At 56.2% G+C, this 84849-nt stretch carries 81 protein-coding genes, 2 pseudogenes and 1 riboswitch; of the genes and pseudogenes, 46 read left to right on the top strand and 37 right to left on the bottom strand.

Going from position 1 to position 84849, the window contains the following annotated elements; translation table 11 throughout:
- Together IM267_RS17510 and IM267_RS17505 are read left to right on the top strand one after the other, a co-directional pair.
- On the top strand, positions 1–645 hold a 645-nt coding region (locus tag IM267_RS17510; protein ID WP_193033916.1), incomplete at its 5' end, for an RHS repeat-associated core domain-containing protein.
- A 21-nt stretch (positions 646–666) separates the two neighbouring features.
- A complete protein-coding gene (locus tag IM267_RS17505; RefSeq protein ID WP_193033915.1) occupies positions 667–1128 on the top strand; it encodes a hypothetical protein in 462 nt (153 codons plus the stop codon).
- A gap of 130 nt (positions 1129–1258) precedes the next feature.
- On the opposite strand, the gene IM267_RS17500 is transcribed toward IM267_RS17505, so the two are convergent.
- Complete coding sequence (locus tag IM267_RS17500; protein WP_193033914.1) at positions 1259–1489, bottom strand: hypothetical protein; 231 nt, start codon at positions 1487–1489, stop codon at positions 1259–1261.
- Positions 1490–1530: 41 nt separating this feature from the next.
- Between IM267_RS17500 and IM267_RS17495 the strand changes: the two genes are divergently transcribed.
- The 5 genes and pseudogenes from IM267_RS17495 to IM267_RS17475 all read left to right on the top strand — a co-directional run bounded on the left by IM267_RS17495 (position 1531) and on the right by IM267_RS17475 (position 5886).
- Positions 1531–1872 carry a hypothetical protein gene (locus tag IM267_RS17495; RefSeq protein WP_193033913.1) on the top strand — a complete coding sequence of 114 codons (342 nt, stop codon included), beginning with the start codon at positions 1531–1533 and terminating at the stop codon, positions 1870–1872.
- Between the two features lie 237 nt (positions 1873–2109).
- Positions 2110–2895, top strand: a pseudogene (locus tag IM267_RS17490) (RHS repeat-associated core domain-containing protein); the annotation flags it as partial.
- A complete protein-coding gene (locus tag IM267_RS17485) occupies positions 2895–3584 on the top strand; it encodes an ankyrin repeat domain-containing protein (protein WP_193033911.1) in 690 nt (229 codons plus the stop codon). The pseudogene IM267_RS17490 and the gene IM267_RS17485, both read left to right, overlap by 1 nt.
- Before the next feature lie 133 nt (positions 3585–3717).
- Positions 3718–4208 (top strand): annotated as a pseudogene (locus IM267_RS21575) (RHS repeat-associated core domain-containing protein); the annotation flags it as partial.
- Positions 4209–5418: 1210 nt separating this feature from the next.
- Entirely contained in the window at positions 5419–5886 is a 468-nt protein-coding gene (locus IM267_RS17475; protein ID WP_193033910.1) for a hypothetical protein, read from the top strand.
- A 563-nt stretch (positions 5887–6449) separates the two neighbouring features.
- Here the strand turns inward: IM267_RS17475 and IM267_RS17470 are convergent.
- The 6 genes from IM267_RS17470 to mntR form a co-directional block, all read right to left on the bottom strand.
- Entirely contained in the window at positions 6450–7496 is a 1047-nt protein-coding gene (locus IM267_RS17470; RefSeq protein WP_193033909.1) for an aldo/keto reductase, read from the bottom strand.
- Between the two features lie 102 nt (positions 7497–7598).
- Positions 7599–9122: an efflux transporter outer membrane subunit gene (locus IM267_RS17465; RefSeq protein WP_112792560.1), complete on the bottom strand. Its 1524-nt coding sequence runs from the start codon at positions 9120–9122 to the stop codon at positions 7599–7601.
- Positions 9122–10693 carry a DHA2 family efflux MFS transporter permease subunit gene (locus IM267_RS17460; RefSeq protein WP_193033908.1) on the bottom strand — a complete coding sequence of 524 codons (1572 nt, stop codon included), beginning with the start codon at positions 10691–10693 and terminating at the stop codon, positions 9122–9124. Before IM267_RS17460 ends, IM267_RS17465 begins: the two co-directional genes overlap by 1 nt.
- On the bottom strand, positions 10690–11784 hold the full coding sequence (locus IM267_RS17455; protein ID WP_063866179.1) for an HlyD family secretion protein: 1095 nt from the start codon (positions 11782–11784) through the stop codon (positions 10690–10692). Before IM267_RS17455 ends, IM267_RS17460 begins: the two co-directional genes overlap by 4 nt.
- Before the next feature lie 101 nt (positions 11785–11885).
- A complete protein-coding gene (locus IM267_RS17450) occupies positions 11886–12995 on the bottom strand; it encodes an anion transporter (protein ID WP_193033907.1) in 1110 nt (369 codons plus the stop codon).
- The gene (gene mntR, locus IM267_RS17445; RefSeq protein ID WP_063449275.1) at positions 12992–13465 is read right to left on the bottom strand and encodes a manganese-binding transcriptional regulator MntR; all 474 of its coding nucleotides are present in this window, start codon (positions 13463–13465) and stop codon (positions 12992–12994) included. Before mntR ends, IM267_RS17450 begins: the two co-directional genes overlap by 4 nt.
- A 183-nt stretch (positions 13466–13648) precedes the next feature.
- On the opposite strand from mntR, the gene mntS reads away from it, so the two are divergent.
- Positions 13649–13777: a manganase accumulation protein MntS gene (gene mntS, locus IM267_RS17440; RefSeq protein ID WP_063449276.1), complete on the top strand. Its 129-nt coding sequence runs from the start codon at positions 13649–13651 to the stop codon at positions 13775–13777.
- Positions 13778–14046: 269 nt separating this feature from the next.
- The gene (locus tag IM267_RS17435) at positions 14047–15630 is read left to right on the top strand and encodes a phosphoethanolamine transferase (protein WP_193033906.1); all 1584 of its coding nucleotides are present in this window, start codon (positions 14047–14049) and stop codon (positions 15628–15630) included.
- A 158-nt stretch (positions 15631–15788) separates the two neighbouring features.
- Here IM267_RS17435 and ompX read toward each other — a convergent pair whose 3' ends face one another.
- Positions 15789–16307 (bottom strand): outer membrane protein OmpX, encoded by a 519-nt coding sequence (gene ompX, locus IM267_RS17430; RefSeq protein ID WP_003858450.1) that lies wholly within the window; start codon positions 16305–16307, stop codon positions 15789–15791.
- Positions 16308–16661: 354 nt separating this feature from the next.
- On the opposite strand from ompX, the gene rhtA reads away from it, so the two are divergent.
- The 6 genes from rhtA (at position 16662) to ybiO (ending at position 23259) form a co-directional block, all read left to right on the top strand.
- Positions 16662–17549, top strand: a complete 888-nt coding sequence (gene rhtA, locus IM267_RS17425) for a threonine/homoserine exporter RhtA (protein WP_193033905.1) — start codon at positions 16662–16664, stop codon at positions 17547–17549.
- 298 nt (positions 17550–17847) lie between these two features.
- Positions 17848–18351, top strand: coding sequence for a DNA starvation/stationary phase protection protein Dps (gene dps, locus IM267_RS17420; RefSeq protein ID WP_000100801.1), 504 nt, complete (start codon positions 17848–17850; stop codon positions 18349–18351).
- A gap of 361 nt (positions 18352–18712) precedes the next feature.
- Positions 18713–19456 (top strand): glutamine ABC transporter substrate-binding protein GlnH, encoded by a 744-nt coding sequence (gene glnH / locus IM267_RS17415; RefSeq protein ID WP_003858455.1) that lies wholly within the window; start codon positions 18713–18715, stop codon positions 19454–19456.
- A gap of 93 nt (positions 19457–19549) precedes the next feature.
- Positions 19550–20209 (top strand): glutamine ABC transporter permease GlnP, encoded by a 660-nt coding sequence (gene glnP / locus IM267_RS17410; protein ID WP_003858462.1) that lies wholly within the window; start codon positions 19550–19552, stop codon positions 20207–20209.
- Positions 20206–20928, top strand: coding sequence for a glutamine ABC transporter ATP-binding protein GlnQ (gene glnQ / locus IM267_RS17405; protein ID WP_022647522.1), 723 nt, complete (start codon positions 20206–20208; stop codon positions 20926–20928). The genes glnP and glnQ overlap by 4 nt, the downstream gene beginning before the upstream one ends.
- 120 nt (positions 20929–21048) lie before the next feature.
- A complete protein-coding gene (gene ybiO, locus IM267_RS17400) occupies positions 21049–23259 on the top strand; it encodes a mechanosensitive channel protein (RefSeq protein WP_193033917.1) in 2211 nt (736 codons plus the stop codon).
- 45 nt (positions 23260–23304) lie between these two features.
- Here the strand turns inward: ybiO and rlmF are convergent, their stop codons facing one another.
- Positions 23305–24216, bottom strand: a complete 912-nt coding sequence (gene rlmF, locus IM267_RS17395; protein ID WP_063866173.1) for a 23S rRNA (adenine(1618)-N(6))-methyltransferase RlmF — start codon at positions 24214–24216, stop codon at positions 23305–23307.
- Between the two features lie 241 nt (positions 24217–24457).
- On the opposite strand from rlmF, the gene mcbA reads away from it, so the two are divergent.
- From mcbA to ybiJ, 3 genes are all read left to right on the top strand, one after another.
- Positions 24458–24721, top strand: coding sequence for a DUF1471 family periplasmic protein McbA (gene mcbA / locus IM267_RS17390; protein WP_193033904.1), 264 nt, complete (start codon positions 24458–24460; stop codon positions 24719–24721).
- A 116-nt stretch (positions 24722–24837) separates the two neighbouring features.
- A complete protein-coding gene (locus tag IM267_RS17385) occupies positions 24838–25104 on the top strand; it encodes a DksA/TraR family C4-type zinc finger protein (protein ID WP_063449282.1) in 267 nt (88 codons plus the stop codon).
- A 285-nt stretch (positions 25105–25389) separates the two neighbouring features.
- Positions 25390–25650, top strand: coding sequence for a DUF1471 family protein YbiJ (ybiJ, locus tag IM267_RS17380; RefSeq protein ID WP_063866171.1), 261 nt, complete (start codon positions 25390–25392; stop codon positions 25648–25650).
- Positions 25651–25766: 116 nt separating this feature from the next.
- Here the strand turns inward: ybiJ and ybiB are convergent, their stop codons facing one another.
- Entirely contained in the window at positions 25767–26729 is a 963-nt protein-coding gene (ybiB, locus tag IM267_RS17375) for a DNA-binding protein YbiB (RefSeq protein WP_107534975.1), read from the bottom strand.
- 255 nt (positions 26730–26984) lie between these two features.
- Here ybiB and IM267_RS17370 point away from each other — a divergent pair, with 255 nt between their 5' ends.
- The 5 genes from IM267_RS17370 to IM267_RS17350 all read left to right on the top strand — a co-directional run bounded on the left by IM267_RS17370 (position 26985) and on the right by IM267_RS17350 (position 32354).
- Positions 26985–27521 carry a fimbrial protein gene (locus IM267_RS17370; RefSeq protein WP_063449285.1) on the top strand — a complete coding sequence of 179 codons (537 nt, stop codon included), beginning with the start codon at positions 26985–26987 and terminating at the stop codon, positions 27519–27521.
- 69 nt (positions 27522–27590) lie between these two features.
- Complete coding sequence (locus IM267_RS17365) at positions 27591–28265, top strand: molecular chaperone (RefSeq protein ID WP_193033903.1); 675 nt, start codon at positions 27591–27593, stop codon at positions 28263–28265.
- A gap of 24 nt (positions 28266–28289) precedes the next feature.
- Positions 28290–30833: a fimbria/pilus outer membrane usher protein gene (locus IM267_RS17360; protein ID WP_193033902.1), complete on the top strand. Its 2544-nt coding sequence runs from the start codon at positions 28290–28292 to the stop codon at positions 30831–30833.
- Positions 30834–30855: 22 nt separating this feature from the next.
- Positions 30856–31845: a fimbrial protein gene (locus IM267_RS17355; protein WP_193033901.1), complete on the top strand. Its 990-nt coding sequence runs from the start codon at positions 30856–30858 to the stop codon at positions 31843–31845.
- A 5-nt stretch (positions 31846–31850) separates the two neighbouring features.
- Positions 31851–32354: a fimbrial protein gene (locus IM267_RS17350; protein ID WP_112792568.1), complete on the top strand. Its 504-nt coding sequence runs from the start codon at positions 31851–31853 to the stop codon at positions 32352–32354.
- Here IM267_RS17350 and dinG read toward each other — a convergent pair.
- Complete coding sequence (dinG, locus tag IM267_RS17345) at positions 32341–34518, bottom strand: ATP-dependent DNA helicase DinG (protein ID WP_193033900.1); 2178 nt, start codon at positions 34516–34518, stop codon at positions 32341–32343. The genes IM267_RS17350 and dinG overlap by 14 nt on opposite strands.
- Before the next feature lie 97 nt (positions 34519–34615).
- Positions 34616–35998 (bottom strand): ATP-dependent RNA helicase RhlE, encoded by a 1383-nt coding sequence (gene rhlE, locus IM267_RS17340; protein WP_193033899.1) that lies wholly within the window; start codon positions 35996–35998, stop codon positions 34616–34618.
- Between the two features lie 204 nt (positions 35999–36202).
- Between rhlE and cecR the strand changes: the two genes are divergently transcribed.
- From cecR to IM267_RS17315, 5 genes are read left to right on the top strand one after another with little or no spacing between them, the layout of a single operon-like run.
- Positions 36203–36880: a transcriptional regulator CecR gene (gene cecR, locus IM267_RS17335; RefSeq protein ID WP_193033898.1), complete on the top strand. Its 678-nt coding sequence runs from the start codon at positions 36203–36205 to the stop codon at positions 36878–36880.
- The gene (gene hlyD / locus IM267_RS17330; RefSeq protein WP_102750342.1) at positions 36877–37872 is read left to right on the top strand and encodes a secretion protein HlyD; all 996 of its coding nucleotides are present in this window, start codon (positions 36877–36879) and stop codon (positions 37870–37872) included. Before cecR ends, hlyD begins: the two co-directional genes overlap by 4 nt.
- Positions 37865–39604, top strand: coding sequence for an ATP-binding cassette domain-containing protein (locus IM267_RS17325; RefSeq protein WP_063866160.1), 1740 nt, complete (start codon positions 37865–37867; stop codon positions 39602–39604). Before hlyD ends, IM267_RS17325 begins: the two co-directional genes overlap by 8 nt.
- Positions 39594–40727 (top strand): ABC transporter permease, encoded by a 1134-nt coding sequence (locus IM267_RS17320; protein WP_193033897.1) that lies wholly within the window; start codon positions 39594–39596, stop codon positions 40725–40727. The genes IM267_RS17325 and IM267_RS17320 overlap by 11 nt, the downstream gene beginning before the upstream one ends.
- Before the next feature lie 57 nt (positions 40728–40784).
- The gene (locus tag IM267_RS17315) at positions 40785–41891 is read left to right on the top strand and encodes an ABC transporter permease (protein ID WP_063866159.1); all 1107 of its coding nucleotides are present in this window, start codon (positions 40785–40787) and stop codon (positions 41889–41891) included.
- Here IM267_RS17315 and IM267_RS17310 read toward each other — a convergent pair.
- On the bottom strand, positions 41853–42263 hold the full coding sequence (locus tag IM267_RS17310; RefSeq protein WP_006809522.1) for a YbhQ family protein: 411 nt from the start codon (positions 42261–42263) through the stop codon (positions 41853–41855). The genes IM267_RS17315 and IM267_RS17310 overlap by 39 nt on opposite strands.
- A 133-nt stretch (positions 42264–42396) precedes the next feature.
- Here IM267_RS17310 and IM267_RS17305 point away from each other — a divergent pair, with 133 nt between their 5' ends.
- The 3 genes from IM267_RS17305 to IM267_RS17295 are packed head-to-tail and all read left to right on the top strand — an operon-like array spanning position 42397 to position 45355.
- On the top strand, positions 42397–43158 hold the full coding sequence (locus IM267_RS17305) for an endonuclease/exonuclease/phosphatase family protein (protein WP_063866157.1): 762 nt from the start codon (positions 42397–42399) through the stop codon (positions 43156–43158).
- Positions 43155–44393 carry a cardiolipin synthase ClsB gene (gene clsB, locus IM267_RS17300; protein WP_063449296.1) on the top strand — a complete coding sequence of 413 codons (1239 nt, stop codon included), beginning with the start codon at positions 43155–43157 and terminating at the stop codon, positions 44391–44393. The genes IM267_RS17305 and clsB overlap by 4 nt, the downstream gene beginning before the upstream one ends.
- Entirely contained in the window at positions 44393–45355 is a 963-nt protein-coding gene (locus tag IM267_RS17295) for a YbhN family protein (RefSeq protein ID WP_193033896.1), read from the top strand. Before clsB ends, IM267_RS17295 begins: the two co-directional genes overlap by 1 nt.
- Positions 45356–45444: 89 nt before the next feature.
- Here IM267_RS17295 and IM267_RS17290 read toward each other — a convergent pair whose 3' ends face one another.
- The 6 genes from IM267_RS17290 to moaA all read right to left on the bottom strand — a co-directional run bounded on the left by IM267_RS17290 (position 45445) and on the right by moaA (position 48918).
- On the bottom strand, positions 45445–46152 hold the full coding sequence (locus tag IM267_RS17290; RefSeq protein WP_063866155.1) for a Bax inhibitor-1/YccA family protein: 708 nt from the start codon (positions 46150–46152) through the stop codon (positions 45445–45447).
- Positions 46153–46210: 58 nt separating this feature from the next.
- Positions 46211–46663, bottom strand: coding sequence for a molybdopterin synthase catalytic subunit MoaE (gene moaE, locus IM267_RS17285; RefSeq protein ID WP_107534963.1), 453 nt, complete (start codon positions 46661–46663; stop codon positions 46211–46213).
- A gap of 1 nt (position 46664) precedes the next feature.
- Positions 46665–46910, bottom strand: coding sequence for a molybdopterin synthase sulfur carrier subunit (moaD, locus tag IM267_RS17280; RefSeq protein WP_193033895.1), 246 nt, complete (start codon positions 46908–46910; stop codon positions 46665–46667).
- Entirely contained in the window at positions 46903–47388 is a 486-nt protein-coding gene (gene moaC, locus IM267_RS17275; RefSeq protein WP_063449301.1) for a cyclic pyranopterin monophosphate synthase MoaC, read from the bottom strand. Before moaC ends, moaD begins: the two co-directional genes overlap by 8 nt.
- A 3-nt stretch (positions 47389–47391) precedes the next feature.
- Positions 47392–47904: a molybdenum cofactor biosynthesis protein B gene (gene moaB / locus IM267_RS17270; protein WP_063449302.1), complete on the bottom strand. Its 513-nt coding sequence runs from the start codon at positions 47902–47904 to the stop codon at positions 47392–47394.
- A gap of 24 nt (positions 47905–47928) precedes the next feature.
- On the bottom strand, positions 47929–48918 hold the full coding sequence (gene moaA / locus IM267_RS17265) for a GTP 3',8-cyclase MoaA (protein WP_193033894.1): 990 nt from the start codon (positions 48916–48918) through the stop codon (positions 47929–47931).
- A riboswitch (molybdenum cofactor riboswitch) is annotated at positions 48906–49039 on the bottom strand. (Overlaps the previous gene by 13 nt.)
- Before the next feature lie 226 nt (positions 49040–49265).
- Here moaA and yvcK point away from each other — a divergent pair.
- Positions 49266–50174 carry a uridine diphosphate-N-acetylglucosamine-binding protein YvcK gene (gene yvcK, locus IM267_RS17260; RefSeq protein WP_063866505.1) on the top strand — a complete coding sequence of 303 codons (909 nt, stop codon included), beginning with the start codon at positions 49266–49268 and terminating at the stop codon, positions 50172–50174.
- Positions 50175–50263: 89 nt separating this feature from the next.
- Here the strand turns inward: yvcK and uvrB are convergent, their stop codons facing one another.
- Positions 50264–52279 carry an excinuclease ABC subunit UvrB gene (gene uvrB / locus IM267_RS17255; protein WP_063449304.1) on the bottom strand — a complete coding sequence of 672 codons (2016 nt, stop codon included), beginning with the start codon at positions 52277–52279 and terminating at the stop codon, positions 50264–50266.
- Between the two features lie 748 nt (positions 52280–53027).
- Between uvrB and IM267_RS17250 the strand changes: the two genes are divergently transcribed.
- On the top strand, positions 53028–53750 hold the full coding sequence (locus IM267_RS17250) for an ABC transporter ATP-binding protein (protein WP_193033893.1): 723 nt from the start codon (positions 53028–53030) through the stop codon (positions 53748–53750).
- Here the strand turns inward: IM267_RS17250 and bioD are convergent.
- The 4 genes from bioD to bioB are packed head-to-tail and all read right to left on the bottom strand — an operon-like array spanning position 53713 to position 57340.
- Positions 53713–54414, bottom strand: coding sequence for a dethiobiotin synthase (gene bioD, locus IM267_RS17245; protein ID WP_193033892.1), 702 nt, complete (start codon positions 54412–54414; stop codon positions 53713–53715). The genes IM267_RS17250 and bioD overlap by 38 nt on opposite strands.
- Positions 54407–55162: a malonyl-ACP O-methyltransferase BioC gene (bioC, locus tag IM267_RS17240; protein ID WP_193033891.1), complete on the bottom strand. Its 756-nt coding sequence runs from the start codon at positions 55160–55162 to the stop codon at positions 54407–54409. The genes bioD and bioC overlap by 8 nt, the downstream gene beginning before the upstream one ends.
- Entirely contained in the window at positions 55146–56303 is a 1158-nt protein-coding gene (bioF, locus tag IM267_RS17235; protein ID WP_193033890.1) for an 8-amino-7-oxononanoate synthase, read from the bottom strand. Before bioF ends, bioC begins: the two co-directional genes overlap by 17 nt.
- Entirely contained in the window at positions 56300–57340 is a 1041-nt protein-coding gene (gene bioB, locus IM267_RS17230) for a biotin synthase BioB (RefSeq protein ID WP_063866146.1), read from the bottom strand. The genes bioF and bioB overlap by 4 nt, the downstream gene beginning before the upstream one ends.
- A gap of 68 nt (positions 57341–57408) precedes the next feature.
- Between bioB and bioA the strand changes: the two genes are divergently transcribed.
- Together bioA and IM267_RS17220 are read left to right on the top strand one after the other, a co-directional pair.
- Positions 57409–58716, top strand: a complete 1308-nt coding sequence (gene bioA / locus IM267_RS17225) for an adenosylmethionine--8-amino-7-oxononanoate transaminase (RefSeq protein WP_193033889.1) — start codon at positions 57409–57411, stop codon at positions 58714–58716.
- Between the two features lie 47 nt (positions 58717–58763).
- Positions 58764–59240, top strand: a complete 477-nt coding sequence (locus tag IM267_RS17220; RefSeq protein ID WP_063449311.1) for a kinase inhibitor — start codon at positions 58764–58766, stop codon at positions 59238–59240.
- Positions 59241–59326: 86 nt separating this feature from the next.
- On the opposite strand, the gene hutH is transcribed toward IM267_RS17220, so the two are convergent.
- The 5 genes from hutH to hutI form a co-directional block, all read right to left on the bottom strand.
- Positions 59327–60847, bottom strand: a complete 1521-nt coding sequence (gene hutH, locus IM267_RS17215) for a histidine ammonia-lyase (RefSeq protein ID WP_063866144.1) — start codon at positions 60845–60847, stop codon at positions 59327–59329.
- Entirely contained in the window at positions 60844–62532 is a 1689-nt protein-coding gene (hutU, locus tag IM267_RS17210) for a urocanate hydratase (RefSeq protein WP_193033888.1), read from the bottom strand. Before hutU ends, hutH begins: the two co-directional genes overlap by 4 nt.
- Before the next feature lie 127 nt (positions 62533–62659).
- Positions 62660–63394, bottom strand: coding sequence for a histidine utilization repressor (locus IM267_RS17205; RefSeq protein ID WP_193033887.1), 735 nt, complete (start codon positions 63392–63394; stop codon positions 62660–62662).
- A gap of 18 nt (positions 63395–63412) precedes the next feature.
- Entirely contained in the window at positions 63413–64351 is a 939-nt protein-coding gene (gene hutG, locus IM267_RS17200) for a formimidoylglutamase (RefSeq protein WP_193033886.1), read from the bottom strand.
- Positions 64348–65571 (bottom strand): imidazolonepropionase, encoded by a 1224-nt coding sequence (gene hutI, locus IM267_RS17195; RefSeq protein ID WP_193033885.1) that lies wholly within the window; start codon positions 65569–65571, stop codon positions 64348–64350. The genes hutG and hutI overlap by 4 nt, the downstream gene beginning before the upstream one ends.
- A gap of 223 nt (positions 65572–65794) precedes the next feature.
- Here hutI and IM267_RS17190 point away from each other — a divergent pair, with 223 nt between their 5' ends.
- Positions 65795–67078 carry a putative acyl-CoA thioester hydrolase gene (locus IM267_RS17190; protein WP_063449317.1) on the top strand — a complete coding sequence of 428 codons (1284 nt, stop codon included), beginning with the start codon at positions 65795–65797 and terminating at the stop codon, positions 67076–67078.
- A 90-nt stretch (positions 67079–67168) separates the two neighbouring features.
- Here the strand turns inward: IM267_RS17190 and pgl are convergent, their stop codons facing one another.
- The gene (gene pgl / locus IM267_RS17185; RefSeq protein WP_063449318.1) at positions 67169–68164 is read right to left on the bottom strand and encodes a 6-phosphogluconolactonase; all 996 of its coding nucleotides are present in this window, start codon (positions 68162–68164) and stop codon (positions 67169–67171) included.
- Positions 68165–68284: 120 nt separating this feature from the next.
- On the opposite strand from pgl, the gene IM267_RS17180 reads away from it, so the two are divergent.
- Positions 68285–69103: a pyridoxal phosphatase gene (locus tag IM267_RS17180; RefSeq protein ID WP_063449319.1), complete on the top strand. Its 819-nt coding sequence runs from the start codon at positions 68285–68287 to the stop codon at positions 69101–69103.
- Here IM267_RS17180 and modC read toward each other — a convergent pair whose 3' ends face one another.
- From modC to IM267_RS17160, 4 genes are all read right to left on the bottom strand, one after another.
- Positions 69104–70162 carry a molybdenum ABC transporter ATP-binding protein ModC gene (gene modC, locus IM267_RS17175; protein ID WP_193033884.1) on the bottom strand — a complete coding sequence of 353 codons (1059 nt, stop codon included), beginning with the start codon at positions 70160–70162 and terminating at the stop codon, positions 69104–69106. It abuts the gene before it with no gap.
- Positions 70162–70854, bottom strand: coding sequence for a molybdate ABC transporter permease subunit (gene modB / locus IM267_RS17170; protein WP_063866136.1), 693 nt, complete (start codon positions 70852–70854; stop codon positions 70162–70164). The genes modC and modB overlap by 1 nt, the downstream gene beginning before the upstream one ends.
- The gene (modA, locus tag IM267_RS17165; protein WP_063449322.1) at positions 70851–71627 is read right to left on the bottom strand and encodes a molybdate ABC transporter substrate-binding protein; all 777 of its coding nucleotides are present in this window, start codon (positions 71625–71627) and stop codon (positions 70851–70853) included. The genes modB and modA overlap by 4 nt, the downstream gene beginning before the upstream one ends.
- A 178-nt stretch (positions 71628–71805) precedes the next feature.
- On the bottom strand, positions 71806–71958 hold the full coding sequence (locus IM267_RS17160; protein ID WP_003858549.1) for an AcrZ family multidrug efflux pump-associated protein: 153 nt from the start codon (positions 71956–71958) through the stop codon (positions 71806–71808).
- 127 nt (positions 71959–72085) lie between these two features.
- Between IM267_RS17160 and modE the strand changes: the two genes are divergently transcribed.
- From modE to gpmA, 7 genes are all read left to right on the top strand, one after another.
- Positions 72086–72874, top strand: a complete 789-nt coding sequence (gene modE, locus IM267_RS17155; RefSeq protein WP_063866133.1) for a molybdenum-dependent transcriptional regulator — start codon at positions 72086–72088, stop codon at positions 72872–72874.
- Positions 72875–72941: 67 nt separating this feature from the next.
- Complete coding sequence (modF, locus tag IM267_RS17150; RefSeq protein ID WP_193033883.1) at positions 72942–74414, top strand: molybdate ABC transporter ATP-binding protein ModF; 1473 nt, start codon at positions 72942–72944, stop codon at positions 74412–74414.
- A gap of 201 nt (positions 74415–74615) precedes the next feature.
- Complete coding sequence (gene galE / locus IM267_RS17145) at positions 74616–75632, top strand: UDP-glucose 4-epimerase GalE (RefSeq protein WP_063449325.1); 1017 nt, start codon at positions 74616–74618, stop codon at positions 75630–75632.
- Positions 75633–75641: 9 nt separating this feature from the next.
- Positions 75642–76688, top strand: a complete 1047-nt coding sequence (galT, locus tag IM267_RS17140; RefSeq protein ID WP_193033882.1) for a galactose-1-phosphate uridylyltransferase — start codon at positions 75642–75644, stop codon at positions 76686–76688.
- A 2-nt stretch (positions 76689–76690) separates the two neighbouring features.
- Positions 76691–77839, top strand: a complete 1149-nt coding sequence (galK, locus tag IM267_RS17135; RefSeq protein WP_063449327.1) for a galactokinase — start codon at positions 76691–76693, stop codon at positions 77837–77839.
- Complete coding sequence (gene galM / locus IM267_RS17130; RefSeq protein WP_063866128.1) at positions 77833–78876, top strand: galactose-1-epimerase; 1044 nt, start codon at positions 77833–77835, stop codon at positions 78874–78876. The genes galK and galM overlap by 7 nt, the downstream gene beginning before the upstream one ends.
- Before the next feature lie 273 nt (positions 78877–79149).
- Positions 79150–79902: a 2,3-diphosphoglycerate-dependent phosphoglycerate mutase gene (gpmA, locus tag IM267_RS17125; RefSeq protein ID WP_006809557.1), complete on the top strand. Its 753-nt coding sequence runs from the start codon at positions 79150–79152 to the stop codon at positions 79900–79902.
- A gap of 61 nt (positions 79903–79963) precedes the next feature.
- Here gpmA and aroG read toward each other — a convergent pair whose 3' ends face one another.
- Positions 79964–81016 carry a 3-deoxy-7-phosphoheptulonate synthase AroG gene (aroG, locus tag IM267_RS17120; RefSeq protein ID WP_107534944.1) on the bottom strand — a complete coding sequence of 351 codons (1053 nt, stop codon included), beginning with the start codon at positions 81014–81016 and terminating at the stop codon, positions 79964–79966.
- Positions 81017–81320: 304 nt separating this feature from the next.
- Here aroG and IM267_RS17115 point away from each other — a divergent pair, with 304 nt between their 5' ends.
- Together IM267_RS17115 and zitB are read left to right on the top strand one after the other, a co-directional pair.
- Positions 81321–81680, top strand: a complete 360-nt coding sequence (locus IM267_RS17115; RefSeq protein ID WP_063449330.1) for a protein YbgS — start codon at positions 81321–81323, stop codon at positions 81678–81680.
- A gap of 99 nt (positions 81681–81779) precedes the next feature.
- Positions 81780–82718: a CDF family zinc transporter ZitB gene (gene zitB, locus IM267_RS17110; protein ID WP_102751474.1), complete on the top strand. Its 939-nt coding sequence runs from the start codon at positions 81780–81782 to the stop codon at positions 82716–82718.
- On the opposite strand, the gene pnuC is transcribed toward zitB, so the two are convergent.
- Both pnuC and nadA read right to left on the bottom strand, forming a co-directional pair.
- Positions 82715–83434, bottom strand: coding sequence for a nicotinamide riboside transporter PnuC (pnuC, locus tag IM267_RS17105; protein ID WP_102751473.1), 720 nt, complete (start codon positions 83432–83434; stop codon positions 82715–82717). The genes zitB and pnuC overlap by 4 nt on opposite strands.
- 22 nt (positions 83435–83456) lie before the next feature.
- Entirely contained in the window at positions 83457–84500 is a 1044-nt protein-coding gene (nadA, locus tag IM267_RS17100) for a quinolinate synthase NadA (RefSeq protein WP_193033881.1), read from the bottom strand.
- Positions 84501–84849 lie beyond the last annotated feature (349 nt).

The following is an 84849-nucleotide window of genomic DNA, read 5'->3' as shown; positions in this document are numbered from 1 at the left end:
GACCACCGGGGGCTGCCGCTGGCGCTTGTGAACAGTGACGGAAAAACAGACTGGTCGGCAGAATACGATGCGTGGGGGAATGTGCTGCGCGAGCAGAACCCGCACAATCTGGCACAGCTCATCCGCCTGCCGGGGCAGCAGTATGATGCAGAGACGGGGCTGTACTATAACCGGCACCGGTATTACGACCCGCAGCAGGGGCGGTATATCACGCAGGACCCGATAGGATTGATGGGCGGGTGGAATTTTTATCAGTATCCGTTAGATCCGATAACTGATATTGACCCACTGGGGTTATTTGTGCCCTTGGTTATTGGTGGTTACTATTTAAGTGCTCAAGCTGTTGCCTGGATATCAACGGGGGTATTTGCAGCAGCGGCACTGTCTACACCAGCTGGTAAGCAAGTATTGACAAATGTCACCTCGACAAGCTTGACTAAGTGTGAAGAAAAAACTTGTCCTCCATGCAATCCTCCTGCGGGTACAAAATTTAATAAAACGACACACTTTGATCATGATCATGGCAACTGCAAAGGTAAAACAGGATCACAAACGCATTGGCATTACCAGGTTTATCACCAGGACTCCTCATGTAACTGCCATCTCCAAAAGCACGCTTTTGGCGGATGCGGTGTAGCCCCCTAACCTTAAATAGAGATGAATTTCATGAAAAGTTTAGAGTTAACTGAAGATTATATTACATTAATTAATGATAGTAAAATATGGGGCATGAATTTCAATTTTGATGGTAGCCAAACATCAGTTACTCCCTCCTTAGTAATCGATATCGATTATGTAACGGGAAGTGATTCCTCGCTGGATAATGGTGATATAACTTTTCATGTTTGCCCGGCGAAATTGAATTTTAATGGTGTAAGTAGTTTTAACATAAAATTATCTTCTGATATGGAGGAGGAAAAACATTATAAAGCTGATTGTTTGTACATTTACAGAATAGAAAAATTATTAACAAAAAACAACAGGTTTTATTTTAAGATAATTTTTAGTGATAAAGTAGGTTATATAGAACTTTATTCTGACAATGCATCCTTGCTTATTGATAAAAATAAAATATATAAAATTAAAGGAAGTGATTCAATACCTATCTTACTAAGAAGTTCAATATAATGTGAAATCTTTTTACTCTTAAAGCGAACCAATCATAATGTGCTGTGAAAGTGCAGGCATAGAGGAGAACTGGGGCAGCGTTACTTTGTGGTACGTTCACTAATGCTCCCCCATCATCTGGTGCATTATATTACACAGGAGCAACTACTGTTGTAGGATTGATGGCTAATAGCGCAGTAAAGGTTTTGTTTGAAATAAATAAAAAGGAAGATCCTACACATATATCTGCAACGCTCAGTGGTGGTGTTGGTGGTGGTGGATTTACTGGCATAGTTACTTGCCAACAATATACAAAATGCATAGTAAATTGATATGAAATTTTATATTTTTCTGATTTCTTTAGTTTTTTTGATTTTTTCACTAAGTGCGTGTAAAAATGATGATGTCCAAAAGGCGATCTTGGTGGTTGAGTCTTTTCATAATAAATTCAACGCAAAGGATTTTAATGGGATTTATACCGACGTGGTTTCTAAAGAATTTAAAAAATCAATGACCAGAGCAGATTATTTTACCCTTATGAATAAAAACTTCTCAGTACTTGGAAAGTATCGCTTTGGCCGATTAGTGAAAAGCGATCAAGTTGAGGCATTAATTGGAGAGGATAAAATAAAAATATCTTATCATTCTACATACACTAATTATGAATTAAACGAATCATTTGTGATAAAAAAGGAAGGCGGCAAAAGCAAAATAGCTCAAATAGTATATGATGACATTCATGCAATAAAACTCAAAGACCAATAGACTGAGTTTTAGTTGAGTCATCAGCAATGCCGCTATACTTGAACAACTTATTTTGACTGAAATTTTTTCTTTCATAGCGGTACAGTTTACAGATGGTCATGATAGAGACTACCGCCTACGATATTTTCGTGACGCTGTATACCTTGTGCGAAAAAGCTGCCGTGAGCGCAGGAGCCTTAGCAGATAGGGGGGTATTCTCCGAAACTGGTGGCATTGATGGATAACCTGGAAGCGGACTACGCGCCGCAGAGAAAAATTCACCTGTACCACTGCGACCACCGGGGGCTGCCGCTGGCGCTTGTGAACAGTGACGGAAAAACAGACTGGTCGGCAGAATACGATGCGTGGGGGAATGTGCTGCGCGAGCAGAACCCGCACAATCTGGCACAGCTCATCCGCCTGCCGGGGCAGCAGTATGATGCAGAGACGGGGCTGTACTATAACCGGCACCGGTATTACGACCCGCAGCAGGGGCGGTATATCACGCAGGACCCGATAGGGCTGCGGGGCGGGTGGAATTTTTATATATATACGTCCAATCCAATAACAGAAATTGACCCTCTTGGATTAGCGGGGTGGAATTCATTAGGTTCCTATATTAACCAACCAGGGTATAAATCAAAAATTACAAATGTAGCCCAAGAAGGGGTCGATACTACAAATCCAGTTTCATTAAGGCCTGATGGTTACCCTTGGGGATATGGTTGCGGAGATGAAAGTACAGATAAATTTGTTCCAGATGGTCTGTATGGTGTTAGTTTTATGCAAGCTTGTAGAAATCATGATATCTGCTATGGAACATCAGGAAGCAGTAAGCAATCATGTGATACTCATTTTGGGAACGATATAGTGTTGGCATGTGACAGAATCTGGAAGGATACACTGAGCTCAGATGATATGCTTTATAAATGCTATACTGCTGCGGGTATTTATCAGTTAGCAGTGGAAAAAAAAGGTGGCCCCGCTTTCGAAGCGGCTCAACGAGAGGCGGCAAATAAAACATCAGGGAACGGTACAAACTAATGCACATAAAAAAAATACCGTTTACCCCCCTAAAAATAGCGACCCTAACCCTTACATTATTCATTGTTTCCTGCGATGCCTATGAGGCTGAAAAAAATCTATCACTGACATCTATGGCAAGTTCACCTATTGCTATTGGTGGGTTAAAAGAGATATGGTTTTTTTGTGAAAAATGTTTGAAACAAAATATGTGCAAACAAAATGAGTTCAACCAATGTTCATTAGTGACAACCCAAGAAAAGAATGAAGCGCTAAACTTAGCTGTAGGAAGCGCAAATATTGAAGCAGTACATTTTTTAGTTGAAGTAGCTCAAGCAGATGTAAATTCTGTTACTGGCAGGTATAATGAGACACCTTTAATAATTGCTGCATATTATGGAACGGAGAAACATAGAGATATAGCTAATTATTTACTATCTCATGGCGCTGACATTGATGCAATAGCAAAATCACCAATAGATACTGCATTAATTACCGCCATTTGGAAAAACAATATTAACTTTGCAAAGTTATTGCTTGAAAAGGGAGCTAATCCTTCGCTTTCGGATGTTGGGCTAAAGCAAGATTATGCGTGTAAATATGCCATTCAAAAAAAGCAGGCAGAAATCTTGCCATATATACCAAATTGTTGTTCTTTGATCGAGCAGAATTCACATTGGGTTACGGATATAGGTTATTTTTGTCCTTAGATAGGCATACTGAGCAGCCAGCGGTGCGGCTTGATGCCGATAGCTGAACCTATACAACTTGCAGGACGGTATAGAATGTTTTTTTACAAATTACATCACATGGAATCGTACCGGAGGATCGAATCCGGAATTCAGCGTGACCTTTCCGCCGGAACTAAGGCTATGGTAGATAATCTGGAAGCGGAGCTACAGCGCGGGGAACTCAGTGAAGCAAACCAGCGGTGACTGGCGCAGGGCGGGGTGACACCGGAGCACCAGATAAAGGCGGAGTACGCGCCGGAAAGAAATATCCACCAGTACCACTGCGGCCACCGGCCCTGGTCAGCCATTCCGGGAAAAAACACTGGTCGGCAGAATACGATGCGTGGGGGAATGTGCTGCGCGAGCAGAATCCGCACTATCTGGCACAGCTCATCCGCCTACCGGGGCAGCAGTATGATGCAGAGACGGGGCTGTACTATAACCGGCACCGGTATTACGACCCGCAGCAGGGACGGTATATCACGCAGGATCCGATAGGACTGCGGGGGGGGGTGGAATTTTTATCAGTATGCGTTGAATCCAATTCGATTTATAGATCCACTAGGTTTGGCACAAATTTGTACAAGACCGCTTAAAGGTTCGAGAGGTTTTAGGACAAATGGCAAGACAGGTTTCGATCTTGGCATTTTCCATGCACACATATTCTTTGATGATGGTACTAATATCGGCTATGGTGGTGATAGTGGATTATTCAGTGAACCTAGAACCAATGATTATACCTGTAATAAAGAAAAATATAGCGATGAAATAATGAAAAAAAGAGTGGAAATAGTCAAACATGAACCTGATAACTTATTACTTCCGAAAGGAAGCAAACAATATGGAAGTGATAACTATGGTTTTATAGTAAATAACTGCCAAGACTTTGTAAGTGATGTTCTGGATGAGTACAAAAAAAATAGAAGGCGCGAAACAATGAACGGTTTTCTGATAAGAGTGCTTATTGCTGATATATCTATATTGTCAATTCAGGCCGCATTGCTACTTTACCATCCATTTCGCTCGCAGAAAAATGATGTAATATCTGATTTTATTATTCGTTTAACGTTTACTATAAAAAATGATATTATTCTTTTTCTAAACCCTCCTTTGTTGGTTTTTATATATTACGCTATATTTTTTTTAACAAATAAAACTGATGGATTGATACTGAGATTATCTCTGTTAGGGATTTTAAATTTTATTACTCTGTATTTCTTTTCTTGGGTTGAAATGCTTCTGTTAATAGCCAATGACGTTAGGGTATAGAAGCACGAATACGATTACCTCTGTGAGGGTGATTTTAGTTAAATGAACATGCCCCTTATTAGCACTTGGCGGAACAACTGGATAAGGAGTACCTACAGGAGATGAAAGTTCATCTGCATAACTGCAACCACCGGGGCCTGATGCTGAAACACAGCGACGGCAGAATCGGATGGCGCGCGGAATATAACGAATGGAGCAATGTGCTGCGGGAGGATAACCCGGAGAATCTCCGGCTATCGGGGCGAAAGCACGATAAAGAGACGAGGCTGTGTATAACCGGTACCGGTATTACGACCCGCAGCAGGGGCAATATAAAACTCAGTACCCGATAGTATTGATGTGTGGGTGGAATATATATGATTAAGGAAATATGAGCGTGATCCTGACCCACTTAAGGGAGGCCATGGTTGTATGGCAAAAACTGGCAGTTCTATTCATTGGCATTATGATGTAAATAATCAAAACCCCAAAACATGTGAGTGCAACCATGCTAAACATGAATTTGGTGGGTGCGGTGTTGCACCATGATACAAGGACAATGATTATGACACACGATTTTGAAAATATCTCATTCCATGACAATGCGATACATGGAATATTTTTGCCGGAAAATATTGATGGTGGAATATCTCCTTTACGTTTTGATATAGATCATATAATAGAATGGAGTGAGGATACTTTTAGTGGAAAGCCATTATTTTCAGTTTGCCAGGCTGTTGTTTCTTTTTCTAATGTTACAGATCTCAAAGTTAATATTGAATGGGCTGAAAGCAAGTACACCGCCTCAGAAACTGGTTTATACATTATTGATATAAAAAAAACAAACGTAAAAACAACGCTTCGACTTCCACAGTATTATAAATGGGAGATAATAACAAACAATAAAAATTGTTATTTTTCTTTTGGTGCATCAACATTATCAATGAGTCTTTTAGGTAATACAAGATTGATTGGCAGACAATATCTATTGGGAGAAGAGAGGGCATCAATCTTACAACTTACTGACAAATAATCTTCACAAAAAGGTGGTTGTAAAATGGATGACAATAATTTTATTATACAGTAGCATGATTGAGGAGATAAGTAGTGGTATATACACAAAAGCGATAAATCTATATCTACCACTGCATCCGCCGATTCTTAGTAGGGTGACGAATAATTCGGTGGCGCTGATGTAGTCCTTGCAGGTCAACGTTCAGAAATCTCTGCTGGTTGGCAAAGGGGATGACGTCATCGTCACTGTGGGGAAAACGCGGACAGAAAGCTCCGGAAAGATGGCAGTCTACAGCGCCGGGGAGTATCACTTTCTGGCACGGTCATAAATGCTTCACTGTCGTCTGATTCAACTTATTCTAAGGAATAACTACTGATGTAGGATTTGTGGCTAATGGCTCAGTATCGGTTCTTTCTCAATTAAATAAAAAAGGAAAAATCTACACATATATCAGCAATTCTCGGTGATGGTTAAGTATTGGAAATACCGCCAGAAATATGTCATATAAAAAACATCTAAGCTATGCTAATTAAGAAAAATTGATAACCGGAACGATAAATAGTTCCGGTTATCAACGAGAATCAAATACTCTGCTGCGTTAGTTGACCCTGACGATACTCCCCCTGCCGCTCCAGCATCCAGCCCGGATATTCACGCGGCAGCGCGCTGACGGCATCCAGCTGCTTAAGCTCGTCTTCGCTTAAGCGGATCCCGGTGGCGGCAATGTTATCGTCAAGCTGATCGACGCGTTTCGCACCAATAATGACGCTGGTCACCGCTTTCTGGTGCAGCAGCCACGCCAGGGCGATTTGTGCGACAGAGACGCCCTTGCTCCCGGCAATCTTGCGCATAACGTCCACGCAGTCGAAGGCGCGGTCTTTATTTACCGGCGGAAAGTCGAACGCCAGGCGACGACCACCGGTCGCGCTCTGCCCGTCCCGATCGTATTTTCCGCTCAGCAGGCCGCCAGCCAGAGGGCTCCAGACCATCAGTCCGACGCCTTCGCTCTGCATCATTGGCACCAGCTCGCGCTCAAGGTCGCGTCCGGCGATGGTGTAGTACGCCTGCAACGACGCAAAACGCGCCAGCCCCAGACGCTCGGAAATGCCCAGCGCTTTGGCAATCTGCCATGCCGCCCAGTTCGAGACGCCAATGTAGCGCACGTGACCATGCTGCACCAGGTTATCCAGTGCGTAGAGCGTCTCTTCAACAGGCGTTGCCGGGTCAAAGCCGTGAAGCTGATAGAGATCGATATGATCCAGCTGCAAGCGGCGCAGGCTCTCCTTCACGCTGCTGATGATGTGATACCGCGAGCTACCGCGCGAGTTCACCCCCGCGGTGCCGGTTTCACCAAACACCTTGGTGGCAACCACCACGTTTTCGCGCGGAATTTTCAGATTCTTCAGCGCCTGCCCGGTAATCTCCTCCGAACGCCCTTCCGAGTAAACGTCGGCGGTGTCGATGAAGTTAATCCCGGCATCCAGCGCGCCGCCCACCAGCTGCTCGGCCTCACTCTGCTGTAGCTGACCAATCTTGCCCCACATGCCGCCTTCACCCCCGAAGGTCATGGTGCCGAGGCACAGTTCAGAAACAAACAGCCCGGTATTGCCCAGTTTTTGATAACGCATAAGTCATTCCTCGCATGTCGTTTGGGTGTCTGTCAGTTATACCCGCCCCTCTGCCCTCGCGAATGTGGCGTTCCTGTCCGTTTCTTGCCCATTTCTCTGAATTTATCCGCGCGGAGCGTCGCCAAAGACAGCATAATCCGGCAGTCGAACCTGCTGATACGGCTCCCAACCGCCGCCGAGGGCTTTATAAAGCGCTACCAGGTCAAGCGCGCTTTGCACCTGCGCCTGCGCGCGCTGCTGTTCGGCCTGGGCCAACTGACGCTGGGCGTCCAGCACGTCGATAAAGCTGGCGATCCCCTGCCGGTAGCTGTCGCTGGCGAGATCAAAGGCGTTTTGCAGTGCGTCGATGGTTTTCGCGAGACCCGCCTCACGCTGCTGATCGGTGCGATAGCTCACCAGCGCGTTTTCGACATCGCCGAGCGCCGTCAGCACCGTCTGGCGATAGTCCAGCACCGCCGCGCCCTGCTGTGCGCGCGCCACCTTGACGCTGGAGACCAGCCGACCGCCCTGGAAAATCGGAATGGAAACCTGCGGGCCGAAGCTGTAGAAGTGGCTGCTCCAGTCGGTCAGCCAGCCGGATTCGCTGTTGCGCAGGCCAAACTGTCCGGAGAGGGTGAAGCTCGGGAACAGTTCAGCCACCGAGACGCCAATCTGCGCCGTGGCGGCGTGGAGGTTCGCCTCTGCTTCACGCACGTCGGGACGGCGGCGGGCCAGCGTCGACGGAATGCCGGTCTGTACGATATCCGGCAGCGCGGGCATCGGCTGCGCTGATTGCAGCTCGGCGTCCAGCGCTCCCGGCGGTTTACCGAGCAGGATCGCCAGCCCGTTCATCGCCTGGCGTTCCTGGGCCTGATACTGCGGCAGCTGGGCTTCAAGATTACCCAGCTGCGCCCGGGCGTTTTCCACGTCCATCTGCGGCGACAGCCCGCCGCGCTGGCGGCTTTCGGTCAGATCCAGCGTCTGCTGCGCGCTCTCAATTTGCGTATTGAGCGTGGCGATGATGCTCTGCGCCCCGCGCAGCTGTAGCCACGCCCGCGCCACTTCGGCCTCCAGCGACACCAGCGCATCGTTACGCTGTTCGATGGCGGCCTTCTGCTGCGCTTCGGCGGCTTCCACCTGACGGCGAACCTTGCCCCAGAGGTCGATTTCCCACTGGGCGTCAAAGCTGCCCTGGTAAAGATTGATCGGCTGCGTCAGCGGGCCTAGCGCGCTTCGCAGTTGCGGATCGACATTATCCAGCTGGTCGTACACGCCGTGGGATTTTAGCTCTCCTTCCAGCCCAAGCTGCTGGCGCGTTGCCTGCACATTGCCATTCACCGACGGGAAAAACGCCCCGCCCGCCTGGTTAATCTGTTCGCGCGCACCGGCAATGCGCAATACCGTTTGCTGTAACGTCAGATTCCCGGCGATGGCGCGCTCAACCAGGCTGTCGAGCTGTGGCGAGCCGAAGGTTTTCCACCAGCGCGGGTTAGTGGCGGCGGAAGACGTTTGCGATTTCACCGCGCTGTCGCCCTTATCGTTCCAGTGTGTGGCGGCGGGCGGCGCGGGCGGCTGGTAGTCCGGCCCGACGGCGCAGCCCACCAGCAGCATCATTATCATCAGGGGGTGTAAACGTCTGTGTATCATCAGTGTGCTCCTGCACTCCCCTCGCTCTTAACCGGCGAGAGCAACAAACAAAACGGAATCAGTAAGAAGGCCACCGCGCTCAGAATGGTGAAGACGTCGATGTAGGCCAGGAAGCGCGACTGCTCGATCATCGTCTGGTACATCCGCCCGGTGGCAATCCCGGTCGGGTCACCCACCTGAGTGGTGAAGTTCTGGATCGCCTGCGCGCTTTCGCGTATTGCCAGCTGGAACTGCTCGTTAAACGGCGAAGCGTGGTAGGCCAGGTGCGCGCTGTGCGCCTGCGAGCGCTCGGTGATTGCCGCCGTCGACAGCGAAATGCCAATCGAGCCGGCCACGTTGCGGAACATGGTAAACAGCGCCGCCGCGTCGGCGTTGAGCCGCCTTGGGATCGAAATAAAGGCGATGGTGGTGAGCGGCACAAACAGGAACCCCAGCCCAATCGACTGGGCGCTGCGGAACAGAACCAGCGTCTCGAAATCGATATCCGGGGTCAGAGTGCGGGACCAGAAGAACGACACCGCCAGGCAGCTAAAGCCAAAGGCGATGATCCAGCGCGTCTGCACCACCGGCATCAGCTTCAGCACCAGCGGAATAGTCAGCACAATCAGCACCGCCCCGGGCGACAGCACCAGACCGGACCAGGTGGCGGTATAACCCAAATCCTGCTGCGCCAGCTGCGGGATCACCACCGAGCTGCCGTACAGGATCATCGCCATTCCCGCCATCAGCAGGCTGGAGATCGCAAAGTTGCGATCCTTCATGCAGTGCAGATCCACCACCGGCTTTTTGGCATACATCAGCCAGTAGATCGCGCCAATAATGCCGATCAGGGTCAGTACCGCGAAGGTGCGGATAAAGTTCGAATAGAACCAGTCATCGTCTTCGCCCCGGTCGAGCATCACCTGCAAACAGCCAAGGCCGAGGGCGATCAGGCCGATCCCCGTCCAGTCGACGGTGAGCTTCTCTTCCGACTTTTTCTCCCACGGCGGATCTTCCAGCAGCTGGTAGATGGCCAGCACCGTCACGATCCCAACCGGAATATTGATGAAGAACACCCAGCGCCAGGAGTAGTTATCGGTGATCCAGCCCCCCAGCGTCGGGCCGAGCACCGGCGCGACGATAATCGCAATGGAGGAGAGGCCAAAGGCTTTGCCCCTGTCCTCCGGCTTGAAATAGTCGAGCAGCACCGACTGCTGCGTGGGCTGCAACCCGCCGCCAAAGAAGCCCTGCATCACGCGGAACAGGATGATTTGCCAAAGCTCGGTGGCGATGCCGCACAGGAACGAGCAGATGGTGAACATCACAATGCAGATCAGGAAGAACTGCTTGCGGCCAAACAGCCGGCTCAGGAAAGCCGAGATCGGCAGCACGATGCCGTTCGCCACCAGGTAGCTGGTCAGCACCCAGGTGGATTCGTCGTAGCTTGCCGAGAGCGACCCCGCCACGTGCGGCAGCGCCACGTTGACGATGGTGGTGTCCAGAATCTCCATAAACACCGCCAGGGTGACCACAATCGCCACCGCCCACGGGTTACTGGCGGGCTTCCAGTTTTCGTGGCTGCTGTCCGTCATTCCACGGTGACCTTCGGTTCAACCGACAGCCCAAGCGGCAGCGGCTTGTTCGGATCCAGCCCTTTATCAATGACGATTTTCACCGGCACGCGCTGCACGATCTTCACAAAGTTACCGGTGGCGTTTTCCGACGGGAAGGCGGAGAAGCGCGAGCCACTGCCCTGCTGGATGCTGTCAATATGGCCTTCCAGCGCCATATCCGGCCAGGCATCGACGGATACCGTCACTTTATCGCCCGGCTTCATGCGCTCAAGCTGCGACTCCTTGAAGTTCGCCACCACCCACACGTTCGGGGAGACCAGCGAGAACAGCGCCGTGCCCGCCTGCACCAGCGTACCGGGCTGGACGTTGCGCTTAGTGACAAAACCGTCGAACGGGGCGCGGACTTCGGTATAGGAGAGGTTCAGGTTGGCGGTTTCCAGCTGCGCCCTGGCCTGATCGACCTGCCGTTCGCGGGCTTCAACATTCGTTTCCTGCTGGCGGATTTGCAGCTGAACCTGCTCCGCCACTTCCAGCTGCGCCTGCGCGCTGGCCAGACCCGCCTGTGCGCTGCGCAACTGAGCGTTGGCGGAATCGATACTTTGTTGCGTCGTCGCGCGCGGGTCAACGCCGCGCTGACGGCGGTACTCCGCCTGCGCGTTGGCCATATCCGCCTGCGCTTTCAGTACCTGGGCTTTGGCTTCATCGCGCTGGGCGGGGTATTGCACTTTTGAGAGCGCCAGCTGCGCCTGGGCCTGATGCAGCTGCGCCAGCGCCAGCCCAAGCTGGGCCTGAGCCTGATCGCGCTGGGCGGTGGTATCGCGAGGATCGATCACCACCAGCACGTCCCCTTTCTTCACGCGCTGGTTATCCCGCACGCGAAGTTCAGTTACGTAGCCCGCCGTTTTGGGGGCAATGGTCACCACGTCGCCGTCGGTGAAGGCGTCGTCGGTGGTCTCTTCGTTGCGGGTTAAAAACCACCAGACCAGCGCCACAATCACCATCACGATGACCACAATGCCGAGGATAATTAACGGTTTTTTGCCCGGACGCTTGCGCTCGTTATTGTTTTTATCCTGCTCGTCAGCAGGTGGATTTTGTTCTTCTGCCATAGTTCAGCAACGGTCCTGTCAGTGAGCGGCATCACACTATGCCGTTCACTAAAGCTAGGACGTTGCTATACATTTGCCAGGAAAAACTGACAAATTGCGCACTATATGAGAAGGAATAGTCCGAAACCAATCGCCGCTGACCAGAGCAGCATCGGGATTGACCATAGATGGAAGCGCCACCAGATGCGGCGATCGTTGGCCATGCGCAGGGCGATAAGGTTTGCCAGCGAGCCGGGCAGCAGCCCAAAGCCACCGACGTTGACCGCCCACGCCAGCAACACCGTAGGGGGAACATAGTTAAGCAGTAAAATGGTGGACGGTACGTTACTGATTACCTGCGAAAGACCAATCGCCGTCAGCCATAATCCCGGCTGCGACAGACCGCTGACGCTCTGGAGAACGTTCTGCAATGCCGGGAGCTGGATCAGCAGGTGCACGTCAATAAACATCGCCATAAACACCAGCAGCAGCGTCCAGTCGACGCTCACCAGCACCCGCCGGGCGAGGAACAGGAAACCGCACGCCACCAGCAGCGCGCCCGCCAGCGCCTGGTTTAGCTCCAGCGCGGTGAGGAAAACGATATACAGCCCCAGGCAGCTCCAGACGAGACGCGGCTGCCACTGGGGGCCGGCTGTACCGCTGTGGTACTGCAACGTTTTATTCGGGAAGGCAAACCAGCAGACCACCAGCAGCGTCGCCACGATCGCCAGCGCCAGCGGCGCCATCTGCCCGGTAAACGCGGTAAACGACAGGCCCGAGCGTCCCCACAGCAGAATGTTCTGCGGGTTACCGATCGGCGTAAGCAGCGAACCCGCATTGACGGCCAGCGCTTCAAAAATAATCAGGCGGGTAACCGGTATTTCGCACAGCTTACGCAGCGTAAGCGTCAGCGGCACCACAATGAACAGCGCCACGTCGTTAGTGAGAAACGTCGACAGCAGCGCCGCCGAAAAGACCATGAACAGGGCCAGCTTGCGCTCGGTGGCAAAGCGGCGCACCATTTTGCGCCCCAGCACGTCAAAATAGCCGCTCAGCTCAACGCCTTTGGTGAGCATCATCAAACCGCTCAGGGTAATAATGGTGCGCCAGTCTATTGCCGCGGGCCAGGCCTGCGGCCTGAAGGGCACAAAGACGCTGAGCCCAACGCCAATGATGAGTAAAAGATGGAAAAAGCGATCGCGTTTCAGGGCCTGCAAACCGGGAATGTTCATTCAGCGGAGGGACCGTATTTGAGCGTAAATTCGCGGAACTTCACCAGCGTCTCTTCGCTGACGTGGTGCTCCATCCCTTCGGCATCCCGACGGGCAATGTCCGGGCTGACGCCCAGCACCAGTAAAAAGTTCTCGACGATCTGATGGCGCTCGCGGCTCTCCTGCGCCAGCTTTTCGCCTTCAGCGGTAAGAAACACCCCGCGCCAGGGGATCATTTCGATCAGCCCTACCGACGCCAGACGTTTTAACATTTTGGCCACCGTTGGCTGAGACACCCCCAGCCGGGCGGCCATATCGACCTGGCGCGCTTCGCCCACCTCACGGATCAGGTCGGAGATCAGCTCTACATAATCATCAATCAGTTCCCGGCGGTGCGCCTCACGCACCTGACGGAAGCCTTCCACATGCTCTTCAACGTTCACCAGTTGCGTCGTTTTTTTTGTTGTTGGCTTACCTGCGCGACGGTTCATTGTGCTTCCTCAATGGGGTTGACGCTTCCAGCGCCCTGTAACGGAGCGCACATTGTAAACCATAGCTCTACAAGCACAAAAAATTAACGAATTAGCCATAGCTATACAATATAGCCTGTGCTATATCTGTATGTAATGCAGTCACCCTTCACGGATCGAAGGGATCATGAATCAGGAGGTCTTATGAATGAATTCAAGAGGTGTATGAACGTGTTTACCCACTCTCCTTTTAAAGTGCGCCTGATGCTGGTGAACATGCTGTGCGATATGTTTACCACCAAACCGCAGCAGGACGACAAATCTTCCCACTAAGCGGCGTCGCGGTACGCCGCTTCATTTTCCCGTCATTTTTCCCCGGCACACTGTCCTTTTCCCGATTATTTTTGCGGATTTGCAGCCCCCTTCGCAAAACATCTGTTTAGCAACTGTTGACCTTACTTCACGCTCGCACTATCTTCTTGCAGCCCTGCATCCTTTGCGGCTCGCTGAAGCGGACCCCTCATTCCCTTTTCACGCACAGTCAGGCAGGCTTTGACCCTTGGCGCCAGGGTGAGCACATGGCGTTTTCGTGATAGCGATCTATGAACGTAACCCTGATTGATACACTTGTTACCCGCAGCCGGGCCTTAAGCCCGTGGACGGGATTCTATTTTTTGCAATCGCTGCTGATTAACTTTGCCCTTGGCTACCCCTTCAGCCTGCTTTATGCCGTCGGATTCACCTGCATCCTTCACCTGCTGTGGCAAAGCGCACCGCGCGTGCAAAAAGTGCTCATCGGGATCTGTTCTCTGGTTGCTGCCGCCTATTTCCCGTTTGGCCAGGCCTATGGCGCGCCGAACTTTAATACCCTGCTGGCGCTACACTCCACCAATATGGAAGAGTCCACGGAGATCCTGACGATCTTCCCGTGGTACAACTACGTGGTTGGCCTTTTCATCTTTGCCCTGGGCGTGATGGCGGTTCGTCGTAAGCCCGTCGAGAAAAAGCGGTGGGGTAAAATTGAAAGCCTGTGCCTGGCCTTTAGCGTGGTGACGTTTTTTGTCGCGCCGGTACAAAACCTGGCCTGGGGCGGCGTGTTTAAGCTGAAAGATACCGGTTATCCGGTGTTTCGCTTCGTTAAAGACGTGGTGGTGAATAACGAGGAAGTGCTTGACGAGCAGGCGCGTATGGCCGAGCTTTCCACAATGAAAGACACCTGGAACGTGCTGGCGGTAAAACCGAAGTATCACACCTACGTGGTGGTGATCGGTGAAAGCGCGCGTCGCGATGCGCTCGGCGCGTTTGGCGGTCACTGGGATAACACGCCGTTTGCGAGCGCCGTCAACGGTACGCTGTTTACCGACTACGTGGCGGCCAGCGGCTCAACGCAAAAATCTCTCGGTCTGACGCTCAACCGCGTCGTGGATGGAAAACCGCAGTTTCAGGATAATTTTGTCACCCTGGCCAACCGGGCCGGTTTTCAGACGTGGTGGTTCTCCAACCAGGGGCAGATTGGCGAATATGATACCGCCATTGCCAGCATCGCGAAGCGTGCCGACGAGGTACAGTTCCTGAAAAGCGGTGACTTTGAAGCGGACAAAAATACGCAAGATGAAGCGCTGTTGAAAATGACCGCGCAGGTTTTTGCCACCCAGCGCACCCAGCCGCAGCTGATTGTTCTGCACCTGATGGGTTCCCATCCGCAGGCCTGCGACCGCACGAAGGGAAAATACGCTGATTTCGTGCAGTCGAAAGAGACCTCCTGCTACCTCTACACCATGACGCAAACCGACGATCTGCTCAGCAAGCTGTACGCACAGCTGCGCAACAGCGGCGACAGCTTCTCAATGGTCTATTTCTCTGACCACGGTCTGGCGTTTAAGGAGCGCGGAAAAGAGGTGCAGTATCTGGCCCACGATGACAAATTCCAGCAGAACTTCCAGGTACCGTTTATGGTGCTGTCGAGTGATGACAAAACGCATCGCATCATCAAAGCGCGTCGTTCCGCGAACGATTTCCTGAAATTCTTCTCCCAGTGGACGGGGATTAAGGCGAAAGAGATAAAAAATGATTACCCGTTTATCTCCGGGAAGAAGGGCCCGCCAGTGTACATTACCAACTTTAAGTTACAGAAAGTCGACTATAACCATCTGGGAACGGATATTTTCGATATTAAGAGTAAGTGATCTCTGCCTCTCGTGCGGACTGATGCCTTCACACTGGCCTCTCCCATCGGGAGAGGCACAAACACTAAAAACGGCAACCTCTGGTTGCCGTTTTGCTTTATCTTCCATAAAAAAAATCCGCCTCAAAGGGCGGATTTTTTACTGGCTCACCGAAGTGATTAGAAGCGGTAACCTACGCCCGCAATCCAGGTGCCAACGTCAACGTTGCGGATACGGCTCTGCTCATAGGAGAAGTCCAGAGCAACGTTTTCGATTGGGTTGAACTGCATACCTGCGCCATAGGAGAAACCGTAGTCGCTGTTGCTAGCAGTACGGTTCAGACCCTGGTTTTCGGTCTGCTGGAATTTACCGTAGCCAACACCTACAACACCGTAGATGCTTGCCCAGTCATTCAGGCGGTAAGCAGGACCCGCAGTGATGCCGTAGTACTGACCTTTATTGTAAGAGCCATTTTCAGTACGATCTTTCTCGGTGTAAGTGAAAGAACCGATCACACCCAGCGGGTTGTTGTCTTGCTCGTAACGGTACTTCAGGTTGAAACCGTTGGTTTTGTTCATCACGCCCTGCATATCGCTCTGAGCGTAACCACCAGTTACAGTAGAAGTTGCCGCTACAGCGGTACCTGCGGAAACAGCCAGAACAGCTGCCAGTGCTGAAAGACATGCAATTTTTTTCATAACCACCTCAAATGTGCTTCAAGTAAGTCCGTAAGTTTTAAATATATCAAAAAAATCTGTGAAACTCTTTGTCATTCACGATGTCTAATGCGACCTTTCCTGTAACAGAACATTTCCAGCACCAGCTATCTTGTTCAAATAACTCCAGATTTTCACCTTCAAACGCTAATAGTGCGCGTCATCGCCAGAAAGTTCATCCAGATTATTCCTAATCTTTCAGGCGATAAAAGCATCAACCTTTCCTCATTTTACGGATTTTCCCTAGATTTTTTTCAACAGTAGCTCAACCGTCGCAGCTTATTTCCATTACACTGCGACTTTTACCTCTTTTGACAAAAATTGACAGGAGAAAGGATGCCTGGTTTACCCCGTAAATCGTCGGTCTGGATGCCGGTGGTAGTCATACTTATCGCGATGATGTCCATTCAAAGCGGCGCGTCGCTGGCAAAATCGCTCTTTCCGCTGGTTGGTGCGCCGGGCGTTACGGCGCTGCGTATCGCGTTAGGCACCCTGATCCTCGTGGTTATCTTTAAGCCCTGGCGGCTACGTTTTAAAAAGGAGCAGCGCCTTCCCCTGCTCTTCTATGGGCTGGCGCTGGGAGGGATGAATTACATGTTCTACCTCTCTATTCAGACTATCCCGCTGGGGATCGCGGTTGCGCTTGAATTTACAGGCCCGCTGGCGGTTGCCCTCTTCTCTTCTCGTCGTCCGGTGGACTTTATCTGGGTCATACTGGCCGTGCTGGGGCTCTGGTTCCTGCTGCCGCTCGGTCAAAGCGTTTCACAGATCGATCTGACGGGGGCTGCTCTGGCGCTGGGCGCGGGGGCTTGCTGGGCGGTGTATATTCTCACTGGCCAGCGTGCGGGGGAAGAGCACGGCCCTGCGACGGTCGCCCTGGGCTCGCTGATTGCCGCCATCATCTTTGTCCCGATCGGCATGGCGCAGGCCACGGATTCGATCTGGCAATGGTCCATCCTGCCGGTTGGGCTGGCGGTCGCCATTCTTTCCACTGCGCTTCCCTACTCTCTGGAGATGATCGCTTTGACGCGGCTGCCTACGCGTATTTTTGGCACGCTCATGAGCATGGAGCCCGCGCTGGCCGCAATCTCCGGCATGATTTTCCTCGGCGAAACCCTGACGCTGGTGCAGACGCTGGCGCTCTGTTCTATTATCGCGGCGTCAATGGGCTCCACCCTGACCATGCGCCCGGAACCAAAAGTTGAAAAAGTTGACCTCAACTAGCCCTTAAATTCTGCATGGCTTACCGGCCATGCAGAATAGAGGTCTCGTCGACGCTTCAAATAATTTCTTACAAACTCTTCTATATTGCCAAAATATTTCAGCTGCCCGCCTTGTCCGGGAAGGAATTAAGATTGATCTGCATCAATTTATATAAAATATATAAAAGTCAGTAACTTAAAACTTCAACCCACCTTTCGCTATTAAACCAATAGGCAGAGCCAAACCGCAGGGAAAAAATCCGGTGCTATACTTAATCCCGTAATTACCTGGGACACAAACATCAAGAGGATATGAGATTATGAGTACCGCTAAACTGGTGAAAACGAAAGCGTCTAATCTGCTTTATACCCGTAACGATGTATCGGATAGCGATAAAAAAGCGACCATTGAGTTGCTGAATCGCCAGGTGGTCCAGTTCATCGATCTTTCGCTGATCACCAAGCAGGCCCACTGGAATATGCGCGGTGCAAACTTTATTGCCGTTCATGAAATGCTGGATGGCTTCCGCACAGCACTGGTGACTCACCTGGACACCATGGCCGAACGCGCCGTACAGCTGGGCGGTGTGGCGCTGGGTACCACGCAGGTGATCAACAGCAAAACGCCACTGAAAAGCTATCCGCTGGATATCCATACCGTTCAGGATCACCTGAAAGAGCTGGCGGACCGTTACGCGATCGTCGCGAACGACGTGCGTAAAGCGATTGGCGAAGCGAAAGATGAAGACACTGCGGATATCTTTACCGCTGCCTCCCGCGACCTGGATCAGTTCCTGTGGTTTATCGAGTCCAACATCGAATAATCCCTGCGGATTGTCTGAATAACCCTCGCCCCCGGCGGGGGTTTTGCACATTTATGGTGCGCACTTTTGCCCGCAATGGTCGCAAAAGTGAATGAAATGTAATAATCACCTCACACAACCGTTAACGGAAGATTGTTTTTTCGTCAGATTTTGCGCTAAATATCCCCCTGTCAGAAGACCTTAACGAAGCGCACCAAAACGGTGCTCCATTCTGGTGCAACATGACAGGATTGCCACGCTTTTTGTGCAATGCGTGACATCATCCCCTTTGCAAAACAACAACTTGTAAAACTGGCATGATTTTTTCATTGTGCCAGAGGTTCTCGCAGGGGATCGCCCCGTGGATATAAAAGGAAATGCTATGAAGTCTGTATTAAAAGTTTCACTGGCTGCACTTACCCTGGCGTTTGCGGTGTCCTCGCAGGCCGCCGACAAACTTGTTGTGGCGACTGACACGGCGTTCGTACCGTTTGAATTCAAACAGGGTGACAAATACGTGGGTTTTGACGTCGATCTGTGGGCCGCTGTCGCAAAAGAACTCAAGCTGGATTACACCCTGAAGCCAATGGACTTCAGCGGTATCATCCCGGCGCTGCAAACCAAAAACGTTGACCTGGCGCTGGCGGGCATCACCATCACCGAAGAACGTAAAAAAGCGATCGACTTCTCTGACGGCTACTACAAAAGCGGCCTGCTGGTGATGGTAAAAGCGGATAACAACGACGTCAAAAGCGTGAAAGATCTCGACGGTAAAGTGGTCGCCGTGAAGAGCGGCACCGGTTCCGTGGATTACGCGAAAGCCAACATCAAAACCAAAGACCTGCGTCAGTTCCCGAACATCGACAACGCGTATATGGAACTGGGCACCAACCGCGCTGACGCGGTGCTGCACGACACGCCTAACATCCTGTATTTCATCAAAACCGCAGGGAACGGCAAGTTCAAAGCGGTAGGCGATTCTCTGGAAGCACAGCAGTACGGTATTGCGTTCCCGAAAGGCAGCGACGACCTGCGTAATAAAGTGAACGGCGCGCTGAAAACCCTGAAAGAGAACGGCACCTATAACGAAATCTACAAAAAATGGTTCGGTACCGAGCCTAAATAACTTCACCTGAACTCAGGTTTGTAACGCCCGGTGGCGCTCACGCGCGCCGGGCCTACGTTTTTCGTTTTTCACCACGGTATACAGGAATACATCATGCAGTTTGACTGGAGCGCCATCTGGCCTGCCATTCCTCTCTTGCTTGAAGGCGCTAAAATGACCCTGTGGATTTCGGTCCTCGGTCTGGTTGGCGGGTTGATTATCGGTCTGGTGGCCGGTTTCGCTCGTACCTACGGCGGCTGGATTGCAAACCACATCGCACTGGTTTTCATCGAAGTGATCCGCGGCACCCCCATTGTGGTGCAGGTCATGTTTATCTACTTCGCCCTGCCGATGGCCTTCACCGACCTGCGCATTGACCCGTTCAGCGCAGCCGTTGTCACCATCATGATCAACTCCGGCGCCTACATTGCGGAAATCACCCGCGGCGCGGTGCTGTCGATTCATAAAGGCTTCAGCGAAGCCGGTCTGGCGTTAGGCCTTTCCCGTCGCGAAACCATCCGTCACGTGATACTGCCGCTGGCGCTGCGCCGCATGCTGCCGCCGCTGGGTAACCAGTGGATCATCAGCATTAAAGACACCTCGCTGTTTATTGTCATCGGCGTGGCCGAGCTGACCCGTCAGGGCCAGGAGATCATCGCGGGTAACTTCCGCGCCCTGGAAATCTGGAGTGCGGTCGCCGTTGTCTACCTGATTATCACGCTTGTCCTGAGCTTTGTTCTGCGTCGTCTTGAAAGAAGGATGAAAATCCTGTGATTGAATTTAAAAACGTTTCCAAGCACTTCGGCCCAACCCAGGTGCTGCACAATATCGATTTAAACATCAGGCAGGGCGAAGTGGTGGTGATCATTGGGCCGTCCGGTTCCGGTAAATCCACCCTGCTGCGCTGCATTAACAAGCTCGAGGAAATCACCAGCGGCGATCTGATCGTCGATGGCCTGAAGGTTAACGATCCGAAAGTGGACGAGCGCCTGATCCGCCAGGAAGCGGGCATGGTGTTCCAGCAGTTTTACCTGTTCCCGCACCTGACGGCGCTGGAAAACGTCATGTTTGGCCCCCTGCGCGTGCGCGGGGCCAGCAAAGCGGCGGCGGAAACGCTGGCCAAAGATCTGCTGGCGAAAGTGGGTCTGGCAGAGCGTGCCCACCACTACCCGTCAGAGCTGTCCGGCGGCCAGCAGCAGCGCGTGGCCATTGCCCGTGCGCTGGCGGTGAAGCCAAAGATGATGCTGTTTGATGAGCCCACGTCCGCGCTCGACCCGGAGTTGCGTCACGAGGTGCTGAAAGTGATGCAGGATCTGGCGGAAGAAGGCATGACGATGGTGATCGTGACCCATGAAATCGGCTTTGCCGAAAAAGTGGCGTCTCGTCTGATCTTCATTGATAAGGGCCGTATCGCGGAGGACGGCAATCCGCAGGCGCTGATTGCGAACCCACCGAGCCAGCGTCTCCAGGAATTCCTGCAACACGTCTCCTGATAGCCACACACTGAGCCGGGCATGCCCGGCTTTTTTACGCCGGATTGTTCCCAAAAACTCCCCTCCGCGTCTCGCCCTCTATACTTATCATTTTGCACGATATTTTTGTCGGAGGACGCCGTGCCGTGGATCCTGTTACTCCTGTTTAGCCTGTTTAGCGCGCCATCGCTCGCTGTAACCATTCCCGGCGTCACCACCGGAGCCACCGCCACCCAGCAAAATGCGGCCCCAGAACCGGACGCTGAAAAGAAAAAAGCCGCCTACAGCGCGCTTGCCGACGTGCTTGAGAACGACACGTCCCGGCAGGAGCTGATCGATCAGCTGAGGAAGGTGGCCGCCACGCCGCCTCAGGATCCGGTTCCGACCATAGCGCCGCCGGAAGCCGAAGAAGAAAAGACGGTGCTGGAAAACGTCACCGACATCAGCCGCCGCTACGGGGAAGCCCTGTCGTCGCGTTTTGCCCAGCTCTATCGCAACCTGATTGGCACCTCGCATAAGCCTTTTAACCCCCACACCTTCTCCGCAGCCGCCACGCAGTTTTCTATTCTGGCGGGTGCGGTATTTATCTTTTACTGGCTGCTGCGCCTGTGCGTCTGGCCGCTCTACCGGAAGATGGGCCAGTGGGGGCGTAAAAAGAATCAGCATAAAAGCAGCTGGCTGCACCTCCCGGCCATGATTACCGGGGCCTTTATCATCGATTTGCTGCTGCTGGCGCTGACGCTTTTTGTCGGTCAGCTGCTGGCCGACCGTCTTAATACCGGGAATAAAACCATCGCCTTCCAGCAGGGGCTGTTCCTGAACGCCTTTGCCCTGATCGAGTTCTTTAAGGCGCTGCTGCGGCTAATATTCTGCCCGAACGTGCCGGATCTTCGCCCCTTCGCCATTCAGGATCGGAGCGCCAAATACTGGGCGGTGCGGCTGAGCGTGCTGAGCGGGTTGATCGGCTACGGCCTGCTGGTCGCCGTGCCGATTATCTCCAACCAGGTTAACGTGCAGTTCGGGGCGCTGGCGAACGTGCTGATCATGCTTTGCATAACCATCTGGGCGCTGTACCTCATCTTCCACAATAAAAAGGCCATCACCGACAGCCTGCTGAACCTGGCCGATCGCTCCCTCTCCTTTTTCAGCCTGTTTATTCGGGCCTTTGCGCTGGTGTGGCACTGGCTGGCCAGCGCCTATTTTATCGTGCTGTGCTTCTTCTCCCTGTTCGATCCGGGCAACAGCCTGAAATTTATGATGGGGGCGACGTTCAAAAGCCTGGCGATTATCGGCATAGCGGCGTTTGTTTCTGGCCTGCTTTCCCGCTGGCTGTCGAAAACCATCACCCTGTCGCCGCAGGTTCAGCGGAATTACCCGGAGCTGCAAAAACGGGTTAATGGCTGGACGTCGGTGTCGCTGAAGGTGGCGCGCATTCTGACCGTCTGCGTGGCCATCATGCTGCTGCTGAACGCGTGGGGCCTGTTTGACTTCTGGAACTGGCTGCATAACGGCGCGGGGGAAAAAACCGTCGATATTCTTATTCGTATCGCGCTGATCCTGTTCTTCTCCGCCGTCGGCTGGACGCTGCTGGCAAGCCTTATTGAGAACCGGCTGGTGTCGGATGTTCACGGCAGGCCGCTGCCGAGCGCCCGCGCCCGCACGCTGCTGACCCTGTGCCGCAACGCGCTGGCGGTGATCATCAGTACCATTACCATCATGATTGTGTTGTCGGAAATCGGGGTCAATATCGCCCCGCTGCTGGCTGGTGCCGGTGCGCTGGGGCTGGCGATCTCCTTCGGCTCACAGACGCTGGTTAAAGATATTATCACCGGCGTTTTCATCCAGTTTGAGAACGGGATGAACACCGGTGATCTGGTGACCATCGGACCGCTCACCGGCACGGTGGAGCGGATGTCTATTCGTTCGGTAGGCGTGCGTCAGGATACCGGGGCGTACCACATTATTCCGTGGTCATCGATCACCACTTTTGCCAACTTTGTGCGCGGCATTGGTTCGGTGGTGGCGAATTACGACGTCGATCGTCACGAGGATGCCGATAAGGCGAAGCAGGCGCTGCGCGATGCGGTGAGCGAGCTGATGGAGATGGAGGATATTCGCGGACTGGTGATTGGCGAGCCGTCGTTCGCGGGCATCGTCGGGCTGACGAACACCGCCTTTACCCTGCGCGTGTCGTTTACCACCCAGCCGCTAAAACAGTGGACAGTGCGCTTTGCCCTCGACAGCATGGTGAAAAAACACTTCGATCTGGCGAACGTGAGAGCGCCGGTGCAGACGTATCAGGTATTGTCGCCGCCCGCTTCGCCGCTCCCTCCGCAGGAGCCGACGCTGTAACCGAGCCGGGTGGCGGCTTCTCCTTACCCGGCCTACGATGGGGTGCTATTTGCGGCGTTTGTTATCGTCCATAAAGGTCCAGGCGATAAAGCGGCTCTGCTTCTGGCCCTGCGCCATCTCTTTTTTGACGACCTTCACCGCACCGACGTCGGTGAGCGCACGGTACAGCGGCGGCAGGTTATCGCCACGGGAGACCAGCGTGGTAAACCATTTCACCTGGCGACCGAAGCCTTTACTCTCGGCAATCATGCGCAGAATGAATGCCACTTCCCCGCCCTCGCACCACAGCTCCTGCTGCTGGCCGCCAAAGTTCAGCGCGCCATCTTCAGCCTGACCCAGGTTACGCCGCTTGCGTTCGCTCCCCGCCCGTGCAGAGGCGGCGGAGTCGTGGAACGGCGGGTTGCACAGGGTGGCATCATAATTTTCGTTCTTGTGAATAATGCCGTTGAAAATAGCGGCCGCATCCTTCTGACGACGCAGGCGAACGGCTCGGCTTAACCCCGGGTTAGCGTTAATAATGGCCTGCGCGCTGGCGAACGCTTCGTTACCGATCTCGCTGCCGGTAAATCGCCACTGGTACTCATGCGCGCCTATCAGGGGATAAATCAGGTTCGCGCCGGTACCGATATCAAGAACGGTAGCCTGTTTCGGCACTACGCCATCGTGGTCTTCCGCCAGCAGATCGGCAAGGTGGTGGACGTAATCCGCACGCCCCGGCACTGGCGGGCAGAGAAAGCCTTCAGGGATGTCCCAGTGTGTAACGCCATAAAAATGGGCCAGCAGCGCTTTGTTCAGCGTTTTAACCGCCAGCGGATCGGCGAAGTTGACCGACGGTTCACCGGCTGGGGTCTGAACGATAAAATCCTGCAACTCAGGGCAGCTCTGGCACAGGGCTTTCATGTCGTAGCGGCTACGGTGGCGGTTACGCGGGTGCAATCCCGGCTTTTGGGAAGTCATGGCATTCTCCTTTAAACAGCCGCGTAAGATACCCTGTGACGGCGCGGGGGTAAATATTTCTCTGAGTCGCACAAAAAAACGACAAAATTCAGCCACCTGTATGTCTATGATCTGTCAGCAAATTGTCAGTATTTATCGTTCAAAAAACACGCAGATCATCATCAAATTTTTGCGTTAAATCACACTCGTCAGGCTTCTAAACTAAAAAGGAATCACCTGTTGTTTCCCTGAGGATGTGAAGATGAAAACGTATCTGACCTTTATTATTGCGAGTGCGCTGGCAGGCGCATCGTTCTCTGCCTGGTCCGTTCAGCCTCTGACCGACAGCACCGACACCGGCCAGCTACGCGCTGCCGGGACTGTCTCCGTCAGCCGGGCCAGCAACCTTGATGACCTTCAGGACAAGCTGGCCGAAAAAGCCCGTCAGGAAGGGGCTAAAGGCTTCGTGGTAAATGCCGCCGGTGGCGATAACCATATGTACGGCACCGCGACTATCTATAAATAACCCACCTTCTTCGGACTGTATCCGCCCTGCGGATGCAGTTCTCTTTCTCTGCGCCTTGACTGTGCGTTTTTTAACCCCATATTGATAATATGGCTTTAACCACTCAGGGGAACAGTATGGCTTCCGGTTGGGCGAATGACGACGCCGTTAACGAACAGATCAACAGTACCATTGAAGATGCGGTCGCGCGTGCTCGTGGCGAAATTCCGCGCGGCGAAAGTTTGACGGAATGCGAAGAGTGCGGGGAACCCATTCCCGAGGCACGGCGTAAAGCCATTCCCGGTGTACGGCTTTGCATCGCCTGCCAGCAGGAGAAAGATTCAAAAAACGCTTCACATTCAGGATATAATCGCAGAGGATCGAAAGACAGCCAGTTACGTTGACTTTCCTTTACCGAAGCTAACCCCACTTGCCGCTTCCTTTACGCTCACGACTTTTAGCGAAGCGCGTAGCAAAACGTGCCCTTGTCATCCGTTCTGTAAAGCGCTTCAGCAAGAAGTGTAAATCGTGCCTCTGAATTTATTAATAATCAATAAGTTATTTGTCATTCAAATTTTTTGAGCAACCACGTCAATTCTCTTCGATTTTATCTCTCGCAAAAAAGCGTGATACTTATCACATCGACGGAACATCGTCCCCTTAACAGAATAACCTGCGAGAATTTAGCCATGAAAACGATCAAATATGCTGTTGCTGCTGTTGCCCTGTCCGCCCTCTCTTTCGGCGCTTTCGCTGTAGAGCCTGTCTCTGCTACTCAGGCACAGAATCTGAATAAAATCGGTGTGGTGAGTGCAGAAGGCGCAACCACGCTGGACGGTCTGGAAGCAAAACTGGCTGAGAAAGCAGCGGCTGCCGGCGCAAGTGGATACACCATTACCTCCGCTAACGGTAATAACAAACTGAGCGGTACTGCGGTTATCTACAAATAATCGAACGAATTTTGCTCCACCCTCACCCTCCCTCTGGTGAGATGCTCCAACCCTCATTGACCCTGTTGTTGTTACCCTTTGTTTGCCCGTCCGCCACTGGACGGGCTTTTTTTTATTTAAAAGGACTGCGCCACGCGCTGCATTCCGGCTTCTACCGTCTCCACTTCTCCCGTAGCCAGCAGGCAGCAGGCCATTTGCAGCCGGATCGACTGCGGAACCGGCACCTTTCCGGCCAGACACTGCACGATCCAGTGCGCGGTAACCTGCGGATCTTTCGATTCAGGCAGAATGACATCGCTGCTTTCTTCCCCACGTTCAAGCACAACGCGGGTCCCGGCAGGCTCAATGAGCATCATCTGCGGACAACGCTGGGGATTGGCGTAAACCTCCCCTTCGGTTCCATGCATCAGCAGCGCCCGCCCACCGATTTCGGCAAAGAATTGCCCGACGCGCGTCACGTACTCCGGATGGGAGACGCTGGAAAGACGAAGCGCGGCGTCTTCGGCAAACGGCGTCACCAGCTTTGCCAGCGTGTGAGCGCTGTTACGTACGCCCATGCGCCAGCGCATGTCCAGCTGCTTTTCCAGCGGCGGGCAGAGCGCACTCACGGGGATATAGACCGGCTGGTTCCCTTCCAGCTTTGCCTGCGCCTGACCTGCATGGAGGGTCGGTTCGATGCCTAACAGCTCAAGAATGGTTTCTGTCAGCACGCGCGTCGGATCTTCGCTCACGCCATGGACCACCACCGGGAAACCGAGCTTCTGCAACAGAATAGCCAGCAGCGGCGTGAGGTTTGCCTGTTTACGCGCACCGTTATAGGTCGGGATCACAATCGGCATCGGCTTCGTGACGGGCGGGGTTAAGCGCATTGTCTGCGACTGCATGGCCTCATAAAAGCCGCGCATCTCCGCCTCACCTTCCCCTTTAATACGCAGCGCAATCAGTATGCCGCCCATTTCCAGTTCCGGCACATCGCCATTCAGCATGTGCGTGTACAACGCACGGGCTGTTTCCTGGTCCAGATCGCGAGCGTGGTTTTTTCCACGCCCTACCTCTTTGATAATTTTGCGGTAATCCACGACATTTCTCCTGACTGCATCATCTTGTTAACAATATAGCCCTGATGACTGGCTGGCCGTTAGTTTTTTATCAGGCAAGGCAACCTTCTGTTTTGATGATAAAAAATAAACACAACCTTTTTTTCAATTATTTGTGATTTCTATGGCTAATTCATAACCATACATTTTTTGATTAAATGACCCACGGAAAGTTATTAAGGGTCAACGGTGAAACGTCCAGGCAACGTTCTCGCCAGAAACATATCAGGATTTGCTATGAACAAGGTTGCTTTAGGTTTAATCATCGCCGCAGCGGTGGGATGTTCTGCATCCACGTTTGCGGCAACAAACGGTGAAGGGCAAATAAACTTCACCGGTGAAATTATCGATTCGGCTTGTCAGGTCGTGAATGGATTAAGTAATCCATTAAATGTGCAGTTGGGTAAAGTGTCTAAAACGGTATTTACCGGTGCAGGCTCTACCAGCACCTTAACGCGGTTTGATATTAAGTTAACGAATTGCCCTGACACGGTCACCTCCGCTGCGATTAATTTCGGCGGTAAGCCGGATGCGAATAACAATTCAACGCTTGCCTTAACGCCAGATACCGATGCGGCGACGGGCGTGGCGATTCAGCTGGTGGATGCGTCAGAGCAGCCGGTCAGCCTGTATACGCCGTCGCAGCAGTATCAATTAACCTCCGGTACGGCTGTTAACGATCTGGAATTCGGCGCGCGTTATATTCAAACCGGCGCGGCCATTACCGCAGGCCCCGCTAACTCTGTATCGACCTTCACCGTTATTTATAACTGATCTTATCAATCCGGAGAGAGTAATGCTTTTGCGAGCATTACTCTCTCCTCTATTAATTGAGAAATCTTTATGCGCCACGGTTATTTACTGAGCACGCTTTTACTGGTAGCCGCCACTGCACATGCAGGCGTCATTATTAATGGCACCCGGCTGGTCTATCAGGGAGATAAGAAGGAATCTTCTCTTGGTCTTTCAAATCCAGATGCGACGGATTATCTGGTGCAGTCCTGGGTCGATTCCGGCGGTAAAAACCAGGCCAAAGCCCCGTTCCTGATCACCCCGCCGCTTTTCCGTCTGGATGCGCAGGAAGATAACGTTCTGCGCGTGGTGCGTACGGGCGGAAATTTACCGGAAGACAGGGAATCCCTGTACTGGTTGAACATTAAAGCGATCCCTTCCTCAAAGCACGTTGAGGGCGTGAATACGCTGCAAATTGCAATCAACACCCGCATTAAACTGCTGTATCGCCCGTCTGCGGTAAAAGGCCGACCGGAAGATGTGGCCGATAAACTTGAATGGCATCGCGAAGGCAACGACCTGGTGGTGAATAACCCTACGCCCTTCTATATGAATTTCCAGACCGTCACGCTGAATGGTCAGAAAGTCACGAAAGCGACCTGGGCCGTTCCGAAAACGGAAACGCATTTTGCCTTACCAGGTAATGTCGGGGGCTCGAACGTGACGTATTCCATTATTACTGATTACGGCAGCATCAGCCATACGTTCTCGAAATCCGTTCATTAACACTTTCCCGGTAATAAAATAATCATGTACAGCGATAAAAAGCCGTTCACCTGCCGAATTTCATCATTGCTGGTCATTCTTTGTGGCCTGGCAATGGCGATCTTTGCCCAGCAGGTAATGGCTGATGATTATTTTAACCCGGCCCTGCTGGATATTGATAATCCCCAGCAGGGAAAAACCGATCTGTCCGTTTATGAAAAAGGGCCCGGCCAGGCGCCGGGAAAATATGAGGTCGCGGTGTTTATCAATAATAATAAAATTGATACCCGCAACGTGACCTTTACGCTTGAGAAAGATCCGCAGGGCAACGGCACGCTGCAACCTTGTTTTAGCCTGGACGATTTAAAAAGCCTCGGTATCAAGACCAAAAAATTTCCGCAGCTGATGGCCAAAGGCCAGTGCGCCAATTTACGCGTCATCCCTGCGGCATCCGCAACCTTTCGCGTTCGCAACCAGCAGCTGCTGCTGAGCATCCCTCAAACGGCGCTGGGCCAGGTGCCTCGCGGTTACATTGACCCAAAAGAATTTGACGAAGGCATCACTGCGGGCCTGCTTAACTACAGCGCAAATGCCAGCCACAGCCGTGCGCGCCAGCGCGGCGAGCAGGATAACAGCAGCCAGTACGTTAACCTGCGTCCGGGTTTGAACGTTGGCGCATGGCGCGTTCGCAACTATTCCACCTGGAATCGCAGCACTACGGGCAATGTGGAGGAACAGAAATTCACCTCCGTTTATACCTACGCGCAGCGCGATATTGTGGCGATGAAAAGCGACGTCACCGTCGGCCAGAGCTCATCGCCTGCCGATGTTTTTGACAGCGTGCCCTACACCGGCGTGGAGCTGAAATCCGACAACGACATGCTGCCGGACAGCGAGAAAGGCTATGCGCCCATTATTCGCGGCACCGCCCACAGCAACGCGCTGGTGGTGGTTCGCCAGAATGGCTACGTCATTTATCAAAACACGGTCGCGCCGGGCGCGTTCGAAATTAACGATCTTTACCCCACCGGAAGCAGCGGCGACCTCCAGGTGACCGTGAAAGAGACCGACGGCAGCGAAAGCCATTTCGTGGTGCCGTTTGCCTCCGTGCCGGTATTGCAACGTGAGAAAAACCTGCGCTACAGCGTGACCGCCGGGCGCTATCGTTCTTATGACAAAGACGTGGAAAAGACCCCGTTTGCTCAGGGCAGCGCCATCTACGGTTTACCCTACGGTGTTACCGCCTACGGTGGCGTGCAGCAGAGCAGCCATTATCAGTCTCAGGCGGTCGGCGTCGGGAAAAACATGGGCGATTTAGGCGCCTTCTCCATTGACGTCACCCGCGCCAAAGCCCTGCTGAAAAAACAGCAGGCCAGCAAAGGCCAGTCGTGGCGCGTGCGCTACAGCAAAGATATCGTCCGCTCGGGCACTAACTTCTCGCTGGCCGGCTATCGCTATAACAGCAAAGGGTTTTACACCCTGGAAGACACCATGGAGTCCTATACCCGCGCTGACGACTGGTCTGCACCGCAGCAGCGCCGCGCCCGCACCGAAGCCACCGTTGACCAGACGCTGCCAGAAGGCTGGGGGTCCCTGACCCTGAGCCTGGTGAAAGAGACCTACTGGAGTCAGAGCCAGAACATGACCTCCGTGAGCGTCAGCTACAACAACAGCTGGCACGGCGTGAGCTACAGCCTCAGCTACAGCATGAACAAAAACACCAACGACAGTGACGAAGACGGCAATGAGGTGACGAACGATAACCAGTTCGCGCTGAGCGTCTCGGTTCCGCTGGATCGCTGGATGCATAACACCTGGGCCACCTACAACCTGAACAACACCAAAGAGGGCACCACGCAGAACATCGGTCTGAACGGTACGGCCCTGAAAGAGGACAACCTGAACTGGAATATTCAGGAAGGGCTGAGCAGTACTGGCAGCGGTAACTCCACCAGCCTTAACGCCGATTACAAAGCAACGTACGGCGAACTGAGCGGCGGCGTCAGTCAGGATAAATATCAGCAGAGCGTGAACGTCGGGCTACAGGGCGGCGTGGTGGCCCACGCAAACGGGATAACCCTGAGCCAGCCGCTCGGTGAGACCATCGCGCTGGTGAAAGCGCCGGGCACCCACGGGACGCACATTACTAACCAGACCGGCGTTGAAACCGACTTCCGCGGCTACACCGTCGTGCCGTTCGTCACCGCGTACCGCCACAACACCATTGCGCTGGATACCGAAACGCTGCCGGACGACGCCGACGTCACCCACGCGGCGCAGATCGTCACTCCAACCCGCGGGGCCGTGGTGCGCGCCAGCTTTAACACCCGCGTGGGCAACCGCGTGCTGATGACGCTCACGCACAACGGCAAACCGCTGCCGTTCGGCGCGACGGTCACCACGGAGGATAAGGACAGCGAATTTATCGTCGGTAATGACGGCCAGACCTATCTCTCAGGTCTGCCGCAGCAGGGGCATCTCGCCGTTTCCTGGGGACAGGACGCGAGCGAGCGCTGCATCGCTGACTATGCGCTAACGGATGAGATAGAGAAAACCAGCATCATTAACGCTGCCGCGCAGTGTCACTGATCCACCGTTCAGGCTAACGATTATGCAAATGATTAAACAGTGCTTTTTCTTACTGGTTCTCGGGACCGCGGCGTTATTTATGCCGCACGCGAAGGCAACCTGTACGTCGTCCGATTTGCCCCGGCAGATTAACGTCGCCGCCATCTCCGTCTCCAGCACCCTGCCCGTGGGCGCCACTATTCCGGGTACGGAACAAACCGTTCACGTGGCGGGTAACTGCTATAACCCTTCTGACTACGGGCTGCCGATTGTGGCGTGCTACTACGGCTCGGGTCTCGAAATACCGGGGCTCTCCGGCGTTTATGAGTCGGGCGTTGAGGGCGTTGGCGTGGCGCTGATGAATGATAAAGGTCAGCGAATTACCGGCGCGGGAGGTATTTACTGTAATTCCACCGCCACGCCGCTCGGGTTTGTCTCAACGGACTCCAGCGAGGCGTTCAATTTTAACGTGACGCTGGAACTGGTTAAAACGAGCGATATGGTGAAATCCGGTTCGCTTTCTCAGGCGCAGTCAAAGTTTGGCATCGGCGTTTATCAACATGAAGGCATCAGCGATCCGAACACCCTTTCCTATGCCGGGAACGTTGAACTTCAGAACGTGACCTGCTCCGTCCTGCCGAAAAACCTGACCGTAAACCTGGGCGATTTCCCGGTGAGCGATTTTGTCAGCGTCGGGATGCTGTCAAGTCCGGCGCAAAACTTTGACGTTACGGTGAACTGCAACAGCACCGTGCAGCCAGAGGTTAAGGTCACCAGCGCCAACGGCTATGAATCGGCGTTCGAAGGGGTGCTTAAGCTCACACAGCAGACCGGCGTGGCAACCGGCGTCGGGGTGAGAATGCTATTTGATGACCATATCGCCACCTTTGATACCTATGTGAACACGCAAAGCGAGGCCATTGCCAACGAAACGCTGGTGATCCCGTTTGAGGTTCGTTACGAGCAGGTCAGCGATGTCGTTACGCCAGGACCTGCCAACACCGTTGCCACCATTACCCTCGCCTATAAGTGACCGACATGAAAAAGCGTATTGCGATTCTGGCGCTGGGGCTGATCGCCCAGGCTCACGCCGACGATATCCAGATCCAGATGAACGGGAATATTTACGCCAACACCTGCATCATTGACAGCGCCAGCCGCAACCTGACGGTAGATTTAGGCCAGGCGGTGTCGGGCAGTTTTAAAGACGTGGGGGATACCGGCGAGTGGAAAGACTTTTCGCTCTCGGTGTCGCACTGCCCGGCCACGCTTGCGCTTGCCACGGCCTATTTTTACGGCCAGGCCGACAGCGTGCACCCGACGAAATTCGCCAATATCGGCAGCGCAAAAGGGCTGGCGCTGGAGCTGGCAGACCGTCAGGACAAGATCCTGATTGCCCCGCAGGCCGCCTTTAACGCCGCCATTAACCCGAGTGACCACACGGCCACGTTCCCGCTGTCCGCACGCTACTACGCCACGTCCATGCCCGTCACCGCCGGCACGTTCAGCAGCGTGATTCAGGTGACCTTCACTTACCAGTAGGACCGCGCCCCTTAGCACGGATGCTTTTCCTGCGCCCGGCGGCCAGTTTTGCCGGGCGTTTTTTTACCTCCGGCACCTCCGGCTGCTCAATCGGGAAGATCGGCAGCGCGTTCAGCAGCCGCTGACCGTAGCTTTTGGTGAGCAGACGCTTGTCATAGATCACCACTTCCCCCCAGCAGCCGTGACTACGAATCAGACGCCCCACCTGCTGGATCAGGTTAAACGAGGCGGCGGGGAGGCTTTGCACCTCAAACGGATAGCGGTTGAGGCTTTTCAGCCACTCGCCCTCGGTGATCACCACCGGGCTGTCGATGGGCGGGAAGGCGATTTTATGGATATGCACCTGCGTCAGGTAATCTCCCTTCAAATCCAGCCCTTCAGCAAACGACTGTAGCCCCACCAGCACGCTGCGCTCGCCGCTGTCGATGCGCTTGCGATGGGTTTCCACCAGCCGGTAACGGGGCTGGTCGCCCTGCACCAGCAGAAGCAGACGCAGGTCGGTGACGTGCTCAAGGAAGCGCTGCATCGCCCGTCCGCTGGCAAACAGCACCAGCATGCCGGGGTATTTTTTGCTCTCGACCTGCTCGCGGAAGTAGGCCGCCATCTCCGCAATATGCTGCTCTTCGTTGTCGATAAGCGGCTCGTACTGCATGCGTGGAATGACCAGCTTGCCCTGCTCGCAGTGGTTGAACGGCGAGTCCAGCGCCACAAAGCGGTCGCCCGCTTTCTCTTTCAGGCCGCTCATCTCCTGCAACCGTGAAAAACTGTTCAGGGAGCGCAGGGTCGCCGACGTCACCACGACGTGCGGCACGCTGCGCCAGATGAGCTTTTCCAGCTGATCGGCCACGCGGATGCCCACGCAGTGGAAGAACAGGTGGGCCTGCCCGTCCCGCACCTCGCGGGTGGCCCATTTGGTGACCGGTGCGCCCGATGCCTGCGCCATGGAGGCCAGCCGCCAGAGCTTGCTCTGGGCTTCAAACATGCCCAGCGCGCGGTTCATTTGCAGCAGAATGCGGTGCAGACGCACCACGTCATGGCTACCGGTTTTCTCGCTGAGATCGTTTAAGAACATCTCCGCCAGCCCGCGCAGCTTTTCGAGGTGCTTCGCCAGCTGCTGGCAAATGTCCATCACCTCTTCCGGCAGCTCCCCCATCGCAAAGCGGTGTTCTGCTTCCTGGGCGGCGGGAAGATAGAGGTTGAGGATGTTATTGAGCGAGGAGATAAGGCCGTACACCTCTTCGCAGTGCTCGCTCAGCCGCTCCGGGACCGCCAGCGGCGGCGTGGTTTTCGGGCGAAACTGCTCCATGCAGGTCGCCACCAGCTTGCAGAACAGATCCAGCTGAAGTCGAAACCACGGGGCGGTGATTTCCGCGCTCATCTCCAGCGCATCCCGCGCCACGTCGGGCAGATGGTGGCCTTCATCAAGCACCAGCAGCAGGTTTTTCGGCTCCGGCAGCACCGCCTCACTCTCCAGCGCGGCCATGACCAGCGCATGGTTGGCGACAACCACCTCCGCTTCCTGAATTTCACGTCGGGCGACGAAGAATGGGCACTCACGGTAGTAGTGACAGTTGCGGTTCAGGCAGCTGGCTTTATCGGTGCTGAGCCTGCGCCACAGGTCGTCGCCGATCGCCTGGCTGGTGTGATCCCGCAGGCCGTCCCACTTGTAACCATCAAGATCGGCCTTCAGCTTTGCGCACTGCTCCTGCTCCGCCTTGTTATTCGGCGTCAGCTCGTCATCAAGAAACGCGAGCAGATCCTGCTGCGAGGGCTCGCTGCTGGCCAGCGCCGCCAGATTGCGCGGGCAAACATACCGCCCGCGCCCAAAGGCGGCAGTGAAGCGAAGATCGGGGATGACTTTGCGCAGCAGCGGCAAATCTTTGCTGAAGATCTGATCCTGCAAGGCCACGTTCGCGGTGCTGACCACCAGCGTTTTGTCTTCTTCCCGCGCGATGGCGATGCCGGGAATGAGATACGACAGGGTTTTCCCGACGCCGGTCGGGGCTTCAATCGCCAGATGTCGCCCGTCGTCCCCGGCGAGCGTTTTTGCCACGTCGGCAATCATCTGCCGCTGCGGCACTCGGGGGATAAAGTCGGGGATCTGCTGCTGTAGCGCCTTATACCAGGCGCCTATTTGCGCTTTCAGCGCGGCGGTTAAAGCCATTGAAAAACCTGAAATACTGTATAAACAGCCACTATTGTGGCACTTTCTCTTCGCCGCCGCAAAAAGAAAAGCCCGGCTTTACGACCGGGCTTCCAGATTACTGCGGGTTAGCAGGCTTGCGCGGACGGCGTCGGCGCTGCCCCTCGCCTGCCGGTTTGCCTTCACCGCTGCGCCACGGGTTTTCACCGGCCGGCTTGCCGTCGTTATTACGACGCGGCGGTTTGCCCGCGGATTTTGGCGCGCCGCCTTCGGAACGACGCGGCTGCTGGCCACGACCGCCGCCGCCCTGACCACGACCGCCGCCCTGACGACCGTTCTGAATCGGCTCGGCTTTGATGGACGGGTCTACTTCATATCCCGGGGTTTCGATGCGCGGGATCTCTTTCTTCAGCAGGCGTTCAATGTCGCGCAGCAGTTTGTGTTCATCCACACAAACCAGAGAGAGCGCTTCACCGGTTGCCGCCGCGCGACCGGTACGGCCGATACGGTGTACGTAGTCTTCCGGCACGTTTGGCAGCTCGTAGTTCACCACGTGCGGCAGCTCTTCAATGTCCAGACCGCGGGCGGCGATGTCGGTCGCCACCAGCACGCGAATATCGCCAGATTTGAAGTCCGCCAGTGCGCGGGTACGCGCGCCCTGGCTCTTGTTGCCGTGGATCGCCGCGCTGCGGATGCCGTCTTTATTCAGCTGTTCCGCCAGGTGGTTGGCGCCGTGCTTGGTGCGGGTAAAGACCAGCACCTGCTGCCAGTTGCCCTGACCGATCATCTGGGAGAGCAGCTCCCGCTTGCGCTTCTTATCAACGAAGTGCACGTGCTGCGTCACCTGCTCAGAGGCGGTGTTGCGGCGCGCCACTTCCACTTCCAGTGGGTTATGCAGCAGCTTTTCCGCCAGCGCCTTGATTTCATCGGAGAAGGTCGCGGAGAACAGCAGGTTCTGGCGACGCGCCGGCAGCTTGGCCAGCACGCGGCGAATGTCGTGAATAAAGCCCATATCCAGCATGCGGTCGGCTTCGTCCAGCACCAGGATTTCAATGCTGTCGAGCTTCACCGCGTTCTGGTGCTCCAGATCCAGCAGACGACCCGGCGTTGCCACCAGCACGTCCACGCCGCCGCGCAGCTTCATCATCTGCGGGTTAATGCTCACCCCGCCGAACACCACCAGCGAGCGAATATTGAGGTAGCGGCTGTACTCACGCACGTTCTCACCAATCTGGGCTGCCAGCTCGCGGGTTGGGGTGAGGATCAGCGCGCGCACCGGACGACGACCTTTGCCGTGCGGCTGGTTTTTTACCAGCAGCTCAAGCAGCGGCAGGGTAAAGCCCGCAGTCTTACCGGTACCGGTCTGCGCGCTGGCCATCAGGTCACGGCCCTGCAACACGGCCGGAATGGCCTGCTGCTGGATAGGGGTTGGCTCAACGTAGCCCTGCTCTGCGATGGCGCGCAGAATTTCCGGGTTCAGACCAAGGGAATCAAAAGACATAAAAACTCCGAACCGCCCCGACCATCACAGGTGTAGTTTTCAGGGAGATATAACGAATAAGAGGACAAAAACCACAATGTCGCGAAGGTGCGGAGTGTAGCAGCTTTTGTGACGTGGCGCATAAAATATCCCCGGTGATGGCTCGACGTTTGCGGAAATCAGGCATAATCTTAATCAATCGATTGATTAATTTTTAATGACGCTATGAATACAACCCCAACGACGACCAAAGGCGAACAGGCGAAAAGCCAGCTGATTGCCGCCGCGCTGGCACAGTTTGGCGAGTATGGTCTGCATGCCACCACGCGGGATATCGCCGCCCAGGCCGGGCAGAATATTGCGGCCATTACCTACTATTTTGGTTCAAAAGAGGACTTATATCTCGCCTGCGCCCAGTGGATCGCGGATTTTATCGACACCAGCTTTCGTCCGCACGTGGAAGAGGCCACCGCGTTATTCAGCCAGCCAGAGCCGGACCGGGCGGTCATCCGCCAGCTGATCCTTAACGCCTGCCACAATATGATCCGCCTGCTGACGCACGACGATACGCTGAACCTGAGCAAATTTATCTCCCGCGAGCAGCTCTCTCCCACTGCCGCCTACCAGCTGGTGCACGATCAGGTGATCGCCCCGATGCATAGCCATCTGACCCGGCTGATCGCCGCCTATACCGGTCGGGACGCCAGCGATACCGACACCATTTTGCATACCCACGCCCTGCTGGGCGAAGTGCTCGCCTTCCGTCTGGGGCGCGAAACCATCCTGTTACGTACTGGCTGGACACAGTTCGATGAGGATAAAGCCGGGCAAATTAGCCAGGTCATTACCTGTCACGTTGATCTCATCCTGCAAGGCTTAACGCAAAGGAGCCAGAAGTCATGAAAAAACCTGTCGCCATCATACTGGTGGTTGTTGTTTTGCTTGCTGCGGGAATCGGCGGCTGGCTGTGGTATCAGAGCCAGCAGGATCGCGGCCTGACGCTGTACGGCAACGTGGATATCCGCACCGTGAATATGAGCTTCCGGGTTGGCGGGCGTCTCGCCTCGCTGAGCGTTGACGAGGGCGACGCCATCAAAGCCGGGCAGACGCTGGGAATGCTGGACAAAGCCCCGTTTGAGAACGCGCTGATGCAGGCAAAAGCAGGCGTCTCCGTCGCCCAGGCGCAGTACGACCTGATGCTGGCGGGCTATCGTGACGAAGAGATCTCCCAGGCGGCGGCTGCCGTTAAGCAGGCCAAAGCCGCCTATGACTACGCGCAGAACTTCTACAACCGCCAGCAGGGGCTGTGGAAAAGCCGCACCATTTCCGCCAACGACCTTGAAAACGCGCGCTCATCCCGCGACCAGGCGCAGGCGACGCTGAAATCGGCACAGGATAAGCTCAGCCAGTACCGCACCGGTAACCGCGCGCAGGACATCGCCCAGGCGAAAGCCAGCCTTGAGCAGGCGCAGGCGCAGCTTGCCCAGGCGGAGCTGGATCTGCACGATACCACGCTAATCGCCCCGTCTGACGGCACGCTGATGACCCGCGCCGTGGAGCCGGGCAGCATGCTCAGCGCAGGCAGCACCGTGTTGACGCTGTCCTTAACCCGTCCGGTCTGGGTGCGGGCCTACATTGATGAACCGAATCTCGGCCAGATGCAGCCGGGCCGCGAGCTGCTGCTCTATACCGACGGTCGCCCGGACAAGCCGTATCACGGTAAAGTGGGCTTTGTCTCTCCTACCGCCGAATTCACGCCGAAGACCGTTGAAACGCCGGACCTGCGCACCGACCTGGTGTACCGCCTGCGCATCATCGTCACCGACGCGGACGACGCGCTGCGTCAGGGCATGCCTGTTACCGTGACCTTAAACGACGGGGAACGACATGAATGATGCGGTTATCCAGCTCAATAATCTGGTCAAACGTTTCCCGGGAATGGACAAACCGGCGGTCGCACCGCTGAACTGCACCATTCAGAAAGGCTATGTGACCGGGCTGGTGGGGCCGGACGGCGCGGGTAAAACCACGCTGATGCGGATGCTGGCGGGCTTACTGAAGCCGGACGAGGGATCGGCCCGCGTGCTTGGCCTCGATCCGATCAAAGACGACGCGGCGCTCCACGGCATACTCGGCTATATGCCGCAGAAGTTTGGCCTGTACGAAGATCTGACGGTGATGGAAAACCTCAATCTGTACGCCGACCTGCGCAGCGTCACCGGCGAAACCCGGCAGAAAACCTTCGAGCGTCTGCTCGAATTTACCTCCCTCGGCCCGTTCACCGACCGGCTGGCGGGCAAGCTTTCCGGCGGGATGAAGCAGAAGCTGGGGCTGGCCTGTACGCTGGTGGGCGAGCCAAAAGTGCTGCTGCTGGATGAACCCGGCGTGGGCGTGGACCCAATTTCCCGCCGCGAGCTGTGGCAGATGGTGCACGAGCTGGCGGGTGACGGCATGCTGATCCTCTGGAGCACCTCTTACCTTGATGAAGCGGAGCAGTGCCGCGACGTGCTGCTGATGAACGAAGGTGAACTGCTCTATCAGGGCGAGCCCACCGAGCTGACGCACACCATGGCCGGGCGCAGTTTTCTGCTGCATAGTCCGCAGGAGTCCAACCGCACGCTGCTGCAACGGGTGCTGAAGCTGCCGCAGATCAGCGACGGCATGATTCAGGGCCGCTCGGTGCGCGTGATCCTCAGCAAAGAGGCGACCGCCGAGAGTATCCGCCAGGCGCAGGGGATGCCTGAGATTGAGATGCAGGAAACCGCCCCGCGCTTTGAAGATGCATTTATCGACCTTCTGGGCGGGGCGGGAACCTCAGAATCACCGCTTGGCGCCATTCTGCACACGGTGGAAGGCACGCCGGGCGAAACGGTCATCGAGGCGAAATCGCTGACCAAAAAATTCGGCGATTTCGCCGCCACCGATAACGTCAATTTTGCCGTGAAGCGCGGCGAGATTTTCGGCCTGCTCGGGCCGAACGGGGCGGGAAAATCCACCACCTTTAAAATGATGTGCGGCCTGCTGGTGCCGACGTCCGGCAAGGCATTGGTGCTGGACATGGATCTCAAGGTCAGCTCCGGCAAGGCGCGCCAGCATCTGGGCTATATGGCGCAGAAGTTTTCGCTCTACGGCAACCTGACGGTTGAGCAAAATCTGCGCTTTTTCTCCGGCGTCTACGGCCTGCGGGGGCGGGCGCAGAACGAGAAAATCGACCGCATGTGCGAGGCCTTCGGCCTGACCGATATCGCGTCACACGCTACCGACGCGCTGCCGCTTGGCTTCAAGCAGCGGCTGGCGCTGGCCTGCTCACTGATGCACGAGCCGGATATCCTGTTTCTTGATGAACCCACGTCAGGCGTGGACCCCCTCACCCGCCGCGAGTTCTGGCTGCATATCAACAGCATGGTGGAAAAAGGCGTGACCGTGATGGTCACCACCCACTTTATGGATGAGGCGGAATACTGCGACCGCATCGGGCTGGTCTATCGCGGCAAGCTGATTGCCCACGGCACGCCGGACGACCTGAAAGCGCAGGCCGCCGACGACGCACAGCCAGACCCGACCATGGAGCAGGCGTTTATCACCCTCATCCACGACTGGGATAAGGAGAATGCTCATGCGCAGTAACGCCCTTTCCTGGCGCCGGGTGCGCGCCCTGTGCATCAAAGAGACGCGGCAGATCGTGCGCGATCCCAGCAGCTGGCTGATTGCGGTGGTGATCCCCCTGCTGCTGCTGTTTATCTTTGGCTACGGGATTAACCTCGACTCCAGCAAGCTGCGGGTCGGGATTTTGCTGGAGCAGCGGAGCGAAGAGGCGCTGGACTTCACCCACGCCATGACCGGCTCGCCCTACATCGACGCCACCATCAGCGACAGCCGGCAGGAACTGATCCAGAAAATGCAGGCCGGGAAAATTCGCGGCCTGATCGTCATCCCGGTGGATTTTGCCGCCAACATGGCGCGCCCGGGCGCCGATGCGCCGATCCAGGTAATTACCGACGGCAGCGAGCCGAACACCGCGAACTTTGTGCAGGGCTATGCGGAGGGGATCTGGCAGCTGTGGCAGATGCAGCGCGCCGAAGACCGGGGGGAGACGTTTGAACCGCTGATTGACGTGCAGACGCGCTACTGGTTTAACCCCGCCGCCATCAGCCAGCACTTTATTATCCCGGGGGCGGTGACCATCATCATGACGGTGATTGGCGCGATCCTCACCTCGCTGGTCATAGCCCGCGAGTGGGAGCGCGGCACCATGGAGGCGCTACTTTCAACCGAAGTGACGCGCGTCGAGCTTTTGCTCTGTAAGCTCATCCCCTACTACTTTCTCGGCATGCTGGCGATGCTGCTGTGCATGCTGGTCGCCGTCTTTATCCTCGGCGTGCCGTACCGCGGCTCGCTGGTGCTGCTGTTCTTTATTACCAGCCTGTTTTTACTCAGCACGCTGGGAATGGGCCTGTTAATTTCCACCATCACCCGCAACCAGTTTAACGCCGCGCAGGTGGCGCTGAACGCGGCTTTTCTGCCGTCGATTATGCTCTCCGGGTTTATCTTCCAGATAGACAGCATGCCGGCGGTGATCCGCGCCGTGACCTACATCATTCCGGCGCGCTACTTTGTCAGCACCCTGCAAAGCCTGTTTCTGGCGGGGAATATCCCGGTGGTACTGATTATCAACACCCTGTTTTTGCTGGCGTCGGCGGTGATGTTTATCGGCCTGACGTGGATGAAAACGAAAAGAAGATTAGATTAGCCATCGGATTTTGTAGGTCGGGTAAGCGCAAGCGCCACCCGACAGGAGGACGACGCGATGTTTCACCGTTTATGGACATTGATCCGCAAAGAGCTGCAATCGCTGCTGCGTGAGCCGCAGACCCGCGCCATTCTGGTGCTGCCGGTGCTGCTTCAGGTTGTACTGTTTCCGTTTGCCGCCACGCTGGAGGTCACCAACGCCACCATCGCGATTTACAACGAAGACAACGGCAAGCATTCCGTCGAGCTGACCCAGCGTTTCGCCCGCGCTAAGGCCTTTACCCATGTCCTGTTGCTGAAAAGCCCGCAGGCGATCCAGCCCACCATCGACACGCAGAAAGCGTTACTGCTGGTGCGCTTCCCGGCGGATTTCTCTCGTAACCTGGACACCTTCCAGACCGCGCCGATGCAGCTTATCCTCGACGGGCGCAACTCCAACAGCGCCCAGATTGCGGCAAACTACCTGCAACAGGTGGTGAAGGATTATCAGCAGGAGCTGATGACGGGCAAACCGAAGCCCAACAACAGCGAACTGGTGGTGCGCAACTGGTACAACCCGAATCTGGACTACAAATGGTTTGTGGTCCCGTCGCTTATCGCCATGATCACCACCATTGGCGTGATGATCGTCACCTCGCTGTCCGTAGCGCGCGAACGTGAACAGGGCACGCTGGATCAGCTGCTGGTCTCTCCGCTCGCCACCTGGCAGATATTTGTCGGCAAGGCGGTGCCGGCGCTGATCGTCGCCACCTTCCAGGCCACCATCGTGCTGGGCGTCGGGATTTGGGCCTACCAGATCCCGTTTGCCGGATCGCTGGCGCTGTTTTACTTCACGATGGTGATTTACGGCCTGTCGCTGGTCGGGTTTGGGCTGCTGATTTCCGCGCTCTGCTCAACCCAGCAGCAGGCGTTTATCGGGGTGTTTGTCTTTATGATGCCGGCGATTTTGCTCTCAGGGTACGTTTCGCCTGTTGAGAACATGCCGGTGTGGTTACAGGATTTGACGTGGGTAAACCCGATTCGCCACTTCACGGATATCACCAAGCAAATCTATCTGAAGGATGCGAGTCTGGATATTGTGTGGGGAAGTTTGTGGCCGCTACTGGTCATCGCGGCCACAACGGGCTCAGTGGCCTATGCGATGTTTAGACGAAACATCGCGTAGCTTTTTCTCTTTGGTGAGCAACGACACCACTGCCGGCCCTGCGAGGATAGCCAGACCCGCCAGGGCCAGCAGCAGGTTATTTTGCAGCACGCGTGACAGCAGCCACAGGACGATCATTGCCGCACCAAAATACCATGTCGTGGTGAGCTCTTCGAGCACATCACCCACTTCACGCCAGCGCGCGTCGTGGTGACGCTGTAAAAACAGCATCGACAGCACGGTCACGCCGTAAAGCACACATAGCCCTAAGCCCACACGCACCAGCGTGCCGCTCATCCAGCCCATTACAAGTACGGCCACGACCAGTAAATGCAACATTATCTGCCAGCAACTCAAACCGGTTGCGACACGAACGCGTTGTTGCCACTTCATGGCTTCTCTCCTGAAGGATTTTTCTCTGCTAGTTCAGACTACCGCACTTTACGGAAAATTCCGTAACGCCGCATCTTTTTGTGACGCCTACTACACTTTATTTTCATCGGGATAGTCACCCAGGAAGGTGTTTATGAGCAAAAAAACGCAGCATTTCTCACTCAAGGTGCTGACGATTAACATTCATAAGGGCTTCACAGCATTTAACCGCCGCTTCATTTTACCGGAGCTGCGCGACGCGGTACGCACCGTCAGCGCCGATATTGTCTGCCTTCAGGAGGTCATGGGCGCGCACGAGGTGCACCCGATGCATTTCGAAAACTGGCCCGACACGCCACACTACGAATTTCTGGCGGACACGATGTGGAGCGATTACGCCTACGGGCGCAATGCGGTCTACCCGGAGGGGCATCACGGTAACGCGGTGCTGTCGCGCTATCCGATTGAACATTATGAAAATCGCGACGTGTCGGTCGGCGAGAGCGAAAAGCGTGGGTTGCTTTACTGCCGCATCGCGCCGCCGGATCTCGATTTTCCTGTTCACGTGGGCTGCGTTCACCTCGGCCTGCGTGAAGCCCACCGTCAGGCTCAGCTTCAGATGCTGGCTGAGTGGACGAATGCGCTGCCCGAGGGCGAACCCGTGGTGGTAGCCGGTGATTTTAACGACTGGCGTCAGCGCGCCAACCATCCGCTGAAGGTCAATGCGGGGCTGGAGGAGATTTTTACCCGCGCCCGCGGTCGACCCGCGCGGACGTTTCCGGTGCGCTTCCCCCTGCTGCGCCTTGACCGCATCTACGTAAAAAATGCCCACGCCAGTAGCCCGACTGCGCTGGCCTTGCTCAACTGGCGACATCTCTCCGACCATGCCCCACTCAGCGCGGAGATCCACTTATGAAATGCACATGGCAGGAAGGTAACCGTATTACGCTGCTGGAAAATGGCGATAATTTTTATCCGGCGGTCTTTGAGGCGATAAGCCACGCACAGCAGAAAGTATTCCTGGAAACGTTCATCTGGTTTGAAGACGACGTGGGCAGGCAGTTGCACAGCGCGCTGCTGCATGCCGCCCGTCGCGGTATAAAAATTGAGGTTCTGCTCGACGGGTATGGTTCGCCGGATCTGAGCGATGAATTTGTTAACGAACTCACCGCCGCAGGGGTGGTGTTCCGCTATTACGATCCCGGCCCGCGTCTGTTCGGCATGCGCACCAACCTGTTCCGCCGAATGCACCGCAAAATTGTGGTGGTGGACGAAACGGTGGCCTTCGTGGGCGGCATCAACTACTCCGCCGAGCATATGTCGGATTACGGTCCTGAGGCCAAGCAGGATTATGCAATCCGTATTGAGGGACCGGTGGTACAGGACATCCAGCTGTTCGTGCTGGAAAACTTACCCGGCAAAGAGGCCGCTCGCCGCTGGTGGCGACGCCGTCATCGCCCTGAAGAGAACCGCAAGCCCGGCGAGGCGCAGGCGCTGTTCGTCTGGCGGGACAACGAGGAGCATCGGGACGATATCGAGCGTCATTACCTGAAGATGCTGGCGAACGCCAAACGCGAGGTGATTATCGCCAACGCCTATTTCTTCCCCGGCTACCGGATTTTGCACGCCATGCGCAACGCGGCCCGACGAGGCGTGAGCGTGAAGCTCATCGTCCAGGGCGAGCCCGATATGCCGATTGTGAAGGTGGGCGCGCGTCTGCTCTATCGCTATCTGGTTAAAAGCGGCGTGCAGATCTATGAATATCGCCGCCGCCCGCTGCACGGCAAAGTGGCGGTAATGGATGACCACTGGGCGACCGTCGGCTCCAGTAACCTCGATCCACTGAGCTTATCGCTCAACCTGGAAGCGAACCTGATTATCCACGATCGTCAGTTTAATCAGACCCTGCGCGATAACCTTCAGGGGTTGATCAATAAAGACTGCGTGCGGGTGGATGAGTCCATGGTGCCGAAACGCAGCTGGTGGAACGTGGGCATCGGCGTGGTGGTGTTCCACTTCCTGCGCCACTTCCCGGCCATGGTGGGCTGGCTACCGGCGCATACGCCGAAACTGGCGCTGGTGGATCCGCCCGTGCAACCCGAAATGGAAACCCAGGACCGCGTAGAGGCGGAAGATGGAGGGAAAACCTGATGTCGAAATCTCATCCTCGCTGGCGGCTGGCGAAAAAAATCCTGACGTGGCTGTTCTTCATCGCCGTCGCGGTACTGCTGGTGGTGTACGCGCAAAAGGTAGACTGGGAAGAGGTGTGGAAAGTTATCCGCAACTACAACCGGACGGTGCTGCTGGGCGCCATTGGGCTGGTGATAGTAAGTTACCTGATGTACGGCTGCTATGACCTGTTAGGGCGCGCCTACTGCGGGCACAAGCTGGCAAAGCGGCAGGTCATGCTGGTGTCGTTCATCTGCTACGCCTTTAACCTGACGCTGAGCACCTGGGTGGGCGGGATTGGCATGCGCTATCGCCTGTACTCCCGCCTCGGATTGCCGGGCGGCACCATCACGCGCATTTTCTCGCTGAGTATTACCACCAACTGGCTGGGGTATATCCTGCTGGGCGGGGTGATTTTCACCATTGGCGTGGTACAGCTGCCTGCGCACTGGTACATCGATGAAGCGACGCTGCGCATTCTTGGCATCGTGCTGCTGTTGATTATCGCGGCCTACGTGTGGGCCTGCGCCTTTGCCAAACGTCGCCATATGACCATTAAAGGGCAGAAGCTGGTGCTGCCTTCATGGAAGTTTGCCGTTCTGCAAATGGTGGTATCCAGCGCCAACTGGATGGCGATGGGGGCCATTATCTGGCTGCTGATTGGGGAAGATGTGAATTACTTCTTCGTGCTGGGCGTGCTGCTGGTAAGCAGTATTGCTGGCGTGATTGTGCACATTCCGGCGGGGATTGGCGTAATGGAAGCGGTGTTTATCGCGCTGCTTGCGGGTGAGCATGTCTCTCAGGGAACGATTATCGCCGCCCTGCTCGCATACCGCATGATCTACTATTTCCTGCCGCTGGCGCTGGCAACGGTCTGTTATCTGATGCTGGAGAGTCGGGCGAAGAAGTTGCGCGCGAAGAATGAGAGGATGTTAGCGAAGTGAATAAGTCGGGTGGCGGCTTCGCCTTACCCGACCTACGGTTCGCCTTTCGTAGGCCGGGTAAGGGGAAGCCGCCACCCGGCATAACAATCCTAGCGACGGTTGCCGAAAATACGCAGCAGCATCAGGAACAGGTTGATGAAGTCCAGATAAAGCGTCAGCGCGCCCAGAATGGCGTGTTTGCGCAGGTTTGAACTGTCGCGAACATCAATTTGTTCACCAATGTTTTTCAGCTTCTGGGTATCGTAGGCGGTTAAGCCAACGAAGATCACCACCCCGATATAGGTCACCGCCCACATCAGCGCTTCACTCTTCAGCCACAGGTTCACCAGCGACGCCAGCACAATCCCGATCAGCCCCATGAACAGCATGCTGCCGAAACCGCTCAGATCGCGTTTCGTGGTGTAGCCGTACAGGCTCATCACGCCAAACATCCCGCCGGTTACCACAAACGTGCTGGCAATGGAGGAGTAGGTGTAGACGATGAAAATACTGGAGAGCGTCAGCCCGGTCAGCGCTGAATAGAGCATAAACAGCGTAGTCGCCATGCCCGCGCTGAGCTTGTGCACCAGCCCGGAGAGAACGAACACCAGCGCCAGCTGCGCAATGATCAGCCCAAAGAAGGTGATTTTGCTGGAGAAGACGAACATCATCAGTTCAGGCGTGTTTGCCGCATACCACGCGATAAACGCGGTAAGCAGCAAGCCGACCGTCATCCAGCCATACACCTGAGCCATGTAGGTTTGCAGCCCGCTACGGGTCTGCTGTACTATCGAATCGGAACGCGGAAATCGGTCCATGATTCACTCCTGATTAAGTAAACACACACGTTAAGACTAACACATCCTCATAAACCTGTTACCAGCGGCTGGCAGCCTGTTTGTCGCTGTCCCGCGATTCCACCCAGCGCTCGCCTTCCGGCGTCGCTTCACGCTTCCAGAACGGCGCTTTGGTTTTGAGGTAATCCATGATGAACTCCCCCGCCGCAAAGGCGCTTGTGCGGTGTGCGCTGGTGACGCCGACAAATACAATCTCTTCACCGGGCCACATTTCGCCGATGCGATGGATAACCGTCACGCGCCCCAGCGGCCAGCGGCCTCGCGCCTCTTCGACAATGGCCGCCAGCGATTTTTCGGTCATCCCCGGATAGTGCTCCAGCGTCAGCGCTTTTACGCTGTCGCCGAGGTTGTGATTACGCACTTTCCCGGTGAAGGTCACGACCGCGCCGTCTTCATCGCGCTCTGCCAGCCAGCTGTATTCGGTACCGACGCTAAAGCGCTCAGGGCCGACCAGAATTCGGGTGTCCGTCATCTTAACCCCCTGTAACCGGCGGGAAGAACGCCACTTCATCGCCGTCAGCCAGCGGGTGCGTAAATTCAACCAGCGTCTGATTCACGGCGGCCAGCAGCTTGCCTTGATCCAGCGCCAGCGCCCAGCGGTCGCCCTGCGCCGCCAGGTGCGCACGCAGGGCGGCGACGTCTGCAAAAGCACCGTCCAGCGTCAGGCTGTCGGTATTGACCAGCTCACGGACCTGGGCAAAAAAGAGCACCTTAATCATGGTTTTCCACCTTAAAATCACCGGATTTGCCGCCGCTTTTTGCCAGCAGACGCACCGGGCCAATCACCATATCTTTCTGTACCGCTTTACACATGTCGTAGATGGTCAGCGCCGCCACGGAGGCAGCCGTCAACGCCTCCATCTCTACGCCGGTTTTCCCGGTTAAGCGGCACAGAGACTCGATGCGCACGCGGTGATGCTCCGGCTGCGCCTGCAAATTCACTTCCACCTTGCTGAGCATCAGCGGATGACAGAGCGGGATGAGGTCCCAGGTACGCTTCGCGGCCTGAATACCGGCGATGCGGGCGGTCGCAAACACATCACCCTTGTGATGGCTGCCGTCGATAATCATCGCCAGCGTCTCCGGCAGCATGGTGACGAATGCTTCAGCACGCGCCTCGCGCACCGTTTCGGCCTTGGCGGAGACATCCACCATATGCGCTTCGCCAGCGGCGTTAATGTGGGTCAGTTGTGACATAGCTTATTTCTTTAAATGAGGATGGAAATTACACGGACGGGTGCGGGCATCCAGCTGCGGGGCAATAATATTTTCCCACGCGGTGCGGCAGGCTTTGGTCGAGCCCGGCATGGCGAAAATCAGCGTATTGTTCGCCATCCCCGCTACGGCACGGGACTGGAGCGTAGAGGTGCCAATCTCTTCAAACGAGAGCATGCGGAACACTTCGCCGAAGCCTTCCACTTCGCGATCGAACAGCGGAAGCAGCGCTTCTGGCGCCTGGTCGCCTGCGGTAAAGCCGGTGCCGCCGGTGATCAGCACCACCTGGACGTCGTCACTCGCAATCCACTGGGAAACCTGCGCGCGAATGGCGTAACGGTTCTCTTTGACGATCGCTTTATCAACAATCTGGTGTCCTGCTTCGTGTGCCGCCTCGCGCAGCCAGTGGCCGGAGGTATCATCCTCTTCACCACGACGATCGGAAACGGTAAGAATAGCAATGCGTGTCGGGATAAATTCCGCGCTTACCTGACTCATCTTCTGGTTCCTTCTAAAGCCTGATTACCCGCCGATATAGGACAGGTTCTGAGTAATGCCGGTGTTGCCCTGATGCAGGAAATGGGTCTGCTTTTTGTGCGTCAGCGCCTCGGAAATGCGTGCTTCAAGTGCGCCCTGTTGGGCATCGTCTTCCAGCAAATCGCGCAGTTCTACGCCACCATCCCCGAACAGGCAGAGGTGCAGCTTGCCAACGGAGGAGACGCGCAGGCGGTTGCAGCTGGCACAGAAATCTTTCTCATAGGGCATGATCAGGCCGATTTCACCTTCGTAGTCCGGGTGACAAAAGACCTGCGCCGGGCCGTCGCTGCGCTGGCGGATCTGGTGGATCCAGCCGCGTTTCAGCAGCTCGTCGCGCAGCACCATGCCGGAGATGTGATGCCGATAGAACAGATCGCTGCCCTCACCGGTCTCCATCAGCTCAATAAAACGCAGTTGAATGCGGCGCGGTTTGATCCACGCCAGGAAGGTGTCCAGCTGATGATGGTTCACGTCACGCATCAACACGGTATTGACTTTGACCTTATCGAAACCGGCGGTGAACGCGGCATCGATGCCGTCCATCACCTGGCGAAACTTATCCTGGCCGGTAATCGCGTGGAACTGACGGGCGTCAAGGCTATCAACGCTGACGTTAATCGCCGTCAGACCCGCATCGCGCCAGTTCGCTACGTCACGCGCCATGCGGTAACCGTTGGTGGTCACCGCAATCTGGCGGATACGTTCGTTTTCACGCACGGCGGCGATGATGTCAGGGAAATCACGACGCAGGGAAGGCTCTCCCCCGGTCAGACGCACTTTTTCCGTACCGAGTTCCGAGAACGCACGCGTGACGCGGCGTACTTCATCCACGGAGAGAAAGCCGTTGTTGGTGACGCTGCCGGGCTTGTAGCCATCGGGCAGGCAGTAGGTGCAACGGAAGTTGCACACGTCGGTAATCGACAAACGTAAGTAGAAAAACTTACGCGCGAAAGCATCAGTAAGTTGTGAAGCCATGTACACCTTTCCAGATCGGGAGGCACAGTCATTTCTTTCTGTACCCTGGTGGCAAATCCGCCACGGCCAGGGCGCCATATCTCTCGACACAGGCGCCAGGGCTAGAGTGTATGTTTTCAGTTTTGAAAACGTGGTTATGGCGATAGTAGCGTGGAAATCGCCACTTCGCCATTGTCGCTTTTCGCTATATAATCTTATACATAACGATGTTATCGTGCATTTTCCCTACAGAATACGCAAAAACCGCGCTTTCGCATTGATATACGTCATTATGGATTGTGAGAGGCATCGTCTTTTAGGAGTAGTTGCGTTACTGTGACGCAAGCTAAACAGGATAAGGAATGGGTATGCGCAATCGCACTTTTGCGGATCTGGACCGCGTGGTCGCTCTTGGCGGGGGTCACGGTCTGGGACGGGTCATGTCGTCGTTATCGTCACTGGGCTCACGCCTGACGGGCATTGTGACAACAACGGATAACGGCGGCTCAACCGGGCGGATCCGACGTGCTGAAGGCGGGATCGCCTGGGGTGACATGCGCAACTGCCTTAACCAGCTCATAACGGAGCCCAGCGTGGCTTCAGCGATGTTTGAGTACCGTTTTGGCGGTAATGGCGAACTTTCAGGCCATAACCTTGGAAACCTGATGTTAAAGGCGCTGGATCACCTGAGCGTGCGCCCTCTGGAAGCGATCAATTTAATTCGAAACCTGCTTAAGGTGGATGCGTTTCTGATCCCGATGTCCGAACAGCCGGTGGATTTGATGGCGATCGATGCCGACGATCACGAAGTGTATGGTGAAGTGAATATCGACCAGCTTCTCCTGCCGCCAAAAGAGCTGATGACCTACCCCAGCGTACCCGCGACGCGGGAAGCGGTTGAAGCGATTGGCGAGGCCGATCTGATCCTGATTGGGCCGGGGAGTTTTTACACCAGCCTGATGCCGCTCCTGCTGGTCAAAGAGCTGGCGCAGGCGCTGCGCAGAACGCCTGCCCCCATGGTCTATATCGGTAACTTAGGCCGCGAACTTAGCCCGGCGGCGGCGAGCCTGTCGCTGGCGGACAAGCTGAACCTGATGGAACAGTACGTCGGTAAGAAAATTATCGACGGTGTCGTGGTTGGGCCGAAAGTGGATGTGTCAGGGATTGGCGATCGCGTGGTGGTGCAGGAGCCGCTGGAAGCCAGCGATATTAAATATCGTCACGACCGCCACCTGCTGCGCGAGGCGCTGGAGAAAGCGATTCAGGAATTGGGTTAACAAAAACCCCGGTGGCGCTGCGCTTACCGGGGCTACAAAAGACGCTAAACCTGTAGGCCCGGTAAGCGCAGCGCCACCGGGCAAAAAACTCACGATGCCGCAATAAACAGATCCCGCAGCTGATGCAGCTGATCGCGGATTTGTGCAGCCTCTTCGAACTCCAGGTTCTGCGCGTGCTGCATCATCTGCCCTTCCAGCTCGTGGATCTTCTGCTGCAACGCTTTCGGCGTCAGCGCAACGGTATCCTCTTCCACCACTGAACGGGCCTTGCCGCGGCCTTTCGCTTTGGTCTTCGCTATGTTCTGACCCAGCGCCAGGATATCCACCACCTTCTTGTTCAGCCCTTGCGGCGTAATGCCGTGCTCTTCGTTGTAGCGCTGCTGTTTCTCGCGACGGCGCTCCGTTTCGCCAATGGCTTTGGCCATCGACGGGGTAATTTTATCCCCGTACAGAATCGCCTTCCCGTTGACGTTACGCGCGGCGCGGCCAATGGTCTGGATCAGCGAGCGCTCAGAACGCAGGAAGCCCTCTTTGTCGGCGTCCAGAATCGCCACCAGCGACACTTCCGGCATATCCAGACCTTCTCGCAGCAGGTTGATACCCACCAGCACGTCGAACTCGCCCAGGCGCAGGTCGCGGATGATCTCCATACGCTCCACGGTATCGATATCCGAGTGCAGATACCGCACCTTCTCGCCGTGTTCTTCCAGATACTCCGTCAAATCTTCCGCCATACGTTTGGTAAGCGTGGTCACCAGCACGCGCTCGTTGATGGCGGAACGGGCACGGATTTCCGAGAGCAGATCGTCCACCTGCGTCGCCACGGGCCGCACCTCGATAATCGGATCCAGCAGCCCGGTCGGACGCACCACCTGGTCCACCACGTCATCACCGGATTTTTCCAGTTCGTAGTTGCCCGGCGTTGCCGATACGTAGATGGTCTGCGGGGCGAGCGCCTCAAATTCTTCAAACTTCATCGGACGGTTGTCCAGCGCCGACGGCAGACGGAAGCCGTACTCCACGAGCGTCTCTTTACGCGCCCGGTCACCACGATACATCCCGCCGATCTGCGGGATCGTAACGTGAGATTCGTCGATCACCAGCAGGCCGTCCGCCGGAAGGTAGTCAAACAGCGTCGGCGGCGCTTCGCCTGGCCCGCGCCCGGAGAGGTAGCGCGAGTAGTTTTCAATGCCGGAGCAGTAGCCCAGCTCGTTCATCATCTCCAGATCGAACTGGGTACGCTGGCTCAGGCGCTGCTCTTCCAGCAGCTTGTTGTTCGCCAGCAGCACCTTGCGGCGGTCCGCCAGCTCACCTTTGATCTCTTCCATCGCCTGCACGATACGCTCGCGTGGCGTCACGTAGTGCGTTTTGGGGTAGATGGTGAAGCGCTGGATCACCGACTCGACATGGCCGGTTAGCGGGTCGAACAGCGACAGGCGTTCAACCTCTTCGTCGAACAGCTCAACGCGCAGCGCCATGTCGTCCGATTCCGCCGGGAAGATATCAATCACCTCACCGCGCACGCGGAAGGTCCCGCGCTGGAACGCCTGATCGTTACGGGTGTACTGCAACTCCGCCAGACGGCGCAAAATCGCCCGCTGATCGATGATCATCCCCTGCGTCAGGTGCAGCATCATCTTGAGATAGAGATCCGGATCGCCCAGGCCGTAGATCGCCGACACCGAGGCCACCACCACCACATCGCGACGCTCAAGCAGCGCCTTGGTCGCAGACAAACGCATCTGCTCGATATGTTCGTTCACCGAGGCATCTTTCTCGATAAACGTGTCAGAGCTGGGAACGTAGGCTTCCGGCTGGTAGTAGTCGTAGTAAGAGACGAAATATTCCACCGCGTTCTCCGGGAAGAACTCTTTCATCTCACCATACAGCTGCGCCGCCAGCGTTTTGTTCGGCGCGAGGACCATCGTCGGACGCTGGAGATCGGCAATGACGTTGGCAATGGTGAAGGTTTTACCCGAACCGGTTACCCCCAGCAGGGTCTGGTGCGCCAGCCCGTCTTCCAGCCCCTCTTCCAGGCGACGAATGGCCTCGGGCTGATCCCCGGAAGGACGGAAAGCAGAATTCAGTTTGAACGGTTTACTCATTGGCGACGACCTGATTACAGAATAAGCGGCAGGTGAGTAATTTTACTCGTTGTGGCCAGGATTGCCAGTAAAAAACACTGGATGAAAAACCAGTAGCGTGTCAGGATATTTAGCGTAGCACGGAGAGGATTAGTGCGTTCGCGAGCCAAATTTCGACTGTGACCCTATAAAACACCAGCCTCAGGGGGTTATCCCCAGAACTATTACTTTTTTAACATTTGTCAAGGGCGGTTATGAAAGTTTTATGGCAACAGGTCTCGCCGGGGTTGAGGGAATTGCTTTTATCTAATTCGTTAAAAAATATAGACTATTTCCTAAAGCCGCGTTTCGCATCAATTTGGGCGTAACCCGCGTATTCTCTCGCTTATCGCGTGTTTTCTAACTCTAATGCACAAGGTTATCCACAGGAATAGTGGATAACTGCCTCCAGCCCGTACAGCATGCACTCCCGCAAATTCCCGGTTTTTCCCACGAAGCGGCAATAAAATATTTTTATCACTCTTTTTTGCCTGGAAAACGTTCATTTTTTCATAAGCACCTGGCGAGATCTTAATCACATTTCCGTCATTTTCACTGCACCACAACCCGACATGCACGGCACCGGAAGCGTGCATTTCGAACAAACGTTGCGCTTTTAGCAGTGAGTTATTCCTAAAAACGGCCTTTTTTTAATCATTATGAAGTTCCTGGCAGGCGTTTTGCAGATATCAATCTGAGCATCACCCCACACATTTTTAAGGAGAGAAAGATGTTGAGTCTGCGTGCTGTAAATCAGTTTTACGGAAGCCAACATACGCTATGGAACGTGAATATCGATTTCCCGCAAGGCATCTGTACAGGCATCGTTGGCTTGCCGGGTATGGGTAAGTCCACGCTCATGAACTGCATTACCGGGAAAGTGCCCGTCGAGAGCGGCACCATCATCTGGCACGAGGCCGGTGCACCGCCGCAAAATTTGCTCAGCCCTGCCTCAGAATGTCCTGCGACGCCAACAATAGGCTACGTCCCGCAGGACCGGCGGATATTTTCCCAACTGACCGTCGATGAAAATTTGCATATCGCCATGCGGGCGACGGGGAAACCCGAGCCGGCATTAAAAAATGAGGTATACGCCCTGTTTCCGGAGCTTTATACGCTGCGACAGATCCGGGCCTCTACGCTGTCCCCTGACGACCAGTATCAGCTCGCCCTCGCCAGCGCGCTGGTTAATCGCCCGCGCGTGCTGATCCTGGACGAGCCTATGTATGGCGCAGGACAACGTTTTGCCCGCAGGCTCGGGCAACTGCTGGTGCGGCTAAATCGGGAGCTGGGCATGACGGTGCTGTTAGCGGAGCAACAGCTGTCGTTCATCCGCCGGGTCGCGGATCGTTTCTGCATGCTTTATCGCGGGCGTAACGTGGCGCAGGGCCACGTAAACGAGCTGGATGACGATCTTATTGCCCACTGGATGGCGCGGGACATAAGGCGCTGAGGTCAAGATAGCGTCCGGTTTCCGCCTGCTCTGCGCCGTCGGCAAGCCACGGGATCTCCCCGAGGAACGGCGCAGGCAGCATTCGCTTCAGCGTCGCCAGATACTCAGCATGACGTTTACCCGGCGCAACCACGTCGTTGGCAATCCACCCAGCCAGACGCAACCCGGCCTGCTGCACCGCCTGCGCGGTCAGCATGGCGTGGTTGATGCAGCCAAGCTTCACGCCCACCACCAGAATGACCGGAAGCTGTTCGGCCTGCACCCAGTCAGCAAACGTCTGCTCGTCAGACAGCGGGGTGAACCAGCCACCGGCCCCTTCCACCAGCACCCAGTTGGCCTGCGTTTCCAGAGCGCGTAACCCGGAAGAGAGAACCGAAAAATCAATCGGCCGATCTTCATCAGCGCTGACGATGTGCGGCGAGGTGGGTTCAGCAAAGGTATAAGGATTTACCGCAGAATAGGCCAGCGCAAGGCTGCTGTTACGCTGTAGCGCCAGCGCATCGGTATTGCGTAAGCCTTCCGGCGTCATCTCGCTGCCGGAGGCCACGGGCTTATACCCCGCCGTCGTTTTCCCCAGCAGACGCGCCGCCTGTAACAGCGCGGCGCTGGCAACGGTTTTACCGACTTCAGTGTCCGTGCCGGTAACAAAATAACGTTCAGTCACGTTCAATAATCCCATGAAAAAGATGATAAGAGAGCGGGAACTGGCCCCGTTCCTGCGGCCACGCCAGCTCCAGACGCTGGAGCTGGCCGCGGGTAAGGGGTTTCTTCTCCCGCCCGGCGTGCAGGTGCGTAGCGCCTATGCCCTTAAGAGAGCGCATGGCGCTTAACGCATCGCTAAATTCGAGGGTGACGGTCTGGACCACGCTGCGATAGCGCCAGCCTGCCAGCGCCTGAATGACCTGCTCGTGAGCGAGAAACCGGTTGGCGTGCGGCTGCTCGTCCACCGCCTTCCACGCCTGATTCAGCTCCGGCAACGAACTTTCCAGCAGGGTGGTAAAGGCCACCGTTCCGCCGGGACGCGCCATGCGGTAAAGCTCGCGTAGCGCCTGCGGCAGGCTGGCGCACCACTGCACCGCCAGATGGCTCCAGACGAGGTCAAACTGGGCATCCTCCAGCGGAATGGCCTCGATGTCGGCCACCAGATAGCGGTCTGCTGACTGCTGCTGGCGGGCTTCATCCAGCATCTGCGCGGATAAATCCAGCGCCGTCACGTGGCTGCCCGCTGCGCGCCAGTAGCGGCTGTTGCCTCCTGGCCCGCAGCCAGCGTCCAGCACCTGCGCAAACCGGCTCTCGCCGAGCGCGGCCAGCAGCCCGCGCGCGCTCAGGCGTTGCAGCTCATCGTGCCGGGAATAGCTTTGCGCTGCACGGCCAAACGCGGCGGCAATGGCCTGTTTATTGACAGGAGACATGCAGAGCCTCCAGAAGCGTATCGATATCCTGCGGCTCGTGCGCTGCCGTGAGCGTCAGACGCAAACGCGCCGTACCCGGCGGCACGGTGGGCGGACGGATCGCCGTTACCCACTGCCCGCGTTCTCGCAGCATCTGTGCCAGCGCCAGCGCGCGCGGGTTTTCACCCACCATTACGGGCTGAATGGCGCTGCGGGAGTCGGTTAGCCGGAAAGAAAGCTCGCTGACTCCCCGACGAAAACGCTGAATATGTTCAGCCAGGCGCGCGCGGCGTTCAGCGCCATCCTCGCCGCGGATCACGTCCAGCGAGGCAGACAGCGCCACGGCCTGCGCCGGGGGCATGCTGGTGCTGTAGATCAGGTGTCGGGCGAACTGCATCAGGTAGTCGGCCACCGGCTCGCTGCATAACACCGCGGCGCCGCTGACGCCAAAGCCTTTTCCAAAGGTGACCACCAGCAGTTCCGGCCTGACGCCCTGCTGATAAGCGCTTCCGCGTCCCTCCTCGCCGGTAACGCCAATGCCGTGGGCATCGTCAACCAGCAGCCAGGCGTTCTGCTGCTTTGCGGCGTCGTGCAGCGCGGCAAGGGGCGCGCTGTCGCCATCCATGCTAAAGATCCCTTCCGTTACCGCCAGCTGAAGCCCTGCGCAGGGTTTCCCCAGCAGGACGTTCAGCTGAGCGGCATCGTTATGGGCAAAACGCCGCAGCTGTGCCGGGCTGAGGTGTGCCGCTTCAAGCAGGGAGGCATGGCTCAGGCGGTCCGCGACAATGCGGTCGTCTTTGCCCATCAGGGCGGCAATGACCGCCTGATTCGCGGCAAAACCGGAGATAAACAGCAGCGCTCGCGGGTAACCCAGCCAGTCGGCCAGCGCCTCCTCCAGCGCCTGATGCGCCGTGGTGTAGCCGCTGACGTGCCCGGAGCCACCGCTGCCCACGCCGTATCGTTCCGCGCCCTGCTGCCAGGCGCGAACGATCTGCGGGTGCTGGCTCAGGCCAAGATAATCATTGCTGGAGAAATTACAGAACCGCCGGCCTTCCCGGGTGAGAAAACGGCCTGCGCCGTTTTCCACTACCCCGCGTACCCGAAACGCATCCGCTGCCCGACGCTCGTCGAGCGCGGAATTGATACGTGCCTGCCAGGTCATACGGCTGCCGCGTTGTAGAACTGGTCGGTGTCGGCGTTGAAAATCTGCTGCTCCAGCTCCTGCTGTTGCTCATTATCCCCCGCCAGCACCTCTGTCTGGTGCGGGTTCAGCCCCAGCTTGCGGAACAGCTGGACGTCTTTGTCCTCTTCCGGGTTCGGCGTGGTCAGGAGCTTGCAGCCGTAGAAAATAGAGTTGGCCCCGGCCATAAAGCACATCGCCTGGGTCTGCTCGCTCATCTGCTCGCGACCGGCAGAGAGGCGCACGTAGGAGGTCGGCATCATGATGCGCGCCACCGCGATGGTGCGGATAAAATCGAAGGCATCCACGTCCTCGTTATCCGCCAGCGGCGTGCCTTTTACCTTCACCAGCATGTTGATGGGCACGCTTTCCGGCGGGGTCGGCAGGTTCGCCAGCTGTAAAAGCAGGCCGGCACGATCTTTTACCGTCTCGCCCAGCCCCACGATACCGCCGGAACAGACCTTGATCCCCGCATCGCGCACTTTATCCAGCGTGTCCAGACGCTCCTGATAGGTGCGCGTGGTGATGATATTCCCGTAAAATTCTGGCGAGGTATCAAGATTGTGGTTGTAGTAATCCAGCCCCGCCGCCGAGAGGCGCTGCGCCTGCTCCTCGTTCAGCGTGCCGAGGGTCATGCAGGCCTCAAGCCCCATCTCCTTCACGCCCTTCACCATCTGCTCCAGATAGGGCATGTCGCGGTCATGTGGATTTTTCCACGCGGCGCCCATGCAGAAGCGGGTCGAGCCGGCGTTTTTGGCCTTACGCGCGGAGTCGAGCACCTGCTCAACTTCCATCAGGCGTTCGGATTCGAGACCGGTTTTGTAGCGCGCGCTTTGCGGGCAATATTTGCAGTCTTCCGGGCAGGCCCCGGTTTTGATCGACAGCAGCGTGCTGACCTGCACATGCCGAGGATCGAAGTGCTGGCGGTGCACCTGTTGCGCTTCAAACATCAGCTCCAGAAAAGGTTTATTGAATAATTCAGTGACTTGCGACATCGTCCAGCGTGCGTGGTGAGCCATCGGGCTTCTCCAAAGGGTTTTGTTAATTGTCGGTTCGGTTTATACTTGTAAACCTAAAACTTTTCAAAATGGTTTACAAGTCGATTATGACCCAGGACGATCTCGCCTTCGACAAGCAGCATATCTGGCACCCTTACACCTCTACGACCCGCCCCCTTCCCGTCTATCCGGTGGCCTCTGCCCACGGCTGCGAGCTGCATCTCGCCAGCGGCGAGCGGCTGGTTGACGGAATGTCCTCCTGGTGGGCGGCGATCCATGGCTACAACCACCCGCGGCTGAACGCGGCGATGAAGGCGCAGATTGACCGGATGTCACACGTGATGTTTGGCGGGATCACCCATCAGCCTGCGGTCGATCTGTGTCGCCGCCTGGTCGCAATGACCCCCGACGCGCTGGAGTGCGTGTTCCTTGCAGATTCCGGCTCGGTAGCCGTGGAGGTGGCGATGAAAATGGCGTTGCAGTACTGGCATGCGAAGGGCGAAACGCGCCAGCGGTTTCTCACCTTCCGCAACGGCTATCACGGCGACACCTTCGGGGCGATGTCGGTGTGCGATCCGGACAACTCCATGCACAGCCTGTGGAAAGGCTATCTGCCGGAAAACCTGTTTGCCCCGGCTCCGCAAAGCCGCTTTGACGGCGAATGGGACGAGAGGGACATGGTGGGCTTCGCGCGGCTGATGGCGGCCCATCGCCATGAAATTGCCGCCGTTATTCTCGAACCGATTGTGCAGGGCGCGGGCGGAATGCGGATGTACCACCCCGAGTGGCTGAAGCGCATTCGCAAGATGTGCGACCGCGAAGGTATTCTGCTGATTGCCGATGAGATTGCCACCGGCTTTGGCCGCACCGGGAAGCTTTTCGCCTGCGAACATGCGGGGATCGCACCGGATATTTTGTGCCTGGGTAAAGCGTTGACCGGCGGCACCATGACGCTCTCCGCCACGCTCACCACCCGGCATGTTGCCGACACCATCAGCGACGGCGACGCGGGCTGCTTTATGCACGGCCCGACGTTTATGGGCAACCCGCTGGCCTGCGCCGTGGCAAGCGAAAGCCTCGCCATTCTGGAAAGCGGCGAGTGGCAGGCGCAGGTGGCGGCGATTGAGGCGCAGCTGAAGCAGCAGCTAAGCGCGGCGGCGAAAGCGGAATACGTTGCGGACGTCCGCGTGCTGGGCGCCATCGGCGTGATCGAGACAACGCATCCGGTAAACATGGCCGCATTGCAGCGCTTCTTCGTTGACCAGGGCGTGTGGGTGCGGCCCTTCGGCAAGCTGATTTACCTCATGCCGCCATACACCATTTCTCCGGAGCAGTTACGCAAACTGACCGACGCAGTGGTCAAAGCCGTTCACATGCCAGCGCATTTCACGATTTAGCCCCATGCGTTACACTTTCTGAATGAGTCAGTAACGAGGGAAATCGGATGAAAATCATCAGTAAAGATTTGCGCGACGGCGAAAAGCTGCCGGAACGTCACGTGTTTAACGGGATGGGCTATCAGGGGGATAACATCTCTCCCCATCTGGCGTGGGACGACGTGCCGCCGGGAACCAAAAGCTTTGTGGTGACCTGCTACGATCCGGACGCCCCGACCGGCTCCGGCTGGTGGCACTGGGTGGTGGCAAACCTGCCTGCGGATACGCGCGTGCTGCCGCAGGGGTCGGGCTCCGACCTGGTCGCCCTGCCGGACGGCGCGATACAGACGCGCACGGACTTTGGTAAAGCGGGCTACGGCGGCGCGGCGCCGCCAAAAGGGGAAACCCACCGCTATATCTTCACGGTGCACGCGCTGGACGTGGACAAGATTGAGGTTGACGAAGAGGCAAGCGGCGCGATGGTCGGTTTCAACGTCCATTTCCATACGCTGGGCAGCGCGTCGATTACGGCGATGTATTCATAAAAAAAAGCCGGGTGGCGGCTACGCCTTACCCGGCCTACATTTCGCATTCGCAGGCCCGGTAAGCGCAGCGCCACCGGGCAAAAAAATCACAGCACGGAAGGTAGCAGTCCTGCAAGGGTTCCTTCTTCCAGAAGCTGCATCGCCTTATCAATATCCGGCGCAAAGAAGCGGTCATCATCATAGTGCGTAACGTGCTCGCGCAGCGTATGACGCGCCTGCTCCAGCAGCGGGCTGGATTTAAGCCCTTCGCGCAGATCGATACCCTGACACGCCGCCAACCATTCTACTGCCAGCACGCCACGGGTGTTAGAGGCCATCTCCCACAGTCGACGCCCGGCAGCCGGGGCCATCGACACGTGATCTTCCTGGTTCGCGGAGGTTGGCAGGCTATCCACGCTGTGCGGATGCGACAGCGCTTTGTTCTCGCTTGCCAGCGCCGCGGCGGTCACCTGGGCGATCATAAAGCCCGAGTTCACCCCACCGTTGCGCACCAGGAACGGCGGCAGCTGGGACATATGTTTATCCATCATCAGCGCGATGCGACGTTCGGACAACGCGCCCACTTCGGCAATCGCCAGCGCGATATTATCCGCCGCCATTGCCACCGGCTCGGCGTGGAAGTTGCCGCCGGAAACCACCTCATTTTCCTGAGCAAACACCAGCGGATTGTCGGAGACCGCATTGGCCTCCACCAGCAGCACCTCTGCCGCCTGGCGCAGCTGCGTCAGGCATGCGCCCATCACCTGCGGCTGACAGCGCAGGGAATACGGATCCTGCACCTTCTCACAGTTATGGTGTGAATCCGCAATCTCACTCGTGTCGGTAAGCACGTGGCGGTACATGGCGGCGGCATCAATCTGCCCGCGCTGGCCGCGCACCGCGTGAATACGCGCGTCAAACGGACGACGTGAGCCGAGCACGGCTTCGGTGGTCAGCGCACCGCAGACCACCGCGGAGGCGAACAGATCTTCCGCTTCAAACAGGCCGCGCAGCGCGAAAGCGGTCGACGCCTGGGTGCCGTTAAGCAGCGCCAGCCCCTCTTTTGCCGCGAGGGTGATTGGGGTTAAGCCGGCTTTTGCCAACGCCTCTTTCGCAGGCAGCCACTCGCCCTGCCAGCGCGCTTTGCCTTCACCCAGCAGCAGCAGCGACATATGCGCCAGCGGCGCCAGATCGCCGGAGGCCCCGACAGAACCTTTCGCCGGGATCCACGGGTAAACTTCCGCATTGACCAGCGCCATCAGCGCCTGGATCACACTCAGGCGAATGCCGGAAAAACCACGCGCCAGGCTATTGATTTTCAATACCATCATCAGGCGGACAATCTCATCATCCAGCGGCTGGCCAACCCCCGCCGCGTGCGATAGCACCAGCGAGCGCTGTAGATTCTCCAGATCGTGCGTAGCGATGCGGGTCTGCGCCAGCAGGCCAAACCCGGTATTGATGCCGTAGGCGGTGCGTCCCTCTGCCACAATCGCCTCTACGCAGGCCACGCTGTCGTTAATGGCACGGTGGGCGCTTTCGTCAAGGGAGAGCGTGACCGGCTTACGCCAGACGTTACGCAGCTGTTTGAGCGTCAGAGAGCCGGGAGTGAGTGTTAAGGCGTTCATGCAGGCTTTCCTTGTGTGGCGTGGATCATCGGCAGGTTCAGACCCTGCTCTTTGGCACAATCAATGGCAATCTCGTAACCCGCATCCGCATGGCGCATCACGCCGGTTGCCGGGTCGTTATGCAGTACGCGGGCAATACGCGCCGCCGCTTCGTCGGTACCGTCACAGACAATAACCATCCCCGAGTGCTGGGAGAAGCCCATCCCAACGCCGCCGCCGTGGTGCAGCGACACCCAGGTCGCACCGCTGGCGGTATTCAGTAAAGCATTCAGCAGCGGCCAGTCGGAAACCGCATCCGAGCCGTCGCGCATGGCTTCGGTTTCACGGTTCGGACTGGCGACGGAGCCGGAGTCCAGGTGATCGCGACCAATAACAATCGGCGCGGAGACCTCACCGCTGCGCACCATTTCGTTAAAGGCCAGGCCGAGTTTTTGCCGCCACTCCAGCCCGACCCAGCAGATACGCGCCGGTAAGCCCTGGAAATTAATGCGCTCGCGCGCCATATCCAGCCAGCGGTGCAGGTGTTCGTCGTCGGCAACAATTTCCTTCACTTTGGCATCGGTTTTGTAGATATCTTCCGGGTCGCCGGACAGGGCAACCCAGCGGAACGGCCCGATGCCGCGACAGAACAGCGGACGAATATAGGCGGGCACGAAGCCCGGGAAGTCAAAGGCGTTATTCACACCCATCTCTTTCGCCATCTGGCGGATGTTATTCCCGTAATCAAAGGTTGGAATACCCATCTGGCTGAAGGCCAGCATCGCGGAGACGTGTTCCGCCATCGAACGCTTCGCCGCCAGCACCGTACCTTCAGGGTCGGTTTCTGCTTTTTGCTGGTAGTCTTCCCACGTCCAGCCTTTTGGCAGATAGCCGTGGAGCGGATCGTGGGCGCTGGTCTGGTCGGTAACCAGATCCGGACGCACGCCGCGCGCGACCAGTTCAGGAAGAATATCCGCCGCATTGCCGCACAGGGCAACCGACACCGCTTTTCCTTCGGCGGTGTAGCGTTTGATGCGCGCCAGTGCGTCATCGAGGTTGTCGGCCTGTTCATCGACGTAACGGGTACGCAGACGGAAATCAATGCGGCTCTGCTGGCATTCAATGTTCAGCGAACACGCGCCCGCCAGCGTTGCGGCCAGCGGCTGGGCACCGCCCATGCCGCCCAGTCCGGCGGTAAGCACCCAGCGGCCTTTCAGCGTGCCGTTATAGTGCTGACGCCCCGCTTCCACGAAGGTTTCATAGGTGCCCTGCACAATCCCCTGGCTGCCGATGTAGATCCAGCTGCCGGCGGTCATCTGGCCGTACATGGCCAGCCCTTTCGCGTCCAGCTCGTTAAAGTGCTCCCACGTCGCCCAGTGCGGTACCAGGTTGGAGTTGGCAATCAGCACCCGTGGCGCATTTTTATGGGTTTTGAATACGCCGACCGGCTTGCCGGACTGCACCAGCAGCGTTTCGTCGTTTTCGAGATTCGTCAAAGAGTCGACAATGGCGTCATAGCACGCCCAGTTGCGCGCGGCGCGGCCAATACCGCCGTAGACCACCAGCTCGTGGGGATTTTCAGCCACCTCAGGATCGAGGTTGTTCATCAACATGCGCAGCGGTGCTTCAGTGAGCCAGCTTTTTGCGGTGAGCGTGGTGCCGCGCGGGGCGCGGACATCCTGCTTGCGGTATTTATCTGACGACATTGTGTGTTCCTCATTCGGGACAGGTGATGCATTTAGATATACTTGTATAGACAAGCACACACAAGGCCGGATTTAACAAAAAAGATACAATTTTGCTATATTGCGTTAGCGATCACGCTTATAAAACTTATGACATAAAATGGCCCTGTAACCGGTAGCGATCCCCCGGGAACAGCAGCTTCGCATGCGACACAATGTGCGTGGACGACCAGGTCCGACGGCGGATCAGCAGGCAGGGATCGTGCTCTTTAATGCGCAACAGCTCGCACTCCTGCGGGGTCGCGCGCACGGCCTCCACGATATGCTCCCCTTCCGTCAGCGGGGCGACGAGCGAGAGATACGCGTGCGGCGTGGTTTGGGTGTAATCCTGGTTCAGGTAGTCCGGTATCCGCTCCGCGTTGACGCAGCGATCCTCAATCTGGACCGGAATGTCGTTCTCATAATGCACCATCACCGAATGAAAAATTCGCGTGCCCTCTTTAACGTTCAGCTCGATGGCCTGCTCGGCGCTGGCCTGCGTCTCTTCAAGCACCAGCACCTCGCAATGGTGCTGATGGTTACGGGCGGCAATTTCATCGGCAATGCTGCGGATTTCAAACAGCGCCGACTGCCCTTTGGGCTCGGCCACGAAGGTCCCGACGCCCTGCAAACGCACCAGCAATCCCTCATCGGTAAGTTCCCGCAGCGCCCGGTTGACGGTCATCCGGCTAAAGCCAAACTGTGCGACCAGCTCGGCTTCGGAGGGAATACGATCGTGCGGACGCCAGACGCCGGCAGCAATTTTTTCGCTGATCGCCTTTTTCACCTTCTCATAAAAAGGTGCGGGTGGGCTGGAGGGTTGCTGCGGTGAGCGTGAAAACATGCTGACTCCTGTAATGTGTTATGCCCACCAGTGAGCAATTTGCCAGGCCAGTCGGGCTGCAAGTTTCGCCCCCTGACCGTCCCGGTCGTAGTGCGGATTATATTCCACCAGATCCGCCGCCTGTAGTTTACCGCTTCGGCAGATACGCTCAATCACCGGTAACAGATCCAGCGCCGGGATCCCCAACGCCGCAGGGGCCGACACGGCGGGCATTTCTGCGGCGGGCAGCACATCGAGGTCAACGGTGAGATAAACCCGATCTGCCTGCGCAAGCACGCTATCCAGTGCGGATAACGCGTCGCGGCGAAAATCAATATCTTCAACCAGCGTAACGTTCAGCCGCCCGGCTTCCTCCCACAGCGCCTGAGTATTCGCCGCGCGGCTGACCCCCAGGCAGGCGTAGAGAAAGTCCCGCGACTGCGACGCGCAGTACTGCGCCAGCTGGCGGAACGGCGTGCCGGAGGTGGCCCGCTCGGCCTTGCGCAAATCGAGGTGCGCATCGAGGTTAATCACCGCAACGCGATCCTGTGGAAAAGCGTCCAGTACGCCGCGCCCGTGCGCCCAGGCGGTTTCATGTCCACCGCCGAAAACAAGGGTACGCATCCCGGATTGCTGACACGCGGTTATGGCCTCGCTCAGCGCCTGCTGAGCCGCCTCCAGATCATTGCCCTCAACGTAAATGGAGCCCATATCCACGAGGCGCGCATGTCCCTGATGGCTTGCCATATTCGCCAGCGCGCCGCGCAACGCATCGGGCGCCCGTGCAGCGCCGGACCTGCCCTGGTTACGCTTTACGCCTTCATCACATTCAAAGCCCATCAGGGCGATGCCCGACGGTACGGGTGAAAAGCGTTCGCGCTGCTGTATGGTCTGGAAGAGACGTTTTGCGGTGCTGGACTCGGCGCTGTCGTCACGTCCCTGCCACACCTGCGGGGAAACGGGATGCCACAATTTCATGCTACCTGCCCCCGAAACACGCGTTGATATAAAGGATTCCGCCCCGGCTCATAAACCATCTCAACCGGATGGTCCGCCTCCCAGACGACGAAATCAGCCACATAACCCGCCCTTAACTGTCCGTGCGTCTCACCACGTCCTAACGCCTGCGCCGCATGACGCGTCACGCCAGCCCAGACCTCTTCCGGCGTGAGGCCAAACTGGACGCAGGCCATGTTCATCGCCAGATGCAGGCTGGCAAACGGACTGGTGCCGGGGTTGTAGTCGGTGGCGACGGCCATCGGCACGCCCTGCTTTCTGAGCTGCGCCACCGGTGGACGCTGGCGCTCCTGAAGAAAATAGAACGCGCCGGGGAGCAATACCGCCACCGTACCGCTTTGCGCCATTGCCTGAATACCCGCGTCATCAAGATACTCAATATGATCGGCCGACAGCCCTTTATACTGGCTGACCAGCGCCGCACCGCCCAGATTCGACAGTTGCTCCACATGCCCTTTTACCGGAATACCGAGCGCGGTGGCGGCCCGGAACAGGCGCTCGGTTTGCGCCGGCGTAAAGCCAACGTTTTCACAAAACACGTCTACCGCTTCAAACAACTCTTTTTGCCACAGCGCGGGCACGATCTGCTCACAGACCAGCGTCAGATACGCATCCGGATCCTGTCGGTACTCCGCGGGGACGGCGTGCGCGGCCAGCAGCGTCGGGCTGATATCGACCTGATTGTTCAGGCTGAGCTGGCGGGCAACCCGCAGCATTTTCTCTTCGGCTTCGGCATTCAGTCCGTATCCCGATTTGATTTCAACGGTCGTTACGCCTTCATTCATCAACCGCTGGAGCCGCTGCTGTGCCACGGTCAGCAGCGTTTCCGGCGAACTATTGCGGGTGGCCGTGACCGTGGCGTTAATGCCGCCGCCCTGCTCGCTGATACGCTGATACGACACGCCGTTAAGCCGTTGCTCCCATTCCGCTGCGCGATCGCCGCCGAACACCAGATGGGTGTGGCAGTCAATCAGGCCGGGTGTCACCAGACGTCCATGGAGATCGACACACTGGGAATGCCCGGAGGGAACCTCTGAATCAGGGATAACGGCCAGGATCGTCTGGCCGCGCACGACGAGGGCATGATGCGCCTTCAGGCCATAAGGTTCCGGCTCGCCTGCGGCCAGGGTTGCCAGTCGCGCATTTCGCCATATCACATCGTCGGGATGAAGCTGCTGCATGTGCCTTCCACTTGTCATGGGTTGTATAGACATTTATTTTCATCTGTCGCCTGCTGTCAACCGCCTTGTGGGAAAATGTTATTTATTTGTGATGACTTTCCCGTCACCTCAGGGCAAAAATGCAACTTTTGCCCTTTTTATCTTCCCGTTTCGCTCAACTTAGTATAAAAAAGCAGGCTATTTCGTCTATCCAGATAAGACTTGCATACCCAGGAGCATTACCTTGACTATATCCAGGATTTCCCGTCTGGCGTTGGCACTTGCCTTTGGCGTGACTTTATCCGCTTGCAGTTCAACTCCACCGGATCAGCAACCTTCTGAGCAGGTTGCTCCGGGCACCGCTTCCCGTCCGATCCTGTCAGCGGATGAAGCGAAGAACTTCACCCGTGCGCACTACTTCTCGGCGATGGATCCTAATGCAGCCCCGTGGACGCCTTCTTCTATTAATCTGCCGAAACAGCCAGACTTCGTTGTGGGTCCGGCCGGGGCGCAGGGCGTGACGCACACCTCCATACAGGCAGCCGTGGATGCTGCCATCACCAAGCACAGCGCATCTCGTCAGTACATTGCCATCCTGCCGGGTGAATACGAAGGAACCGTTTACGTTCCTGCCGCGCCGGGAAGCATTACGCTTTACGGCCTGGGTGAAAAAGCGGTCGACGTGAAAATTGGCCTGGCGATTGATTCCGAAATCGACAGTACCACCTGGCGTCATCTGGTGAACCCGGCCGGTAAATACATGCCAGGTAAACCGGCGTGGTATATGTTTGATAACTGCCAGAGCAAGCGTGCCGCCACCATTGGCGTGATGTGCTCTGCGGTATTCTGGTCACAGAACAACGGCCTGCAATTGCAGAACCTGACCATTCAGAACACCCTGGGGGACAGCGTTGACGCGGGTAATCACCAGGCCGTGGCGCTGCGCAGCGATGGCGACAAGGTACAGATTAACAACGTCAATATTCTGGGCCGCCAGAACACCTTCTTCGTGACCAACAGCGGCGTGCAAAACACCCTTCAGAACAACCGTCTGACGCGTACTCTGGTGACCAACAGCTACGTTGAAGGCGACGTGGATATGGTCTCTGGCCGCGGTGCGGTGGTGTTTGAGAACACCGATTTCCGCGTGGTGAATTCACGTACTCAGCAGGAAGGTTACGTGTTCGCACCGGCCACGCAGTCCAACCTGTTCTATGGTTTCCTGGCCGTGAATAGCCGCTTTACTGCGGCTGGCGATGGCGTTGCCCAGCTTGGTCGCTCTCTGGACGTAGACTCTGCCACCAATGGCCAGGTCGTGATCCGCGACAGCGTGATTAATGAAGGCTTTAACATGGCGAAACCGTGGGCGGATGCGGCGATCTCGAAACGTCCATTCTCCGGCAACACGGGCACGGTGGATGATAAAGAGAACGTGCAGCGCAACCTGAACGACGCTAACTTCAACCGCATGTGGGAATACAACAACCGCGGTCTGGGCAGTAAAGTGGTTGCTGAGCCGAAGCAGTAAGCTGTTTTGCCGGGTGGCGGCTTCGCCTTACCCGGCCTACTCCAGACATAAAAAAACCTCGCATGTGCGAGGTTTTTTTTCGTCTGCGGATCAGTGCGCGTTAATCACAACCCACATTGGACCTTGTCCGACCGCGTAGCGGCCTTTCTCTTCCAGCAGCCCCTGCACGCCTGTGATTTCATACAGCGCGATGTGGTGGGATTTCTGCCCCGCCGCAATCAGGTATTTGCCGCTGTGGTCGACGTTAAAGCCGCGCGGCTGGGTTTCTGTCGGCTGGAAGCCTTCAACTGCCAGGACGCTGCCGTCTTCTGAAACGCTGAACACGGTGATCAGGCTGGAGGTACGATCGCAGGCATACAGGTGACGGCCATCCGGCGTGATATGAATGTCTGCCGCCCAACGCGTGTCGGAGAAGTCAGATGGCATCATATCCAGCGTCTGTACGCACTCAATCTGCCCGTTAGGATCTTTCAGTTCCCACACGTCTACCGAGCTGTTCAGCTCGTTAACGACATAGGCATACTGCTGATTCGGGTGGAAGACCATGTGGCGCGGGCCTGCCCCTTCCACGGTGGTGACTTCCGCCGGGCTTTGCGCGACCAGATGGCCGTCATCGCTCAGGGTAAACAGGCAGATGCGATCCTGCTTCAGCGCGGGCACCCACAGCGTACGGTTATCCGGCGAGATGTTGGCGGAGTGGCATCCTTCGAGCCCTTCGACCACGTCGACGGTTTCAACGGGAATACCGTCTTCCAGGCGGGTAACGCTCACGCAGCCTGCATTGTAGGAGCCGCTGAAGATAAAGTTGCCTTTGTGGTCGGTAGAAATATGGGTCGGGCTGCCCGGCAGCGGGGCTTCTGCGGTATAGGTCAGGGCGCCATCATCCGGGGAGATGCGGTAGGCCAGCACGCGGAATTCCGGGCGCACGCCGACATAAAGAAAACGTTTATCCGGGCTGACGACCATCGGCTGAACCTGGCCTGGCACATCAACAACCTGAACCAGCGTAAGCGAACCTTCTGTATTCAAACGCCAGACATGGATCTGCTGACTTTCAGGACTGGCGGTATAAACGGTTTGTTTCATGAATACTCCTGATTATTTTTTAACGGTGAATGCTGAATTGTAGTCCGGGATTTTGCAGGGTTCCGCTCTCGGTGTACCATCCCGACAGACCTTAAATTCAACGTTAACCCGGAAGAAAAAATGACCTCGCGAGTGATTGCACTGGATTTAGACGGAACACTGCTTACCCCGCAGAAAACCCTGCTCCCCTCTTCCCTTGAAGCCCTCAAACGAGCCCAGGAAGCGGGGTATCAACTCCTCATCGTAACGGGTCGACATCACGTTGCCATTCATCCTTTTTATCAGGCACTGGGCTTAGATACACCTGCAATTTGCTGTAATGGCACCTATTTGTATGATTATCAGGCAAAAAAGGTTTTAACCTCCGATCCGCTTCCTGTTTCTCAGGCGCTGCAATTGATTGATTTACTGGATGAGCACGCAATTCATGGCCTGATGTATGTGGATAACGCCATGCTGTATGAACGCCCTACCGGTCATGTGATCCGCACCAGCAACTGGGCTCTGTCCCTGCCGGAAGCGCAGCGTCCGGTGTTCACTCAGGTTGCCTCCCTGCGCCGGGCGGCGGAAGACGTTGAGGCTATCTGGAAATTTGCCCTGACCGATGAGGACACCAGCAAACTCAATACCTTCGCAAAGCATGTTGAGCATACGCTGGGTCTGGAATGTGAATGGTCCTGGCACGATCAGGTGGATATCGCCCGCAAAGGCAACAGCAAAGGCAAACGTCTGACCCAGTTCGTTGAATCTCAGGGCGGATCGATGCGGGACGTGATTGCCTTTGGCGATAACTATAACGACATCAGCATGCTGGAAGCCGCCGGCACGGGCGTGGCGATGGGCAATGCCGATGACGCGGTGAAAGCGCGTGCTGACGTAGTGATTGGCGATAACACCACCGACAGCATCGCGCAGTTTATCTATACCCACCTGCTGTAATCAGGCGGTGATGGAGACGCTCTTGATTTGCGCGTAAAGCCACAGGCCAGGCCTGATGCCTAACTCATCCCTGGCCCACGGGCTGATGCGCGCCCACAGCGTTCTGCTGCCCACTTCCAGCTGCACTTCCACCTGGCCGTTATCATCAAAACACTGCGCCACTTTTGCGCGCAACACATTGCGGATACTGGTTTGCAGCGGCGGTTGCAGGACCAGTGAGACATCTGACGCCTGAATGCGGATGCGTAACGTCGACTGAATCGGCGTGTCGATTTTGTTAACCCACAGATGCTGATCGCCCAGCGCCAGGGCGGTCATTGCATAGTGCGGATGGTGCTCCAGTACGCTCACCTTCAGAATGCTGCTCTGCTGCTCCTTTGGCAGCCACGGGTGCATAACGCTGCTGCCCCACACCTCTTCGAGATTACCGAAGGCCTTCACCCTCCCCGCTTCCAGCACCAGCACTTTATCGGCCAGATGTAAGATCTCATCCAGCGAATGGCTGACGTACAGCATGGGCACGTTGATTTCCCGCGCCAGACGTTGCAGGTACGGCAGCAGCTCGCGCTTGCGCGGAATATCCAGCGAGGCCAGCGGCTCATCCAGCAGCAGCAGTTCCGGCGCGGTTAACAGGGCGCGGCCAATCGCAACGCGCTGTTTTTCGCCGCCCGACAGCGAAGACGGCAGACGATCCAGCAGCGATTCGATACCCAGCAGCGCCACCAGCTTATCGAACTGTCCGGCCATGCTTTTTGCCATGCCGTAGCGCAGGTTACCGCGCACGCTGTAGTGCGGAAAGAGGCGCGCATCCTGAAATACATAGCCGATGCGGCGCTTGTCCGGTGACAGGTAAACCTTCTTGTCCGCGTCGTTTAAGACGCGATTATTTAACACAATGCGGCCAGACTGGGGGCGCGTCAGGCCGCTAATCGCATTTATCAGCGACGTTTTTCCCGCCCCGGAAACGCCAAAAATCGCGGTGATACCGCTGGCAGGCAGCGTTTCGTTCAGCGTCAGGGTGTGGTTGCCCAGGGTTTGCGTAAAGTTGAGTTCCAGCATCACGGTTTCCCCATCCGTTCACGGCTGAGGCGCGCCAGCCACTCCGACACCAGCAGCGAGACCAGGGCGAGCACAATCGAAATAATACACAGCCGGGCCGCCGCACCTTCGCCGCCCGGCGTCTGAATCAGGGTGTACATCGCCGACGGGATGGTCCGCGTCTCGCCCGGAATGTTTGATACAAAAGTAATAGTCGCACCAAACTCGCCCAGCGAGCGGGCGAAGGCCAGTACCGTACCGACGATAATGCCCGGTAACGTGAGCGGCAGGGTGATGGTCAGAAATACCCGCCAGCGGCCTGCGCCCAGCGTGCGGGCGGCCTGTTCCAGCCGGATATCCACCGCTTCCAGCGCCAGACGGATAGCGCGCACCATCAGCGGGAAGGACATCACCGCCGCGGCAAGCACCGCGCCGCGCCAGCTGAAAGCAAAGGTCAGGCCAAACCAGTCGTACAACCATTCGCCGATAACGCCGCGTCGCCCCATGGAGATCAGCAGCAGATAGCCGACTACCACAGGCGGCAAGACGAGCGGCAGATGAAGAACACTGTCGAGCAGGGCTTTGCCTGGAAACTTCACGCGAACCAGTAACCAGGCAAAGAACACCCCAAAGGGCAAACTCAGCGCAACCGCCAGGGAAGAGACTTTCAGGCTCAGCAGCACGGCCTGCCATTCAGGTTCGGTCAATATCATTCGTGAGTCGTAAATCCGTAACGTTTAAAGATAGCGGACGCTTCCGGCCCCTTCAGGTAGTCAACGAAGGCCGTCACGGTCGCATTTTTATGTCCATCAACTATCGCAACAGGATATTCCACTTTCTGATGCGAGTCTTCCGGGAAGGTACCCACTACCTTCACGCCTTTACTGGCGACGGCATCGGAGCCGTAAACAATCCCGAGTGGGGCTTCGTTACGCTCCACCAGCGCCAGCGCGCCACGCACATCTTCTGCGGGTGCCAGCTTAGGCGATAAGGTCTCCCATGCGCCCAGCTTTTGCAGCGCTTCCTTCGCATAAATTCCGGCAGGAACATGCTCCGGATCGCCCACCGCCAGACGGCCACCGTTCAGCAGACGGGTCCAGTCCGTCTGTTTGTTAATGGCAATGTCGCCCTGCTTGCTGTTTGCGGGCGCGACCACCACCAGGCTATTGCCCAGCAGCGTTTCGCGGGTAGCCGTTTCAACAGACTTTTTCTCCACCGCGTAATCCATCCATTTCTGATCGGCAGAGATGAACAGATCCGCAGGCGCCCCCGCTTCGATCTGGCGGGCCAGCGTGGAAGAGGAAGCAAATGACGAGACAACCTCGACGTTTTTCTCTTTTTTGTATTCCGCAGCAATATCCTGCATCGCGTTAGTCAGCGACGCCGCCGCAAAGACCGTGATTTTTCCTTCATCCGCCAGCGCGTGGCCGGTGAGTGAGAGTGTCAGCGTTGCCCCTGCGAAAAGGCGTACCCATGAACGTGCCATTTGAAGCTCCTGTGCGTTTCGTTATATACAAATAAATATAACGATATATCACAGGCGTTCATAGCGTTAAATCGTACCCATTAGTGCGTAAACTCAAGGAACGTTGTAAAAGATATCGGCGGGAGAGAAATAAACTTGAGAGCAAAACGCCCGGACTGACCGGGCGTTTTGGAGGAAATCATTGCTGCTTTTTAGGCTGGTCACGACGATGACCAATGTTCGAAAAGACGTTGAACACTTCACCCAGGCCGTAGATGGCACCGAGGATGATAGCCATCACTACTGGCACCATGATTACCGCGAATACCAGACTTTTCAACAACTCTAACATGGTTTTCTCCAGATCTTGTGAACGGCTTATTCTACCCTGAAAAGTAAGAAAAACATCCCCTTTTGTGCGGTGCGCTTTTCGCATCAGGGCATTTGGGTCACAATAGCCTTTTTGCCGGGACCCCGTTATGCAGGCTGAAATTCTCCTCACCCTACGCCTTCAGCAGAAGCTTTTCGCCGATCCGCGACGCATCGCCCTGTTAAAACAAATAGAACAAACTGGCTCGATTAGCCAGGGCGCCAAAAACGCCGGTATCAGCTATAAAAGCGCCTGGGATGCGATTAACGACATGAACACCCTGAGCGAACAAACGCTGGTTGACCGCGCCACAGGCGGGAAAGGCGGCGGCGGCGCCGTGTTGACGCGTTACGGGCAACGTCTGATCCAGCTCTACGATTTACTGGCGCAGATCCAGCAAAAAGCCTTTGATGTGTTGAGCGATGACGACAATCTGCCGCTGGACAGCCTGCTGGGCGCCATCTCCCGTTTTTCATTACAGACCAGCGCCCGCAATCAGTGGTTTGGTACGGTGACGGGACGCGACCATTCGCAGGTGCAGGAGCATATTGAGATCCTGCTGGCGGACGGTACGACGCGCCTTAAAGCCGCCATCACCGCGCAAAGCGGTCAGCGCCTCGGGCTGAATGAAGGTCAGGAGGTGCTGGTATTACTTAAAGCGCCCTGGATCGGCATCGCGCTGAACCCTGAGCAGGCCGCAGAGGCCGACAACCAGCTACGCGGTGAAATCAGCCACATTGAACGCGGCGCAGAACAGTGTGAAGTGCTGATGACCCTGCCGGATGGACAGTCGCTCTGCGCCACCGTTCCGGTGAACGACGCGGCTGAATTAGTCGAAGGTGCTGTGGTGACCGCATATTTCAATGCCGACCGGGTAATTATCGCCACATTATGCTAAGCGCATTGACAACCCTGACGACTCTGGGTATCCCTGACATCTGTTGCTGCAAAAAATGGGATAACACATGTCATCATTGCATATTTCGCAAGGCACGTTTCGTCTTAGCGATACCCGTACCTTATCGCTGCCAGAGTTAACCTTGCGCGCCGGAGAAAGCTGGGCGTTTGTGGGCACGAACGGCAGCGGAAAATCGGCGCTGGCCCGCGCCCTGGCGGGTGAATTAACCCAGCTGGAGGGTGAGCGTCGGTGCACGTTTACCCGGCTGACGCGCCTTTCCTTCGAACAGCTGCAAAAGCTGGTCAGCGATGAGTGGCAGCGTAACAATACCGATTTGCTCAGCCCCGGTGAAGAAGATACCGGCCGCACGACGGCGGAGATTATCCAGGATGAAATTAAAGACCCTGTACGCTGCCAGCAGCTGGCGGAGCAATTTGGCATTACCGCCCTGCTTAACCGCCGTTTCAAATACCTTTCTACCGGCGAGACGCGCAAAACGCTGCTGTGCCAGGCGCTGATGAGCGAGCCGGAACTCCTGATTCTGGATGAACCGTTTGACGGGCTGGATGTGCAATCCCGCGCGCAGCTGGCCGCGTTGCTGGCAACGCTTAACCAGCAGGGATACACGCTTGTGCTGGTCCTTAACCGCTTTGATGAGATCCCTGATTTCGTCCATTATGCGGGCGTGCTGGCTGACTGTAGCCTGACCGAAACCGGCGAGAAAGCCGGACTGCTCCGGCAGGCGCTGATTGCGCAGCTGGCGCACAGCGAAAAGCTGGACGGTATCGCCCTGCCGGAGCCGGATGCGCCATCGGCGCGACACGGGCTTGATCCCGATCAGCCGCGCATCGTGCTGCGCGATGGTGTGGTTGCCTACGACGATCGCCCTGTTCTTAATCACCTCAGCTGGACGGTTAATCCCGGTGAGCACTGGCAGATCGTCGGCCCCAACGGGGCGGGTAAATCCACGCTGCTGAGCCTGATCACCGGGGATCATCCGCAGGGATACAGCAACGATCTAACCCTCTTCGGTCGCCGCCGCGGCAGCGGGGAAACCATCTGGGAGATCAAAAAGCACATCGGCTATGTCAGCAGCAGCCTGCATCTGGACTACCGCGTGAGCACCACGGTGCGCAACGTGATCCTGTCCGGCTTCTTTGATTCTATCGGTATTTATCAGGCGGTATCGGACAAGCAGCGCAAGCTGGCGCAGGAGTGGCTGGATATTCTGGGCATGGACCATCGGGTAGCCGATGCGCCCTTCCACAGCCTGTCGTGGGGGCAGCAGCGGCTGGCATTGATCGTCCGCGCGCTGGTCAAACACCCTACGCTGCTGATTCTGGACGAACCGTTGCAGGGACTGGATCCGCTTAACCGCCAGCTGATCCGACGCTTTGTGGATGTACTGATTAGCGAAGGCGAAACCCAGCTGCTGTTTGTCTCCCACCATGCTGAAGACGCCCCGTCCTGCATGACCCATCGGCTGGAATTTGTGCCTGACGGCGAGCATTACCGCTACCTGCTAAGCAAAATCGATTAACCCGTGGAGGGCGCCGCCCTCCGCTTTTCAGACAACCCGCAACAATACTTCTCTATCTCTTTGATCTAAAATGCACGAAGTCTGTGAAAAAGCGCGTGTGAAACCCTGTGTAAACGATACCACTATTTTATCCCATGTCACACTTTTCGCGTCTCTGATATGCTATGGTTAATTCATACCATAAGCCTAATGGAGCGAAATATGCGAGTTCTGGTAACAGGTGGTAGCGGTTACATAGGTAGTCATACCTGTGTGCAACTGCTGCAAAGCGGTCACGACGTCGTCATTCTTGATAACCTGTGCAACAGTAAGCGCAGCGTGCTGCCGGTCATTGAGCGCCTTGCGGGAAAACAGCCGACTTTCGTGGAAGGCGATATTCGCAATGAAGCATTGATGACTGAAATCCTTCACGATCACGCGATTGAAACCGTTATCCACTTCGCAGGCCTGAAAGCGGTGGGCGAATCGGTAGCAAAACCGCTTGAGTACTATGACAACAACGTCAACGGTACCCTGCGTCTGATCTCCGCCATGCGTGCGGCAAACGTGAAAAACTTTATCTTCAGCTCCTCCGCGACCGTCTACGGCGACCAGCCAAAAATTCCTTACGTTGAAAGCTTCCCGACCGGTACGCCGCAAAGCCCGTATGGCAAAAGCAAGCTGATGGTGGAGCAGATCCTGACCGACCTGCAAAAAGCCCAGCCTGAGTGGAGCATTGCGCTGCTGCGCTACTTCAACCCGGTTGGCGCGCATCCGTCAGGCGACATGGGCGAAGATCCGCAGGGCATTCCTAATAACCTGATGCCGTATATCGCGCAGGTTGCCGTAGGGCGTCGCGACTCCCTGGCGATTTTTGGTAACGACTATCCCACCGAAGACGGCACCGGCGTGCGCGATTACATTCACGTGATGGATCTGGCCGACGGCCACGTGGCGGCGATGCAGCAGCTGGCGGATAAACCGGGCGTGCATATTTACAACCTCGGCGCCGGCGTCGGCAGCAGCGTGCTGGATGTGGTGAATGCCTTCAGCAAAGCCTGCGGCAAGCCGGTGAACTACCACTTCGCGCCGCGCCGCGATGGCGATCTTCCGGCTTACTGGGCCGATGCCTCCAAAGCGGATAAAGAGCTTAACTGGCGTGTCACCCGCACGCTCGATGAAATGGCACAGGATACCTGGCACTGGCAGTCACGCCATCCGCAGGGCTATCCGGACTAAGGATTTGTCATGACGCAATTTAATCCCGTCGATCACCCGCATCGTCGTTTTAACCCGCTCAGCGGGCAATGGATTTTAGTTTCACCGCATCGCGCCAAGCGCCCCTGGCAGGGGGCGCAAGAGACGCCTGCAAAACAGACGCTGCCACAGCACGATCCGGACTGCTTCCTCTGTCCGGGCAACACGCGCGTGACGGGCGATAAAAACCCGGACTACAAGGGCACCTTCGTTTTCACAAACGATTTCGCGGCGCTGATGACCGACACGCCGGACGCGCCGGAAAACCACGACCCGCTGATGCGCTGCGAAAGCGCCCGCGGCACCAGCCGCGTGATCTGCTTCTCTCCCGACCACAGCAAAACGCTGCCGGAGCTGAGCGTTGAGGCGCTGAAAGAGGTTGTCAGCACCTGGCAGGCGCAAACGGCGGAGCTGGGCCAGACCTATCCGTGGGTGCAGGTGTTTGAAAACAAAGGCGCGGCGATGGGCTGCTCTAACCCGCACCCGCACGGCCAGATCTGGGCGAACAGCTTCCTGCCGAACGAAGCCGAACGTGAAGACCGGCTGCAAAAAGCCTATTTCGCAGAGAACGGTTCACCGATGCTGGTGGATTACACCGAGCGTGAGCTGGCGGACGGCAGCCGCACCGTGGTGGAAACCGAGCACTGGCTTGCCGTGGTGCCGTACTGGGCGGCGTGGCCGTTTGAAACGCTGCTGCTGCCAAAAGCCCACGTCCTGCGCATTACCGACCTCAGCGACGCGCAGAAAGACGACCTTGCCCTGGCGCTGAAAAAACTGACCAGCCGTTACGATAACCTCTTCCAGTGCTCCTTCCCTTACTCCATGGGCTGGCACGGCGCGCCGTTTAACGGCGAAGAGAATCAACACTGGCAGCTGCATGCGCATTTCTACCCGCCGCTGCTGCGCTCAGCAACGGTACGTAAATTCATGGTGGGCTATGAAATGCTGGCGGAAACCCAGCGCGACCTGACGGCGGAACAGGCGGCAGAACGTCTGCGTGCCGTTAGCGACGTCCATTACCGCGAATCAGGAGTCTAAAAATGAATCTGAAAGATAAAACACAATCCCTGTTTGCTGAAAAATTTGGCTACCCTGCCACCCACGTTATTCAGGCGCCAGGCCGCGTTAATTTAATTGGCGAGCACACCGACTATAACGACGGTTTTGTGCTGCCCTGCGCCATTGACTACCAGACGGTGATCGGCTGCGCGAAACGTTCAGATCGTATGGTGCGGGTGATCGCCGCGGATTACGGCAACGAAATGGACGAATTTTCCCTCGACGCGCCGATCGTGACCCACGACAGCCAGCAGTGGTCGAACTATGTGCGCGGCGTGGTAAAGCATCTTCTGAAGCGTAACAAGGATTTCGGCGGGGCCGATCTGGTCATCAGCGGCAACGTGCCGCAGGGAGCAGGATTAAGCTCTTCTGCATCGCTTGAAGTGGCGGTCGGCACCGTTTTCCAGCAGCTTTATCATCTGCCGCTGGACGGCGCGCAGATCGCCCTCAACGGTCAGGAAGCAGAAAACCAGTTCGTGGGCTGCAACTGCGGCATTATGGATCAGCTTATTTCCGCGCTGGGCAAGAAAGAGCATGCGTTACTGATTGACTGCCGCTCGCTCGGCACCAAAGCGGTTCCGCTGCCAAAAGGTGCGGCGGTGGTGATCATCAACAGTAACTTCAAACGCACCCTGGTGGGCAGCGAGTACAACACCCGCCGCGAGCAGTGTGAAACCGGCGCGCGCTTCTTCCAGCAGCCGGCCCTGCGTGATGTTTCTCTCGATGAATTTAACAAGGTTGCCCACGAGCTGGATCCGGTCGTAACGAAGCGCGTGCGTCACGTGCTGACGGAAAATGCCCGTACCGTAGAAGCCGCCTCCGCGCTGGCTAAAGGTGACCTGAAGCGCATGGGCGAACTGATGGCAGAATCGCATGCCTCCATGCGCGACGATTTTGAAATCACCGTGCCGCAAATCGACACTCTGGTTGAAATTGTGAAAGCCACGATTGGCGACAAAGGCGGCGTGCGTATGACCGGCGGTGGGTTTGGCGGCTGCGTCGTCGCCCTGGTGCCGGAAGAGCTGGTCCCTGCCGTTCAGGACGCCGTGGCGAAACAGTATGAAGCCAAAACGGGCATCAAAGAAACTTTCTATGTCTGCAAAGCATCACAAGGAGCCGGACAGTGCTAAACGAAATACCTACACTCGCACCGGATGGTCTGCCGTATCGCCTGTTAACCCTGCGCAACAGCGCCGGGATGGTGGTTACGCTGATGGACTGGGGCGCAACCCTACTTTCTGCCCGCGTCCCCATGCCTGACGGCAGCGTGCGCGAAACCCTGCTCGGCTGCGCATCCCCCGAGCAGTATATTGAGCAGAACGCTTTTCTTGGCGCGTCCATAGGCCGCTACGCCAACCGCATCGCCAGAAGCCGGTTTGAGCTGGACGGCGTAGAATATTCCCTGCTTTCAAGCCAGGGTGAAAATCAGCTGCACGGCGGTCCGGAAGGGTTTGATAAACGCCGCTGGAAGATTGTGCAGCAAAATGATGGTGAGGTCTGGTTCTCTCTGGACTCCCTCGACGGTGACCAGGGTTTCCCGGGCAATCTGACCGCAACCGCGCGCTTCACCCTGACCGGGGATAATCGCATCGCCATTGAGTACCGCGCGACGGTCGACAAGCCGTGCCCGGTCAACCTGACTAACCACGCTTACTTCAACCTTGACGGCAACCAGACCGATGTCCGTAACCACAAACTCCAGATCCTGGCGGACGCGTATCTGCCGGTCGATGAGATGGGTATCCCGTACCAGGGGCTGAAACCGGTAAGCGGCAATAGCTTTGATTTCCGTCAGCCGAAAACCATCGCCCAGGATTTTCTGAGTGATGACGATCAGCGCAAGGTGAAGGGCTACGACCACGCTTTCCTGTTGCAGGCGAAAGGCGATCTTTCTCAACCTGCCGCACAGGTCTGGTCTGCGGATGAGAAGTTACAGATGACGGTCTACACCACCGCCCCTGCCCTTCAGTTCTACTCCGGCAACTACCTGGAGGGCACCACGGCGCGTGAACATAACGACTACGCCGCCTGGCAAGGTCTGGCGCTGGAGAGCGAATTCCTGCCGGACAGCCCTAACCATCCAGAATGGCCGCAGCCGGACTGCGTACTGCGTCCGGGTGAAGAGTACACGAGCGTTACCGAGTATCATTTCATTCCGCGCGCTTAACGCCCGGCGGCGCTGCGCCTGCACGGGCCTATGAATCTAGGCCGGATAAGCGAAGCGCCGTCCGGCAAAAAAGCCAGGCCCTCACCGCGAGGGCTTTTTTATCTCCGCTTGCTGAAAATAGCGGCGATCGCAGACAAAATCATAACCCTGGATTCACATGCATCTTACACTCTCGAACTATTTTCGCTATGGTTAGGGTTAAGCGTTGCTGCTGGCACAGTCACGGCAATATAATGAGAATTGTTATCATTCAAAATGCTTGAGGAGTAAGAAATGGCTAATACTAAGCTTGTCCTGGTGCGCCACGGCGAAAGCCAGTGGAACAATGAAAACCGCTTCACCGGCTGGTATGACGTTGATCTGTCCGAGAAAGGCGTGAGCGAAGCAAAAGCGGCAGGTAAACTGCTGAAAGAAGAAGGCTTCACCTTTGACTTTGCTTACACCTCTGTGCTGAAACGTGCCATCCATACCCTGTGGAACGTTCTGGACGAGCTGGATCAGGCCTGGCTGCCGGTTGAGAAATCCTGGAAACTGAACGAGCGTCACTACGGTGCGCTGCAAGGTCTGAACAAAGCGGAAACCGCAGAGAAATACGGTGACGAGCAGGTTAAGCAGTGGCGTCGCGGTTTCGCGGTAACGCCTCCAGAGCTGAGCAAAGATGACGAGCGCTACCCGGGTCACGATCCGCGCTACGCGAAGCTGACTGAGGCTGAACTGCCACAGACCGAAAGCCTGGCGCTGACCATCGACCGCGTGGTGCCTTACTGGAACGAAACCATTCTGCCGCGCCTGAAAAGCGGCGAGCGCGTTATTATCGCTGCTCACGGTAACTCCCTGCGCGCGCTGGTGAAATACCTGGACAACATGGGTGAAGATGAGATCCTCGAGCTGAACATCCCTACCGGCGTACCGCTGGTGTACGAGTTCGACGAGAACTTCAAACCTGTTAAACATTACTATCTGGGTAACGCCGACGAAATCGCTGCAAAAGCGGCGGCAGTGGCGAACCAGGGTAAAGCGAAGTAATTTTCGCCGGACATAAAAAAAGCGTGGAGCCATCCACGCTTTTTTATTGCCCGCGACAGACTCAGCCGCGACGCGCTTTTACCGCATCCGCCAGCTGTCGCAGGATCGCATCGGTATCTTCCCAGCCAATGCAGGCATCCGTCACGCTCTTACCGTAGACCAGCGGTTCGCTGCCCTCAAGATTCTGGTTGCCTTCCACCAGATGGCTCTCGATCATCACCCCAATCACCGCGCGTTCACCGTTGGCGATTTGCTGACAAACATCCGCCCCGACTTCCATCTGCTTTTTGAACTGTTTGCTGGAGTTCGCATGGCTGAAATCGATCATCACCTGCGGCGCCAGTCCCGCTTTCTCCAGACCCGCCTTCACTTCCGCCACGTGTTTTGCGCTGTAGTTAGGCTCTTTACCGCCGCGCAGAATGATATGGCAGTCGCCGTTACCGCTGGTATTCACAATCGCCGAGTGGCCCCACTTGGTCACCGACAGGAAGCAGTGCGGCGCGCCAGCCGCATTGATGGCATCAATCGCGACCTTGATGGTGCCATCCGTGCCGTTTTTGAAGCCCACCGGGCATGAGAGGCCAGACGCCAGCTCGCGGTGAACCTGAGATTCCGTGGTGCGCGCGCCGATGGCGCCCCAGCTCATCAGGTCAGCCAGATACTGCGGCGTGATCATATCCAGGAATTCTCCCGCCGCCGGCAGCCCGCTGTCGTTAATTTCCAGCAGCAGCTTACGCGCAATGCGCAGACCATCGTTGATCTGGAAGCTGTTGTCCATGTGCGGATCGTTAATCAGCCCTTTCCAGCCCACGGTGGTACGCGGTTTTTCGAAATAGACGCGCATCACGATTTCCAGTTCGTCCTTCAGCTCTTCACGCAGGGTGAGCAGTCGTGACGCATACTCTTTGGCCGCAGCAGGATCGTGAATAGAGCACGGCCCGATCACCACCAGAAGACGATCGTCGCTACCTTTGAGGATCTTGTGGATCGCCTTGCGGGCATGAGACACCGTGTTGGCGGCATTTTCAGTGGCGGGGAATTTTTCAAGGAGCGCTACGGGAGGTAATAACTCATTGATCTCTTTAATACGTAAATCGTCGTTCTGATAATTCATCTTCTTTCCGGCTCTGCCATATCTTTAGTAATGAAAGCAATGCTTTCAATCTAACTTGTCGGCCTTGAAGTGTAAACGGGCTTTTACACTTCACGCAGATAATTCCTGGAATTCGCCTAAAATTCACCACAAAATAGCGAAAAATGAGATCTGGCCTAAACTTTTTACTTGTAACAGCTGAATTTAAATATTTATACGCGATTCCATTCTGCCCTCGCGCAGAAATCCGGGATCTTTCGCCACTGAACAAGATGCACTGTTGGAGAATGTTATCCAGCGTAACGATAAGAACAGGAGCACCATGATGAAAATGACGAAACTGACTACGCTTTTCCTGACGGCAACCCTTACCCTGGCAAGCGGCAGCGTGCTGGCAGCCGATGCAGGTTCATCCGGCAGCAACGGTGACGCGAATGCTGCTGCCGAAGCAGGCCAGGTTGCGCCGGATGCAAAACAGAATATTGCGCCAAATAATGTTGATAACAGCAATATCAACACGGGCAATACTAACACCGGCGGTACGAATACCGGCACCATGAACCACGACGGCATGACCAACGATGAGGTTCATAAAAACTCGATGTGTAAAGACGGTAAATGTCCGGACCCCAATGACAAAGTGGGTAGCGATGCCAATACCAAAACGGACGGCACCACCCAGTAAGCCTGTCTAAGAAGAAATAAGGAGAGCGCATGCTCTCCTTTTTTATTTAAGCACTTAAAAACGCTACACTAAAAATAATAATAAATCAGGAAAGATATCATGGCGCATTCCCACTCCCATTCTCCCTCTTCCGGCGATGAAAACGCCAAACGGCTTCTGCTGGCATTTGCGGTCACCGCCACGTTTATGGTTATTGAGGTCATCGGTGGTCTTATTTCCGGCTCGCTGGCGCTGCTGGCCGATGCCGGACACATGCTTACCGATGCCGCGGCGCTGCTCTTCGCGCTGCTGGCCGTGCAGTTTGCCCGTCGCCCGCCCAATGCTCGCCATACGTTTGGCTGGCTCAGGCTGACCACGCTTGCCGCCTTTGTGAATGCGATTGCCTTAGTGGTGATTACCATACTCATCGTCTGGGAAGCTTTTCAGCGCTTTCGGCATCCTCAACCGGTAGCCGGGACAACGATGATGGTGATTGCCATTGCCGGCCTGGTTGCCAATATTCTGGCGTTCTGGATATTGCACCGCGGCAGCAGCGAAAAAAATCTGAACGTGCGGGCCGCGGCGCTTCACGTGCTCGGTGATTTGCTGGGTTCTGTTGGTGCGATTGTGGCCGCGCTGATCATTATGGGCACGGGCTGGACCCCTATCGACCCGATTCTTTCCGTGCTGGTATCGTGCCTGGTACTGCGCAGTGCCTGGCGGCTGTTGAAGGAGAGTGTAAATGAGCTGCTCGAAGGCGCGCCCACGTCACTGGATATTGGCGAACTGAAGCGCAACCTGAGTCGCTCCATTCCTGAGGTTCGTAACGTTCATCACGTTCACGTCTGGCTGGTTGGCGAAAAACCGCTTATGACGCTGCACGTTCAGGTTGTTCCGCCCCACGATCACGACGCGCTCCTTGAACGTATTCAGCATTTCCTTGAGCATCACTATGAGATCGCGCACTCCACTATCCAGATGGAGTACCAGCCTTGCAGCGGGCCAGACTGCCACCTTAACGAGGCGCAGTCCGGCCACTCACACGCACATCACCATTAACGGGAAAGCGCGCGAGAGCCACGCTCACGCGCGCTGTTAATCCACATGCGGCTGCCGTTGAGAGCAATGAAGGTCAGCAGCATGTACTCCAGCGACATGGCATAAACGCCCTGAAGGGCAAAAATCACCACGCTAATCACGTTAATCACCACCCACAACAGCCAGTTCTCAACGTATTTACGCGTCATCAGGATCATCGCCGCAATCGACAGCACCATCATGCAGGAATCCCAGAACGGGAAGGCGTCCGGCTGAAGTTCTGGCAGGGTGACGTTCAATCCCAGCCCCGACATCACCGCGACCGCCACGCGCGTCAGGAAGGCAAATACCGGATCGATAAAGACGGTCATCAGGCCGATAGCCACCACGCAGGCCGCGAGCCAGGCGAGGGCTTTTGGCAACGGCAGCCAGCGGATTTGCAGCTCCGCCTCCTGCTGGCTGTTTTGCCGCGACCAGGCATACCAGCCGTAGATGTTGGCCGCGAAGAAGAACAGCTGTAGAAGCAGGCTGGCGTAGAGCTGGATCTGAAAGAAGATGATCGCAAACAGCGTAACGTTAATCAGCCCGAACGCATAGTTGCTGATCTTCTCAAGGCTAGCCAGCCAGATACAGAGTAAACCGGCCAGCGTACCTACCGCTTCAATCCACGACAGGTCATAGCCGCCCGCACCGATGGGGATGTGAACCAGGATGTTCTGTGTACTAAAAAAATCCATTTTTTCTCCGGGGCGTAATAAGTTAAGTACGTAGTGTAGCCGCAAAATCCAGCATGCGATTAAGCGGAATTAACGCGCCTTCACGCAGGGCAGCATCCACGTGGATCTCATGCGCAGCGCCACCGTTCTCCAGCCCCTCCGCAATGGCTTTGAGGCCATTCATCGCCATCCACGGGCAGTGCGCGCAGCTACGGCAGGTCGCCCCTTCTCCGGCGGTTGGCGCTTCAAGCAGCTCTTTTTCCGGCACGGCCTGCTGCATTTTGTAGAAAATACCGCGATCGGTCGCCACGATGAGCTGCTTGTGTGGCAGCGTTTTTGCCGCGTTAATTAACTGGCTGGTTGAGCCGACGGCGTCCGCCATCTCGACGATCGACTGCGGGGATTCCGGGTGCACCAGAATCGCGGCCTGCGGATATAAGCCTTTCATCCGGGTCAGCGCCTGGGTCTTGAACTCATCGTGGACGATACAGGCACCCTGCCAGCACAGCACATCCCCACCGGTCTGTTTTTGCACGTAGTTTCCCAGATGGCGATCGGGCGCCCAGATGATTTTTTCACCCATGCTGTCCAGATGTTCAATCAGCTCAACGGCGATACTGGACGTCACTACCCAGTCTGCCCGGGCTTTGACGGCAGCGGAGGTGTTAGCGTAGACCACGACGGTACGGTCAGGGTGAGCATCACAGAAGGCGGTGAACTCATCAATCGGGCAGCCGAGATCGAGGGAGCATTCGGCATTCAGCGTCGGCATCAGAATCGTTTTTTCCGGGCTGAGGATTTTTGCCGTTTCACCCATAAAACGAACGCCCGCAACGAGAAGCGTAGAGGCAGGATGTTTCGCGCCGAAACGCGCCATCTCCAGCGAGTCTGAGATACAGCCGCCCGTCTCTTCTGCCAGCTGCTGAATTTCCGGGTCAGTGTAGTAATGCGCCACCATCACCGCATCACGCGCTTTAAGAAGGCGCTTAATTTTCTCACGATAGAACTGCTTCTCATCCCGGCTTAGCGGCGCTGGCTTCGGCGGGAAGGGATAAATTGCGGCTTCGGGATCAAACATCACACTCATTATGGCTTCTCGTTTTACTGGCTTAACAATATTGCCTTTGTTTTGCGGAAGATAGCAAAAATGACGGCACTGGTGTTTTATATACTAAACAAGATAGCGAATATTAGGTGGAATGTCATCGGGAATTGATGCCGGCAGCATTTGTCGGGTGGCGGCTTCGCCTTACCCGACCTACAAAGCACTGGGGAACGACAGATAGCAAAAAGGCGCCTTTAGGGCGCCTTTTTACATTGGTGGGTCGTGCAGGATGACTCGGCTTCGCCTCGCCCTTCGGGCCGTTGCTAAAGCAACGTTATCCTTCACGTTTAACATCTGAGTAAGACATTAAAATTGGTGGGTCGTGCAGGAT

The organism is Enterobacter cloacae complex sp. P15RS (assembly GCF_014895905.1).
Taxonomy (GTDB): Bacteria; Pseudomonadota; Gammaproteobacteria; order Enterobacterales; family Enterobacteriaceae; genus Enterobacter; species Enterobacter quasihormaechei.
This window is presented reverse-complemented; position numbering and strand designations above follow the sequence as displayed.

Bases quoted from the DNA above. Each gene is read 5' to 3' on its own strand.
- IM267_RS17505 (WP_193033915.1), top strand. From the start codon at position 667: ATGAAAAGTTTAGAGTTAACTGAAGATTATATTACATTAATTAATGAT.
- IM267_RS17485 (WP_193033911.1), top strand. From the start codon at position 2,895: ATGCACATAAAAAAAATACCGTTTACCCCCCTAAAAATAGCGACCCTA.
- IM267_RS17475 (WP_193033910.1), top strand. From the start codon at position 5,419: ATGACACACGATTTTGAAAATATCTCATTCCATGACAATGCGATACAT.
- IM267_RS17470 (WP_193033909.1), bottom strand. From the start codon at position 7,496: ATGCGTTATCAAAAACTGGGCAATACCGGGCTGTTTGTTTCTGAACTG.
- IM267_RS17465 (WP_112792560.1), bottom strand. From the start codon at position 9,122: ATGATACACAGACGTTTACACCCCCTGATGATAATGATGCTGCTGGTG.
- IM267_RS17460 (WP_193033908.1), bottom strand. From the start codon at position 10,693: ATGACGGACAGCAGCCACGAAAACTGGAAGCCCGCCAGTAACCCGTGG.
- IM267_RS17455 (WP_063866179.1), bottom strand. From the start codon at position 11,784: ATGGCAGAAGAACAAAATCCACCTGCTGACGAGCAGGATAAAAACAAT.
- IM267_RS17450 (WP_193033907.1), bottom strand. From the start codon at position 12,995: ATGAACATTCCCGGTTTGCAGGCCCTGAAACGCGATCGCTTTTTCCAT.
- mntR (WP_063449275.1), bottom strand. From the start codon at position 13,465: ATGAACCGTCGCGCAGGTAAGCCAACAACAAAAAAAACGACGCAACTG.
- mntS (WP_063449276.1), top strand. From the start codon at position 13,649: ATGAATGAATTCAAGAGGTGTATGAACGTGTTTACCCACTCTCCTTTT.
- IM267_RS17435 (WP_193033906.1), top strand. From the start codon at position 14,047: ATGAACGTAACCCTGATTGATACACTTGTTACCCGCAGCCGGGCCTTA.
- ompX (WP_003858450.1), bottom strand. From the start codon at position 16,307: ATGAAAAAAATTGCATGTCTTTCAGCACTGGCAGCTGTTCTGGCTGTT.
- rhtA (WP_193033905.1), top strand. From the start codon at position 16,662: ATGCCTGGTTTACCCCGTAAATCGTCGGTCTGGATGCCGGTGGTAGTC.
- dps (WP_000100801.1), top strand. From the start codon at position 17,848: ATGAGTACCGCTAAACTGGTGAAAACGAAAGCGTCTAATCTGCTTTAT.
- glnH (WP_003858455.1), top strand. From the start codon at position 18,713: ATGAAGTCTGTATTAAAAGTTTCACTGGCTGCACTTACCCTGGCGTTT.
- glnP (WP_003858462.1), top strand. From the start codon at position 19,550: ATGCAGTTTGACTGGAGCGCCATCTGGCCTGCCATTCCTCTCTTGCTT.
- rlmF (WP_063866173.1), bottom strand. From the start codon at position 24,216: ATGACTTCCCAAAAGCCGGGATTGCACCCGCGTAACCGCCACCGTAGC.
- mcbA (WP_193033904.1), top strand. From the start codon at position 24,458: ATGAAAACGTATCTGACCTTTATTATTGCGAGTGCGCTGGCAGGCGCA.
- IM267_RS17385 (WP_063449282.1), top strand. From the start codon at position 24,838: ATGGCTTCCGGTTGGGCGAATGACGACGCCGTTAACGAACAGATCAAC.
- ybiJ (WP_063866171.1), top strand. From the start codon at position 25,390: ATGAAAACGATCAAATATGCTGTTGCTGCTGTTGCCCTGTCCGCCCTC.
- IM267_RS17370 (WP_063449285.1), top strand. From the start codon at position 26,985: ATGAACAAGGTTGCTTTAGGTTTAATCATCGCCGCAGCGGTGGGATGT.
- IM267_RS17365 (WP_193033903.1), top strand. From the start codon at position 27,591: ATGCGCCACGGTTATTTACTGAGCACGCTTTTACTGGTAGCCGCCACT.
- IM267_RS17360 (WP_193033902.1), top strand. From the start codon at position 28,290: ATGTACAGCGATAAAAAGCCGTTCACCTGCCGAATTTCATCATTGCTG.
- IM267_RS17355 (WP_193033901.1), top strand. From the start codon at position 30,856: ATGCAAATGATTAAACAGTGCTTTTTCTTACTGGTTCTCGGGACCGCG.
- IM267_RS17350 (WP_112792568.1), top strand. From the start codon at position 31,851: ATGAAAAAGCGTATTGCGATTCTGGCGCTGGGGCTGATCGCCCAGGCT.
- dinG (WP_193033900.1), bottom strand. From the start codon at position 34,518: ATGGCTTTAACCGCCGCGCTGAAAGCGCAAATAGGCGCCTGGTATAAG.
- rhlE (WP_193033899.1), bottom strand. From the start codon at position 35,998: ATGTCTTTTGATTCCCTTGGTCTGAACCCGGAAATTCTGCGCGCCATC.
- cecR (WP_193033898.1), top strand. From the start codon at position 36,203: ATGAATACAACCCCAACGACGACCAAAGGCGAACAGGCGAAAAGCCAG.
- hlyD (WP_102750342.1), top strand. From the start codon at position 36,877: ATGAAAAAACCTGTCGCCATCATACTGGTGGTTGTTGTTTTGCTTGCT.
- IM267_RS17325 (WP_063866160.1), top strand. From the start codon at position 37,865: ATGAATGATGCGGTTATCCAGCTCAATAATCTGGTCAAACGTTTCCCG.
- IM267_RS17320 (WP_193033897.1), top strand. From the start codon at position 39,594: ATGCGCAGTAACGCCCTTTCCTGGCGCCGGGTGCGCGCCCTGTGCATC.
- IM267_RS17315 (WP_063866159.1), top strand. From the start codon at position 40,785: ATGTTTCACCGTTTATGGACATTGATCCGCAAAGAGCTGCAATCGCTG.
- IM267_RS17310 (WP_006809522.1), bottom strand. From the start codon at position 42,263: ATGAAGTGGCAACAACGCGTTCGTGTCGCAACCGGTTTGAGTTGCTGG.
- IM267_RS17305 (WP_063866157.1), top strand. From the start codon at position 42,397: ATGAGCAAAAAAACGCAGCATTTCTCACTCAAGGTGCTGACGATTAAC.
- clsB (WP_063449296.1), top strand. From the start codon at position 43,155: ATGAAATGCACATGGCAGGAAGGTAACCGTATTACGCTGCTGGAAAAT.
- IM267_RS17295 (WP_193033896.1), top strand. From the start codon at position 44,393: ATGTCGAAATCTCATCCTCGCTGGCGGCTGGCGAAAAAAATCCTGACG.
- IM267_RS17290 (WP_063866155.1), bottom strand. From the start codon at position 46,152: ATGGACCGATTTCCGCGTTCCGATTCGATAGTACAGCAGACCCGTAGC.
- moaE (WP_107534963.1), bottom strand. From the start codon at position 46,663: ATGACGGACACCCGAATTCTGGTCGGCCCTGAGCGCTTTAGCGTCGGT.
- moaD (WP_193033895.1), bottom strand. From the start codon at position 46,910: ATGATTAAGGTGCTCTTTTTTGCCCAGGTCCGTGAGCTGGTCAATACC.
- moaC (WP_063449301.1), bottom strand. From the start codon at position 47,388: ATGTCACAACTGACCCACATTAACGCCGCTGGCGAAGCGCATATGGTG.
- moaB (WP_063449302.1), bottom strand. From the start codon at position 47,904: ATGAGTCAGGTAAGCGCGGAATTTATCCCGACACGCATTGCTATTCTT.
- moaA (WP_193033894.1), bottom strand. From the start codon at position 48,918: ATGGCTTCACAACTTACTGATGCTTTCGCGCGTAAGTTTTTCTACTTA.
- yvcK (WP_063866505.1), top strand. From the start codon at position 49,266: ATGCGCAATCGCACTTTTGCGGATCTGGACCGCGTGGTCGCTCTTGGC.
- uvrB (WP_063449304.1), bottom strand. From the start codon at position 52,279: ATGAGTAAACCGTTCAAACTGAATTCTGCTTTCCGTCCTTCCGGGGAT.
- IM267_RS17250 (WP_193033893.1), top strand. From the start codon at position 53,028: ATGTTGAGTCTGCGTGCTGTAAATCAGTTTTACGGAAGCCAACATACG.
- bioC (WP_193033891.1), bottom strand. From the start codon at position 55,162: ATGTCTCCTGTCAATAAACAGGCCATTGCCGCCGCGTTTGGCCGTGCA.
- bioF (WP_193033890.1), bottom strand. From the start codon at position 56,303: ATGACCTGGCAGGCACGTATCAATTCCGCGCTCGACGAGCGTCGGGCA.
- bioB (WP_063866146.1), bottom strand. From the start codon at position 57,340: ATGGCTCACCACGCACGCTGGACGATGTCGCAAGTCACTGAATTATTC.
- bioA (WP_193033889.1), top strand. From the start codon at position 57,409: ATGGTTTACAAGTCGATTATGACCCAGGACGATCTCGCCTTCGACAAG.
- IM267_RS17220 (WP_063449311.1), top strand. From the start codon at position 58,764: ATGAAAATCATCAGTAAAGATTTGCGCGACGGCGAAAAGCTGCCGGAA.
- hutH (WP_063866144.1), bottom strand. From the start codon at position 60,847: ATGAACGCCTTAACACTCACTCCCGGCTCTCTGACGCTCAAACAGCTG.
- hutU (WP_193033888.1), bottom strand. From the start codon at position 62,532: ATGTCGTCAGATAAATACCGCAAGCAGGATGTCCGCGCCCCGCGCGGC.
- IM267_RS17205 (WP_193033887.1), bottom strand. From the start codon at position 63,394: ATGTTTTCACGCTCACCGCAGCAACCCTCCAGCCCACCCGCACCTTTT.
- hutG (WP_193033886.1), bottom strand. From the start codon at position 64,351: ATGAAATTGTGGCATCCCGTTTCCCCGCAGGTGTGGCAGGGACGTGAC.
- hutI (WP_193033885.1), bottom strand. From the start codon at position 65,571: ATGCAGCAGCTTCATCCCGACGATGTGATATGGCGAAATGCGCGACTG.
- pgl (WP_063449318.1), bottom strand. From the start codon at position 68,164: ATGAAACAAACCGTTTATACCGCCAGTCCTGAAAGTCAGCAGATCCAT.
- IM267_RS17180 (WP_063449319.1), top strand. From the start codon at position 68,285: ATGACCTCGCGAGTGATTGCACTGGATTTAGACGGAACACTGCTTACC.
- modC (WP_193033884.1), bottom strand. From the start codon at position 70,162: ATGCTGGAACTCAACTTTACGCAAACCCTGGGCAACCACACCCTGACG.
- modB (WP_063866136.1), bottom strand. From the start codon at position 70,854: ATGATATTGACCGAACCTGAATGGCAGGCCGTGCTGCTGAGCCTGAAA.
- modA (WP_063449322.1), bottom strand. From the start codon at position 71,627: ATGGCACGTTCATGGGTACGCCTTTTCGCAGGGGCAACGCTGACACTC.
- IM267_RS17160 (WP_003858549.1), bottom strand. From the start codon at position 71,958: ATGTTAGAGTTGTTGAAAAGTCTGGTATTCGCGGTAATCATGGTGCCA.
- modE (WP_063866133.1), top strand. From the start codon at position 72,086: ATGCAGGCTGAAATTCTCCTCACCCTACGCCTTCAGCAGAAGCTTTTC.
- modF (WP_193033883.1), top strand. From the start codon at position 72,942: ATGTCATCATTGCATATTTCGCAAGGCACGTTTCGTCTTAGCGATACC.
- galE (WP_063449325.1), top strand. From the start codon at position 74,616: ATGCGAGTTCTGGTAACAGGTGGTAGCGGTTACATAGGTAGTCATACC.
- galT (WP_193033882.1), top strand. From the start codon at position 75,642: ATGACGCAATTTAATCCCGTCGATCACCCGCATCGTCGTTTTAACCCG.
- galK (WP_063449327.1), top strand. From the start codon at position 76,691: ATGAATCTGAAAGATAAAACACAATCCCTGTTTGCTGAAAAATTTGGC.
- gpmA (WP_006809557.1), top strand. From the start codon at position 79,150: ATGGCTAATACTAAGCTTGTCCTGGTGCGCCACGGCGAAAGCCAGTGG.
- aroG (WP_107534944.1), bottom strand. From the start codon at position 81,016: ATGAATTATCAGAACGACGATTTACGTATTAAAGAGATCAATGAGTTA.
- IM267_RS17115 (WP_063449330.1), top strand. From the start codon at position 81,321: ATGAAAATGACGAAACTGACTACGCTTTTCCTGACGGCAACCCTTACC.
- zitB (WP_102751474.1), top strand. From the start codon at position 81,780: ATGGCGCATTCCCACTCCCATTCTCCCTCTTCCGGCGATGAAAACGCC.
- pnuC (WP_102751473.1), bottom strand. From the start codon at position 83,434: ATGGATTTTTTTAGTACACAGAACATCCTGGTTCACATCCCCATCGGT.
- nadA (WP_193033881.1), bottom strand. From the start codon at position 84,500: ATGAGTGTGATGTTTGATCCCGAAGCCGCAATTTATCCCTTCCCGCCG.